The organism is Paenibacillus sp. FSL W8-0194, assembly GCF_037969745.1.
In the GTDB taxonomy this organism is placed as follows: Bacteria; Bacillota; Bacilli; order Paenibacillales; family Paenibacillaceae; genus Paenibacillus_AQ; species Paenibacillus_AQ cookii.
Genome location: NZ_CP150205.1, coordinates 5,352,501 through 5,467,843 on the forward strand (window position 1 = coordinate 5,352,501; position 115,343 = coordinate 5,467,843).

The following is a 115,343-nucleotide window of genomic DNA, read 5'->3' on the forward strand; positions in this document are numbered from 1 at the left end:
GACAAACCAGAGGTCGCGGTTCGCTTTTCGGCTGACGCCCGGGAGATCGAGCTGGGTGGTTCCCGTTTTGCCTGCGACGGGCCGGCCGATCCGGGCCTTTTTCCCCGTCCCTTCCGTCACAACGTTTCGCAGCATCCATGTCATTCGTTCAGCCGTCTGCGGCGAAATCACTTGCCGCTCCCGGGGAACATATTCGTACACCACGTTCCCTTTGGAGTCTTGGATCCGGCGCACCATGTGAGCTTCGCGAAACACGCCGCCGCTTGCAAACACGCTGTACGCCTGCGCCATTTTTAATGGAGAGATTCCGGCATGGAGTCCCCCAAGCGCTATGGACAGGTTGCGGTCCTCCTTCGGCAGGTCGATCCCCAGTTTCGCGGCAAACGCCGTCGCTTGCGAAATGCCTACCTGCGAAAGCAGCCACACGGCAGGGGCATTCATCGATTGCTGCAGAGCCGTCCTCATCGTCACTTGCCCGCGATAAACTCCGTTCAAATTTTCCGGCGCATAACTTCCATAAGAAGCTTTCCGGTCTGGAAGCAGGCTCTCCGGCGTAAACCTCCCGCTTTCGAGGGCAGGCCCGTAATCAATGATCGGCTTAAAGGCCGACCCCGGCTGCCGTGCGTCGACGGTCGCCCTGTTCAAGCCGCCGCGAACCGGATTTCTTCCCCCGGTCAATGCCGCAATCTCGCCGGTGCGGTGATCGATCATGGCCATCGCAGCCTCAACCTGCTGATCCTTGCCGTCCGGCGGAAACAAGCCGGGATTCGAAAACGTCTCCTCCAACGCTTGCTGCACAGAAGCATTCATGCTGGTCACGATCGTGTATCCGCCCGTCAGCAGCTCCGTTTGCGGCTTGCCCGTCAGCCTTGAGGCTTCCTCCACAGCCGCATCGATGTACGAAGCGCCGATTCGCCTTTCCATTGCCCGCTCCGGAGGGCGGTATTCCTTCTGCTGGGCGGCCGCCATTTCTTCCTGCGTAATCAGCCCCTGCTCCCGCATGATTCCGAGTACCAGATTCCGCCGCTGCACGGAAAGCCCGGCGTCATCGCCCGGATGATATATGGACGGCCCCTTCGGAATGGCGGCCAGGGAAGCGATCTGCGCGACATCAAGCTCTTTCAAATTCGTGACGCCAAAATAGTGCTCCGCCGCCGCCTTCACCCCGTATTGCCCTTCCCCCATATAAATCTGATTCAGATACATCTCCAGAATGTCATGTTTGGACAACCGCTTTTCCAACGCAAGCGCGATGGAGGCCTCGTTCAGCTTGCGCAGCAGGGTCTGCTTCCGGTTCAAATACAAATTGCGGGCCAGCTGCTGCGTGATGCTGCTTCCGCCTTCCGAGACGCGCATATGGAGCGTATTATTCAACAAAGCGCGGGCGATTCCCTGATAATCCAGGCCCTGATGGCGATAAAACCGCCGGTCCTCGACCGCCAAAAAGGTATCGACCAGCAGTTTGGGCATTTCCTCGAACGCCGCCACTTTCCGGTAACCCGACCCGGGCAGCGGAATTTTCCGCAAAACGGTTCCGTCCGATGCCGTTACGACGCTCGATTCCTGCAGCACGAGTTTTTCCGGGTGGCGGGATACGGTATTTTGACCATAAACATGGACGTAAAACAAACCGGCAAGCAGCATGACCGAGACAATAACGGCCAAATCAAACGCGATATAAGCCCCTTTTAGCAGCTTCCTTCTTGCTTTCACATGAATTCCGATCATGGCGCGGCGATCAGGCTTTCCAAAAGCCTTTCCATTCCGAGCGCTTCCCGCCTTAAGGCATCCACGTCCAAACGTTCGTCCCGTTCCTGCCCGCTATGGGCCTGATCGGCCTTTTCGATGATCCGCCGCAAAGATTTGATTCTCAAGACAAGCGCCATGAGCTCTTCATTCTCCAGCCGGCGATCCTGTTTTTCCTGTATGTTGCGATCCTCAGCAGCAGCATCCCGCTTAGGCCTGGAACCGGCCTGTTCGTTCAAGCGCCGCAAATATCCGGCCAACTCCCGCAGTTCGCCAGCCGAAGCGACTTCGAGCTTTTTGAACGATCCTTTTCGGGCCAGCTCTTCCGCCGCCGCTAACAGCGCCTTGACATCATCGGCCGTCTTCTGCGACCGCAACATAAAAAACAAAACAAACACCGCCAAAAAGAGCAGGACAGCAATCGGCGTTTTACCGATATGATTGATGAGCCAGTGGGCGGCCCGCACCACCAATGCTTCCGGATGCGACGCATAATGGGAATACAGCAGTCCAAACATTTTATATGCAATAAAAAGAAAAAGGCCGCTGAGAAGCATGCTTCCCATAAAAATGTACAAGTACGCGGCGCGTACCGTGATCAGCTTGTTTGCCATTTCCATTCCTCCTTGCAACCGCAGGCAAATGACGCCTTTCGCAAATAAAGGATAACGGCCAATTCTTAAAAAACAGCCCATAAATTCTTAACATTCTCTTAAAAACAACCTATAGGACAGATCGTTGCGGCCAACACGCCGTACTTTGGCGGGAGATAGTCGTGCACCTAGTCCGAAAGCGTTCGTTTAAGCCGATGCCTTTTGCTCCCTGCACAGCGGAAACCGCGTGATAAAATCCGTCCGGTAAGTATCGCTCTGCGCCGAAATGCTCCCATGATGCCGGTCGACGATTCCTTTTGCAATCGCCAGCCCCAAACCCGATCCCCCGGTATGCTGCGACCGCGAACGTTCCGCCCGGTAAAACCGCTCAAAAATATGCGGAAGGTCTTTTTCCGCAATCATGTCCCCGAAGTTGCTGATCCGCACCACCGCCTCGTCCTTTTCGCGGGCAAAAGAGATCTCCAGCTTTTTTCCCGATTTGCCGTACCGGATCGCGTTGGTGATCAAATTTTCATAAGCCCTTACCAGCTCGTATGGCGCAGCCTCAATCCAAAGTGTTTCGTTCGTCTGGTCATGGACCGTGTACGTCATTCCGGCCAGGCTCAGCTCCGGAACCGCCTCCTCGGCCAATTGCCGGACAAAAGCCTTCAGATCCAGCCGTTCCAACACCAGCGGAGGCCCGCCGCCGCTCACGCGCGTATATTCGAACAAATCGTCGATCAGCTTGCGCAGCACGAGCGTTTTCTGGTACGCAATATCGACGTAATAGCGCATCTCCAGTTCGTCGCGGCAGCGGTCCTGCTCGATCACTTCCAAAAAACCGAGAATCGACGTCAAAGGGGTCCGCAAATCATGGGATACGCCCGTGATCAGATCGTTTTTCGCCTGAACGGCGGCCCTTTCCTCCATCAAGGAATGCTGCAGCCGCTCGGACATCACGTTGATGTTTTCCGCCAGCACTCCCAGCTCGTCCGTCGTTCGGACTTCGATCCGGTGGGATTCGCCCAGTTTGGTGATCTGCTGAATGCCTGCGGTAATTTCCTCAAGATAAGAAATGACTTTTCGGGTAAAAATAAAAAAGAAAATCAAAAAGCTGACAATGCCGGCAACGGCCATCAAAGGCCCCGAGCCGATATGGTTAATGATCCATCTCAAGATGCGCGTATACGGAGCCGAAGGCGGGGCCGAGTTCGAATACACCATGAAGTTGACGAGCTGATATCCTGCCATCAACACGGCCGCGCCCGATACCATGCTTAACAAAAAAGCCCAAATAAACTTCCAACGGATCGTGCTTATGTATTTTGCATTCATGAATTGGTCTACCTCCCCATCAGGACGTCGGCGTGTCCAGTTTATAACCTACGCCCCAAACCGTTTGCACGTAACGCGGGCGTTTCGGATCGATCTCGATTTTTTCGCGGATTTTCCGCACATGCACCATGACCGTGTTGCCCCCATCGAGAAAAGGCTCGTTCCACACGCTGTTATAAATTTGTTCCATGCTGAGCACTTTTCCTTGATGCCGCGTCAGCAGCTCGAGAATCGCGAATTCCCGGGGAGTCAGCTTAACCAGTCGGCCATCGACGCGCACTTCATGTTTTACCGTATCCACCACCAAATCCTCGAACGCAAGCACGCCTTCGTCGGCCTGGGGCGGCACATCTTTATTAAAGCGGTGATAACGCCTCAGCTGGGATTTGACTCTTGCAATCAGTTCAAGCGGATTAAACGGTTTGCCGACGTAATCATCGGCGCCGATGCTGAGGCCGTATATTTTGTCCATGTCGGTGTTTTTGGCGGACAACATGATGATCGGCATGCGGCGCTCCTCGCGAATTTTCATGCAGGCGGCGATCCCGTCCATTTGCGGCATCATCACGTCCAGAATGATCAGGTCCACGTCCTCCTTCTGCAGCCACTTCAGCGCTTCTGCCCCGTTATAGGCTTTAAGGAGCCGGTATCCTTCGTTCGTAAAATAAATATCGAGCAGCTTCACGATTTCCTGTTCGTCGTCTACGAGCAATATGGTTTCCTTTTTCACTAACAAGCGTCCTCTCTATCCATGTGATTTTTCTCATTTCATCTTAACAAAGATTCCATGCTTATATTTCCTTTTCATGCAAAAAGTCCCGATTCATAAGCTGAATCAGGACTTTTCCTATGCGGGTATATTCAATTAACCTTCCATATTCAATAAACGGATAAACTCGTCTTCGTCTTCGATGACCTGGATACCGAGCTGCTGGGCTTTGGTCAATTTGCTGCCGGCTTTTTCGCCCGCGATGACCAGATCCGTCTTCGAGGATACGCTGCCGGTGACTTTGGCTCCCAACGCCTCCAGCCTTTTGGCCGCTTCGTCGCGGGTCAGTTGGTGCAGCGTTCCGGTCAGGACGACCGTTTTGCCGCTGAAGAAGGAATCGGTGCTCACCACCTGCGGCGCTTCCGGCGCTTTCGCTTTGACGCCCAAGGCCAGCATTCTTTCGATGCCCGATTTCATGAACGGATCCGCGAAAAAGCTTACGATGCTTTCGGCGACAATGCCGCCCACGTCCGGGAGGGCAATCAATTCTTCCACGGTTGCGTTCATGATCGCATGCAGGTCGCGGAAATGGTCGGCCAGCATTTTGGTCGTCGATTTGCCGGTATTCGGGATGCCCAAGGCAAACAGGAACGAAGCAAGATCCCGGTCTTTGCTTTTTTCCAGCGCGGCAAGCAGGTTGTTCGCCTTTTTCTCGCCAAAACGGTCCAGCTTGATCAGGTCTTCGAACGTCAGCGTGTACAAATCGGCAGGCTCGCGCACATTCAGCTCATTATACAGCTGCTCGGCGGTCATGACGCTGAACGTCTCGATGTCCATCGCATCCCGTGAGGCAAAATGGGTGATCCGGCCAATGATTTGCGGCTTGCAGTCCAAACGGTTGTTGCAGAACAGATGCGCTCCGCGCTGCTCCAGCGGGAATCCGCAGGCAGGGCAATGCTCCGGGTACACGATCTCCTCGCCGTCGCTCTCTTCGGTCACTTTCCCCAAAATTTCCGGGATGACGTCGTTCGAGCGGCGGATAAAGACGCGGGTGCCCAGCGCATGCTTCAGGTTTTTCCGTTCGATGTCGCCGATGTTGTTGAGCGTGCAGTTCTGCACCGTCACGCCCGCCAGCTCGACAGGTTCGACGCGCGCCACCGGCGTGATTTTGCCCGTGCGTCCCACTTCCCAGGAGACGGACTCGAGAACGGTCGTCGTTTCTTCCGCCTCGAACTTGTAGGCGACGGCCCAACGCGGGAACTTATCCGTGTATCCCAGCGCCTCCCGCGTACGCATATCGACGATTTTCACGACGGCGCCGTCGATCAGGTAATCGAGTCCCGCACGGCGCTCCTGGATGTCCTCCAGCTGCTTCGTCACGTCGTCGAAATTTTCGAAATAGAAAATATACGGGTTCACCTTGAAATGATTGTCGCGCAAAAAGTCCATCATTTCCTTGTGAGATTCGAAACGGATATTGTCGGAGTACCCGACGTTGTAAAAGAATGCGCTGAGCTTGCGCTCGGCGGTGACCTTCGGATTCAGGTTGCGGAGGGCGCCGGCTGCCGCATTGCGTGCGTTTTTGAGCGGTTCGGCCGCCGTCTGGTTATATTTCTCCAGCACCGACAGGTTCATGATGCCTTCGCCTTGTACTTCGATCGTGCCTTCTTTGTAAGGGATGGTGAGCGGGACGGATTTGATCGTTTTGACTTGGGCCAAAATGCCTTCGCCAACGACGCCGTTGCCGCGGGTCGCCGCCTGCACCAGCCTGCCGTCCTTGTACGTCAGATTGAGCGTCAGGCCGTCGAATTTCAGCTCGATCGCGTAGCTTGGCTGCGGCAAAGGATTGTCCGGATTTTTGCTGTTATAGTCCGCCACAAGCTTGGCGACGCGCGCGTTCCAGCTTTGCAGCTGGTCCGCGTTTTGCGCCTTGTCCAGGCTCCACAGCGGAGCCAGATGACGATGCTGAACGAATCCTTTCAGCAGCTCGCCGCCGACGCGTTGGGTCGGGGAATCCGGCAAAACGACGCCGCTCTCCTTCTCCAAAGCGACCAGCCGATCGTATAAGGCATCATACTCTTTATCGCTGATCAGCGGCTTGTCGAGCGTGTAATAATGATAATTCAATTTGTTCAGCTCGGCGACGAGCTGCTCCATCGTAGACATCGGATCCATGCGCGGACCATCCCTCCGTCATATATAATTATTTTTTTCAAAAAGATTTTAGCTTCGAAAGAATCGATTCCGTCCCTCCGCCAATCCAGCATCCAGCCCAGAACAAATGAAGTTGAATTCTACTTCTAGCCTTCCACTCTCGTAATCGGCGCAAACCCGGCCAGCAATCGTTTCACGCCGACAGGCGCCGGAAACGCGATCTGCAGCTCGGTATCGTTCCCGGTGCCTTTGACCGACACGACCGTACCCGTGCCCCATTTGCCGTGGGCGACTTTGTCGCCGGCCTTCAGCGTCGTCAGGTCGGATTTGTCTCCCGAAGCCGCCGGCTGCGGCGCGGAAGTCGTCACCGTCACTTTGCTGGACGATCCGGTGGCCCGTGCTGTTGAACCGCTGAGCGATGAGGTCTGGTTGCTGCGTCCAAAATTGCTGCCGCTGCTTCCGAATCCGCGGCTGCCGTACGAGCCGCCAATGTTGCCGCCGCGGCGGTACCGGTCGCGGGCGACGCCGGTCTCCTCTTTAAGCTCTTCCGGGATTTCATCCAGGAAACGCGATGGCTGGTTCGCCGTCGTCCGCCCGAAAAGCGTCCGCATCTGCGCGCAGGACAGGTACAGCTGCTGCTCCGCCCGGGTAATGCCGACATACGCCAACCGGCGCTCCTCTTCCAATTCTTCGTTGTCCAAAAACGCCCGGCTGTGCGGGAACACGCCTTCCTCCATGCCGACGATAAACACGATCGGGAACTCCAATCCTTTTGCGCTGTGCATCGTCATAAGAATGACGGCATCGGATTGATCCTCGTCTTCGTCGTTCATCGAATCGATGTCGGCAATGAGCGCCAGATCCGTGAGGAAGGAAACCAGCGACTTGTCTTCGTTGCTTTTTTCGAATTCCATCGTAACGGACAGGAACTCGTCGATGTTCTCGAGGCGCGACCGCGATTCGATCGTGTTTTCGCGCTGCATTTCGACGCGGTATTCGCTCATCTCCAGCATTTTTTCGGTGAGCTCCGTGACGGATAAATATTCTACCATTTGATTCAGCGCGGCGATCATATCGTAAAATTCCACCAGCGCGTTGCGCGTTTTGCCGGCAAATCCGAGATCGTCCACGACCGCAAGCACCTGGAAAATCGACACGCCGCGTTCGGCCGCGGCTGCCGTCAGTTTGGCCACCGAGGTGTCGCCGATACCTCTTTTCGGCACGTTGATGACGCGCGCCAAGCTGAGGTCGTCATTAGGATTGGAGATCAGGCGCAAATAAGCGAGGATATCCTTAATCTCTTTGCGGTCATAGAACTTGATGCCGCCCACGATTTGGTACGGAATATCCGATTTGATCAAAATTTCCTCGATCACCCGGGATTGCGCGTTGGTGCGGTACAAAATGGCGTGATCCTGGTACGACTTGCCCTGCTTCACGTTATTGCTGATTTCAGAGGTCACGAAATACCCTTCATCATGTTCCGAATCGGCTCTGTAGATTTTGATCTTGGCGCCTTCGCCTTTATCGGTCCACAGATTTTTCGACTTGCGTCCGCTGTTTTGCTTGATGACTGCGTTGGCCGCGTTCAAAATGGTGGCCGTCGACCGGTAATTCTGCTCGAGCAGGATGGTGCGGGCTTCCGGATAATCCTCCTCGAAATTGAGGATGTTGCTGATGTCCGCCCCGCGCCAGCGGTAGATCGACTGGTCGCTGTCGCCTACGACGCAAATGCGGTGATGGCCGTCGGCCAGCATCCGGCACAGCATGTACTGCGCCCGGTTCGTATCCTGGTATTCGTCGACGTGGATGTATTGGAACTTTTTCTGATAAAAATCCAGCACCTCAGGCACTTCTTTAAACAACTGGATCGTCGCCATGATCAGGTCGTCGAAATCCAGCGAGTTGTTGCTTTTCAGGCGGCGCTGGTACATGGTATATACCTTGGCGGCGATGCTTTCCATGAAGTCTCCGGCCTTCTGCTCGTATTGAGCGGGCGTGATCAGTTCGTTTTTGGCGGCGCTGATCAGGGAAAGCACGGCTTTCGGCTCGAATTTTTTCGTGTCCAGGTTCAGGTCCTTCATGCAGTTCCGCACCAAGGATAACTGGTCTGTCGAATCCAAAATCGTAAAATTGGAATTAAAGCCGATCCGTTCGATATCCTTGCGGAGAATGCGCACGCACATCGAGTGGAACGTCGATACCCAAATGTCGCGGCCTTCATGGCCGACAAGCCTGGTGACGCGTTCCTGCATCTCGCGTGCCGCCTTGTTCGTAAACGTAATCGCCAAAATGCTCCAAGGCGGCGCTTTGCGGGTGGCGATCAGGTAAGCAATCCGGTGCGTCAGCACCCGGGTCTTGCCGCTTCCCGCCCCGGCCAAAATGAGCAGCGGTCCTTCCGTCGCTTCGACGGCCTGCCGCTGCTGCGGGTTTAACTTTTGAATCGCTTGATGTATATCTATCGGTTGCATGCAGGCATGCTCCTTCCTTCATGTCGTTGTAATCCGGCAAAAGCTACTTCACGGCCTTGACGGTAAGCAGCGCCTGTTTCAAATCGTCATAGACCGCATTGCCGACGACGATCGTATCGCAAACTGCCGCCGCGGCCGCCGCGGTTTCCGGATCGTGAATGCCTCCCCCGTAAAACACCTTGGCGCCATGGACCGACTGGTGGATTTTTCTGACCGTGTCCAGGTCGCCGAAGCAGCCGCTGTATTCGACGTAAACGACCGGCAGGGACATCAGCTTGTCCGCCACTTGCGCATACGCAGCCGCTGCATCCGCGTCCAAATCGGTTTGGGCGCCGGTCAGCCGGGCTACGGTCGAATCCGGATTCAATATAATGTAGCCTTCGGGAACGAGCAGATCCCACGGAATCATATAGCCGTACTCCTCAATGGCCCGCTTGTGCTGGCCGGTAATCCACGCCGAATCCGCGGTATTCATCACCATCGGAATCATGTACAAATCAAAACCCGGCACAATCATCTCCAGATTGGAAACCTCAAGCACGCACGGAAGCTCAAATCGGCGCACCCGCGACAGCAAATCGACCGTATTATCGAACGTTACGCCGCTCGAGCCGCCAATCATGACGGCATCCGTTCCGGACATACATACCGCTTCCAGCGACGCGTCGTCGATCTCCCGGTCCGGGTCCAGCTTAAAAACATGTCTCCATGGTTTGATCATCTGCTTCAAACGTCATTCCTCCACGACTTTTTCTCTTAAATCTAGTCTATGTCAGCACGGGAGTAGTGTCAATTTCTTGTTCGCATTCGATGCGAACATTTTTATGGAATTTCCAGCAAGCGTTAAATAAGACGGCAAAAGGCGAATCAGCCGCGGTTTAAGGTCCGTTTCAGGCTCTATGAGGGGCTCCGGGAAATTCAGATATTTCAAGCGCAAAAAAGCCACCGACGATATGTTTGTCAGCGGCTTGCGACTCCATTTTGTTCTAATTTCCCAGCGCATACAGCCATCCTGCGGATTCCACCTCTTTTTCCGTCAAAAAGTCCGAGTACACGCCGTTCGCTCCCATTCGCTTAAACCTATTCGCATCAGCGGGTTCGTTGATCGTGTTGACGTAAGCAGCCGCCCCCGCTTTTTTCAGCTTTGACAAAAAGGAACGGGTCACGCGTTGTTCCGGGATCGTCACCGCATCGATGGCATTTTCCGCTACGAAATCAACGACCTCGTCATCCGTATCTTGAGTTGCATACAACGTATAGATGATCGATGGAAAGTCGTAAATGGCCTTGACCGTTTTCAGCATCGGCCGGTTATAAATTTGCGGCACCACCCGCTCCAGCAGCTGCGGATCGCGCGCTTGGGCCGACCTGACCAGCAACGCAAGCTGACGCTTCCTATTTTCCGCATCCTGCTCCTTCATGTCCGTCACGATATAAATGTCCGGATAACGCTCCATCAGGTCCATGATGTCCTGCCAATCGAGCGGAGCGTAAGCGCCGAGAATTTTGCTGTTTTTGAACTCTTTGTAGGTTAAACGTGCCGCCTGGCGATCCTCGGGGATCTGGCCTTCCTGCTGCAGAAGCTCGGTCATCGCCTGCGTCCATTCATGCCTTGCCACCAGATTGCCGTCTTCGGTCAGCAGCAAATCCACTTCAAATACCCGATTCCCTTTTTCATAATTGGCGATAAAAGCTTCATAAGAATTCGTATACGCATGATCGCGGATGCCTCCCATCGCGTGGGAAATCACCTTATAATCCGTAAAACCTCCGGTCGTTTCCTGCGAATTGCCCCGGGGCGTCCAGAACAGGATCGCGGCGGTCCCGGCCAGCAGCAGCAGGGCAATCCATTTTCGCATAGCGGTTCACATCCTTTGGCGTCGGGTTATGTATTTATGAACGATGCACTGTCATGTGGGAAATTACCCGGAAAAGGATGGGGAGAAACGAACGGCAAACATAAAAGAGCGACGTGTCGACCACGCCGCTCTTCGCATCTGAAAATGCTTAATATGCGTTTTTGTTCACGAATCCGTTGCGGATCGTTTTGAAGATGATTTTAATATCGAATAAAAGAGACCAGTTTTCAATGTAAAAAATGTCGTGGTTAATGCGCTCTTCGATCGAAGTGTCCCCGCGCAAGCCGTTGCTTTGCGCCCAGCCGGTAATGCCCGGACGGACATGGTGTTTTACCATGTACTTCGGGATTTCTTCCTGGAACTGGTCTACGAAATAAGGACGCTCCGGCCGCGGGCCGACCACGCTCATATGCCCGAACAACACATTAAAAAATTGCGGCAGCTCATCCAGGCTTGTTTTGCGCAGGAAGGAACCGAACTTCGTCCGACGGGGGTCGTTTTCGACCGTCCAGCCCGTGTCTTCGGTGCCCGGCGGCAGCTGCTTCATCGAGCGGAATTTGTACATCATGAAGTTGCGCCTGTTCAGCCCGACCCTCTCCTGCTTAAAAATAATCGGCCCGGGCGACGTCAACTTCACGCCGATGGCGATTGCAAGCATAATGGGCGACGTCAGCACGATGGCAAACAAGGAAAACGCGATGTCGAACAGCCGTTTAAACATCCGGTTGCCTGCCAAATCGAGCGGAATGTCGCGGACGTTGATCATCGGCATCCCGGCGAAATTGTCGAAATACGGCCGGGTCGGAAGATAATCGAAAAAGTCGGGAATGATGAGCGTACGTACGCCCGCTTTTTCGCACAGGTTGATGATCTTCGGATACTTCGAGTGCGCATCCAGCGGAAGCGCCATGATGACTTCGTCGATCAGCACTTCCTCAAGCACCTTTTCCAGATCGTCTACCGTTCCTAATATAGGTTTATACCGCTTCTCTTCAAGCGAATCCCACTGCTGAAAATCGTCAAGGAAACCGACCACCTCATACCCCATCTCCGGGTATTGCTTCAGATTCTGGTAAAATCTTTTGCCGAGCGAACCTGCGCCGACGATCAGCACGAACTGGCGGTTATAGCCCTTTTCCCGGATGACCTTGAGGGATACTTTCAGTATGTACCGGTAAAACAGGATAAACATGACGAGGGAAACCATGTAAATGGCCAAATACGACCGGGAAATGTTGATTTCCTTCACGAAAAACATCAAGCTGAGCAAAACGAAGATGCTGATGGCATGCACTTGCACGATTTTGATGAATTCATCCGCGAAGCGCTTTTTTCGCTTCGGGGAATACAAGGCGATCAACATGCCGGTCAAAACGGCAATCGCCCCGTAAATAAAGCTCCACATGGCATACGTCTCGATCGGCAAGGGAGCTTCGTATGGTATCCAGCCGCTTTTAAATCTCAGCCACCAGGCTAACAGAAAAGAAAACTGGATGAACACAAAATCCGTCAAAACATACATTTGCGTCAAAAACTCCTGATTTTTGCGGATCACATGCCCACCTCCATATTTGTTTCTTTGGTTTTGGGTGCCGGCCCTGCCGGGGCCAGTCTGCTTTTCAAAAGAGCCATGGCAAATTTAAGCCCTACCCCCAGGTATATGAGCGCATTCGTCAGAATATTGTACCGCTTCCGATAATGCTTGCGGTGAAACACGATCATTGCCCGGTGGAATTCATAGATGATGCGAACCGGGCGTCTGCGGGCGCTCCCGCCTTTATAGTGGACAATCCTCGTTTTCGGGTAGTAACGAATGTCCCAGCCCGCCTGCTTGATCCGGTAACACCAGTCGATGTCCTCGCCGTACATGAAAAAAGTTTCGTCCAACCCGCCAATCTGCTCGATCGTCTCCCGCCGCACCAGCATAAAAGCCCCGACCAAACAGTCCACGGGGTACTCCTGATCCGGATCAAGATGGCCCAGCTGGTACTGGTTGAACTTCGGTTTGTCCGGAAAGAGCTTCGAAAACCCGAAGGCGTAATAAAACGAAGCAGACGGCGTCGGGAAACCGCGCTTGCAAGCTTTGTCGAGCGAGCCGTCAGGCAAAATGACCTTGCAGCCGGAGGCCCCCGCCTTCGGATGCTCATCCATAAAAGCGATCATCGTCTGCAGCGTATCCTTCTGCACGACCGTATCCGAGTTAAGCAGCAAAATATACCGGCCCTTCGCCGCCGCCATCCCTTGGTTGTTGGCTTTGGCAAATCCGGTATTCTCCGTGTTCGCGATAAGCGTTACGTGCGGGAATTCCTCGCGAATCGACTCAAGCGAGCCGTCCGAGGAATGGTTGTCGATCACGATGACTTCATATTCGTACACCGTCTCCGAGGCAAACACCGAACGAAGACAGTCCGTGGTAAGCTGACATGTATTGTAATTCACGATGAGAATGCTTAAATCCAATTGAAGCACATCCTGACAAATTTTTATCGGGTAAGAATGACTATATGACAAAATACGTTCTCGTTCGTTCTATCTATCGACATCATTATAGCATTGCAGCGTTGTCAGGGGAAATATGGAAGAAACGAGAGAAAGGTAATATTGTAAAAAAAGCCTCCTCTCAACTCCTGAGAATTGATGAGGGAGACTCTTAAACTTGTATTATATGAATTCCAAAAAATCTTTCAACCCTTCACGCCACGGCCTTAGATCTGTAAACCCATTCGTACGAATCGACAAGTGATCCATGACGGAGTTGGCGGGTCTTGGAGCCGGACGCGGAAATTGTTCTGTGGTACATGGCTCAACCTGAGCCGTAATTTTAAAACCAAGCTTCTGAGCTTCCTCAAAAATTGCTTGGGTGAATTCAAACCATGTACAGTCTCCGCTGTTCGAAGCATGGTATATACCGTATTTTTCGGTGTGAACCAATTCCTCAAGAAAACGGGCCAGATCAACCGTGTAGGTAGGAGAACCTTTTTGGTCATGGACGACTTGCAGCTGGGGTTTCTCCTGACCCAGGCGCAGCATCGTTTTCACAAAATTGTTCCCGTGCAGCCCGTAGACCCAGGATGTGCGGACAATGAAATATCGTGAAGACAGGCTTTGCGTAAGAACCTCACCGGCTCTTTTCGATTTGCCATACACACTTTGCGGATCTGTATTGTCATACTCCTGGTAAGGGGCTGCGGAACGCCCGTTAAACACGTAATCCGTACTGATGTAGACCAGCTTAGCGCCAACCTTTTCAGCCGCAACAGCTACGTTTCTTGTGCCAACCGCGTTTACTTTGTAGGCTCCGTCAACATCCGTCTCGGCGGCATCCACCGCAGTATAAGCGGCACAATGGATGATAGAATCGGGCTGGAATCCGCCTATTACTTGCTGACACTGCTCCAAACTCGTAATGTCCAATTCGGAGCGGCTGCATCCCATGACTTCGTGCCCTTTTTGTTGAAAAAGAGCGACTACATCCTTGCCTAATTGCCCGGAGGCTCCTGTAACTAAGACTCTCATACGGAATCGCCTAACCGCTCGCCGTATTGCTTTGCGTAATAGTCCTGGTATTCACCGGACTGAATGCGAGTCCACCAGTCTTTATTATTCAGATACCATTGAATCGTTTCCTTAATGCCTGTTTCGAAATTATGTTTCGGCTTCCATCCAAGCTCCTGCGTAATCTTCGTCGGATCGATGCCGTAACGGCGGTCATGCCCGGGACGATCCTGTACATAGGTAATCAGCGACTCCGGTTTATTCAGCTCCGCCAAAATGGTTTTTACGATATGGAGGTTCGTCCGTTCGTTATTGCCTCCAATGTTGTATACCTCCCCGACACGGCCGTTATGAATAACCAGGTCAATGGCGCTGCAGTGGTCTTCCACATACAGCCAATCGCGAATGTTAAGCCCGTCTCCGTAAATCGGAAGCGCCTGGTCGTTCAAAGCACGGGAAATCATCAGCGGAATCAGTTTTTCCGGAAATTGATACGGTCCATAGTTATTAGAACAGCGGGTGATGTTCACCGGCAGACCAAAAGTCTCGTGATAGGCACGTACAAGAAGATCTCCGCCCGCTTTGCTCGCAGAATAAGGACTGTTTGGCGTTAGAGGCGTTTCCTCCGTAAATAAGCCGGTTTCCCCTAGAGTACCATACACCTCGTCCGTAGATACTTGAACGAACTTGGTCACACCGTATTTTTTGGCTGCGTCCAGAAGGACCTGCGTCCCTAAAACATTTGTCTTTACGAATACTTCCGGATCCAAAATGCTGCGGTCCACATGCGATTCGGCAGCAAAGTTGACCACAACGTCAATGCCTTGTTGGAACAAGACGTCAATTGCCTTGGCGTCGGTAATATCCGTTTTAGAGAACGTGTAGTTCGGATGATTTTCAATCGATTTCAGGTTTTCCAAATTGCCCGCATACGTTAGCGAGTCTACATTAATGATCTTGCAATCCGGATGCTGCTGAAGCATATATAAAACGAAGTTACTGCCAATAAATCCGGCTCCGCCGGTAACGAGAAGTTTCATGTAAAAAGCGGCCTCCTAATCAAAATTCAGTTCTGCATCCTTCAGAAGCGGATGACGCTGGTCTTTGTCCGATAGAATGGGCCTCGATGTCGGCCAATCGATTCCCAATGCCGGGTCATTCCATAATATGCCGCGGTCATTCTCCGGGGAATAATATTCGTCCACCTTATACAACACCTGGGTGTTCGGCACGAGTGTGCAAAATCCGTGCGCAAAACCTTTAGGCACAAGCAGCTGACGGTGATTATGTTCACTCAGAATAACCCCCACCCATTGACCGAAGGTAGGCGAGCTTTTGCGGACGTCAACGATGACGTCGTAGATTGCGCCGGTGAGGACGCGGATCAACTTGGTTTGGGCTTTAGGATTCAGCTGATAATGTAGTCCGCGAATCACGCCCGGCTCAGCTGAAAGAGATTGATTGTCTTGGATGAAGTTGAATTTGACGCCTTGCTTTTCCAAGATGGCTTCATTATAACTCTCCATAAAAAAACCCCGGTTATCTCCATGGACAACCGGTTCAATCAGGCATGCGCCTTGCAGGTGTAAAGGAGTGACTTTCATGATGGATTCCCTCCATACTCTCTATATTTTCAGTTTTCCGAACTCTTCGCTAAAAGTAAGATCCTTTGCTAATTCGTTTGCTCTCGCCAGGGATGGGTGTGTACCTGCATCGGTCCACCATCCTTTTAAGATGTCGAATGAGAGCTGGTTACGTTCAATATATGCATTATTTACATCCGTGATCTCCAATTCGCCTCGAGCAGAAGGTTTTAGGGTTTTAATAATTTCAAACACGTGATGATCGAACATATAAATTCCTGTGACAGCGTAGTTGGATTTGGGATTGGTAGGCTTTTCCTCAATTGATACAATACGATCCCCGTCAATTTCCGGCACTCCGAACCGTTTCGGATCCTGAACTTCTTGGATCAAAATTTTTGCGCCATGTTGTTGCTGACGGAAGTTTTGAACAAACGGAGATAGATCGTCCTCAAAAACGTTATCCCCTAGAATAACGACCATTTGATCCTCGCCGACAAAATGTTCTGCAAGACCAAGCGCCTGAGCTATTCCTCCAGCTTCGTCCTGCACCTTATATGTAAAGGAAACCCCCATCTCTCTGCCGCTTCCGAGGAGATTGACGACATCGCCCATGTGGTCTTTCCCAGTGACTATTAAAATGTCATCTATACCTGCGTGTTTAAGTCTATAAACAGAATGAAATATCATAGGATATTTGCCTACAGGAAGCAAGTGCTTGTTCGTAACTTTCGTCAATGGGAATAGTCTAGACCCTGTACCTCCTGCCAAAACAACGCCTTTCATAGACTCAACTTCTTTCATTTGAAATAAATTAAAACAAATATGCCTCACTGAATTTTTTTCCGAATAATAAGTCATATTGTATTAATTGGTATATTGGTTCTAACTTATTTTTCACACCCTTAGACAACTGACCGTTCGAGTCAACATCCACTGATTTAGAATTACCAGGATAATATCTTCTAAAGTAATCTAAAAACCCGTAAAATTCAGGCATTTCCAAATTTGCTCTTTTAAAAACCTCAGGTATGATGAATCCTGGACTGATAACTCCAATATTCTCTTGGCTTCTATTGCTAATGTTGTCCCAGATTAATAATGGGGTTTCTTTTAATTTTAAATCCTGCTCTAGAGGGCTATTACCTCTAATTTCAAGTTCATCATAAACTGTTGATCCTAAGTTAGGTAAATGATCTCCGAAAAACACTACTATGGTTGGTTCGTTAATGTTTTCAAGGAGATACTTTAGAGCGCTGTCAGCATCGTGAACACCTTGCGAATATATTTCCAGTGATTCTTTCGCTAATTCACTAATTCTACCTTTTACTTTTATACTTGATTCATACTTGGATTCCTTATTATACGCAGAATGATTCTGCATGGTAATCGCATAAATAAACGCAGGTTCAGAAGTTTGATTAATTTCATTAAGAATTCTTTTCGACATCTCTATGTCTGCGATATATACACCTCTTTTCTCTGGATTAACAAAATCTTCTTCTCCAATAAATTTGTCAAAGTCGAATAGCTTATAAACATTACTCCTATTCCAGAACCATTTAACATAAGTGTGAATAGCAATGGATTTATAACCATGTTCTTTGAGTACACTAGCTAGTGACGGAATTGGTCTTTTAATGTATTGCTGATAGGGAATCGAGCCCTCAGGCAAATATTTCATCGACAAGCCTGTCATGGCTTCAAACTCAACATTTGAAGTCCCACCCCCAAATTGAGGAGATAGCAACCACCCTTTCGTACTGTTTGGGATTTGAGACTTATAATATGGTATAGGCTCTTGAGAAAATGAGACATTACTTGCAACAGAAGGATCCCAAAATGCCTCATTCATAATATAGATAATATTAGGCGCCTTACTGCTAGATAACTTATGTCTATCGGTGTCACTGTTTTCATCAAGAATTTTGTTTATTTCGGAAACAGTTTTCATTATATTAGATTCACTATAGTCTGAAGGTGGTACCACTCGAGCACTTGGAATGTTTAATATGAAACTTAAAATAACACCGTTATGCTTATAATTTTCTTTTTGCTCCCAAACTATGTTCTCAATCTTCGATTTGTTTAGTAGTGATTGCAACAAATCAATCCTGTCCCAAAATACAAATGATATTAAAATTAATAACGACGCAAGACCTAAAATTAGCCGAGATAAAGCTGAAATCCTTATTTTTGGGAGATACTTACGAAAAATAAATAATAGCAGCAAGAGCACTAATACTCCTATCAAGTATATTAAATTAACTTCTTTATACATTCCTGGCAACAAATTTACTATTTGCTTTACAAATAATAAATCCCAAGGAAAAAACGGCTCGTTTAAAAATTTCATTTTATAAATTTCAATCATTACAAATACAAATACTACGCAACTATAAATAAACAATCCCATGAATAAATTGGAAACTAATGAAGTAATAAATAATTCCAATAAAAAAAGTAAGAAATAATTCAATAAAAATAACTTTACGTTTTTCTGAATCCAATAAAGAGTCTCTTGAATATCCCCTCTGCAACTCCACTCGACCATTACAATAACAAATAACGAAAAAAAAGCCCCCCCAATAAAACGATTTATAAAGTTTTTGGAAAAACAACTATTCTTCATTATTAAATTTCCTTCTTTTTGTTCATATTTATAAGGTATTAAATAAGCTAATGACCTGCTCATCAGTTAATTTAGAGATATCAATATTATTTGTCGAATAAATATAATCATCATCAATAATAAGATTATTATCAAAATAAAATTGTGCTAATGAACGCAGCATAAGACTAGGATTATACCTAAATGTCAGATAGTCGGTTTCCTTTTTATTTCGCTCTTCATCAAACATAATATGATGATGAACCAACAGGGAATTAGGCGAGTTTACGAGACGTTTTCCTGACTTTCTTAGCAAGTATGATATTGCTGAATCCTCGTAAACATTCGGATAACCCTCGACTTCAGGGAACCATCCTTTAAACGGCTCTTCGCTCTACTGGGTGGGTAGAGGCGCAAATATTAGTTTTATAACCCTTCCGCCTCTAAGAGAATTTCAGAGATTGAAACAGCCCTCAAGAAGAGCACTTGACCGCTGTTTCAATCTCTGAAGCGTGGTGTTAAGGCGGTAAGGGTTATTGTGCTCGGCGTGCTCCGAGCGTTGGAAGTCGGAGCTTATTCGCGGTCATGTAGACCATGGCGATCAGATTTTCTACGTTGCGGTAACCTCTGGCTCGCCGTTTGGCTGCTTGCACCAGACCATTAATACCTTCGAGCAAACCGTTCGTCATCTTGCTGTGGAACCAGCGTAATATGCCTTCCTCATGTTGCTTGATCGTCTTGGCTAAGCTAATCATGGGTGAGAGCTTTGATCGAGTGGCCCAGCCAATCCATTCCCGCAAATACACATCCGCCAAAATATGCGGGGTAGTCCAGAGATCCTGTAAGGCCAGCTTAAGACGGTAAGCCCGCCCAGTCTGCAGGTTGCTGTCCTTTAGGCGCAGTAAGGTTTCTTTCTGCTCCGCTTTGAGGTTTGCTTCGTTCTTCAACCAGATGTATTTCGTTCGCTTCAGTTCTGGCGTTTGCTTCTGCTCTTGAATTCGAACCTCATCTAGGGCTTCGCCCACCAGCTTCATCACATGAAATTTGTCAAAGGTGATCTCGGCATCAGGAAAATATTCCTCAATGCCTCGGATAAAGGCGGGTGACATATCGCAGCATACTTCTTCAATCTGCTGCGCGGCAGCACCTTTTGTTGTCAGATACGACTTAAAGCGCTCCAACGTATCCATTCCTTTGCCTTCAGTTGCAAACAGCACGGTTTTGCGATCAACATCAACAAACAGGGTAATGTAGCGGTGCCCTCGCCTAGATGACGTCTCGTCAATCGCAATCCGTTTCACCTTGGATATATCAAGCTCTGCCATCGCTTTATCGACGTAGTGATGGAAGATGCGCCACATCCGTGTGTCATGTTCTCTCAGCTCACGGGCTGCCGCATTGACGGGCATTTCCGCCATCAATCGCATCGCCCATGCTTCAAAGAGCAAAGTGAAATGAGAAAGCGGTCTGGCCCACTTCACCGATACTTGCGTTATCTTGTTACACGCCTTGCATTTTACTCGTGGCATTCTGGCGTGCATATATGTTTTCCAATTCCAGAAGTCCAAGTGTCGCCAGGTCTTCTTCTCGGAGTCATATGCTTTACAAGCGATCCCGCATAAGGGACAAGCGAAGGTTGCTCCTCGTGCAAAGTCGATAAACAGGTGCCAAGCTTGATCCATATCGTCAAACTCAACATGCGTCAATTTCCATGGTTCTTCCAACTGTAACGCCACTTTGAACATCTCTGAAATCATATTGTCACTACTGCTTAATGTAGTCCACACTAGTCATCCCGCCCTATTAATCATCTTACAGAGCAGTATTGACTAAATTTCTATTAAGCAGACATTAGCCATGAACTATAGCGAGGAAGCCTTTAAACAATGTAGCTCCAACGGGATTCCAATCCGTTTGATATCTTTCTAAAGTAGACAAGTCATATACTGACTTATTGATGTTGTACAATTTAAATTGAATCCTATTTCCCGTGATCTCCTCATATCCACCGGTAAATTGTAAAACTCCGCTAGGGAAGGCTACTCGGCATGTAACTGAACCTATATCGTCAGATTCTTCTGCTCGAACGAGCAACTCTTCAATCCAACCAGAAGTGACCTCAATGTCATTATCTAACGAAATATAGTAAGCATCCTTGCTAGCATATTTCAAAGCTTCCTTCCGACCGCCTGCCGGCCCCAAATTCGTTGGATGGTAAATAACTTTAACATTGTCAATACCTTCAATATTCTCGCGTATAAATGAGACGCATTCTTCAGACGATCCATTATCAAATAGAATAATTTCATGCGGAACTTTTACCGTTTTTTTGATAGATTGGATGCATTGCAAAGTCTGATCTTCTTTACCAAAAGAAATAATAATAAATGATAATAACTTGTGAAATACTCCATCTCTTATGGATCTTCGCATTTTTGCCTGATCAGATATGAATATTGACATGTTCTTCTGCTTATCATTAGACCGAATAGACTTTTGATTAGTATGAATTCGGTGTTTATACAAAAATTCAGGTACGTGCACAAAAGAAGCGTTAGGGTAATGAAAAGCAACTCTAAGAACCATGTCGTAGTCTTGGGCCCCATCATAATCGGGATTAAAAACTCCGACTTTCATAAATACATCCCGGCTGATCATTTTAAAATGGGATGCATACATCCTGACATCAAGATGATCTTCAAAAATATTTTCCTTTGGTAAATGATCGCACGAAAATCTTCCTATTTCCTCCGAGTTTTCATCAATATGAATTCGATTTGAAAAGGAATATTTTGTCTCAGCAGTCCAATAGGACAACGAACGTTCCACAGCATTTGGTTCTAAAATATCATCGCAGTCTAAGAAAGCAATTATGCTACCCGACGATTTTGCAAGACAAATATTCTGTGTTCTAGAGATACCCTGATTAATTTCATTCTTATAAATTTTTATTTTCTTATTGCTTTTGTATCTACTCAATATTTGCTCAACTTCTTGTTCAGGCGAACAATCATCCACAATAACAATCTCTATGTTCTCGTATGTCTGGTTTAGTGCTGAATCGATGCAACTCGAAATATAGGCCTTGTTGTTATACACAGGAATAATTATTGATACTAAAGGATTTACTAAATCAACATTCTCAAATGATTCCGGTATTTCGTTAATCACGTCTTGATATTTAATCTTGTTTTTACTCGATAGAAGCTTATAGTAAACTCTTTTAAAATGCGATCTAAATGGTTCAGGAGTCCGTCTCATCATATTAAAAGTTTTGGAATGCACTTTTCTAACAAGACTAGAATTCTCTGCTTTAACTATCACAGGTTTCATCCTGTTTTTTAGAATTGTCTTCGCATTTTTTCTTGAGTTTCTAATCATATTCATTCCTGACCGTGCCGGAGACAAATACCTCCAAGATCTAGAATTCAGAATTTCTTCAAGTCTTTGCTGGATACTGTCATTGTTTCGAATCAATTCTGCCTTCTCAGTAACGAGATTATTATATTTAATGCCGAGGGCCGTTACCTCTTCTTGCTTATAATTCATTTCATTCCGTAATTCCAAAATCTCATCTTGTAGAGTTTCAATCTGATTTTGAGTATTTCTAATCGCCTCTTCAATTTTCGTTTTATCAGATCTCAAACTGCTAACTTCCGTACGCTTTAAAAATAATTCGTCGAACAATGCTCTGATTTCTTCACCAATAGTAACAGGTATTTGCTCTGACAAACAAAGATTTATACGAAGCCGATAATTTCCCGAAAAGCTAGCCATATTATTGCTATTCAATATAAAGCAAGGCTCTTCACTAATTGTTAAGAATCTCAAAGTTTGAAAGCTCTCTAACTTTACCGTTCCAGATTCAGGTATCACTAATGAGCCCTCTTTCAAGAAGTCCGTCGCGATGACATTATCTTCCTTTATCAATTGCAACTTTGTAATCTCTATAAATGCAGGTGAACTGCCTTGTATTTGTATATTTACTTTATTGTTATTTAGACTTAAAATTGAAAATTCATAATCATGATATCCGCCATTGCTTGGTATTTTTTCAGAATAGATCTCCTCTTGACCTTCAATAGTAACGTGGAGCCGACTAAAATTAAAAGGATTATTTTCAGTACCTATTTTCCCAATGTCACTCGGTGAAATAGACCCCTTTTTTTCAGAAACACTAACAAATTGATAAACATGGCCATCATTTTTTTTCTTTAGATACTCTTGCAGTCTTTCGGGAAATTCGTTATATGATTGCCTTAGCTCGGTCTCTTCAGGTTTAAGAAAGGTCTCTAAAGATTCCACCGGTTTCAAACCCGCATAATTCAAAAGCTCCAGAACGCTTTTTCTAGTGAAAAAACGGATGTGAGTATTATCCAGCAAACCTAAGTCCCTATAATCAAACTCTCCTAAGAGTAACTTCATCAAGACAGCGTTATGCCCGATATTAGGGATGGATGTAAGGACTTTCCCCTCTTTTGACAGGAAGCGATTACTGAATCTCAGCACCTCCCAGGGGTTTCTCAAATGCTCCAAAACATCCGCAAATATTAAAAAATCAAATTGTTCATTCTTTAATTGCGGACCCCAGTTGGATAAATCGTCCAAGTCAGCAACAATCATTTTGTCGCAATACTTAGAAGCAACTTCCGCAGCTTCAGGATCGATTTCAATACAATAAACCGTGCAGCCTAACTCTTGTTTTAAATATTGGGTCATGTATCCAAGGGCTGGCCCAAATTCAAAGACTTTTGCACCTGGGGTGATTCTTCTTAATATTAAAGATAGTGAATTATCGCTGGACATGTCTATCTTATAATTATATTTCATTAGATTTCATAACCACCTTATTACTCCATTTATGATCTAGTAATAATAACCCCTCAGCAACATATTCCGAGGAATCAATCCAAAATGAATTAACTCTGCTTTTATAGTCGTATCTAATGAGAGCAGAACTCTCAAAGAAACCGACATCAACCATATAGGTTCCTGGAAGTAGACTTAAATTGCTATACTCAAGTACTAATTCGTATGTTCCACAATCACCTTCCAAAGGCTTTTTGTCAATTTTGGTATTCAATCCACAGATGTACGTATCTTGCTTATCAAAAATCGCAACCCCGCCGACAAGCCCTTCAATTGGTCTATGAATTGTATATTCTACAACTACATAGATTTTCTCGCCCATTTTAAAATTCTTTTTATTTATACCGTTTTCGTCGACAAAAGAGACTTTATCAATGGTTAAGTCTTCTTTAATTTCGAAGTTTACGGGCTCTTGCGATACCTCTTCTTTTTTAAAGCCATATTTAATAAAGTCTTCATATTGTTCAATTATAGTGTTAACGTCTCCTCTAGCATGGACTTCACCATCCATCATCCAAACAACTTCATCACAAAAATTTCTTATAGAGTATGAATCATGACTAACAAAAAGAATGGTTTTCCCTTGATCCTTAAAGGATTTCATTTTTTCAATACACTTCAACTGGAATTGCATGTCGCCAACAGCAAGAGCTTCGTCAACAATTAAAATATCGGGATCAACATGAACCGCACAGGCAAACGCAAGCCTTACCAGCATACCGGATGAGTATGTTTTGATAGGTTGTTCAATAAATTCACCTATATCCGCAAATTCCTCGATTAGAGGCATTTGATCTTGTATTTGCTTCTTGGTCAGTCCCATGATCGTACCTTGCATGATAACATTATCTCTTCCTGTAAATTCAGGATTAAAACCACTCCCTAATTCAAGAAGAGCTGCAATTCTTCCGTTAACTTTAACCTCACCTGAAGTAGGTGTTAATGTACCTGCAATAATTTGGAGGATTGTACTTTTTCCTGAACCATTTTTTCCAATCAGGCCAACTGTTGAACCTCTGCGAATATTAAAAGATACATCATTAAGAGCCCAAAATTCATTATACCTTTTAATATTTTTAAAAATGCCTTGAAGTATTCGATCTTGAGGTCTATTAAATATCCGATAACATTTGCTTATTTGAGAGATTTCAATTGCATTTTCAAAGAACATCTGCAAACGCTCCTTTGGTCTTTTTGAACCACGCATACCCTAATAAAAACACCGCTGAACCAATAATTGTTCCAAAAATACACCACGTCCAATTCGGAATGTTCCCCCAAATAAAAATATTCCGCATATCCTCAACTACGTAACCTATCGGATTTATATAATATATCGGGCGAAGTGCCTCGGGAATAATTGAAATGGGATAGAAAATCGGACTTAAAAACATTAATCCTTGTACCAAAACGACCAAAATATGTTGAATATCTCTAAAAAAGACTCCTAGAGAGGATAAAATTAAGGAAAGCCCAAGAGACAGCAATATTAATGGTAGCATTACCAACGGGAGAAAAATAACTGTCCAGGCAATGAATCCGTTAATGATTAAGTTTCCTACACATAAAATTACTAAACTAATTAGTTTCCCCTGAAAAAGTCAGGGTGTTTTGAGCATAATTAAAAGGAATTCAGCACCTCAAAATGGAAATTGTTATTGACGAGATAACAAAGTTCCACACCCCGAGGGAAGAATTCCTTTGCTATAGGAGTTCAACAGAAGCCCACGGGAATCCTTCCAAGAGGTGAAGAAAATGTTGAAACTTCGAGACGAGCAATTGACCATCTGGGATGCCATTCTCCCGGAATCTGTTAGAAAGTTGCCGGTCGAGCTTGCAATCATAGATCAATTACTGGACGACGACCGTTTTCTTCAACCGTTTACTGAGTTGCACCCGAAAGGCAAGAAAAGCGGCCGTCCTACGCTTGCAATTGAAAAGTACATCCGTCTTATGGTCCTGAAGCATAAATACAATTTGGGCTACGAGTCACTCGTGAAGGAAGTCGGTGACAGCATCACATGGCGAATGTTCTGCCGGTTTGCCATCGACGAACCGATGCCCGACCCGTCTACGCTCATCTATGCCCGCAAACGCTACGGCGACAAGATCGTCGAAGACATCAATGCCGCACTCGTAAAGCAGTGTGAGGAAAAAGCCGTTCTGAAAACCCGCAAATTGCGCACGGATACGACGGTTGTGGAATCCGACATCCATCACCCGACAGACGCTACGCTGTTGCAAGATGGCGTAAAAGTCATCACTCGAACGATTCAGAAAATCCGGAAAGTCGCCTCCCACACTGTTCAAGGCTTTGAAGATCGTACGGCAGAAATCAAGGAAAAGATTCTGTCCATCGCGAAAGTTCTACGTCGCCGCACCCGTGAATCTTGGGAAGAAGTTGACCGGATCACTGGGAGCGTAATCGAAGTAGCCGAGAACGTTGTGAACAAGGCGCAAGCCGTTATCGAGAAACTGCAAGACAAGGGCAAAGCTGCTCTTCGACAAAGTAAAACCAAACTGACCGAGGCGGTCACGCTAACCGGCAAGTTGTTGGAACAAGCCAAACAGGTCGTTTCCGGCAATCGAATCATCGCAGATCGGATCGTCAGTTTCTTTGACCCGGAAGCAAGACCGATTAAGAAAGGTAAGCTGGCCAAAGGAACTGAGTTCGGCTACAAGGTGCGAATCGACGAGACGGAAAGCGGCTTTGTGACCGGCTACGCTGTCTACGAAGGGAACCCCTCGGATGATGAACTGCTCGTTCCCGCTGTACAGGCGCATATCAAGCAATTCGGCAAAGCGCCGCAAGCTGTAGCGACCGACCGCGGTTTCTCAAGCAAGAAGAACGAAACGGCCATTACCGAACTTGGTGTGAAGCGAGCTAGCTTGCCGCGAAAGGGCAAAAAAGGCATTGCCCGATCCGAGTACGAAAACGAATTATGGTTCAAAGACTTGCAGCGTTACCGTGCAGCTGGAGAAGCGAAGATTAGTCTTCTCAAGCGGAAGTACGGTTTGAACCGCAGCAGGTATCGGGGCTTTGTCGGCTCAAAATGCTGGGTCGGCTTCGGGATTCTGACCCACAACCTGCAAAGAGCGGCAAAAATGCTCCAAAACTAACATGGAAACCGATCATTAGGGAAAGTTCCCCCTCACAACCCAGCCAGCAACCCGAAACTATTTTTGAAAATCGACTTTTTCAGGAGCAACTAATTAGAAATTGTACAAATGCTGAACAAAGTGAAACGATCGGTAAAACTTCCAAGGGAAATACAACCTTCTTTACATAGTTGACATTGCTTAGAATTAATGATGGTGCTTTGGTAATTATTTCAGAAAAGAAATTGAATGTAGAAATGCCACAGAATAAAACCAATGCAAAATCAAGCGTGCTTGTTTCCGTTTGCCCCCAGCGCGATTTTAAAACAAAACTAAAAAAATAGGTGTAGATCACAAGCATAAACAAGGGATGTAAAACAGACCAAACTATACCAAGATATGATCCTTTATACCGAAGCAATAAATCTCGTTTTGTTAATTCGAATATCAAGTCCTTCTTTTCTTTAAAGTAAGTTATGGGGTTTCTCATAATTCCTCCAAAATATCTCTTTGTCAATGTAATCAAACTGATCTTATGTTAAAATATCGTCGTATCTCACAAAAAGGAGAATGGAAACTTTGTCTAATTCAGTATACGGGAACCAGGCGAAGAGGTCGAGTAACGTCGAGAAAAAGCCTTCGTTTCTATTAGTTTTAATTGTTGCCATCATAGCGTTTTTAGTTTGGACTCCCTTTCAGGTAGCACTTTTTAATGGTCAGATGTTAGAGTTCGAAAAGCCTTTGTTTTGGGCAATTGCCTTGGGTTCAGTATTGCTGTTCCTATGGATCGCCAACTATTACAAGAGCTTTAAACTTAATGAGCAGCGAGACTGGCTCCCCTTAGCGGTACTATTGCTGCCTATTACATATTTATTGTCGTATTTTGGGGCCGCCTCGCATTATTTGGCGATGAATATGGTGCTTGTCCAATGCCTGTATGCCATCATGTTCATTATTAGCATCTATCTGCTCCAGGATCAGAGAGCCAATAAAATCATTCAGACGACGATCATGACGGTCGCGTATATTATTGTATGGTTCGGTTTCCTGAACTGGTTCGGGCATGGAAAATTTGCAGGAACGCTGATCGTCTGGTTTTCGAATGGTGTGCTTGACGGAAAATATACGGATGCGGTAATGACAGACTCCAATGGTCTGCGTTTGACCTCCGTCTTCCAGTATGCCAATACATATGCGGCATTCCTCATGGCTTTCCTGTTTGCTGCCGTATTCTGTCTGATTCGCTCGAAAAAATGGTATGGGCAAGCCATCCACGCATTCATGCTGGTACCGATTATCGTGTCGATATTGCTCACGCTTTCCCGCGGCGGTCTGGTTATGCTGCCTGTTGTATTCGTTCTTTTGCTGCTATTCCTGAAGCCGGCAAAACAAATTCTTTGGGTCGTATATTGTGCAATCGCAGGCATAGCTTCCCTCGCCATCTCCAAAGAGGTTACCGATCTGGGACTTCAACTGAACCAAAAATTCGAGGCAGGCGGAGCAGCCAAAGCATGGGCATTCCTCTTAATAACATCCGTTGTGGTTGCAGTGATCGGCTGGGTCATTCAAGCATTTCTTGCTCCTAAAATGGAACAGGGCTTGGCTAAGGCCTCAGCCAAAAAACTTGCCAATCTGTGGATTCCGGTCGGATCGGTGATCGTGGTTGGCGTTGTAGCCTTTTTGCTTATCGGAACGAGCGTACGCAATATTTTGCCGGAAAACGTCAGCACGCGACTTGAGAACATTAACTTCAATCAGCACAGCGTACTGGAGCGGATTACTTTCTATAAAGACGGCATGAAGGTCGTCAAAGATTACCCGGTTCTCGGAGCCGGCGGCGGCGCTTGGGCTGCATTGTACGAGAAGTATCAGAACAACCCTTACACAAGCCGTCAGGCGCACAACTTCTTTGTCCAGTACCTGTTGGAAGTAGGCATTGTCGGATTTGTTATTTTCATGGCATTTGTCCTGTTTATTTTCTATAAATATATTCGCGGGTATATCCAATCGGATGGGGAAAGAAAAGATTCATATTTCTTGTACCTCATTCTGACCCTGTCTATTCTTATTCACAGTATTCTAGACTTTAACATGAGTTACGTATTTATCGGGATGCTGGTGTTCATTGGTCTCGGGGGCATGGCCGCCGCCATGGACAGCAAGCCGCTGAAGAAGATTGCCTGGAAAACAGAGGGCGCAGGATGGATCTATAGTTTGGTGGTCGGCATCTGCGGAATCGTCGTGCTGATTACTTCGGTTCGCTTTGTGCAGGCAAGCAATGCCGGTCTGGAAGCCCGAAAAATAGCACAAACGAGCACTTCTTATGAGGAAATCAAAGCGGCGCTAGATAAAGATTTGAAGATTCGCCACACTCATCCGGATTCCGTACTGCTGATGTCTTCGCTGTATCAATCGGTGTATAAACAGACCCAAAACGACGATTTTTACAATGCGGCGAATTCACTCCTGACGGATGCGCTTAAGAAAGAACCTTATAACAAAAGCATGATCAACCGCCTCATTACCAACTACCAGCTGAAAAATGAAAATGATAAAGCCTTTGAAACGCTGGTTGCGAACGCACCGAAATTCAACTGGGATATCGAATGGTATGAAAAAATGATTACGCAAGGTTATGAGCTGGGTTATACGGCGCTTGGCCAAGGCGATACTGTGGCGAAAGAGAAGTACTTTAAAGCAGGGATTGCAGCCTTTGAAAAGGTTCAAGCCGGTCTCAAGCATCTGGCTACGCTGCCCAAAGGGCAAATGGCTGGACGTCCGTTCTCCAACTCTCCGGTTATGATCCTCGATGCCGGAAAGATGTACTACATGATGAACCAGCTGGATAAAGCTGCCGAGACGTTAAAAATGGGTGTCTCTCAGGACTTTAACGACGCGACGAACCGTGAAACCGCTCATTGGTATATAGCGGCATTGATGAAGCAGGGCTCGAACGATCAGGCTGTATACGACCAACTCATTAAGGCGGACCCAACTGAAAAAGATTCGATTGAAAAATTAGTGCAAATCAATTTTTAATTTAGATCAAAAAAGAGCAGTTCACTTCAATAGTGAGCTGCTCTTTTTATTAGCATAATCCAATCCAAGCGGACGTATATAACGCAATACAGTTCAGGCGTCATACTAGCAGGTTAAAGGGCATATTGGACAACATAGATTACCTACGTTTGCTTATTTAACTAAACCGAATACTTCCGCTCCCTCTCCATTACCTCCCTCATAAACTCCAGCAAATCCTTTTTCAGCTCCTCATGCTGCAGCGCATAGTGAATCGTCGTTTTGATGAATCCGAACTTCTCGCCGACGTCATGCCGCAAGCCATCAAAATGATAGGCAAAAATTGATTCGGTTTCGCTCAGCTTGGAGAGCGCGTCCGTTAATTGGATTTCGCCATTAACACCAACGGGCTGTTCTTCGAGGATCGTAAAAATTTGGGGTGTCAAAATATACCTTCCCATGATGGCCAAATTGGAGGGCGCCTCTGAAGGCTGTGGCTTCTCTACCAGGGCGTTTGCCCGGTATACCCGATCATTCACCCTCGTTGCATCCACAACGCCGTAGCGGGAAACCTCGGACCATTCCACGGGCTGCACGCCGACGATGGAGGATTGATGTTCATTGTATATACCCATCATCTGTTTTAAGCAAGGAATGTCGGACTCTACGATATCGTCCCCGAGCAGAACGGCAAAAGGCTCATCGCCAATGAATTTGCGTGCGCACCAGATCGCGTGGCCCAGGCCCTTGGGCTCCTTTTGCCGAATGTAGTGGATGTCTGCCATTTCGGAGGACTTTCGGACTTCATTCAGCAGATCCCATTTCCTTTTCGCCGTCAAATTATGTTCGAGCTCGAATGAATAGTCGAAATGATCCTCGATGGCCCGCTTGCCTTTGCCGGTAACAATGATGATATCCTCAATGCCGGAGGCAACGGCTTCTTCTATGATGTATTGGATGGTGGGTTTATCGACGATCGGCAGCATTTCTTTGGGCATCGCTTTGGTGGCCGGTAGAAAACGGGTCCCCAGCCCCGCCGCCGGAATGATGGCCTTACGAATTCTCATCTATATGCTCCTTATCCGGAAATTCTATGTAATACACGGTTAATACACGATTTATACATTAACTATTACCCTATTATATCGGACTTTACCCGAATTCGCTTGAATGTAAAAAAAGCCCCCGCTTGATCAGAGGAGAAATGATCAATGCAGGGGCGATATCGGTTAGATCCTTTATTTCACCAACTGCCCCCGGGTTACCCCGAGCTGATTGGTGGCTTTCAGCGTTTTCCACACCTGGGTGCCGCTGATTTCGCCGCGCAGGGCGCGGTTGTAGAGGTCGATGACCTCATGCACCTGCTCTTTCGTTTCCTCGAGGAACTCGACGCGGTAGCGCGCTACGCCCAGGTCCATGAAGTTCGTCAGGTACTCGGCGCCGGATTGCTCGATGGCGTTGTAGACCGTATTGCGGCAGCCTTCGTCCACCCGGACCGGGTGGGACATGCCGATGCGGTCCTGCAGCGATACCCGGTGCGCTTCGCACGGGCGGCCGCAGTTGGTGTAGTCGGTGCCTTCGCTCAGGAAGGTGCAGTATACGCAGTGCTCGGTATGGAACATCGGCAAATGCTGATGGATGACGATTTCCATCCGCGACGTGTTCGAACGTTCGAGCAGATCGACCATCTGCTGGATGTTCAGGTCGTACGACGGCGTAACGATGTCGCAGCCGGCTTCCAGGAACAGGTTCACCGCTTTATGGTTGGCGATGTTCAGCGAGAAATCGCCGATCAGCTGCGGATGTTTGGCATCCGGGTTCTGCATCCGTTCGCGCAGGTAGAAATACAGCGCGCCGGTGTTGCGCACCAGCACGGCGTCCGGCTGGAGGCGCAGGATGTTTTTGTGGATGCCGTTCTCGATCGGCATATGGATGCGCGGCGTCACGAGCGCAATCCGCTTGCCGGCCGCATGAACGAGCTCTACCGCTTCCTTGAATTGCTTGATGAATTCGAAGTCGGCGTAGATAAACTGGACGCCGGCTTCCAGCGCAGCCTCCACCTGCGGGAGGCTGCGGCACAGCGCGGTGAGCTCCGCCTCACCGCGGGCCACCGGCGATGCGCTGCGCGCCGCATCGCCGAACACGTCCACCGCCCGTTTCACGTATACGGGCGGCTTCGGGCGCTCGCCAGCGAGCAGCTCCACCGCACGGCGGCGGATGCTGTTCAGCTCGCGCATGGGCAAGATGACGTCGCCTTGCAGGTCGACGTCCAGCTTCTCCAGCTGGAACACGGTGCCGCCCAAACGGCCGAACTGCTCTTCGAGCAGCGCGTAATCCATCGGCCGTTTCTTGGCGACTTCCAGTTCCAGCTCCGAATCCACCTGGACCGTCGTGCCTTTCTGCACATCGGTCCAGATCGTCGTCAGCAGGCCGCCGGCATGGCCGAATGCTCTCACATGCACCGGAAAGACCCGGTACGGCTTATCCGTCTCGAACGTTTGGCGCAGGCGCTTGTCCAGCGCCGGGTCGTTCGTTTTCCAGATGCGGTCGCCGACATGCACCTTATGCAGGTCCACGTCGCTGCGGCCGGGAACGATATCGACGATCCAGCCCTCGCCCGCTTCGCCTTCGATCTTGACGCCTTTGCGGCGCAGATCATAGATACGTCCGCCTTCTTCCGGCTTGGTCGGATCCCCGGCGTCAAACACGATGCCGTCCCCGCGCTTCAGCGGCGCTTCGATTTTGCACACGACGCCGTCGCGCAAAATTTTCTCCACGCGTCCGACATATACGCCGCGGCTTTTCGGGAACGTGCCGTCTACCAGCTTTTTATTGTTCGTGCCTTCCAGGAAGCCATGCGTAAACCCGCGCGAAAAGCTCTGCTGCAGCTCGCGCATCTCCTCCTTGCTCGGCTTCGTGTCGTCTCCTTCGAAGTAGCGGTCGATCGCCTTGCGGTATTTGCTGACCACGTTTGCGACGTATTCCGGGCTTTTGAGGCGCCCTTCGATTTTGAACGAAGTCACCCCCGCTTCGATCAGCTCCGGCATCAAATCGATCGCCGCCAAATCCTTCGGCGAAAGCAAATACGCAACGTCGCCCATCGGCTTTTGCTCGCCGTCGACCATCAGGTCGTACGGAAGGCGGCATGCCTGCGCGCATTCGCCGCGGTTCGCCGAGCGGCCGCCCCACATTTCCGAGGTCAAGCACTGACCGGAATAGGAAACGCAAAGCGCCCCGTGCACGAAAACCTCCATCGGCAGCTTCGCCTGCTCCCCGATTTTCTGGATTTGCTTCAAATTGTTCTCGCGGCCCAAAACCACGCGTTCCATGCCCCAAGGTTTCGTAAATTCGACGGCCTCCGGGGACGTGATCGTCATCTGCGTGGATCCGTGAATCGGAAAGTCCGGAGAAATTTCACGGATCATTTTGACCAGCCCCAGGTCTTGGACGATGACGGCGTCGACGCCCGCGTCGATGCACGCATCGATCAGCTCTTTGGCGTCCTCCAGCTCGTTTTCGAACACCAAAATATTAAACGTCAAAAACCCTTTTACGCCGTAGCTATGCAAAAACGACATGATTTCCGGAAGTTCGGCCATCAAAAAGTTGTTGGCGCGCGCCCGGGCGTTAAACTTCTCGACGCCGAAAAAGATCGCGTCCGCCCCGTTCGCCACCGCTGCCCGCATGCAATCCCAATCGCCGGCCGGCGCAAGCAGCTCCACATCTTCCCTGCGCAATGCTTTTGTGCTCATGTATATCCTCCCAAACCGGCTTTTGCCGGTTGCTGTAGTTTTTGTTTCTATTAATCCAAGTTATCTTCTTCAAACTCTTATAACCTCTTCAACTTATCTAGTTTACCAGACATCCCGCAATCCATCTACTACGACCGAGCGATCCACGGGTGGTGGATTTTGCAAACATGCACGCTATCATTTTGGTCAAAATAGAAGCCAGGCATTCGGGCCATGAAGGCATCTGATATGGATCTCGGACTATACAGCTCTTCCTTCTTTTCAAAAAAACGCAAGCAGCCCCTTTGAGGAGCCGCTTGCGGTCAGTCGATGATGAATTTTATACGTGCTTATGCTCGTTCCTTATTTCGCTTTTTCCGTCAACGCAAACGAATTCAGCGTCTGTTCCAACGCCGCTTTTTGCAGCTCGGTCGCATTGGCGTCATTGAGGGACGCGCTGATCGTGTAGACGACGTCGTCCTTTTGCAGCAAAATCTGGCGCGCGCTGTATGGGATGCCGTCCTTCACCTGGTGCACCGTGATTGAAACTGCCGGCACGCCGGCAAAGGTGATGTTTTCGGTCTTTTCGACTTTCAGGTCCTTCTGGTATTTCGCGGCCTCCGCGTAATACGCTTTGAGCTGGCTCGCCGTCGCATCCAGGGAACCCGACTTCTCGGCTGCAATCCGGAATCTCCCTCCGACAAACTGATATTCGACGGGAGATCTTTCGAATTTATCCTGGATCGCGGTCCAGTACTGCGGAATGTTGATTTTGTAGCCGAACGTCTTGGACTGCTTCGTCGTCGCTTTTGTTTTGCTGATCAGGAAGGCGTCTTCCTCCATTTTGCCAAACGTGTCGGAGACGACGTCAAAATCGATCTCAATGGACTTCATCAAATCCTTGAATTTGTTCAAGTCCTCTTTGTTGGCCTCCGGCACGGCGTATTCGGCATAATAGCGGTAGCCGTTATGAAGCACCATCACTTCGTATTCCGTGAACCAGCCGTCGCCGTAGTTGTACCGGACCTCGTTGACGAGCCCCTTCTCGCCGGAAATCTCGATCGGAGTCGTGCCTACGAATTGATAAGCATCCTGCACAAAAGCCTCTTTGACCCACGTTTTCAAATCCTCGCTCCACTGCTCCAGGCTTTCGCCTTTCGGCGAGGAGGAGACGTCCAGCTTCAGATAACTTCCCTTTTTGCTTTCGTAATACATATTGGCATTGTCGACGCTCCAGCCTGCAGGCACGTCCAGAGAAACGCCGTAATCGTCGTTCCCTTCGCGGCGCATGCCGTTTTGGACGGTGGAAAGGTCTTTTACCGTTTTATCATAACCGTTGTAGCCGATGCTGAACGAATCCAGGAATCCGGCATACCGTTTCAAATCTTTGTAGTTCGTTGCCTTCAGGTCGGCAAAATACACCTCGTATACCCGGCCGTTTGCATAATAGCTGCGGTTTTCCCAGAACGTCCCGTCCCCGTCTTTGCTGATGATGCGGGCATACGGCACTTTGGCCTGCGGGAAGCTTTCCCGGTCCACCACCAATTCGCCGGCATCTTTCGCGTCGCTTACCAGCATCTCAAGCAGCTCGTCCGCTCCGAGCTTGACGTCCTGATCGTTTGTGTGAACCTCGACGTAATAGGTATTCTCCGCATCCCCGAACGACACGATGCTCTCATCCTGCTCCGAATCGCCCAGAAGCAGGCCGCTCGGGTAGTTCATCGACCATTGATAGTAGCTGTTGCCGATTTTCGTTTTGCCCTGATCGGTGTCAATGCCCGGGTCTTCCGGATCACCGGTATCCGACGGCGCCAGGCTGACGACAAGCGTTCCCGTGCTTCCCGGCGCCAATTCCGCCCCGATGCCTTCGGCCACCAATCTGAGCGGGGCCATCAACGTTCCCGATACCATCGCCGGCGCAGCTTCCAGCTTTATTTTACGTCCGTCGACCCAAGCAGTATGGCTCCCGATCGTCATGGAGACCGTATGGGGCCCATACATCACTTTCACGACGTTTTCGCCTTCAAGCCGTATCTGGCTGCCAAATGCGCGTTTGAACAACCCCAGCGGAACCATCAGCGTTCCGTGGTCCAAATACGGTTTTGCGATCTTTTCGTCTTTTCCGTTCAGCAAAGCCGAGGTGCTTCCGGCCTTTACTCTAAACGATAGTTTCTCCGCCGCATTGTCGGCCCACGCCGGCATCGCCGCCGAAAATACGATGCTTCCCGCCAATAACGCGGAACCCCATTTCAAAACCCCGTTTCTCTTCATCCGTGCATGTCCCTTCCCCATTAAAATTCATCTCCGGCATCGACCGCTGCCGCTTCCCCGATGGCGTCCTCCCCGAGCTCCACCGTCAGCACGAGCTTGCGGACCACGATATCGCCGTCGCTCTGCATCAGCAACTTGACCGTTTGTCCAGGCATATAGGCTTTGAACAGTTCGTTGATGTCCACGATCGATGTGACGCGTTTGCCGTCAATGCTGTACAGGACGTCATTTTCGCGGATGCCGGCCTTCTTCGCTTCCTCGGAGACGACCTTCGTGATGGTCAAAGGATCCTGCGTCGGCAGCCCCACGATCGCGGACCAGCTCTCCTCCATACTGAATCCCAGGCTTGGCCGCTTGACCTCGCCGTATTTAAACAGCTGGTTGATCACGTACTGCACCGTTTCCGACGGAATCGAAAATCCCATATTTTCCACGCCGACCGCCGAAAACTTCATGCTGTTGATGCCCAGCACTTCGCCTTTCATGTTGACGAGCGGTCCGCCGCTGTTGCCTGGATTGATCGCCGTATCGCTTTGAATCAACCGGTACGAGGCGTTAATGGCCCGGTTCAGGCCGCTGACCACGCCCACGGTTGCAGAATTGCGAAAAGAGAACGAAATCGGCGTGCCGATCGCCACGACCTTTTCCCCGACCTGGGCGTTTTGCGCCGACTTGGCGAACACGGCCGGTTTCAGGTTGGAGGCATTGATTTTGATCAAGGCCAAATCGCTGATTTCATCGACGTATGTATCCGTAATTTTATACGTTTTGCCATCCGCAGTGACAACGACGGTGCTTTGCAGTCCGTTCACGACATGGGCGTTGGTCACGATCCAGCCGTTCGGCCGAATGATAACCCCCGTGCCATGCATCAAGTTGTTGCGGTCTGCCGTGGTTTGTCCTGCCGGAGCCCGGCCGATAATGCCGACGACGGACGGCGAAATGTCTTTCACGATTTGCGGAACCGGATCCGCAGCAACTTTCAGCGGATTCGGCACCGCAGTTTTTTGATTTTTGGCAGCCGCGGCCGCCGTCGCCGTTTTGGCTTTTGCAGTCCCTTGCTTCGCTGCGGTTTGCGCGCCGGCTTGAGCGGCACCGCTAAGCAGCAGCAGGCTGCAGAACAGTATCATGACCCTCTTTTTCCCCATAGGCTTCATCGTCCTCACCTAGCCTCATTTTTCTAATTTTACACATTATTGGTGCTTCTCCCCTGAACCTTAATGCCAAATGTAACACAGAATATTAAAGTGTACAATTCATCCGTAGCCCTATCTTTTAAAGGCGAAAAAGAACATTTACCGACAGCGATACCGACCCCTGAACGTCGCGGACGAATGCTCTGCGGGTCAGGCGAAACGCCGGGCATTCCCATGTATCAGCGTATAAAAAAAGACCCCTTCTACGCCCCAGGGCGCAAGGTGTCTTCGTCATGCTTTGCGTAAATGTCGGCCTAGCTTAACCAGTTTTGAACCATTGCATAATCGGAAGCAAGGAAAACCAGCAAGCAAATGATGCTGAATCCGATTGCAAACTTGTTCTTGACCGGCTGTCTGATCAAACGAATGGTTCCGATCAAAATAAGCAGCGTAAACAGTATCATAAAAATATCAAAGGTGTTGAATTTGGATGCGGCTGATGCAGCAGCTTCTGCAAGCAACATGATTGGACCTCCTCTATGAACGTTCGCTCGTTTTTACATATCTCCTTACATGTTATCCTTCTGCCGGGGCAGATGCAAGACTTTCCCTTCAAAAAGCCTGCAAAAAGTTGAAATTGTCATGAATTTGCCTATTTTTGGATAACGATGCCGTGAAAAGGATACTTAAAAAGACCTGAACCTGCTTTGTCATAGTATGGGTTTATTCGTCCCAAAATATGTTCGGAACAACCAAAACAACCCCACAAAACGGGGCTGATGGCCTCGAATCCGAATCAAGGACTTTGCAGGGCCCCCAGAATTTATCCATATGTTATAGAAAAAGAAACCGCCGGAGTTTCCCTCCGGCGGCCATGTCTCCGCTGCCTGGGAAACGAGAATCAGCTGCTTACCTTCATCGCTTCGGTGCGCGCCGTATCCCGTTCCAAAATAGGCTTAAGATATTTCCCGGTATAGGAAGCCTCAACCTGGACGATCTGCTCCGGCGTGCCCGTCGCGATGATCGTTCCGCCGCCGCTGCCGCCTTCCGGCCCGAGATCGATCAAATAGTCGGCCGTTTTAATGACGTCCAGATTATGTTCGATGACAAGCACCGATTCGCCCGAATCGACCAAACGGTGCAGCACGGTCAGCAAGCGGTCGATATCGTCCACGTGAAGCCCCGTCGTCGGTTCGTCAAGAATGTACATCGTCTTGCCGGTACTGCGGCGGTACAGCTCGGAGGCCAGCTTCACGCGCTGCGCTTCGCCCCCGGACAACGTCGTGGCCGGCTGCCCCAACGTAATGTAACCGAGACCCACGTCAAGCAGCGTTTGCAGCTTCCGGTGGATTTTCGGGATGTTTTTGAAAAATTCCGTTGCGTCCTCCACCGTCATTTCCAGCACATCGGCGATGCTTTTGCCTTTGTATTTGACCTCCAGCGTTTCGCGGTTGTAGCGTTTGCCTTTGCACACTTCGCAAGGCACGTACACGTCCGGCAGGAAGTGCATTTCGATTTTGATGATGCCGTCCCCGCGGCAGGCTTCGCAGCGCCCGCCCTTGACGTTGAAGCTGAAGCGTCCCTTTTTGTAGCCGCGGATTTTCGCTTCGTTCGTTTGCGCGTAAATGTCGCGGATATCATCGAACACGCCGGTATAGGTCGCAGGGTTCGAACGCGGCGTACGCCCGATCGGAGACTGGTCGATATCGATGACCTTTTCCAAATGCTCGAGACCGCGGATCTCCTTATGCGCCCCCGGACGCACTTTCACGGCTTTGTTCAGCTCTTTCGCAAGCGTTTTATACAAAATCTCGTTGACCAGCGTCGATTTCCCGGAGCCGGACACGCCCGTCACGGCCGTGAATACGCCGACCGGTATTTTGACGTTCAGGTTTTTCAGATTGTTTTCGCGCGCGCCGCGGATTTCCAGCCAACGGCCGTCCGGTTTTCTCCGGTTCGGGTTGACGGGAATGAACTTCCGGCCGCTTAAATATTGTCCGGTCAAGGAGTTCGGATCTTCCATGATTTGCTTCGGTGTCCCTTTTGCGATGACGCGTCCGCCATGAATGCCCGCCCCCGGACCGATGTCGATGATATAATCGGCGGCGAGCATCGTATCCTCGTCATGCTCGACGACGATGAGCGTGTTGCCAAGATCCCGCATATGCTCCAGCGTCGCGATCAGCCGGTCGTTGTCGCGCTGGTGCAGGCCGATGCTCGGCTCGTCCAAAATGTACAGAACCCCCATCAAGCTGGAGCCGATTTGGGTCGCAAGCCGGATCCGCTGGGCTTCTCCGCCGGACAAGGTTCCCGCCGCGCGGCTGAGCGTGAGGTACTGCAAACCGACGTTGACAAGGAATCCCAGCCGGCTGTTGATTTCCTTCAGAATCAAATGGGCGATGGAGCGTTCCTTTTCGCTCAGCTCCAGCGAATCGAACAGCTGCATCGCGTCGCCGATCGACAAGCTGGTCACGTCGGCGATATTATGCCCGCATACCGTTACCGCGAGCACTTCCTTTTTCAAACGATGCCCTTTGCAGACTTCGCATGGTTTGGCGCTCATGAAGTTTTCGATGAACTCGCGGATGCCGTCCGAAGCGGTTTCGCGGTAACGGCGCTCGAGGTTCGGAATGATGCCCTCGAACACGACGTTCGCTTCCTTCCGCTGCCCGAAGTCATTTTCGTAACGGAATCGGACCTTTTCGTTGCCGGTTCCGTACAGCAGCTTGTCCATGTCCTCTTTTTTCAGCTGGCTGACCGGAACGTCCTGCGGAATGCCGTAATGCTCACATACGGAGCTCAGGAACTGCGGATAATAATTGGAGGTGCTTCCCGTCCAAGCCAAAAACGCCCCTTCTTCGATCGATTTTTCCATGTCCGGGATGAGCAGGTCCGGATCCACGATCATTTTGACGCCGAGGCCGTCGCAGGCCGTACAAGCCCCGAACGGGCTGTTGAACGAAAACATGCGCGGAGACAGCTCTTCCATGCTGAAGCCGCAAATCGGGCAGGCAAAGTTGGAGCTGAAACGCAGCTCCTCCTGGCCGATGATGTCCACGAGAATTTGACCGCCGGAAAGCTTGAGCGCCGTCTCGATCGAATCCGCAAGCCGGGCTTCGACGCCTTCCTTAATGACGATCCGGTCCACGACCACTTCGATCGTATGTTTTTTGTTTTTCTCAAGCTCGATATTTTCGGAAAGATCCCGCAGTTCCCCGTCGACGCGAACCCGCACGAAGCCTTGTTTGGCCACGTCGGCGAACAGGCTTTTATGCTCGCCCTTGCGTCCGGACACGAGCGGAGCCATCAGCTGGAGTCTCGTTTTTTCCGGGTAGGACATGATCCGGTCGACCATCTGTTCCACGGTTTGGGAGGTAATCTCGATGCCGTGCTCCGGGCAATGGGGATGCCCGATTCTCGCGAACAGCAGGCGGAGATAGTCGTAGATTTCCGTTACCGTCCCTACGGTTGAGCGGGGATTGCGGCTGGTCGTTTTTTGGTCAATGGAAATGGCCGGGGAAAGGCCGTCGATCGAATCCACGTCCGGTTTCTCCATTTGGCCCAAAAATTGGCGCGCGTACGCGGACAAAGACTCCACGTAACGGCGCTGGCCTTCGGCATAAATCGTATCAAAGGCCAGGGAGGATTTACCCGATCCGCTTAATCCCGTCAGTACGACAAACTTGTCCCGCGGAATGGTAATATCGATGTTTTTCAGATTATGAGCCCGTGCGCCTTTGATGACGATATTTTCGCTTGCCAATGCTCGTTCATCTCCTTTGGATCATAAAGCCGGCGTTCTTTGCGAGCTTTATGGCATCAGTTTGTTTATGATAACGCCATAATGACGTTTCTAATATTCACAAAGAGAACGACCTGCGATTCGTGGCCGTTCTCTTCTCTTGTTTCAACTTGCAGTTATTCCGCCTTCAGCTCCAGCAAAGCATCGCGAAGTTCGGCGGCGCGTTCGAACTGGAGGTTTTTGGCCGCTTCCTTCATCTCTGCCTCCAGGCGCTGAATGACCGATTGGCGTTCCTTCTTCGACATTTTGCCTGCAGCGTCCGACAAGTATTCCGCCTTCGATTCGGCGACCTTCGTCGCTTCGATGACGTCGCGGACCTTTTTGCGGATCGTCTGCGGCGTAATGCCGTGTTTCTCGTTGTATTCGATCTGCATTGCGCGGCGGCGGGCGGTTTCCTTGATCGCCTTATCCATCGACTCGGTCATCTGATCGCCGTACATGATGACGAACCCTTCCGAGTTCCGCGCCGCGCGGCCGATCGTCTGGATCAGCGAGCGTTCGGAACGCAGGAAACCTTCCTTGTCCGCATCTAATATCGCGACAAGCGATACCTCCGGCAGGTCCAAGCCTTCACGCAGCAGGTTGATGCCGATCAATACATGGAACACGCCCAGCCGGAGATCCCGCAATATCGCCATCCGCTCCAGCGTCTTGATATCGGAATGCAGGTACCGGACCTTGATGCCGATCTCCTTCAAATAATCCGTCAAATCCTCCGCCATCTTCTTCGTAAGCGTCGTCACCAGCACGCGTTCGTCGCGATCGATCCGTTCCCGGATCTCCCCGATCAGGTCGTCGATCTGCCCTTCGGTCGGGCGAACCTCGATGATCGGATCCAGCAGTCCCGTCGGACGGATGATCTGCTCGACCATCGTATCGCAATGCTCCATCTCGTACGGTCCCGGCGTCGCCGACACGTAAATGATCTGGTTCACCTTTTCCTCGAATTCCTCGAATTGCAGCGGACGGTTATCGAGGGCCGAAGGAAGGCGGAATCCATGATCCACCAGCACCGTCTTCCGGGCCCGGTCCCCGTTGTACATCGCCCGGATTTGCGGCAGCGTGACATGGGATTCGTCGACCACGATCAAAAAGTCGTCCGGAAAATAATCGAGCAGCGTATACGGCGTTGCGCCGCGCTCGCGGAAGGTCAAAGGACCGGAGTAATTCTCGATCCCGGAACAGAAGCCGATCTCCTTCATCATCTCGATGTCGTAACGCGTACGCTGCTCGAGCCGCTGAGCCTCCAGCAGTTTGCCTTCGGAACGGAAATATTCCAGCCGCTCCTCCAGCTCGCGTTCGATGTTTTGCAGGGCGACCCGCATCGTCTCTTCCTTCGTAACGAAGTGGGAGGCCGGGAAGATGGCCACATGCTCGCGTTCGCCGACCAGTTCTCCGGTAAGGACGTCGATCTCGGTGATCCGTTCGATCTCGTCCCCGAAGAACTCGACCCGGATGGCCCTCTCGCCGTTCGAAGCCGGGAAAATTTCGAGGACGTCGCCGCGGACGCGGAACGTGCCGCGAACGAAGTTGATGTCATTGCGTTGGTACTGGATGTCGACAAGGCGGGACAAGATCTGGTTGCGCGGCTTTTCCATGCCGACGCGCAGCGACAGCAGGAGGCTGGAATATTCGGAAGGCGAACCGAGGCCGTATATGCACGACACGCTGGCCACGATGATCACGTCCCGGCGCTCGAACAGCGAGCTCGTCGCGGAGTGCCGCAGCTTGTCGATTTCCTCGTTGATGCTCGAATCTTTTTCGATATAGGTATCGGATGATGGGATATAAGCTTCCGGTTGGTAGTAATCATAGTAGCTGACAAAATAATCCACCGAATTGTTCGGGAAAAATTCCTTGAATTCGCTCGCCAGTTGGGCCGCCAGCGTCTTGTTGTGGGCGATCACCAGCGTCGGGCGATTGACCTTGGCGATCGTCTGCGCGATGGTAAACGTCTTTCCCGTTCCCGTTGCCCCAAGCAAAGTCTGGTGCTTTTTCCCTTGCTTAAGTCCTTCCACCAGTTCCCCGATCGCCTTGGGCTGGTCGCCCTGCGGCTTGTAGTCCGAGATCAGCTCGAACGGTTTGGTACTGACGACAATATCACTCATTGCCCAACATCACCCTTATCATCTAAAATAGATATTCTAAACTATATGTCGAGATTTCCCGATAATATGAATAGGAAAATCTTTGTTGAAATAGGAATGCTTGTTCCCGTCTATTATACTCTGATCACCTGCTCTATGCAAACCCTAACTCAAGGATAGGAGTGGTAACGACAACATGGAAATTACGACGATCATCGGCATTCTGGCCGGCCTTGCCGCGCTGGTGGGAGGCTTTTTATGGGAAGGGGGCCAAATAAACGGACTTATGCAGGGAGCGGCGGCGCTCATCGTGTTCGGAGGCACCATCGCCGCCGTCGTCATCAGCTTCCCGCTCGCACGGCTTAAAACGATCCCCCAAGCGCTCCGTTTCGCCTTTACCCGGCAGACGGACAATCCCGAACAGCTCATCGACGATTTGGTCAACATGGCCGCGTCGGCCCGGCGCAACGGCGTATTGTCCCTCGAGCAGCTCGTGCAGGATCATCCCAACTCGTTTTTGCGCGAAGGCATTCAGATGGTCGTGGACGGAACGGAAGAAACGCTGCTGAGGCAAATCATGGAATTTGAGATCGATGCGGCCGAACACAAACATGAAGGATATGCCAAAATGTTCGAATCCGCCGGCGGGTACGCCCCGACGATGGGGATCATCGGCACCGTCATGGGACTCATCCACGTGCTCGGCAGCCTGACGGAGCCGACCGAACTCGGCCCTTCCATCGCGGTCGCCTTTACGGCCACGTTATACGGCGTTGCCGTCGCCAATATTATCTTTTTACCCATTGCATCGAAGATTAAGTCGCGCAGCGCCGATGAAATTCAAACGATGGAGCTGCTGGTCGAAGGCATTCTGGCCGTCCAGAACGGCGAACACCCGAACCTCGTGCGCAAAAAACTTTTATCCTTCACGCCGGAGGAACGCCATTTAGCGTCCGCGCCTGCGATGAAGGAGGGATTCCATGAGACAGCGGAGTAACCGGCGCAAACGCGACAAAGGCGGGGAAAGCGGCCAGGACCGGTGGCTGATCACTTATGCGGACCTGATCACGCTGCTGCTCATCTTTTTCGTTCTGATGTTTGCCATGAGCCGGCTGGATACCGAAAAGTATAAAGAAATCACGCAATCGCTCCAGAACACGTTCCGCAGCGGCGATTCGCTTCTGAGCCAAGGCTCGGGCATCACGGGCACCGCGGATAAGTATACGCATAGAAATCCGGACGTTACGTCGAAATCCGATCAGCAAAAAAAAGGAGCGGACCAGCTCTCGGACCGCGAGCTTGCCTTCCGCAAACAGGAGCAGGAGCTGCAAAACCTGATGAAGGTCATCTCCAAATACGTGAAGGACAACAAGCTCGAAGACCAAATTTTCGTCGCCGACCAGCCGCAGGGAATCTCCATCACGCTGAGCGACAAGTTGTTGTTCGACGTCGGCAAGGCCGACCTCAAACCGGGGGCGATGCCCGTCATGGACAAGCTGGCCAGCTTGTTTAAGGAGCTGAACACCGTCATCAGCATCGAAGGCCATACGGATAACCTGCCGATCGTGTACGCTTCGAGATATAAAGACAACTGGGAGCTTTCCGGTGCCCGGGCGCTCTCCGTCCTGCGTTATTTTCTGGACGAAAAGCATCTGGATGCCCGGGAGTTCCAATATGCGGGCTACGGCGATACCCGGCCGGCGGCGGACAACCGAACCGAGGCGGGGCGGCAGAAAAACCGGCGCGTGGAAATCATCGTGCTGCGGCAGTTAAAAGAGTAGCCGAAACATGAAAGGCGGGGAACCGATCGTTCCCCGCCTTTTGCGTTGTTTTGCGCCTCACTGCATCCGGGCCGATTCGCCTTCGCTTGGCTTGCCGAGCTGCAGTTCGTTTGTTTTGGTTTTGGCCTGGACCTTCATGGCGACCAGCTGAAAGATGCTGACCGGCTTCATCACGAGGACGACGCCCGCATCCGGATCCGGCGCCAAAATGACGCCGAGCTGATGGTGTTCGCCGGCATAGATGGCACGCTGCAAAAACTTGCTTTCCCCCTGCAAATTCCGGACCTCAAGCTTGCAGAAGGCCGGATTTTTCCGCAAGGCGGCATGCATTTGTTCCTTGGTTCGAATGCTGATCCCGTTGATTTTGACGATGGATTCCCCCGCCTTGATCCCAATCTCCTGGGCCGGGCTGCCCGGAATGACGGCAAGCACCTTCAATCCCTCCTGCGGGTGTACGAACATCGGACTGTTCTGCTGCTCTTCCAATCGGCTGTACCACAGCAGCCCCTCATGAACGAGGAAGCTGACGAGGGCGGCGGCGATCATCAGCGGCTTCCACCACGCCGCCAGCAAGCTGAGTCCCAGCAGCACGATGCCGTAGACCAGCAGCCGTCTAAAGGTTTTGTCCGCTTTGGCCTGCGGCAGCATGCTTTGGGTCATTTCGCTGAAACCGATGATGACCGGCAGCGCCGCCATGCTGAACCCTGCGCTCCAGCCGTCTCCCCCAAGCAGCGGCGTCCACGGCAGCAGCTCCCCTCCCGTCTGCGCCGGGATCAGGAGGAACAGCGGGATCGGCCAAAACGCCTGGATTTGATACGCTCCGACCAGCTTGCCGCGTTTGCTTTCCATAAATACCGGGTTTGCGAAGCCTGCTCCCTGCAGCTTGACGAGCAAGGCCTCGGCCAGGTGCAAAACAGCGACGAGCGCGAGCAGCGCCGGGATGTCCAGCTCCCTGACGGTATCGACGGCCGTTCCCGCCATCCCCGCGGGATGAAACCCGGGGAAAAAGCCAAGCACGAACTGAATGACGCCGAGCACGCCGATCGAATAGGCAAAACATAAAAATCTGACGCGGAAAAGCAGCAGGATGATCGCGACGATCCAAATGCAAACGACGGCCCCGGCCGTCAGCGAGATCCCGAGAAACAGAATAACGACGGACACGGAAAGGCCTGCCAGCAATCCGCCGATAAAAGTACGCCACGTCTGAAGCCCCCAGCTATGCAGCCTCACATGAAAAAGCTTGCGCTCCAGCAGCACCTGCCTGCGGTACATCAGCATGATAAACAGGATCGAAATATAATAAAACGGCTGCATCAGCAGCTGTACGATCGCATCCGTAAAGTTCCACAGCAATTCCAAGGCGACTTCCAAACGACGCCACTCCCCTTTCTGGATGTTTTTCGAATCCGCGATTTTCGGCGGACGCTACAAGCAAGAAAAAAAGAAGGCTCAAGAGCCTTCTTTAATGTTTCGACGCGGTTGCCGTGATTTCCTTCTGAACCTCGGCAATCGCCGCTTTGAGCTGCTGATCGAATTTCGGATCGCGAATGCGTTTGATCAGCTCGTTTTCAAGAGCTTCGGCCGTTTTGGCGTCAATGACGCCGGTTACGCCCAGCTTCTGCGCTTTCTGGAACGATTTGACCGCGGAGGCGGTTTTCTCGTCGAAAAATCCGTCCTTGCGGCCCGGCTTGTAGCCGAGTCCGTCCAGCATGACCTGCGCGCTTTTGACGTCGGCATTGTTCATGTTGGATTTCAGCGCGGTTTCTTTGTTGATCGGCGCCACCGAGAAATAATCCGGCTGCGCGACCGCGATGTCAGGCTTGAGGCCTTTTTGGTGAATCCAGCTTCCGTTCGGCGTCAGCCATTTGGCAATCGTAATTTTCAGCAGGCTGCCGTCGTCGAATTGTTTGCTGAAGCTGGTTTGCACGGTGCCTTTGCCGAAGGAGTTTTCGCCCATCAGTTTCGCTCCGGCCGACTGCTGCAGCGCCCCTGCCAAAATTTCGGATGCGCTGGCGCTTCCTTTGTTCATCAGCAGCGTGACCGGATAAGGCTTGCCGCTTCCCTTGGAAAGGTTCTGCTCCCGTTTCTTGTTTTTGTCTTCGACTTGAACGATGACTTTGCCTTTCGGCACGAACTGCTGGGCAATGTCAATGACGACGGAGAGAACGCCGCCCGGATTGTTGCGGACATCGATGACCAGCCCCTTCATGCCTTCCTTCTCCAGCGTGGAAAGCTCCTGTTTGAAACGTTCGCCGGTATTCAGCGAGAATTGGGTGATCTCGATGACCCCGATTTTGCCGGGTTCCATATGGGCTTTGACCGTCTCGACGTCAACGTCGTCGCGGATGATGGTATATTCGATCGGCGCGGCCGAGCCGCTGCGTCTGATCGTCAATTTCGCCTCGCTGCCTTTCGGGCCGCGGATTTTGGCGACGGCATCGTTCAGTTCCAGGCCATGAAGCGATTCGCCGTTGACGCTTAAAATGATGTCTTTCGCACGGATGCCCGCCTTCTCGGCAGGCGAACCTTTAATCGGCGACACCACGACGACGTTCCCGTTCTCGGACGAAACCTCGGCACCGATGCCGCTGAACGATCCTTCGATCGACTCCTCGAACTCCTCGGCCGTCTTTTTGCCCATGTAAGAGGAATACGGGTCGTCAAGGGATTGGGTCATCCCGTTAATGGCGCCGTCGAGCAGTTTGGTGCGGTCCACGTCCTGATAATAATTCGACTGGATGAGGTCCAGGGCCGTGCCCAATTTTTTCGCTTCATCCGGCTTCAAGCCGCCGGCTGCGCTAGCGAACACGCTTTTCCCCAGAGCCCATTGATTGGCTATGCTGGAACCTGTCAATGCAAGCGTCAGCGCGCTTCCGCAAAGCATCGCCAGAAGGACCAGAAATACGACCGTACGTTTTTTCATGTGTGATCACCGCCTTTTATTTTCCGGCCAAGCCTTGTAGGGACCAGTTCTAACCATTGTAGTATATGTCCGGCTTGTACGGAATATTTATGATCTTACAAATAAGGCATCGGATTCACAGGGTTGCCGTTCTCGCGGACCTCGAAATGCAAATGCGGGCCCGTTACCCGTCCCGTCGATCCGGATTCGGCAATCACCTGGCCGCGGCTGACGTGCTCGCCAACCCTCACCTTGATTCCGCCGCTGCGGATGTGGCCGTACAGCGTCCACATCCCGCCTCCATGATCGATAATAACACAGTAGCCGTATCCGCTCCACCATTCGGCAAGCGTGACGGTTCCTTCATCCGCCGCGTGGATCGGCGTTCCTTCCGGAACGGCCAAATCGACGCCCGTATGCATTTTGCCGACTTCCCCCGTCACCGGATGGACTCTTCGTCCATACCCGGAAGACACGCGCGCGCCGCTGACCGGCATGTACAACGGTCCGCCGTTGCCGGAGAATCCTCCGGAGCTTGCGACCGACGAGCTGGCCTTTTTCTTGGCCGCCGCGGCGGCCCTTTTCGCTGCCGCGGCCTTCGCTGCAGCCGCGCGTCTGGCGGCCTCTTCGGCTTTCAGTTTGTTTTTCTCCTGCTGCAGCGCCGATCGTTTGCTGACCAGGGTTACGAGCAATGCGTTTTGCTCTTCGCTGAGATCGTCCGAATCCTCGATTTGCTGATCGTATTTGGCGATGAGGATTTGCTTCTGTCTTTCGTTTTCGTCCAGGATGGCTTTTTGGTTTTCCATCTCGGCGTACAGATCCTTCGCCTTGGCATACTGCCCTTCAAGCTCTTTTTTCTTTTCGAGCACGAGCGCTTTATCCTTCTTATGCTGCTCGAGCAAATCCTTGTCCTGGTCCACGAAGTTTTTGAGCGTGTCCGCCCGTTCCAGGAAATCGGAAAAGCTCGTCGAAGACAGGAGCACTTCCAGGTAAGACACGCTGCCGTCCGTGTACATCAGCCTGACGCGGGATTCCAGCATTTTCTCCCGGGACGCGATCCGGTCTTCCGCCGCGTCGAGCGCGGTGGCCGTCTCGCGGAGCTTGTCCTGGGTTTCGTCGATCTGGACCGAAATCTGGGTCATCTTATTGCTGACCTGCTCGATTTGGTTCAACACGTACTGCAAATTTTGCGTCGTTTTATTTTTATAATGCTGCGCTTCCTGCTTCTGCGATTCGGCCTTTTCCTTTTGCTTTTTGGCCGCCTGCGCCTGCTGCTGCAGCACTCTCATCTCATGTTCGATTTGATCGACGGTTCTCTTTTTGGCGTAGCCCTCGGAGGGCTGGACAACGGCCGCCGCCAGCAAGACAACGGCAAGTACAGAGGCTATCTTTTTCAACTTGCGCTCCCCATCCTTTTCAAATAATCTTCCGTATGGAGTCGCCCTAGCTTCGGGCGCGTTCCTCGCGCGATTAACCTATACCTTCAAAAATTTGCGAATAGAGAGGGTCGTTCCCCACATGCCGATCAGGACGCCGAGCACGATCAGGAGGCCGCCCCACTGCCACAAATCGCTTACGGGCAGCAGCGACATTTGCAGCGTGAAATCGGAGCCCACGGTTGCCGCCAAACGGCTGTACCCGGTAAACAGGATCGCGACCGTAATGATCGAACCGATCAGGCCGATCAGCGTTCCTTCCACGAAAAACGGCCAGCGGATAAACGTGTTCGTCGCGCCCACCAGCTTCATGATTCCGATTTCCCGGCGCCGCGCAAGAATCGTGACCCGGATCGTGTTGGAAATGAGGAACATCGACATCACCGCAAGCCCGGCCACGAAAATGAATCCGATGTTGCGCACCATGCGCGTGACTTTGAACAGCGTTTCAATCGTGCCTTTGCCGTATTTCACCTTCATGATCGGCTGCTGGTCGGCATGGCTCGTGTTTAACGCTTCGATTTTTTTGGAAACAAAAGGAACGGTCGTCGGTTCGTATACTTCGATCTTGAACGCGTCCGGAAGCGGATTGTTGTCCTTGTCGAACCCTTCGAGCAGATCCTTGCCTTCATCGCCCATGCTCTTGCGGAAATCCTCGAGCCCTTGCTCCTTGGAGATGAAGTCGATTTTGCTGACTTCCGGCATGGCGGCAATTTCCTTCTGCACGGTTTCGCGCAGCTTCTGGTCCACGTTCAAATTCAGGTATGCCCGAATCTGCACCTGCTTGTCCGCTTTGTCCGCGATGGCGTTTACATTGAGTACAAGCAGAATAAATACGCCCAAAATGAATAGAGATACGATAATGGATACAATCGATGCGACGGACATCCAGCCGTTGCGGAATATGTTTTTCGCCCCTTCCCGCAAATGCCGCAAGAAGGTGTTAAAAGTCATATCCGTACTCTCCTCTCAGCTGGTCGCGCACGATGTTGCCGTGTTCGATCGCGATGACGCGCTTGCGCATCGTGTTCACGATATCCTTGTTGTGGGTGGCCATGACGATGGTCGTTCCGCGGAAGTTGATTTCGTCCAGAAGCTGCATGATGCCCCAGGACGTTTCGGGGTCGAGGTTACCGGTAGGCTCGTCCGCGATGATTACCGAGGGATTGTTGACGATCGCGCGGGCGATGGCGATGCGCTGCTGCTCTCCGCCGGAAAGCTGGGCGGGCTGGCGGTTCGCTTTGGCCTTCAGGCCGACCAGATCCAGCACTTCCATGACCCGTTTTTTCATCTGGCGTTTCGGGGTTTCGATGACTTCCATGGCAAACGCAACGTTTTCATACGCGGTAAGCTTCGGCAAAAGGCGGAAATCCTGAAAAATAACGCCGATGTTGCGTCTGACGTAAGGAATTTTCCGCTGCTTCAGCTTCCCTATATTAAACCCGTTTACGGAGATTTGCCCTTTCGTAGGCACCTCTTCGCGGTATATAAGTTTCATAAAGGTCGATTTTCCTGCGCCGGACGGGCCGACGACATATACGAATTCATTGCGGTCAATCTTGACGGACACCCCTTGAAGCGCATGGGTTCCGTTCGGGTACGTCTTCCACACATCCTGCATTTCGATCACTTCATTATCACTTCCTACATTACATAATTAGCCATTATAATTTCGACATGTTCCAGCTAATTCCTTTAAAAATCTTTCGGAATCACCATGATGTTTTTTATTGTAACAAATTTGTTACCTTTTGAGTACCCGAAATTTTTCCAATTTATTTACATATATATGAAAGACTGCATCAACCGCGTTTAATATGAAGCGAAAAAAGGTGGGAGCCATGAAAAAAGTTCATTTGACATTGATCATCGTCGCCGCCATGGTGCTGATCGGTTCCGTCGCTGCCGGGGGCATACATCTTTATATCGGCCAAAACACGCTTCCGGATTACATTACGGTCGGCGGCTGGGACGTCGGCGGAAAGAAAAAGGACGAGGCCCTCCGGGATTTGGACGCCAGACTGAAACAGCTGGAGGAAAAGCCGCTGACGGTGACGCTTGCCTCGAGCAACGGCCAGGAATTCAACATGACGCTAAAAACGGCGGGCGTCACGTTCGACGCGGCCGAATTCAAAAAAGCGATTGCCGCCCTCGACGAAGGCAGCTGGCTGGACCGGCTCAAAGCTCGCCAACGGTTCAAACGGGAATGGACGCTGTCCCCGCGCTGGAATCGGGCGCTGATCAAGGAGCGGTTCGGGCCCGCATGGGAGGAAAAACAATTCGGCAGCCCCGTCAACGCCTCGCGCCGCATCGCCAAAAACGACAAGGTGGTCTATACCCCGGAAGTATCGGTGTCCCGGATCGATTGGGACAACTTCACCCGAACGATGACCGCGCTCATTCCCAAAAGCTTCCCCGAGCCCGAAGACGCGGACGTGCCGCTGAAGATAAAGCTTCCTTTATATAACCTGAAACCGAAGGTAACGGTGAACAGTCTGAAGGAAGAAGGCATCGAACGAAAAATCGTCGAGTCCAGCACCGGCCTCGGCTCCAGCGCCTCCGGCAGGGTATACAACGTCAGCTCCGCCGCTAAGGCTATCGACGGCATGGTGTTGAAGCCGGGGGAAATATTCGATTACGGGCAGGTCATTGCAAAGGCCGAGAAAACGTACGGCTTCCGCGAAGCCCCGGTCATTCTGAACGGGAAGCTCGTCCCGGGAATCGGCGGCGGCATCTGCCAGGTGTCCAGTACCGTGTACAATGCGGCGCTGCGGACCGGGCTGGAAATCGTGGAAAGACGCAACCACTCCTTGCCGGTCAGTTATTTGCCCAAGGGGCTCGACGCCACGTTTGCCGAGGGCTCCATCAACTTCCGGTTCAAAAACACGACAGGCAAATCGCTGCTGATCCGCGCTTACGTGGAAGGCAACAATTTGACCGTCAAATTTTTCGGCACGTTTCCGAAAAACACCGAATACGAGCTGGAGACCCGAACCGTCGAGACGCTTCCCGTGAAGGAAAAATTCGTGCAGAACAAAGACATTCCGGCAGGCGCGCAAGAGGTGCTGCAGGAGGGCAAGCCCGGATACGTCGTGGAAACCTATCAGATCAAGAAGGTGAACGGCGAGACCGTCGAGAAAAAACGCGTTTCCCGGGATACGTACCGACCGCAAAGCAGGCTGATCGCCGTAAATAACGGGAGCGCCGAGGCCGGCAGCGATTCCCAGGGCTCCAAAGAGCAGATCGTCGAAGACGGAATCAGCGGCCCGAATTTCTAGGAAACGGGGAGCATGCAATACAAAAGGCGGCCCTTCGCCAAAAGCGAAGAGGCCGCCTTCTCATCTTATATGGACGAACAGGCGGATGCTGCTAAAGCTCTCCGTCCATCCGATTGCTCTCTAACTCACGGGTTTTGAAGATATTTCGTGATCGCCGATCTGTTCGCGGTATTTCCGAATGGCCAGGTCCAGCCCTTTCGAATATTGGTTCAGCGTTTCGGTTGCAGCTGAAATTTGCTCCATGATGGAGTGGTGCTCTTCGACGGCTTGCGTTACGTTGTTCATTTCCGACATCGTTTTCACGGCGATTTGCTCCGTTTTTTCCATGGTCACGACCAGCTGCTCCGCGCCTGCCGCGATTTCTTCGACGGCCGAGGACACTTCCTGAATTTGACCGGCGACCTCGCCGATCGAAAGCTTGATGAACTCGAACGAGTCTCCGGCTTGGTTCACGACTTTTAGCCCGTTTCCTACTTGTTCTGCCACCAGCTTGGTAGAATCGACCGCCTGCGCCGTTTCCTTCAGGATCGCCGATACGACCTTCGTCACTTGCTTGGCGGAATTGGAGGACTGCTCTGCCAGGTTTCGGATCTCACTGGCAATGACGGAGAACCCTCTGCCCTCATCCCCGAAACGCGCTGCCTCAATGGCCGCATTCAGCGAAAGCAGGTGCGTCTGTTCGGCGATTTCCCGGATCATGGCGACAAACGATACGACTTCGCGCGAGCTCTCGTCCAGCCGGTTCATCATCTCGACCAGGGAACGAACCGTCGTGTCGGCTTCGTCCATCTGCTTCATGGCTGCCAAAATCGCTTCCTGTCCTTCCGCGGATTTTTCGGACGATTCGCCTGCCGCCGCAGCCACCTCGTCGGCGCTGCCGGCGATGTGCCGGATCGCGTTGACCACGTCTCCCACCGTATTGGAACTGATCCGGATCATGTCGGTCTGCTGGCTTGCATCTTGGGATACGCCCAGCGTCGCTTCCTTGATCATGTCCGATACGTAAAAGCCCATTTCGGCGCTGGCTTTGACTTCTTCGATGGTACCCGCCATCTGCGAGATTTGGGTATTAAACTCTTCAGATAATTCCTTGTACTGAAGCCCGATCTTATGTATATGATCTTCCGATGCGCCTACGGGCTCGCCGGAGATTCCGCCGCCGGTTACGGCCTGGCCCCGAACGTTCCCGGCCCCTGCCGTACGCAGCAGCCATACCGCGATCCAATAACCGACCGGTACCGTCAAAACAAGGCTCGCGATCAATCCCGCCCAACCGGGCAAACCGCATAAGAGACAAATCAGATTGATGATGACAACAGCTCCCGCAAAATATCCTGCGCCCGCCAGCCCTATTTTTCTATATTGCTTTTGCATGTCGGGATTTTCGACTTTCATGGTGCATTTCACCCACCTATCCGGTTGCACCCGATGTCCGCGGACATCGGGTGCATGTTGTATGGATTAGTTTTTCAAAAACGCTTCCGCGTCTTCCAGCTTTTCAAAGGAATCGACCACTTCGCCAAACATCCGTTTCATTTGAAGTTTGGATACGGCCGAACCGGTGTAGTAAGCCCATTTGGACAGTCCCTTTTGGACCGAAAGATCGCCCAGCGGGCTCAGTTTTTCGGCGACGTCCATCGTAAACAGCTTGCCTTCGCTCAAATCCGTCAGGCCCGTAAATCCTGGCTTGACTCCTTCAAGCGCCTTTTTGAAATCTTCGATGTACTGGTTGACGTTGTCCTTGTTGATTTCGCTCACTTTGACGGTAAGACGGTTCAATCCAGCATCATAATTAATTGTGTACATGCTTTTTCCCCCATTTTTTATCAGGATAACGAATATCCCGAATAGAATATATTGGTTTTAGCATAAGCAAAAATCATAGATTTGTAAAGAAGAATTTACCGAATTATGTAGAATTATGTCGAATTAGATAAATCCTTCTTTTCTGCAATGATTAAACATCTTATGGATCATTTCGCGGTCCAGTGAACTCCACAAAAAGCCAAATTTCGACAATATCTGCGTCGTCTTGCCGGAGAAGATCGTAAAAAATGTCGTAGACACCGTTTCTTCCATCCAGCCGTAATGCAGCATGATTTGTTCGATGACGCGCTTCGATTTTTCATCGTCGTATTGCTTCCCAAGATAATCGACAAATTTGTCGAATGATAGCAGGCCGATCGTTTGGCCGAACGGATTCTCTTGCAAAACGGCGCCGATATTCGCTTCGTGCGGATTGGCGATATGGAACGATTCGTTCCGAAGCGCCCGGGAATCGGCCAGCAGCAAAATCGCCTTGCTTGCCTGATCGACATAGGTAAAGTCGAAGTCGCTGTGCTCTCCCGGCGCGATGCCTAGCTCGAAAAACGATTTCATCGTCGTATAAAACGCGTTGTCCGCGATGTTTTGCTGGAACCTTCCCGTTTCGGAGTGGAACACGATGTTGCCGAGACGGTAGATGTTCGTGACGATCCCGCGCTCCCGTGCGGCCAATACGAGGCGTTCCGCCTCATATTTCGTCTTGGCGTAATAATTTTCGAACCGCTGCCCTTTTTCCAGGTCGTATTCCGTAAAGCACACATGCCGTGCCCCCTCGACGACGCCTGTCGCAACGCCGAGCGTGGAGATGTGGTGCATATGTTTCGGCCGGCCTTCGGCAGCAAAGGCAAGCAGGTTGGCCGTCGCCTTCACGTTCTGCAGTTCGAAATCGGCATAACTTCCGTAATGTTTGACGTTGGCCGCCGAATGGATAATCGCGTCCGTTTGCTGCAGGAGTTTCTCATACGCCTGAACATCGAGTCCAAACCGGTCCCGGGTAATATCGCCGGCATAAGCATGGATGCGTTCCCGATATGTCCCGAACCAATCCGGTCCGAAGTAATAGGCGCATTTTTGCTTCAGCCGCTCCTCGGCTTCGGCGTCGGACCCTGCCCGAACGATGGCGATGACGTTCCAATCTTTTTCGGTCATCGCCTCCCAGAGCAAATGGGCTCCAAGATACCCCGTGGCCCCCGTCAGAAGCACGTTCCCGTATCCGTTCATGGCTGCCGTATCCAACTGCTCGTAATTTCGGTTACGCTCGTTATACATTGTTTTATCGGCTGAAAGGTCGATATTTTTTAAGCCGGCGTACAGTTCTTTCACCTGCTCGAGCCTGGAGTGGAGATGGTTTGTTTTCGGTTTGATCTTGCTTGCCAGCTCCGCAATCGTCTGATGCTCGAAAATATCGTTCATGCCGATCTCGAACTGCTTCTGCAGCCGGGCGACGACGACCGTCGCTTTCAACGAGTGGCCGCCAAGCTCGAAGAAATTGTCATGGATCCCGACGTTGTCCACTTGAAGCACCGCCTGCCACACCTCGGCCACGGCCTGCTCCGTTTCCGTTCTCGGACCTGCGTAATCCCTGCTTCTACCCTGGGACGCATCGGACTCCGGCAGAGCCTTGCGGTCGATTTTCCCGTTCGGCGTCAGCGGCATTTCCGGCAGCTGCGTGAAATAAGAAGGAATCATGTAATCCGGCAAGGCCTTGCCGATATGCTCCCGCAGCTCGCTGACGGACATGTCGGCCGTCGCCGTGAAATAAGCGCATAAATAGTGGCCGCCTTTGCCGTCCTCTTTGGCCACGACGATCGTTTCCGACACCGCCGGATGGTTCAGCAGGCAATTTTCGATTTCGCCGAGCTCGATCCGGAAACCGCGAATTTTGACCTGGTGGTCAAGCCGGCCCAAAAACTCGATGGTGCCTTCCCGGGTCCATCTAGCCAAGTCGCCCGTTTTGTACATGCGTTCGCCTTTGATGAACGGGTTTGGCACGTAGCGCTCCCGGGTCATGTCCTCGTTGTTGTAATAACCGCGTCCGACGTTGTGCCCGGCAATGTACAGCTCCCCGGCCACGCCGACCGGCTGCGGCTGCAGGTTTTCGTTCACGATGTAAATCTGCGTATTGGCAATCGGCTTGCCGATCGGAGGCAGCTCCGGAATCGCCCCGTTCGGGTCGATCGTATGCGTCGTGACGACATGCGTTTCCGACGGTCCATAATGGTTATGCAAATAGACGCCGTGCTTTTTCAGGTGGGCGCGGAATTTTTCCGGCACGATGAGCTGTTCGCCCGCCGTGATGACATGTTTTACGGAAGACGGGAAACGGTCCGCGTATTCTTTTTCGTTCAAAATGAACTTCAGGAACGATACCGGCATAAACAGGATTTCGATGCCTTTGTTTTCGATATGTTCCAGCAGGTCGCCGACGCTCATCCGCAGATCGTTCGTGATCAAATGCAGCGTGCCGCCCGCCAGCAGCGTCGACCAGATTTCCTGCGAGCAGACGTCGAAGCTGATCGTGGTGAATTGCAGCACATTGCCGCCGTAATCGACGTTTGTAGCCTCGTATTCAAAATGAAGCAGATTGACGATGTTCCGGTGCTCGATCATGACGCCCTTCGGTTTTCCGGTGGTCCCCGACGTATAGATGACGTACAGCAGGTCGGACGGTCCGTTCACGTGCGGCAGATCTTCCGTGCGGTCGCCGTAAGCGTCCTCGCGATCGATCAGCAGCGTTTCGCCCCCAAAGGAGACTTGTCCGTCCAGATGCGACTGCGTCAGCAGCAGCCGGGTATGGCTGTTCTCCAGCATGTAGACGACGCGGTCCTGCGGATATTCTGGATCGATCGGCACGTAAGCCCCGCCCGCCTTCAGGATGGCAAGCAATCCGACGATCATCTCGAACGAGCGGTCGACCATCAGCCCGACGACCTGATCCGGCACGACGCCTTTGGCGCGCAGCGTCCAGGCAAGCCGGTTGGCGCGTTCGTTCAATTCGCGGTAGGACATGCTGCGCGGGCCGAAGACAAGCGCAGTTTTCTCCGGCGTACGCCGCGCCTGTTCCTCGAACAAGCCGTGAATCGTCATTTGATCCCGGTAAGCCGAATCGGTCGCATTTAATCCTTTTACGAGGAACTCATGCTCCTCTTCGTCCAAAATCTCGAGTTCGCACAGCATTTTGCCCGGATGGACCAGCGCATCGGCCAACAGCTGCAGGAAACGGGCGCCGAATGCTTCGATGCTTTGCCGTTCGAACAAATCCGTGCAGTACTGGAGGTCGATCCGAATGCCGGTTTCTTCTTCCGTCAAATCGACCATCAGGTCGTATTTCGAGATCGGATGGACATAAGGATAAAGGGACGTTTCCGCACCTTCCAGCCGAAGCTCGAGTTTGCCCGTATTCTGCATGACGAACAGCGTGTCGAACAGCAGGTTGCGGCTTGGATCGCGCGGAATGTTCAATGAACGAACCAGTTCCTCCAGCTCGTAATCCTGATATTCGAAAGCGCCGAGCAGCGCCGTCTTCACTTCCTGCAGCAGCTGCATGAAGGATTTGCGCTTTTCGGGATAGCAGCGGACAGGCAGCGTGTTGACGAACATGCCGATCACGGCGTGAAGCTCTTCGCGCAACCGTCCGGCAACCGGAACGCCTGTAATGATGTCCTCCTGGTTCGTGTAGCGGGACAGCAGCGCGTGATAACCCGCAAACAGCACCATAAACGGCGTGACGCCGGAATCGAGCGCGAACTTTTTAAGCCGGCCGGCCGTCTCTTCGGGAAGCCTGATCGTTACCGTATCCCCCGCAAAGCTCTGTTTGGCCGGCCGTTCCCGGTCGGTCGGAAGCTGCAGGATCGGAAGCTCGCCGGACAATGTTTTTTCCCAATAAGCTTTATGGCCCCCGTTAGCCCTTCTTTCAGCCGAGTCCGCTTCCCAGACGGCAAAATCGGCAAAACCGATCGGCAGCTCCCCGAGCGTTTCCCCGCGATACAATCGGGACAGCTCATCGAAAAAGACGTTGGCCGAGATGCCGTCGACCGCAATATGATGGAAATCGACCAACAGCACCTGGAGGTCCGCATCCCCGCAGCGGATGAGCCAAGCCCGCAGCAGCAGCGCCTTGGCGAGATCGAACGGCGTGATCAGGGAATGGATCAGGGCGTTCAGGTTTGGTTCGCTGGTTTCCTTCTGCCCAAGCTCGAACGGAACCTGGTCATGCAGCCGCTGCACGATTTCTTCGTTCTCCCATTGATAGGACGTGCGGAAAGCATCATGTCTGGCGATCATCGTACGGAATGCCTGTTCCAGCCGCGGCTGATCGACGTCCCCTTCGATCCGGAAAGCAAACGGCGCATTATAGGCCGTTCCGACCTGCTCCATCTGTTCGATGAAATAAAGCCTTTTTTGCGCCGAAGCAAGCGGATAACTTGTTCTTGCCGGGCCTTTCGCAATGACGTCCGGGCCTGTTCCGGCGGTTTCGGTTGCAGCCGCTTGCTCGTTGCCGTAAGACGATTCCGAAGCCGCTTGTTCGATCCATTCCGCTTGCTCCCGAACCGTCGGCCGTTCGAACAGCAGCGTGACCGGTACGGATGCGCCGAAACGCCGCTCAAGCTTGGCTTGCAGCAGGACGGCCTTCAGCGAATCCCCGCCTGCCGTAAAAAACGACTCGCAGGCGTCCACGCGGCCCAAGCCCAGCACCTCGCTCCATATGGCCGCCACTTCTTCTTCCCATTCGCCAGCCGGGGCTTCGTAACGTCCCTCGTCCAGCGAAGCCGCGGGGGCGGGAAGCGCACGTCTGTCGACCTTGCCGTTGGCCGTTAGCGGAAGCTCTTGAAGCCCTACCAACTTGGAAGGAACCATGTAATCCGGCAATTGCTCCGCCAAAAACGCCTTCATTTCGCCGTAGGCCAATACCCCGTCCGCCACAACGTATGCGCACAAATATTTGGCGCCGGATGCGTCCTCGAGATCGATGACGACGGCTTCGGATACCTGCGGGTGCTGCAGCAGCCGGTGTTCGATTTCGCCGGTTTCGATCCGGAAGCCGCGGATTTTGACCTGGTGGTCGATCCGCCCGAGGAATTCGATGGCGCCGTCTTCCGTCCATCTTGCCAAGTCTCCCGTCCGGTACAGTCGTTTTTCTCCGGTTATGCCCCCGGGAACAAACTTCTGCCCGGTCAGCTCCGGCTGGTTCAAATAACCGCGCGCCAGCCCGCTTCCGGCAATGCACAATTCGCCGGCAATGCCGACAGGCTGCGGATGCCCGTATGCGTCCAGAATGTAGACCCTGGAGTTATCGACCGGATAACCGATCGGAATGTTCGGCGTCAACTCCGTGACCTTATAGGCCGTCGTGACCACGGTGTTTTCCGTCGGGCCATAGCAATTGTACAGATCATAGGTCTGCCTGCTGAACGATTTCAGCTTGTCCCCGCCCGTCAAAAGAACGCGCAGCGTCGGATGGTCCATCGTCATGAAATGCTCGCAGAACTGGGTCGGCAAAAAGCTGATCGTAATGCCGTGCCGCTTAAAGTACGCATGCAGCTGCGTCGAATCCAGGCGGATCTCTTCGGGAATGACGTGAATCGCCGCCCCCGACACCAGATACGGAAACATCTCCCACACGGAAGCGTCAAAGCCGAACCCGGCGTATTTGGTGGCCCGGTCCTTTTCGGTCACTCCGAATTCCCGGATGTGCCAGGCGCACAGATTGACAAGCGATCGGTGCTCGACCATCACGCCTTTCGGCCTTCCCGTCGAACCGGAAGTGTAGATGACGTAAGCCATGTCGCCCGGTACCGCAGATTCGCGCACATTCCGCATCTCCGCATCGGCAGCCTCCGATTCGCCGCGAGTATCGGCAGAAAACTCCGCCGCGCAAACCATCTCGCCTTTGAAGCGGACTTTTCCGTCCAGTCTGACCTTCGGCTCGGTGACAAGCAGCTCCGTTCCGCTGTCTTCGAGCATATACGTGATGCGGTCGGCGGGATACGCCGGATCGATCGGCAAGTAGGCCGCGCCCGTTTTCAGGATCGCCAGCGTCCCGACAATCATCTCAAGGGACGGCGTCGCGATGATGCCGACGATCCGCTCCCGGCCGGCTCCCCTCCGTACCAATTCGCGGGCCAATCTGCCCGCTTTTTCGTTCAGCTGGCCGTACGTCAACGATTCGCCTTGGTAGACCACCGCGACGTTATCCGGAGCCTTTTGCGCCTGCTCCTCAAACAAGCCGTGGATGGTCCGGTCCAATTCGGCATGCGCAGCCGTTTGGTTCCAGCCCGCAAGCTGGGCCTCCTCTTCTTCCGTCAGCAGCTTCAAGCCGCCGATCGTCAGGTTTGTACCTGCCGCCCATGCGGCCATGATATGCTGCAAATGCCGGCACATGCGGAGAATAAAATCGCCGGGGAACATGCCGTCCGCATGCCAAACCTCGAAGCCGCCCGCTTCGTGCCGATCCAGCGAGACCGCCAGCTCGAATTTGCCCTGCAGCTCGTCCGGGCCTATGCCGCTCCCCGTCCAAATGGCGGTGTTGCATACCGGGGATCCTTCGTCCAGGCCGGCGCAAATACCGGCAATTTCATCGAAAGCCGCCGACTTAGCCGCATGCTCCTTCATGGCGGCGGCAACCTGACGCACATGACTTTGCAGCGTCGTTGCCCCGTCCGCTTTCGTTATGAGCGGATAGGCTTGCTCGGCGGACGCGACGACGGCGAACGCAACCTCCTCCCGGCGCAAATACCGGATCAGCAGCATGCCCCATGCGGCACTCAGCAGCACGCTTGGTTCGATACGTGCGGTCTCGCATGCCTGCCGAATTTGACGCCCCGTTTCCTCCGGCCAGCGATACATAACCCTTTGCATTGGAATGGACGCCTTTCCGGAATGAATGCGCAGTATCGTCCGTTCTTCCAATTGCTTCACATACCGATTCCATTCATCCAAGTTGGACTTTCCTGTTGTTAACACCGACATGTTCATCTTTCCTTTGCTTGATCATAGGATTCTGTATAGAAAAAAATTAAAAACAAAAAAACTCTACTTGCCGAGAGTAGAGTTCCTTCGATCGCGAAAACGTCTTTCGGCAGCTGGCTGGCATAGCGATAAGATCAAGGATCTTGCCGCCTGAAGCCCCTTTAGCTTTGTGCCCCTGCCTTTCGGCAGGTTTACCTTTGGCTTGAGTTTTCAAAGTGCGGTATTTCAGATATTGCTGAAAATAAATGAAATATCTGAAAAATACACTTTTAATATATCATGTTTATAGTTAAAGTACAGGTTAGATCCTTCCAATAAGAGGTAATAAAAGTGTCTATATCCCGAAATTATGGGAAATGCCATAGGTTATCATTGGAAAAGCCCCCCGCCCCTTAGTCCCCGGCTTCAGAACATGACTTTAACGCGTCCAGCAGCCCATCGGGAGAAAAGCGCCGGACAGCGGCCGCTTGCTCCTCCAGCTGCATGCAAACGGATAACTTGTAGTCGGGGTCAAACGGGACGACTTGAAGATGCAGCTCCGGATCGATCCTGCCTTGATGCATGATGCGAATCCCGGAAGGATGCCTGATCGTCTCCAGCCTGGACAAGCCGATCGAAAGGCCTTTGCCGACGGCTTTGGAATAACTTTCTTTAAGCGTCCACAACTCGAAAAAGAAGGCATCCCGACGTTCGGCGGGCTGCCTTCTCCATTCAGTAAGCTCCCGTGGCGTAAAACACAACTCGGCTGCTTCCGCTTCCGCCCGGCCGATATGCTCGACATCGATGCCGATCGGTCCCCTGGCGCCCACGGCGCATACGACCCAATCCTTGGCGTGGGACACGTTAAAATAATAGTCGGGAACGCCTGCCAGGAATGGTTTGCCGTAACCATCCCTGGCAAACTCCACGTTCCGGAGCCGTAGCCCCTTTTCGAGACAAGCCGTCACCCGTTTCAAGGTATCGGAAACGATCACGCGCTCCGCGTCCCGCTCCGATCTGTGCCTCGCGGCCCGGGACCTTGCTTCATCAGGCAAAAAGGCGAGCAGCCGCTGCATATCCGCGCCGGCGCCTTCCCGCCAATCGTTAAGATTTACGGCATATATCGTCGCGATGCGTTTCACCTTCTCCCCTTCTTCGCTCCTTGCCGTGAAAGCCGTTTATGGCACAAGTCAAGGAATCAGTTTGAGCTTGCGCGCCTGCTCTTCGGTCAAAATAAATTCCTCGGCCGGCCATACCTCGTCTTCGTCGTCCACGCCGAACATGTTCATGACTTCAGGCCAAATCCCTTTTTCCACTGCTTCTTCCTGGGTAATAATCACTTTCATGAGCGACCAGCCTCCTAATGTTGACCGTATTTAATTCAAGTATTACCCAACCATGGACCCTTGTCGACAGCAAAATGGCAGCCGAAGTGCAACGGCTCTGTTCGATAATCCCATTAAGCCTTCGTTCGGGATTGCGCGGGGGAAGGCTCTTGGGCGAACTGCATCCGCCCTGCGCCCATCATCGACACCGAAAGCAAGGCGAAAAACACCGGAAGGAGCGCCCACAGAAACGCGTGATCGACGGAAAGCGAAAGCGCCGCGCTGATTTTTTCCATGACGGGCCTCGGAATCAGCGCTCTCATCTCAGGCGATAAGAGCTGCTGCGGGTCGGCGTTTGCCGGCATGTTTTCCCCCGAACCCCCAAGCCTTTCCGCCAGTTGAATATTGAAATCGTTGCGCTGAATGATGCCGAAGACGGTAATTCCGATCGTCATCCCGAGCGAACGCAGAAAAGAAATCGTCGAGTTGGCCGACCCCCGCTGCCGCGCATCCATCCCTTGGATAGCCGACATGCTGAGCACGGAAAACGAAAAGCCGATGCCAAAGCCGGTAATCATCATATAAAGCGAGAGCACCGTCCGGGACGTTTCCGGCGTAATCGTGGCAAGCAAATACATGCCGAGCAAAAACACGACAGCCGAGAAGACCATGACTCTGCGGAACGTCATTTTGGCGGAAAGCATGCCACCGACTTGCGAAGCGACAACCGAGCTCAGCGTGAGGGGAAGTAGTATCAATCCGGAGTTAGTTGCACTCCCGCCCATGACGCCTTGGACGAAAATCGGAATATACACCGCCGCCGTAATAAAAGCCGCCCCGTAAAACAATGCGGCCGCGCTGCTTGCCGCAAACAGCCTTTTCCGAAACATGTCGTACGAGATGATCGGTTCAGCCGCCTTGCGCTCAATCAGCAGGAACGCGATGAACAGCACGGCAAACGCCGCAAACAAACCTAAAATGACGAAGGAATCCCATGCATATTTGTTGCCGCCGAGCTCGAGCGCGAACATAAGGCTGACGACGGCGCCTACAAGCGTTGCCGCTCCCCAGACGTCGATTTTTTGCCGCGAGTGCTCATGCGATTCCTTGTAAAAGAACACGACGAGCAGAAACGCGATCAGCCCCAGTGGGATATTGATATAGAAAATCCAACGCCAATGCCAATAATCCGTAATATACGCTCCCATCAACGGACCGAACAAATTCGCGATGCCGAAGACCGCGCCGAACATCCCTGACATTTTGCCCCGCTTCTCCGGCGGAAAAATGTCAAAAATGATCGTAAACGTAATCGGGATGAGCGCGCCGCCGCCAATTCCCTGAATGGCCCGATAGATGCTGAGCTCCGTAATCGTATGCGCCGTGCCGCACAGCATGGAGCCAATCAGGAAAACGACGATGCCGAAGACAAAAAATTTCTTCCTGCCGTACATATCCGACAGCTTCCCGAAAATCGGCATGCCCGCCATTTCGGCCACCATGTACGCCGATGTCACCCAAACGAATTGGTCGAGCCCGCCCAGCTCCCCGATCATCGTTCCCATGGCCGTCGCCACGATCGTATTATCGATGGCCGCGATCAGGATGCCAAGCAACAGCCCAGCAACGATCCAACCCAGCCTGTTCTTTTTAACCGCCATAAAAGCCTATTGCTCCTTTCCTCACCATTCGGTTTTGGACGACTGCGAAACGACGGCTTCGGGATCCTGCTTCAATTCATCCTTGTATTCCACAAGGCCGATGCTGCATCCGGCGCCAATGATGACGCTGCGTCCCCGGACCACGGCAGCTTTGGTATTTTCCAGCTCGACCGTATCTCCTTCGATCGTTTCCGCCGTAAGCATGCCGTCCTGCCCCATGAACAATTTCCCGAAAAGAGACATGCCGCTTCCTTTTTTGACGGTAATTCGGCTCCCGACCAGCTCCCGCAGACGGCTGTGCCCGTGCAGCTTGAAATCCGCCTGCTCGGCATTCAGCATGCCGTTCACGTCGACCATTCCCCGGACAACCAGTTCTTCCATCTGGCAATCCGCGTTCGCCCGAAGCTCTCCCGTGATTTTCGCTTTTTCCGCCGACACCCGTCCGTCGACCGACATGACGCCGGAAATGGAGACGCTTTGAGCCGACAGGTCCCCGCCGATCCGCAGCTCCCCTTGGGTCCGGAAGCTCCCGCCGCTTGCGCTGCCGGCTACTTTCAGCGTGCCGGTGCAGGATACGCTCCCCGCCCGAAGCGCCCCCTTCATCTCGGAATTGCCCAGGCATTTGAACATTTCGCATTCCGTGTCGGCATGGATGATCGCGTCGCCCATGATTTTAACGTTGCGGAAAGCCCCTCCGCCGGATTGGCCGTTCCCCGTCATTTTCAAATCGCCGCGGGTGCCGTTCGGATTTCCGTTTATATTCATGTCTCCGTTCCTCCTTTTAAATGTCCTTGCATTAAATCTGCTGTGCCTTTTCAATCGTGGCATCGTCTTCCCGAATCAGCCGGTCCTTATACTCCACGCGGCCGATTTTGCAGCCTTTGCCGATGCGCACGACATTCCCCCGCACGATATTCGCCTCCGTATATTCCAGGTCGATCTCGTCGCCTTCGATGACTTGTACCTGAAGCCGGGCGGAAAATGCCGGAACGACCTGCTCGAGGACGCTGACCTTTTTGAACCGTTTGACCGATATCGTATCCCCGCCGATCTCATTGACCTTGCTGGGCATGCTCAGTTTGACGTCGATCATTCCGGCATTCAGCAAACCGCCGACGTTGAATCCGCCGTGAACGTGAAACCATTCGCACTGCACGCCGCCTCTTGTTTTCAAGCTGCCGAAAATTTCAACCTTCTCGCCGATCAGCCCGCCAGCGATGGACAAGCGTCCATTGGCCGTAAGCGATTCATGGCAGACCGCCTGATCCTTAAAGGTGACGAGCCCATCCAACATCATGCGGTTTGCGTTCACCCGGCCTTCGACCGTCGCCGTGCCGTTCACCGTGACGGCCTCGCTTTGCAGGGCCCCCTCCAACGTCAACGTGCCATTGCTGTCGAAGGAAAGGCAGTCGGTGTCCCCGTTGATTTTCACCATGCCGTCCAGCCTGACATGAGAATACAAGCCGCCTTGAGACCTGCCGATGCCGGAAATGCTCATTTCTGTTCTTTCCATATCTTACGCCTCCGTTTCATTTAGCTTCAGCTTCAATTCCTCGATGGATGCCGCCAAAGGCAGCCGGAAAATCCATTTCGCGTCCTTGTCAAAATAAATTTGCTCCGCCGACTCCGCCAAAAACAGCAGCGGAACTCCCATTTTCCGGACCAAGGCCAATTCGCACGGTTTGGACGCAAACGCCCCGTAGTGCTCGCGCATGACCGCAATCAGCATTCTGCCTTCATCCCGCGTCATGTCTCCGCCTTGCAGCAGCTTCTGCAGCACATATACCGTCAGGATATCGTCAAAAGATAACGTTTCCTGCCTTCCGGCCACTTCTTCAAATAATGCCAGCGAAATACTGGTAACAATGTTACGTTCCATGAGTTGGGCTGAGGACATCGACTGGATGTTCGAGCTCGGGGAAAATACATCCGCCAGCTCATCCAGCGACAATCCGTCTTTCATATTTTTTATGCGTTCGATCCGCTGCAGTATTTTATCCTTGGGAAAAAAGGTTTCCTGCCCCGTAAAGGCCGACTTGCGGACAAACCACTCCTCGGGAATCAGGTTTTTGCGCTTCCAGCGGTACAGTTGCCCGTAGGAGATCCCCGTCAGCTCCAGCAGTTCCTTTTTCGAAATCAGATCCTCTTCGTTCATGACACCGCCTCCTTGCATCATAATGTAACATAACATTGTTACGTTGTAAATGGGTTTAAAACATTTTTATGATTTGCGGGATTGCGGCAATATACACTTGAAAAACAGCAGAGACGGTTACGAACAGACGATTTCGGATACGAACGGGATCCCCGGAAATAAAAAAGAGCAGAATGCCGGATTCTGCTCTTACAATATACTTTATACTTTGTTGCAACGATTTTATGAGTCCGCCCGCACGCGCCACACGGCAGCACCGGAGCTCATCGCCCGGCAGCGGCCGATCGCCTCTTCCGCTGTACCAACGGCCTTGCTCCAATCGATGAAATAGCGGAATTCGTAAAATCCGCCCAGGGTTGCTTTGAAGTTGGTTTCCCAATAGTTGCTCATGGCCCATACGTACAGGTGCCGTTCCGTCTCTTCGGTTTGCTGGGTGTGGAGCAGCCGTTTTCCGTAGTCCAGCGAACCTAGCTGCACAAGCGGCGTATCCGGCGTGGCGATCATGAGGGCTTGGGTTTCTCCCGCAAAAGCCAGCCCCTCCTGAATGCAGTAGTAGTCCAGCAGCGTTCCCGGCAGCTGGTCGATCCCGGGACGGACGGGCGCGCCCGCTTTATCCAGCCACAGCGTTTCGGCATCCGGCAAGCCGGAAGTGAACGGCAGCGAAATATATACGTTTTCCGGTTCCCATACGCTTTCTTTATGAAAACGGACGGAGACGTCGACCCGGCTTGATCCAGCATAAAGCTTCAGAAATACGGAATAACAACTCATGCCGCGCGTTTCGAACTGCAGCTCCACGACTCCGTACAACGGGCCGTTCGAGACGGCCTTGGCCTTCGCAAGCCGCCCGACAAAGCGCTGCACGTTCAGCCCCTTTCGGTTACGGCCCATCGCGCTGCGCACGGCATACATGCTTCCCGAATTCGCAGGCCCTTCCGCAGGGGTCACTTCGTAAACAGGCGTAAACGCCCCATGTTTCCGGTCCGCGCGGATCAAATCCTCTCCTGTTTCCTTGATGACCCAGGACACGATCCCATCTTCGTTCCAGCCGATGTTTACGTAAGGGGATTCGGCCCCATGCTGCGAAAATACGCATGCATCCCTCACTTCGCCTGACGGGTACATATCCTCGATGTCGTATACCGTGTCGGCGCCGACCAGCTTCACGTTGCTCGTCGTGACCGCCTTCGATGTTTTGGCGGGACGAACCGTGAATTGTTTCTGTTCCCCCGGCCCCAGGTCTACCTCGACCGCGGCGCACTGAACGCCGGTTTGGTGCAATACCGCCTGCCCCGTGCTTTCGTCCACCACTTCCAGCCCGTCCTTAAAACGTTCGTTTTCGAAGCCGTCCCATTCCAAATCCGCCAGCTGCCTTAATGCATGCCGCTCGGTATTGGCCACCCGGTAACGGAAAGGGCGTCCGGGATACAGCAGGGTTCCGCCCTGAGCCTGCTGGACTTTATCCAAGGCCAGATGGGCCAACCGGCTGGCGTTGGCGGCATAAGCCAGCTTGCGCGCCTCCAGCATCTGCACGTTCCAGTGCCACGGCGCATGCACCGAAGCATGGAATCCCCACGTATGCTCGGCATACATGACAAGCTGCTGCTCGATGCCGGATAGCTCCTCGCGGCTCACAGTCTGCTGCCGGGGGTCCAACTTTTTCACTTTGCGCAGCGTTCGCTGGGCATCCCTGAACATTTGCGTGTGCATCGGCGTGGAGCTTACGCCGTCCGACCACCAGTCCGGCCAATCGCCGCGATAGACCGGAATTTCGGCATCCTGCTGCTTCAGATGGGCGAAAAAATGGCTTAACGTGGACATCTCTATGGAAACCTTGTCTCCGTTCAGCCCATTCCAGGAGCGAATGGCCCGCGCGATGTCCCCGTTCGGCGAGCCGTTGTCGGTGGCCAGTCCCGACACCATGACCGGCACAAAATCATACGGGTACCCTTCATCCTCCAGCTTGCGTAAATACCGTTCGATGCGCGTTTTCATGATCTCTTCCCGGTTGTCCACGATGGCCGGCGTCCGGAATTCGTCGCGGATCATGTAGCTGCCGACCCCGTCCGGACAAAGGCCCAGCTCGTTCCCGAACATGTAATGCTCCCCGTTCCAGACGAGCAGCTTTCTTCCGTCCGGCGCTTCCCACCAGAACGGGGTCTGTTTGCGGCCCAGCGCAAACATGCCGTGATGCGTGTGGATGCAGGAAAACAGATGCGAAATGCCCGCATCCAGCAGGCTTTGCGCGTACCCCCAGCTGTAGCCGTTAATGTCGGCGGTCATCGCGGAGTCCACGGGACAGCCGATGGAGCGCCCGTATTCCGCCGCTTTGGCGTGGATGGCCCGCAGCAGATCCTCATCGGCAAGCTCCGTCATGTTCAGGTAGGTACCGGAAAGCTCAATATCGCCCTGCCGTACCGCCTCCGCAAAATCGTGCAGCTCCTCGCTGCCCGCCTCCTTCAGAAACTGTTCCACCGCCCAAAACGTCTCGCAGGTCCATTTGAAGCCTTTCCATTCCTCGCGTTTTCCCGATCGCATATCTTTGCATATCCGGATAGCCTGTCGGATAAAATCCACATGGTACTGCTCGATCCGTTCCTGCCTTTCCGTGTAACCGATGTCCGTATGCGAATGATGGATCACAAACATGCGCCACTTCCGGCTTGGTTTATTCATGAGTACCTCTCCCATCATGAAGATTTCATAAAAACGGTATTGACCTATGTTCCATGGAAAAATCATTCGCGCTGCACGTCCGCAAAAAGCCGGCTTGCCCCTCTAAGCGCGCTTATCGACGTGTCCGCCGCTATTCGAACCGGAACGCCTCCCGACAGGCCGGAGACGAACAGGTCCGCGGATTTGGCGATTTGCCCGCCGATCATGATCTCATCCGGCTGAAAAGAGCCGATCCAGGGAAGCAGCGCCTCCGACAGCCTTTCGCCGAATCGGCGGAACAATTGCACAACCTGCATTTCGCCGTCACGCGCCCTGGCGGCCAACAATTTCACGTCTTCGTCCCCGTGCGACACTCGAGGCACTCCCATTTCTTCGGCGAGCCGAACGATCCCTCTGCGCGAGAAGTAATCGTCCAGCACCCCGTCCCGATAAGGCAGCCGGTACAGCCAGCCTTCCTCCGGGACCCCTTCGCCTTGTTTGACCAGCCGTCCGCGGTTAACAAAAGCGGAGCCGAGTCCCGTACCCAGCGTCAAATACATCGTTTTCTCCCCGGACCGCCCCGCGCCAAAAGCGTATTCGCCCAGCGCGAACAAAGCCGCGTCGTTTTCGATGGCAACCGCCGGGATGCCGCTCCACCTGCCTTTCAGCAGCGGAACCGAAGCGATCCTTTCCGTTAATTCCTCCCGGAGATTCACGCCGTACAAAGCCTCGAACTTGTTCAAACCGCGGGTAAGGCAAATCCCCCGTTCATAATCGAAAGGGCCCGGAAAGGCCAGCCCGACGCCGCGGATGCCGCATTCGGGCGGAACCTGCTTCCCTTGAATGTCGACGAGATCCGTAAGATGCCGCAGCAGCGCCTCCTTCTTCTCTCCCGATCTTGCGGGATAAACCTGCGGAGACCCTAGCAGGCTTCCATCGACGCCAACTAGGCCCGCCTTGATATACGTTCCTCCTACGTCAAAAGCCAACACGACGTCACGCATGCGGATCAACCAGGCTGACGTTCCACTTTTTCGAAACGCCTGCTTTAATCAGCCTGCACGGACAACCGCCCCGATTGACGATCGCGTACGCGCCAAACGCGGCCGGAATGATGTAAGACTCCGCATAACGGAGCTCGGCGTACACCGCTCCATCTTCAAGCGAAACGACGGCTGCGTGTTCCCCTTCGACCAAATTCAGCATGACGAACTCGCCTTCGGCCGCTTCCTCCCAACGGTCATCCAAATGGATGCGATGGACGTAAAACAGCAGATCCTCCCTTTCGCCCAGCACGTATTCCTCGTTGCTTCCCTGGGCCCTCAGCAGCCTTGGGCTTGGGATCAGGTTCTCCTGAACCCATTTCCCTTTGCGGGAGAAATCAATGTTCTCGAAAGCGTAATCGATGTTCATCGGCCGCGGCTTGCCGTCCAGATCCTTGCGCACGTAATCGTAAATCTTGAACGTGAACCACCAGGTCGTCGCGGAAATTTCCAGGACGAAGTTATCCTTTCCGGAGCAGTGGACCGTGCCGGTCGGAATGAGGTACAGGCGGCCTTTTTCGCTCTCCCATTCCTGCACGTAATCCGTGAAGGCGATCGGCTCGCCGGTAATCTGGGACCGTTCCGCCGCTTCGCGGAAAGCCTCGGGCGTGCCCCCCTCCGTCAAACCGAGATAAACTTTGGCATCGCCCTGTTTTTCCATGACGTAATACGATTCCTGCTGCTCCATGAACTCGTTGAACCGTTCCCTGATAAAGCGCTGCTTCGGGTGAACCTGGCAGGAGAGGTTGTCGCCGTCCATCGTGTCCAAGTAGTCGAATCGCACCGGAAAATAATCGCCGAACAACCGCACGTTTCGCTCCCCCATGATCTCCATCGGGGCATGCGCCATGACCAGCAGGAACGGAATCTCCGCAACCCGCCCCCCGTGCGTGACAAGCAGCGAGTTTTCCGGCGCAATCGGCTCGAAGTTCCAGGCGCAGTTCACCATATCCTCCGGCAAATCCGCGATCCGTTTCATGTATTGTCCGCCCCATACGCCCGGCATCATAAACGGTTTGACCCGCAGCGGATACCGCGCGACATCGCGGATGGCGGCGATCAGATCGCCAGTGGCGAGCAGGGCGGGCCGGCTCGGGTCGTTCATGTCGACATACAGGTCGAAGGCTTGGAGTCTCTCCTTGCGGTAAGCCTCCAGCAGCGGCCATTCCACGAAATAAGCGATTTTATAGGCTTCCACGGCATCCACATTCCACGTGAACCCGAAGTTTAACAACCCCTGCTTGTGAGCAAGCTCTTGGTATTCCCGGGAAACGTCGAGAAACATCGATGCGTCGCAGCGTCCGCCGCACAGCCACAAGGCGCCCGGGCCAAAAACGACGAATACCGTCCGTTCGGCTGCCGTTTCCGCCAATCGCGCTGCATGCTCTTCAAAACGACGCTGCGAGCCGTCTCGGAAATATTCGTCGATATTCCCTTCGGCGACGTATCCGAAAGCGCGGTTATCGGTTATGTTCCGCCGAAAATGTTCTCGAAGTTCCGCGCCCGATTTCAAATAACCGTACGTATCCGAAGCGGCGAATCGAAACCCTTGCTTTTCGGCATAAGGGATCAAACGTTTCAGCAGCGACTGGAAGTCTGCGCCGTGCGTCCCGTCAATCACGATCGTTGTGACGTTGCCGTTTTGGCCTTGAGCCAGGGAAAAAGCCCGCTCCAGCACGGCTTCGTATCCTTCTAGAATGCCAAGTTCGAGTACGGCTTGCCGAACCTTATTCAGCGGTCTTTTTTCAAACATAAGCTCCATCCTTTCCTGCCGGGCCTCTATACGAAATCAAAAATCAGCCCGCATCACACGGGAACCCACCGCGATTCCGAGCCACTTGTTTATGAGCCCGGATGATCGCTGGAACAACCGTATTTCAAACGAAAACGAACTCGTGTACCATTGTACAAAAGGACCTTGCGGGCGTCTTTGCATGAACGGGCCATCCTTTTGCAAAAAACGGACACGCGCATGCGCATCCTTTCCCGACAACACCGTATAGGGGAGTTTCCTCATGTCCATCGAATCCAGCTTTCGCAAAGCCAACCAAATATGCAACCGCCAGCTGACCCGCATCGAAGCCGATCGTTTAAGCCTTTCGATTCTTTATTGGGGGTTTATGCCTGCGCATTTCGACAATGCCCTGCATCGCCATTCGTTTTTCGAAGCTTGTTACGTCATCGAAGGCAGCGGCTCCTACATCGAACACGACACGGAATACCCGCTCGGCAAAGGCACCTCCTTTTTGTCCGTGCCGGGAACCTGGCATCAAATCCGGAGCCTTAAGGGGTTAACCTTGGTTTACGTCGCTTTTGAAGTGGATGAGGAGCGAACCGGGCCAAGTTGCGCCGAAGACTACCATCGCCTTGCGGAACAGGCCCGGCCCGTGATTTACGGCGCGGATGCCGAACCTTTGGGCCATTTATGGGAGACGCTCATATCGATCTTCGACGATCAAAAACCTGTTTTTCCGGCCTTGCTGCAGCACACCTCCACATCCCTGCTCCTGTCGGTCCCGGCCCTTCATGGATCTTACCGGGAAGAAGCTTGGCATCATCAGGCGGACGCCGCATGGGATGAAAACAGCCTTTTTCGCCAGGCGAAGCTGTTCATTGCCGACAACCTGAGCGAGGAACTGACGTTGCCCAGGGTAGCGGGCCATCTCCATATTTCGCCCCGACATCTGACGAGATTGTTTCAACAGCATACGAATCAAACCTTCGTCCATTACATTCAGGAACGCAGGGTTCAGTTGGCCGCGCAGATGCTCTTGAACGGGGATTTGTCCATCAAGGACATCGCTTCCCAGTGCGGCTTCCAATCGGTCCACTATTTCACCCGGATTTTCACCCAGAAGCTGGGCGTATCCCCCGCCAAATTCAGGCGCGCTCAGTTCACGGAAGGGCGTTCCGGCAAACATCGCTTTACGGAATAGACGCAAAATAACCCCGCACAAAACGGGGCTAAACCAAATAAAAGCTGACGCCGGGTGATACCCGGTGCCAGCCTTCAGCTTTATCTGCGTATGCAAATGTCTTCGTCAATGCGGGTATAAAACGTCGAACTCGTTTCCGCACGGCCCGCCGTCCGGATTTGCCTCCAGCATCACCTCGGAACCGTCCGCCGCGTACAGCGGGCGGTAAAAGGCTCCGATTCGAACCGCGGATGCATTGGCATAATGGCATATGAACGCGCGCCGGAAACGGTCCTTGGATTTGTTGCGGTACGACCCGTGGATCAGATTCCCGTTGAAAAACAGCACGTCGCCTTCGTCCATGACGGCCGGAACGGCTTTTTTGTCTTTGGGCGGTTTGACGTAATGGGTGGTAAACGACTCCTTCTCATCAGCCAGTTCGGGGCACACCACTTCATAACCGCTGGTTTTTGGAACGACCAACAAACAGCCGTTTTCCTCGTCGGCGGCATCAATCGCCGTCCATGCGGCAATGCAGTTGCCCGGTTCGACCTTCAAATAGAAATTGTCCTGGTGAAGCGCCTGCCCCCTTGATCCCGGCGGTTTGTAGTAATACATGCTTTGCGCCGCCAGCGCGGGTTCCCCATACAGATTCTCTAGCACATCCATCACCGGTTTGTGCAGCATGTATTTCATGGCCGTTTGATTGAATCGATGCGGATGCATGACGCGCGGATATCTTTTGAGAGGATCCGGGTTGTCCGGATCAAACACGGGTTCAAAATGCCCCGCTACCGTCGTTTCGCCGATTCTCTCGAACGTGCTGCGAATGTCGTCCAGCTCTCCGGGCTCGAACAGCCCTTTTACGATCAGATACCCTTCCGCTTGAAAAAACGCCATCTGCTCCGGCGACAATCCTTTTCCGCTTGGGCCCATAAGTTCGCTCCTTTACAATGATATCGAAATGAACTATGGTCATTGTAACTTGCGAAGACAAACGAAAACAGTAAGCTTTCTGCTCAAAACTCATCCGATTCTGCTGTCATGCCAATGGCCGTCGGAATCGGTCCGATCCTGTTTTGCGATCAACGGAGGAGGGTCAGTGAAAAATATGAAATTCAACCATCATACCGCCGACTCCGGATATATTTTCGGTGGATATTACGACGAATCCGACGCTTATATGGTGAGACGCCCCGATGGCATGTCCGACTGGCTGCTTCTCTATACCGTCAGCGGCGGCGGTTATTTTCAGACGCCCGAAGGCCGAAAAGAATGCACGGAAGGAGACGTGACGCTTCTGCGGAGCGGCGTCCCTCATCAATACGGAACGCTGCCGGGACAACGATGGCGGTTTTTCTGGTCCCATTTTCAAGGGTTGCCCGAGATCGGTTATCTTCCCCAGGTTGAGGTATGGAATCAAAGCATCTCCAGCGAATATTACCGTGTGCGGATCGGCCATGCATTTCGGAACCTGCTTCATGATTCCAGGGAGCGGGCAGGCATGTGGGAATTTTTATGCCAAAACGCCATTCGGGAAGTGTTGCTGTTATCCTGCGAAAGCCTGCATTCCCCGCTCGATCCGCGCGTGCAGACGGCTCTGCATTGGCTTACCCGCAACATGGCCGAAGACATCACCGTCGAGGAGCTCGCCCGGTCGGTTGCGCTATCCCCTTCGCGATTATCCCATCTGTTCAAGCAGGAGACCGGACTGTCCATCCTCGAATACCGCAACCGGATGCGAATCCAACAGGCGGCCCTGCTGATCCGGCATATGAAAAAGACGGCCGGCGAAGCGGCCCTCGAAGTCGGGTTTTCCAACTATAATCACTTTTCCAGACTTTTTAAAAAGCAGTTCTCCGTGTGTCCGAAAGATTACCGTCCATGAAATCGACATCCCCATGCTTACATTCGCCTACGGGCTGATCCTACCCGCGCTCAAGCCGTAGCGAAGCTCAACCGGTTTCTGCACGCCGTTCATTTGATCGAGCCACACTCGCCACAAATCGGACTGCCTTTGTCAAAAGAGGCCCTTCAAAAAGGGTCTTTTTGTTTTGCCATGAAATAAAAAGGTTGAATCCGAACTCGTTTTGCATATAATTAGTACCAAGTACTAATACTTGATATTAAATTTCACCCGTTTTCCCGGTTTATCGTCTTGTCCATTATCCGTAAGGAGGAAAAACCATGATCAATAACGCAATATCCAAAGCGGCTATTACGGCCATCGGCACCTATGTGCCGGACAAAAGATTAACGAATGCGGATTTGGAAAAACTCGTGGAGACAAACGACGAATGGATCGTGCAGCGGACCGGCATGAGGGAGCGCCGGATCAGCGCCGAGCAAGAGTTTACCTCGGACCTGTGCATCCGGGCGGTCGATGACTTAATGCGGACCTACGGCAAAACCGTGGAGGATGTCGATTTGATCATCGTCGCCACCACGACGCCGGACTACCCGTTCCCCAGCGTGGCGTGTTTGATTCAGGAGCATTTTAACATCCGAAGCACCGGGGCCTTCGACTTGAACGCGACTTGCGCAGGGTTTGCTTACGGCCTGCATCTGGCAAACGGGCTTATCAGCGCCGGGCTGCACCGGAAGGTGCTGGTCGTCGGCGGCGAAACGCTGTCCAAGGTGACGGATTATACGGATCGGACGACATGCATTCTGTTCGGGGACGGCGCGGGCGCGGTGCTGGTCGAAGCGGACGAAGCCCGTCCCGGCTTCATCGCGTCCCTCCAAGGCACGGACGGCAGCGGCGGCGTCCACCTCTACCGTGCCGGGATGTCCGATACATTAAAAGGCCAACCGCTTGCAGGCGAAGGAAACATCGTGCAAAACGGACGAGAGGTGTATAAATGGGCCGTGCGAACGGTCTCCTCGGGAATCGCGGAGCTTTTGCCGCATGCCGGCATGACGACCGCGGATATCGACTGGTTCGTGCCTCACAGCGTCAACCTTCGAATGATCGAGTCCATTTGCGAGAAGACCGGCATTCCCATCGAAAAAACGCTCTACAGCGTGGAATATATGGGGAATACATCCGCGGCATCCATCCCGCTGTCGCTCGGCCTCGGCGTGCGGGAGCAGAAGCTGAAATACGGCGACACGCTCCTTCTATACGGATTCGGCGGCGGGTTGACCCACGCGGGACTGGTCGTGCGCTGGGGCGTTCCCGATCTGGATGTCCGAGCATAACCCTGCACCGATCCGTGAAGCTATTCGCCGCTGTTCTCCCTTCATCGTAGCGGCATCGTCCTTTTTCCGTCCGGAATGAAATCCGCAGGGTTTGCTTAAATTTCGCTTTCGGGATATATATTAAGTAACACATACGACGGAGGCCGAGGCGCGGGCAGCGCTAACGTAAGCAATAAGGGGAGCATGGTGAACATGATACAGATCAAACGGATTTATGACCCTGCCGAAGCTTCGGACGGACAGCGGATTTTGGTGGACCGGATCTGGCCTAGAGGGGTAACGAAGGAAAAAGCGCAAATTGCGGCCTGGATGAGGGAAATTACGCCAAGCCCAAGCCTGCGCACCTGGTTCGGGCATCGGCCGGAAAGATTCGAAGCATTCAAAGCGCGTTACGAAGCCGAATTATCCGATGAGACAGCCCAGGCTTCTTTGGAAAAGATTCGCGGCTGGGCGGCATCGGGAACGGTCACGCTGCTGTATGCCGCAAAAGACCGGCAGTTTAACCATGCCGTGGTGCTGAAGGAATACTTGGAGCAGATGTAGCAGCAGGAAAACATCCGCCTTTATTGACACCTAATGCTTGTATAATTGAAGATGCCTCTTCAGAGGAAAAGGCCGACCCCTCAAATCAGGGATCGGCCTTTCGCCTTTTATTGATGTTCTTCCAGCCACTGCTCCGTCATCCGCAGCAGCACCTCGCTGCGCTTGATCGCATCCGCCACCTGCTCCGTAGCCGTGCCGCCGTATACGTTGCGGGCGTTCACGACCGTCTCCGGCTGCAGCACCTCGTAAATCGCATCGTCGAACAGCGGAGAAAACTGCTTGAATTCTTCCAGCGTCAGGTCGAGCAGATATTTGCCGTTCTGGATGCAGTACAGCACCGTTTTCCCGATCACTTCATGCGCCTGGCGGAACGGGAGGCCTTTGCCTACGAGGAAATCGGCGATGTCCGTCGCGTTGGAGAAATCCTTGTTGACCGCTTCGCGCATCCGCGATTTGTTGACCTTCATCGTGGCGATCATCGGAGCGAACAGCTGCAGGGCACCTTCGAGCGTCGCCACCGTGTCGAACATGCCTTCTTTGTCTTCCTGCATATCCTTGTTGTAGGCAAGCGGCAGCGACTTCAGCACCGTCAGTAGCCCCATCAGGTTGCCGTAGACGCGGCCGGTTTTGCCGCGGACGAGCTCCGGCACGTCGGGATTTTTCTTCTGCGGCATGATGCTGCTGCCGGTACAAAACGCGTCGTCAAGCTCAATGAAGTTAAACTCGGTGCTGCTCCACAGCACAAGCTCCTCCGACAGGCGGGACAGATGCATCATGATGATTGAGGCGTGGGACAGAAACTCCAGAATAAAGTCGCGGTCGCTGACCGCGTCCAGGCTGTTTTCGTACACGCGGTCGAACTGCAGCTGCTCCGCCACGAAATGGCGGTCGATCGGGAACGTCGTTCCGGCCAGCGCCCCGGCGCCGAGCGGCAGCACGTTGATGCGCTTGTAGCTGTCCATCAGGCGCTCAATGTCGCGCTGGAACATCGATACGTATGCCATCAAGTGATGGGCGAACAGGATCGGCTGCGCCCGCTGCAGATGCGTATATCCCGGCACGATCGTATCCAGGTTGTCGCGGGCTTGCCCGATCAGCGATTTTTGCAGCTCATAGAGCATGCCGGACAGCTCCACCACGCGTTTGCGCAGGTACAGATGCATGTCGGTGGCCACTTGGTCGTTGCGGCTGCGGCCCGTATGCAGCTTGCCCCCAACCGGGCCGATTTCGGCGATCAGGTTTTTTTCCACGTTCATATGGATATCTTCGTCCGACACCGAAAACTCGATTTCGCCCTTGCGGATTTTTTCCAGCACCTTGTTCAGGCCGCCTTTGATCGTTTCCACGTCTTCCTGCGGCAAAATCCCGCATTTGCCCAGCATCGTCACATGCGCCAGGCTCCCTTGAATGTCTTCCTCGGCCAGCTTTTGGTCAAACCCGATCGAAGCGGTATACTCGTCCACCAAATGGTTGGTTTGCTTCGTAAAGCGCCCTCCCCACAATTTACTCACGAATGTTCTCTCCTCTCTGATACGGCAGAGGGCCGCTCCTTCTCATGAATGAAAAGCAGCGGCCGTCATCGCCGTTTACGCTTGCGCGGTTCATGGTCCTATTTGTTGTTCTGCTCCACGCCCGTGCCCACTTTGAGGCGAAGCGCGTTCAAGCGGATAAAGCCCGTTGCATCCCCTTGATCGTACGCTTGCGTCGGATCGGCTTCCATCGTTGCGATATCCGGGTTGTACAAGCTGACCGGACTTTTGACGCCCGCGGCGATGATATTGCCTTTATACAGCTTCACACGCACCGTTCCGGTGACGTTTTTTTGGCTTTCGGTTACCAGCGCCTGCAAAGCAAGGCGTTCCGGCGCAAACCAGAAACCGTTGTATACGAGCGTGCTGTAACGCGTAATGAGGCTGTCGCGCAGGTTCATCACTTCGCGGTCCATCGTGATGGATTCCATTTTGCGGTGAGCGGTGAACAAAATCGTTCCGCCCGGCGTTTCGTACACCCCGCGGCTTTTCATGCCGACGAAGCGGTTTTCCACCATGTCGACGCGGCCGATGCCGTGTTTGCCGCCAAGCTCGTTCAGCTTTTCCATGACCTGCAGCGGGTTCAGCTGCTCGCCGTTCAACGCCACGCAGTTGCCTTGGACGAACTCGAGCTCGAGGTATTCCGCTTCATCCGGCGCATCCTCAGGGGAGTTGCTGAGAAGGTACATGTCTTTGTTTTCCGGTGCGCTGGCATCGAACCAAGGATCCTCCAGCACGCCGCTTTCGTAGCTGATATGCAGCAGGTTGCGGTCCATGGAGTAAGGTTTAGCGGCAGAGGCGGTAACCGGAATGCCGTGTTTTTCGGCAAAAGCGATCATTTCGGCGCGGCCCGGGAAGTCGTTGCGGAACTCCTCGAGGCGCCATGGCGCGATCACTTCGATGTCCGGAGCCAGTGCGGCAACGCCGAGCTCAAAACGGACCTGGTCGTTCCCTTTGCCCGTTGCCCCGTGCGCAATCGCGGTGGCGCCTTCGGCGCGAGCAATCTCCACCATGCGTTTAGCGATCAATGGACGCGCGATGCTTGTGCCGAGCAAATACTGGCCTTCATACAGCGCGCCTGCTTGGAACATCGGATAAATAAAGTCCTTCGCGAACTCCTCGCGCAAATCGTCGATGTATACTTTGGAAGCACCGGTCGCAAGCGCCTTGGCTTCGAGGCCGTCGAGTTCTTCCTTCTGGCCGATATCCGCCGTAAAAGCGATAATTTCCGCGTCGTAAGTTTCTTTGAGCCATTTGAGGATAATGGATGTGTCCAGCCCGCCGGAATAGGCGAGCACGATTTTTTCTTTTGCCATCATGAACTTCCTTTCGTTTATGCTTCGTGGATTAACCCAGAATTTAAATTATACACTGTGCTATGAGACCGCTCCGGGTACGGATCGTTCTTCCGATCGCTGGTGTCTACCCCATCAACGCAGCCATCAATGCTTTCTGCGCGTGCAGGCGGTTTTCGGCCTGATCGAAAATCACCGAGTTTTTGCCGTCGATGACGCCTTCGCTGACTTCCTCTCCGCGGTGCGCAGGCAGGCAGTGCATGAACAGATAGTCGCTTTTTGCGCCTTTCGCCAGCTCTTCGTCTACTTGATAGTCCTTAAAAGCGGCTTCGCGGATCTTTTGCTCTTCCTCGAAGCCCATGCTTGCCCATACGTCCGTATAGATGACGTCGGCGTCTTTGACCGCTTCCTGCGGGCTGCGCGTCACGACGATTTGCGCGCCGGTTTCCTTCGCGATTTCGCGGCTTGCCTTCACGACCTCCGCATCCGGCTCATATCCTTCCGGACTGGCCACGGACACATGCACGCCCAGCTTCGCTCCGCCGATCATGAGGGAATGCGCCATGTTGTTGCCGTCGCCGATGTATGCGAGCTTAAGGCCTTTCAGCTTGCCTTTATGTTCGAGGATCGTTTGGTAATCTGCCAGCACCTGGCACGGATGCGCCAGATCGCTCAGCCCGTTGATGACCGGCACGGAAGCGTATTTGGCCAGTTCCACCACATTGTTGTGCCCGAAGGTACGAATCATGATGCCGTCGAGGTAACGGGAAAGCACCTGCGCGGTATCGCTGATGATTTCGCCCCGTCCGAGCTGGATGTCGTTTTTGCTTAAAAAGAGCGCGTGCGCTCCGAGCTGGAACGCCCCGACTTCAAAGGAAGCCCGCGTGCGGGTGGAAGATTTTTCGAAAATGAGTCCGATCGTTTTGCCTCTCAGCGGCTGATAAACCTCGCCGTTTTTTTGCTTGCGCTTCAGTTCGATCGCCAGATCGAGCAGGTACTGGATCTCTTCCGTGGAGTAGTCGTCCAGCTCAAGCAAATCCCGGCCCTTCAGGTTGACATGCTGCAGCTGCTCTGTTTGGGTCATGGGTGTTCCTCCTTTTTGCTTTTGGTTATCATCTCGCCTAATGACGCTGCGGTCGGGCCGTTTTGCCGATCCCGGCGTTTTCAGGCCGCTTCGCTCCGCAACAGGTCATTCATGATAAAAAATATTTATAATATTAATCCTTTTTTACGGCCGTTTGGTCATGGATCACGCCAGCGATGATGCTTACCGCCTGATCGATTTCTTCCTTCGTCACGTACAGGTTCGGCAGCAGCCGGATGACGTTAGGTCCTGCGGTAATGAACAGCAGCCCGCGTTTTTGGCCTTCAAGCACCAGGTCGCCCACAGGTTCGGCGCATTCGATACCAACCAGCAAACCGAGGCCGCGGACGGCTTTGACGTGAGGGTTGCCTGCCAGCTTCTCCGTCAGCTGCTCTTTCAAATAAGCTCCCATTTCTTCCGCGCGCTGCGGCAGCCGGTCCTCCAGCATCGTTTCGATCGTGGCGATGACGGCCGCCGTCGCAATCGGCGTTCCGCCGAAGGTCGAGCCGTGGCTGCCCGCCGAAAACGCATCCCGCAGGAAAGCTTTGCCGAGCATCGCGCCGGTCGGAAAGCCGCTGGCAATGCCTTTGGCAAGCGTAAAAATATCCGGTTCAATGCCGTAATGCTCATGCGCAAACAGTTTGCCCGTACGTCCCATGCCGGTCTGCACTTCGTCGATGATCAGCAGCAGGCCATGCTCCTTGCACAGCTCCTGAATGGCGCGGACAAATCCTTCTTCCACCGGAAGCACGCCGCCTTCGGCAAGCACCAGCTCCAGCATGATGGCCGCCGTATGGTCGGTAATGGCCGCTTTGAGCGCATCCAGGTCATGCAGCGGCACGCTTTTAAAGCCGGCAGGAAGCGGCAGGAAGCCGTCCTTTACTTTGTCCTGCCCCGTCGCCGTCAGCGTCGCCAGCGTCCGTCCATGGAAGGATTGGAAAAAAGTGATGATCTCATAACGATCCGTGCCTTTTACCTTTTGGTGATAACGTCGTGCCAGCTTGATCGCCGCTTCATTCGCTTCGGCGCCGCTGTTGCAGAAAAACACCGCATCGGCACAGCTGTTCGCCGTAAGAAGCGCCGCCGCCTTTTCCTGATTCGGAATGTGGAACAGGTTCGACACATGCCATAGCTGATCCAGCTGCTCTTTCAGCTTCGCCGTCACTTTCTCCGGAGCATGGCCCAGGTTGGTAACGGCGATGCCGCTCATAAAATCGAGATACTTGTTGCCTTGGTCGTCCCACAACCAGCTTCCTTGGCCTTTTACCAAACTGATCGGATATCTGGCGTAATTGGGAAACAACGAACTGGATTGCCCTTCAGGGATACTCATATCAAATCACTCCTATCCGAATCGATATATGGTCGTTTCTTTGCCGTACTTTTCATCCGCCGCGTTGGTTGCGGTTCCGGTATAGCCAAACATCTGTATTTGAAGGGTTTTATTTTACGATTCTCGTCCCGATGGCTTCCCCTTGCAGCACCCGGCTCAGCACCATCGGCTCGCTGCCGTTCACGATGACGACTTCCTGGACGTCGCCCTGAATGCAGCTGACCGCTGCTTTGACTTTCGGGATCATTCCGCCGTAAATGTCGCCGCTGGCGATCATGTCCTCGATCTGTTGAACCGTCACGACAGGGAGCACCTGCTTGATGCCTTCAATCTCTTTCATGATGCCCGGAACGTCGGTCACGACGATCATCCGGTCCGTTCCCAGATGCGAAGCGACCGCTCCCGCGGCCGTGTCGGCGTTGATGTTGTACCGCTGCCCGCTCGGATCCACGCCGACAGGCGCGATGACCGGCATGTAGCCCATAGCCGCAATCCCTTGAATGATGTCGGACCTTACATGCGTGACGTCCCCGACCCAGCCTACCGCATCGCTATTCGCTACCGGCTGCGCTTGGATCAAACCGCCGTCGACGCCCGAGATGCCAAGCGCCCTGCCGCCGCTTTGCTGGATGCGCCGGACGATCTGCTTGTTGATGCTGCCCGCGAGCACCATCTCCACGACGTCGAGCACCGCCTCCGTCGTCCGTCGCAAGCCGTTCACGAATTCCGTCTCAATCCCAAGCTTCTCCAGATTTTCCGAAATGGCCGGTCCGCCGCCATGAACGATCACGGTTTGGATGCCGGACGCCTGCAGCTGCTTCAAATCCTCGAAAAACGAATCCGGCAGCGCCGCCAGCGTACTGCCGCCGCATTTCATCACGAAGCTTTGCCGGCCTGCATGATCGGCCGCCCGAGCGTCCCGCTGCTCCAATGTTTCCACCGCTCTCTCCTCCCTCCGTATCCGTTTGATTAGGTTCGGTAAGCCGCATTGATGCGGACATAATCGTAAGTCAAATCACAGCCCCAGGCCGTGGCCCGGCCTTCTCCTTGATGCAGATCCACCACAATCCGGACGGTATCGCCCTTCAAATATTGCAAGGCTTCCTCTTCGTCAAACGCGACCGGCCGGGAGCCTTCCAAAACCGAAATGCGGCCGATTTGAATGTCCACCGTTTCCGGATTCACGGGTTCTCCTGCACGGCCGACGGCCGCGATCACCCGTCCCCAGTTCGCATCGGCGCCGAATACCGCCGATTTGACGAGGCTCGATCCAATCACCGTTTTGGCAATAGCGCGCGCTGATGCGTCGCTGACCGCTCCGTTCACCTGCACCTCGACCAGCTTCGTTGCCCCTTCGCCGTCCCGGGCGATCGCTTGGGCCAATACTTGGCATACGTAAGTGAAACCTGCCGCAAAAGCCTCCCAATCCGGGTGCGCCGGATGCAGCGCATCATTGCCGGCCAACCCGCTCGCCATCGCAATGAGCATGTCATTGGTGCTGGTATCCCCATCCACCGTTATCATGTTAAAGGTAACGTCTGTGGCCTGACGCAGAAGCTGCTGCAGCGCCCCTGCCTCGATCGCAGCATCCGTCGTCATAAACGCCAGCATCGTCGCCATGTTCGGATGAATCATTCCCGACCCTTTGGCCGCCCCGGCAATCGTCACGTCCTTGCCGTTAACGACGACCGAAACGCATGCTTCCTTCTTCACGAGGTCGGTCGTTAAAATCGCCTGCGAGAAATCCTCCGCTCCGGATGCTTCGCCGCTCAGCCGATTCGGCAAGCCGGCAATTCCCTCCGTGACGCGGTCCATTTTGAGCAGTTCGCCGATTACGCCCGTTGAGGCGACCGCCACGTCCTGCTCCGCTACCCCAAGATGGCGGGCAGCTTCCGCCCGCATCGTATAGGCATCTTCTTCGCCCTGTTTGCCGGTGCAGGCATTGGCATTGCCGCTGTTAACGACAACAGCCTGCAGTCTGCCGTCCTGCAGGCTTTCGCGCGTCACCTTCAGCGGTGCTGCCTGGATCAAGTTGGTCGTATAGACGGCCGCCGCGACGGCCGGTACTTCGCACACAATGGCGCCGAGGTCATGACGCCCGGATTTTTTGAGCCCGCAGTGCAAGCCGCCTGCGGAAAAGCCCTTTGGTGTTATGATGGAACCGCCTTGTACCGCGGTAAATTTTGATTGTCCCATATGCTTTCATCCCTTTCCTTACGGATACACCGGCGTGTATCCCAGTCCGAGATTCTCCTCCCATCCCATCATCAGATTCAGGTTCTGTATCGCTTGGCCCGCGGCACCCTTCACGACGTTGTCGATCACGGAAATGATCGTCACGCGTCCCGTCCGTTCGTCCGCCGCAAAACCGATATCGCAGTAATTGGAGCCGTACACCTCTTTGGTTGCCGGCCAAATGCCTTTATCCCGCACGCGCACGAACGGGCGGCCCTCATAATGCTCCCGGTACAGCTTCACGAAATCCTCATCGCGATACGTACCGTTCATCCGTGCATACATCGTGCTCATGATTCCGCGCGTCATCGGAACGAGATGCGTCGTAAAGGTCACGGTTACCGGCTCGCCGGCAACTTGGCCCAGCACCTGTTCGATTTCAGGAATGTGCTGGTGTTTGTTGACCTTATAGGCTTTGAAATTTTCGTTGATTTCCGCGTAATGCGAAGTCAGGCTGGTGCCCCGGCCCGAGCCGGAAACGCCGGATTTGGCATCGATAATGATGCTTTTCGGGTCGATCCATCCGGAACGGATGGCCGGGATGAGGCCGAGCAGCGTTGCCGTTGGGTAACAGCCGGGGTTCGAGACGAAATCGACGTTGGCGACTTCCTCCCCATAAATCTCGCATAAGCCGTACACCGCTTTTTCCAAATACCGCTCCTCCGGCGCCGGATGTTTATACCACTGTTCGTACGTGCCGCCGTCCTTCATCCGAAAGTCGCCCGAAAGATCAATGACCTTCAGCCCCGCTTCCAGCAGCTCCGGCACCAATTTCGAGCTTACGCCGGATGGCGTTGCCGTAAACACGACATCGGCTTTTCCGGCGATTTCCGCGGCATTCACGCCGTCCAGCTTATGCACGATAATATCCGTTAAATGCGGAAAACCTTCCGATATCGGCGCTCCCGCGCTTGATGATGAAATCACAGACGTAATTTCCGCCAGCGGATGGGCTTGAAGCAGCCGGATCAATTCCACCCCGCCATAACCCGTCGAGCCGACGATCGCTATTCTGATTTTCCCCGTTTCCCCTTGTTCTCCTGGCATCCCTTTGTTCTCCTCTCTATCCCTCTGACTTGCATCCCTCTCACAAATATGTATTATTATACGACTGTATTTATATAAATACAACACTTCAAACCGAATTTACGCATGTCCCCACCGTTTTATTTCCTTTTCGCCAAAACAAGCATTCATATCAAAAAAAGAGACACCCAAGCTATCGATGATAGCCGGATGCCTCTTTCGGGCCCTATTACCTCGCTATGCCTCCAATTTAAACCCTTCCCCGAGCACTTCATGCGCACTGCTGATAATAACAAACGCTTTGGGATCGACGGAACGCACCAACGTTTTAAGCCTTGTCGCCTCGCTTTGGCCGATGACGACCATCAGCACGGTTCGGTCATCCCCGGTGTAACCGCCCTGGGCATTCAACTTCGTCAACCCCCGGTCAAGTTCATGCAAAATCGCTTCGCTGATGCGGTCCGTATGGTCCGATATAATGTACGCCACCTTGGAGTAGCTGAAGCCAAGTTCTACCGCATCGATGACCTTTCCTGAGACGTAAAGGCCTACAAGCGCATACAGCGCTTTTTCGAGGGACAACGTGCATGCCGCCAAAAGAATGACGCTGCCGTCCAGCATCACCACGCAGAGGGAAAAGTTGAGCCCGCTGTACTTCTGGATGATCTGGGCGACGGTCGCCAGCCCTCCGGTCGATCCTCTGCCCCGGTATACGATGCCGATGCCCAAGCCTACGGCGATCCCCCCGTAGATCGAGGCGAGTATCGGGTTATCCGTCGGCAGCGGCCAATCCTTCGTCACATAGACGAACAGCGGCAAAATGATGCTGCCGAGCAACGAACGAACCGCGTAGTTTTTCCCCAGCAGCAAAAATCCCAATATAAACACCGGAATGTTCAGCGCCCATTGCGTATAAGCCGGCTCCAGGCCGAACCATGCCTCAAACAGCACGGAAATCCCCGAGACGCCGCCGGACGCGATCCCGTGAGGCAGGAAAAATAGATTAAACCCTAAAGCAATCACAAACGAACCCACGACGATCAGGGCGATATCCGCCGTATGGCGGAGCGGTCCGGATGGGGGGAGGATGGGGGCCTTTCTGCGGCCCGAAACTTCAGCATGCGACATCTTCTTTTTCTCTCCTTGGTCAAAAAAATGATTAAACTCGCGGGTGTGATGAGTCCACCCAATCATGGCGATGAACGCAAAAAATTCCTACAACGATACAGTGAACTTCAGGGAAACGAATCCCTCGTTCAATCTATATAGCGTGTAGGAATTTTTTAGGTTTTATTCGGTATCCACTTTAATTTGGCTGCGCAAATAGCCGTCGATGAACAGATCCAGATCCCCGTCCATCACGGCGCCGACGTTGCCGGTCTCTACTGATGTGCGGTGGTCCTTTACCATGCTATAGGGATGAAATACGTAGGAGCGGATCTGGCTGCCCCAGGCAATATCCGACTGTTCCCCTCGGATTTCATCCAGCTCTTTTTGTTGTTCTTCGATTTTGCGTTCATACAGCTTCGAACGGAGCATCGTCATCGCGCGCTCCCGGTTTTTGATCTGCGACCGTTCGTTTTGGCAGGTGACCACGATCCCCGTCGGGATGTGGGTTATCCGCACGGCCGAGTCGGTAGTGTTGATGTGCTGGCCGCCCGCGCCGCTGGCCCGGTACGTATCGATCTTCAGATCTTCGGTCCGGATATCGATCTCGACGTCATCCGTAATTTCCGGCACGACGTCGCAAGATACGAACGAGGTATGGCGCCGGCCCGACGAGTCGAATGGCGAAATCCGCACCAGACGGTGAACGCCTTTTTCCGCCTTCAAATATCCGTAGGCGTTAAAGCCTTTGATGAGAAGCGTGACGCTTTTGATGCCCGCTTCGTCACCCGGCAGGTAATCGAGCACTTCGACCTTGTAGCCTCTTTTTTCCGCCCATCTCGTATACATCCGCAGCAGCATTTGGCCCCAGTCCTGGGATTCCGTGCCGCCCGCTCCCGGGTGCAGTTCGAGAATGGCATTCATTTTGTCGTAAGGCTGGTTCAGCAGCAGATTCAGTTCAAACTCTTCAAGTTTTTTCTTAAGGTTCGTTACCGCTTCGCTGATTTCCTCGACAAGCGATTCGTCGCCTTCCTCTTCGGCCAGCTCGGCCATCATGGCTGCGTCGTCGTATTCCTGCTGCAGCTTTTCGTATTGGTCCACGGAAGACTTGACCGCGTTCATTTCGGCGATGATGCCCTGCGCCTTTTCGTTATCGTCCCAAAAATCGGGCGCGGACATTTTCTCCTCGTAGTTGGCTATCATTTCCTGTTTGAGATCTAAGTCAAAGAGACCCCCTAAGGTTGGTTAATTTGGTTGCGATTTCCCGCAAATCATGTTTGACAGATGCATCGATCATGATTGTTCTTCACCTCTTCTATCGACATAAACTCCCTTAAACAAAGGGGCTCGGAATACCTGCAGGGTCGCCCGCACCTTAACCTTTGATTCAAGGGAGTCTGGTTCCGGATCCGTTCAAAGGGCCCGGCTTGTTATCCTTGCAGCCTGCAAGCCGTTAGACCGCATGCAGGCTTTATGATCTGTTTATCGTCTCTTGCCGCCAGTTCAATTTATTCCGATACGGCTATTCTTGCCCGTGGCAGTGCTTGTATTTTTTGCCGCTGCCGCATGGGCAAGGATCGTTGCGTCCGATTTGTTCCCCGACATGCACCGGTTTTTTCTCGGCAGGTTCGCTGTTGGTGGTAATTTTGCTTTCTTCCACCACCGCCTGGCGCTCCTGGTTCGCTTCGATATGGGCCTTCATGACGTACGTGGCCACTTCTTCCTGAATGGCTGCCGTCATGGCATTAAACATTTCGAAGCCCTCGAACTGGTATTCGCGAAGCGGATCCGTACCGCCGTAAGCGCGAAGGTGGATACCTTGGCGCAGCTGGTCCATGGCGTCGATATGGTCCATCCACTTGCTGTCTACGGAACGGAGCACGATAACTTTCTCAAACTCGCGAACGAGTTCGGAGCCGATGCGTTCTTCGCGTTGATCGTATCTGGCTTTGACTTTCTCGAAGATGAAATCCGCCATCTCCGGAATTTCTTTGCCCCACAAATCGTCGCGGGTAACGGAACCTTCGTCCAGAAGCTTGCTGTTGACGTAATCGGCAACCTCCTGCAGCTCCCAGTTCTCCGGAATATCGTCTTGGCAGTGGGCTTCGACCACGCGGTCGATGACCGGCTTGATCATGTCCATGACGATTTCCTTGATGTTGTCGGATTCCAAAATTTCGCGGCGCTGCTTGTAGATGATTTCGCGCTGCTGGTTCATGACGTCGTCGTATTGGAGAACGACTTTGCGCAGGTCGAAGTTGTTGCCTTCGACGCGTTTTTGCGCCGATTCGATCGCACGCGTGATCATTTTGCTCTCGATCGGCTGGTCTTCTTCGAAGCCGAGACGCTCCATCATGTTCAGCACGTTGTCCGCGCCGAAACGTTTCATCAGCTCGTCGCCCAGCGACAGGTAGAACTGCGTGGAGCCCGGGTCGCCCTGGCGTCCTGCGCGTCCGCGAAGCTGGTTATCAATCCGGCGGGATTCATGCCGCTCCGTACCGATGATGTGCAGACCGCCCAGCTCGGCCACGCCCTCGCCCAGCAAAATGTCCGTACCGCGGCCCGCCATGTTCGTGGCGATCGTAACGGCGCCCGGTTGACCGGCGCCCGCGATGATTTCGGCTTCTTCGGCATGGTATTTGGCGTTCAGCACCTGGTGTTTGACGCCTTTGCGCTTCAGCATATCCGAAATGAGCTCGGAGTTCTCGATGGACACCGTGCCGACCAGAACCGGCTGGTTCTTTTTGTGGCGTTCCACGATTTCCTCCACGACGGCCTTGAACTTGCCGTTTACGCTCTTGTAGACCACGTCAGGCATATCGATCCGCTGGTTCGGTTTATTCGTAGGCACCTGGAGCACTTCCAGGCCGTAAATTTTCTTGAATTCTTCTTCCTCGGTTTTCGCCGTACCGGTCATTCCCGCCAACTTGCGGTACATCCGGAAGTAGTTCTGGAACGTAATCGTGGCCAGCGTCATGCTTTCGTTCTGAACCTCGATGCCTTCCTTCGCTTCGATCGCCTGGTGCAGCCCGTCGCTATAGCGGCGGCCGGCCATCAGACGGCCCGTGAATTCGTCGACGATGACGACTTCGTCTTCGGTGACGACGTAATCCACGTCGCGGCGCATGATGACGTTCGCTTTCAGCGCCTGCACGATGTGGTGGTTCAGCGTTACGTGGGCGTGGTCGTACAGGTTGTCGATGCCAAAGGCCCGTTCCGCTTTCGCCACGCCTTTTTCGGTGAGCGCAACGGATTTGACCTTAATATCGACCGTGTAATCCTCTTCCGCCTGGAGAGTCTTCACGAAGCGGTCAGCCACGTAGTACAGCTGCGTCGATTTCTGAGCTTGTCCGGAAATGATCAGCGGCGTACGCGCTTCGTCGATCAAAATGGAGTCCACTTCGTCGATCGTACAGAAATACAGCGGACGCTGCACCATCTGCTCTTTGTACAGCACCATGTTGTCGCGCAAGTAGTCGAAGCCGAACTCGTTGTTCGTGCCGTACGTAATATCGCAAGCATAAGCGACTTGCTTATCGGCATGGTCCATGCCGTTCAGGTTCACCCCGACGGTCATGCCCAAAAATTCGTAAATTTGGCCCATTTCCTGGCTGTCGCGCTGTGCAAGATAGTCGTTGACCGTAACGACGTGCACGCCTAGGCCGAGGAGGGCGTTCAGATATACCGGCAGCGTGCCGACGAGGGTTTTACCTTCACCGGTTTTCATCTCGGCGATACGGCCTTCGTGAAGCGCCATGCCCCCGATCAGCTGGACATCGTAATGTCTTTTGCCGAGAACGCGCTTCGAGGCTTCACGCACGGTCGCGAACGCTTCCGGAAGGAGCTCGTCGAGCGTTTCGCCCTTTTCGATGCGCGCGCGGAATTCCGCCGTTTTGGCTTTCAGCTGTTCATCGGTCAGCTTTACGAAATCCGGTTCTAGTTTGTTAATGATATCGACCGTTTTCATCAAACGTTTGACGTCGCGGTCATTCGTGTCACCAAAGATTTTTTTAACAAGTCCTAGCATGGTTAACCCCTTTCACGCAAAACAAATGTTAAATTAACTTCAAGAATTCAGGGTTATCAACAAATGAAATCGATCCGGAGAATCCGTCTCACAGGCATGCGCTGAATGACAGGATCCGCTGACGAACCGATTCATACAGAAATGCAGGTGATTGTCTGAATGAAATGATCCGCGAAACAGAATCGACTTCACCCAGACCGTTGTTACGGTTTGAAGTTAATTCGTTGAACAAACAGGATTTTGCCAAATCCTTAGGATGCATATTCAAGCCTCTACATATAAAATCCCGAAAATGGCGTTTGCATAAATTGTAACAGTTTGTAAGTAAAGCCGCAACCGTGCGGATGGCGATGCATGCGCGGTTTTTAGGCCTACGATCTATATACGTAAGAAGAGCCCAATCCGTTGCAGGAGTTGAGCTCTTTTTTTCATAAATTCGGATTTAATTTTTGCATCATTTTGAAAAATGTACCTCTGGAAGCCCAAAGCTGCTTAATACGGATCGGATTCCGTTTGTTCGATCAAACCGTATTTGCCGTCGTTGCGCTTGTAGACAACACTCACTTCCTGGGTATCTACATTGGAAAACACAAAGAAATTATGCCCGACCATGTTCATCTGCAAAATGGCCTCTTCCACATTCATCGGTTTGAACGTGAAACGCTTGATGCGAACCACTTCGAAATCGTCATGGTCTTCTTCCGTCTGAAGCTCGGATGGCGCTGCGCCCGCAACGGCCGCTTCATCAGCGAACAACGTCTTCAAGCTGCCCTCCTGACGGAGTTTGCGGTTCAATTTGGTTTTGTGTTTGCGGATTTGACGTTCCAACTTGTCCACAACGGCATCAATGGATGCGTACATATCGTCGCTGCGGTCCTCGGCACGAAGCATCATGCCCGGGAGCGGAATCGTCACTTCCACGGTGTGCAAACCTCGAACGACACTTAGCGTTACATATCCTTCTGAGGCAAGGGGTGCATCAAAATACTTTTCAAGTCTGCGGAGCTTCTTGTCAACGTAGTCCTTCAAAGCTTCAGTCACGTCGATCTGTTGACCTCGAACACTTAAATTCATATGGCACTCCTCCTTTGCAATTCCATTATATCACATTTGTTAACGCTAAGTAAAAAGACATTTCTGTGTACGGCGGCGCGGATGTAAGCGCTTATCCACGGACTTCGCGTTTGTTGGCGCTGGCGCGCTTTTTACCCAATGAGCGATGACGGAAAACGATCGAAGGACACAAAAAAACCCTGGATTGCTCCAGGGTTTGATGCTATCGTTTTTCAATTACTTAACCATCTAACCGTATATGTAGGTCGGCCTTGCCGGATGATTATAATTTGATTACGTTAGCAGCTTGAGGTCCGCGAGCGCCTTCGACGATGTCGAATTCAACGTCTTGACCTTCTTCCAAAGTTTTGAAACCTTCAGCTTGAATTGCGGAGAAGTGTACGAATACGTCGCCGCCTTCAGCCGTTTCGATGAAGCCATACCCTTTTTCTGCGTTAAACCATTTAACTTTTCCTTGCATGCACAAACATTCCCTTCGTCATCAAATAAAGTGTGACTTTCGTCCACATTCCTGAATATACCACTCAGGCTTGTTTGTTGTCAATTGGAAAGGAAAATGGTTTACTTGAATTTTATACCATAAACTCCGTTTATTTTTTCTGATCCATTAAAATGCTGTCCGAGTAATTATAAACCGATTCATACGCATTTCTTTGGACTTTTATTTTTTCTTTCTGCCGGAGCCAATTGGCTGCTTCATTTTTTAGTGCTTCCATTTGATTTTTAATCAAAAAATCGGATTGAACGATAGCTCTCAATCTTGTTTTTACTGATTCACTTGGAGGGCTTGTTTTGAAATCCATTTCTAATTGATCAATCAGCCCCTGACGATCGTCTGCAAAAACGGCCAACTCCTCAAAAGAAACGATATTCAGACGGGCTACCATGCCATTGGTCATGTCTTCCAGCTTGGAAACCAGTTGCTCAATTGTGTAGTCCATGGCTTTACACCTCTTTCGGTGTCTTGCCTTCTGTTAAGGCCAACTTGGATGCCTGGACCCAGGTCTCCCGCAAATCAAGCAAATATCCGAGCGCTTCCTCCGCATATTTTGCTTCCTTTCTCACGTTAGCCTCAATCAACAAATATTTCATATACTCGTAAATCGATGCCAGTCCTTTAGACACGTCAAACGAATGGTCCAGGGTAACCGTGAGTTCATCAATGATCGCCTGCGCTTTTTTGAGAAAATCGTTCGTCTTTTGGTGGTTGCCCTCGTTAATCCCCTCAATACCCGCCCGGACAAACCTGACGGCACCGTCATAAAGCATGATGAGCAGCTGAGCGGGGTTAGAGGTTTGAACAGAGGATTGTCTGTATTTTTCGTAGGGAGATGTGATCATGGTGATTCCCTCCTAAATTTCTTAATTCATCCCGAAGCTGGCTAAGCTTGCGGATTGCGAATTCATCTTGTTCAGGGCATTTTCCATGGCACTGAATTGCTTATAATAGCGCGTTTCCATATCCGTCAATCTTCTGGTCAAATCGGATATCCGGCTCTTCAAATCGGTGAGTTCCTTCCCCATGACGCTTTGTTCGTTGTACTTGGCATTGATGTCGGATGAATATTTCGACGTCCCGGCCCGTTCGGAAATCGCCCTGAGAGGGTTCTCCAAATTGTCGTATAGCTCGTTAAAATAACCCTTAGGCTTGTTCGGATCTCCTGACCCGATAAACAGCTCGATGACCTCATCCGGATGCTCCTCGATCGCTTTTTGAAGCTTGTCAGGGTCAGCAATGCTCAGTTTGCCTCCTTCATACCATTCCCCGGTCGAGATGCCGATGGTGCTCAGCTTCATCGAGGAGCCGTCAACGGAAGCCGTCACGATCGACTGACGCATGCTGTTTACGGCCGATCTTAAAATCTCATCGTTTTTAAGCAGACCGCTTTGCGCTTTCTCCGTCCACAGCTTGACGTCATTTTCCTTCATTTCCTTTTTCTGCTCCTCCGAAAGCGGCGGGTAGTCGCGATAACGTTCCTCGTCGAGTTTTTTGTTCATCGCTTCGAGTACGCTGTTGTAATCTTTGATAAACGATTGGATGGTGTCCATGATTTTGGCGGAGTCCGTTTTGGTGGTGACTTTGGTTATTTCTTCTGGTGTGGTGTTTGCCAAAAAAGTGATTTCTACGCCATTGATGATATTTTTGTTGGTATCAAACACCATTTTTTTATCGTTAATGTAAGCAGTTGCCTTTTTGCCGCCAGTCCCTGTTGAAGGGAGCTTCATTGCGCTCATGAAATCGCCGCCCTCAATTTTCAGCGCATCGCTTCCGTACTCATTGGAGGTAATCGAAAACTTCCCTGTAACTTCGTCAAACGTTGCCGTCACATTTGCCTTCACGTCCCCGTTAATTTTGCGGATAATTGAATCGATGGTATCATTTTTCGAGAATTCGAATGTAACCTTCGGATCATTTGCACCGCGGCTAACGGTCAGGGTGTACTTATCCGGGCTGGAAGGCTTAAGGCTCCCCAAAGTCGTCTTTGTAGTGGCACCAGAAGCGACCGCTTCAGTTCCCTGATAGGTAAATTGGGTTGCCATTTCTACATTTTTGATCTCCATCGTGACCCTGTTGGCGTTTGTCGTTGCTTTTGCGCTAATGGCATCCGTATCGCCGGTAACCTCGGATTTGAAGGCATTCATCGATTCGCTTTTTTTATAATTAAAAAGCTTGTTGTTGCGGAAATCCACCAACTGGCTGTTGATCGCGCGATAATTGTCCCGTTTCCACTCCAACACCTGCTTTTGCTGGTTGAGCTTGTCCAAAGGGACCCGCTTGGCCTTCATCATTTGCTGCACGAGAGTGTCGATATCCATCCCCGATGCCAATCCCGATATTCTCATTATAAAACCTCCCTTGTATTAAACGCTAAACGCGTTCGTCGATGAGTATGCCGGCAAATTCCATCATTTTGGCTACCAAATCCAACGTTTTTTCCGGCGGGATTTCCCGGATGAGCTCGCCGGTATCTTTATTTAAAACCTTGACCATAATGGAATGGGTCTGCTTATGTACGCTCACTTCAAACGTGGTGGAAGGACCCTCCAGGGCCCTCATAGCCCGATCAATCGCCTTGATAAGCTGCGCTTCCCCGATCGATACGTCGGCCCCTTGTCTTTCCAGGGTATTCATTTGCTTCTCGCTGGTAACGAAAACGGCTTGTTGCTGCAGCTCCGCTTTTTTGGCAGGGGAATACGTCTGAGATGCGTTATTCATGGATGGCGTTCTACCCGAAAGTGAGACATCACTCATTAAATAACCCTCCGATTTAATATTGTTCTTAGTAGTATATATCGGTCATTTCCTTCCCGGTCTTTACACCGGATCAAAAAAGACCTGCTTGTTTTATTGAATATAATAAAGAAAAACTGCCTGGAAGGACCACGGCAGCCTCGTTCAAAACTCAATTATTTTTAATTAATATAGACATATAAGCCATGGTCGTGAATCCATTTTTTCTGAGCAGCTCTCTAACATCTTTCACATATTGGGAGTTATGTTCTATTGTTTTGGAAAAAGACTGAATGAGTTGAATGACATGTTCCAATGCAAAATTTCCCTTATGAAACCCAGCCATTCCAATCAGATGCATTTTAATCATGGAGTAATGGATGACGAGCATAATATATTCTTCAAATACCTCTTTACCTCTAGCGAGCGGGAAGAGGCGATTAAATACGTAGTTGACCAAGTAGTTCTCCAGTATATATTCATGCTGCGCCATAAACGGCTGATAGAATGTTTGATATGCGTATTGGTAGCGCTCCGAAATTTCCTCAATCTTGGATTCTTTATCGTATTGAATTCCGGCTAAAAATTGTTTGAAACAATCTAAATATCTCTGGCTGGCTATTCCCCTGATTGCACGGACATCAGCTAACTGCTTTAGAAGTTCCATTTGTATGGTAGATAACGCAGGAATCCCTGATAATATGTTTTCAAGGTCTCCTTTTGTAATCATGTTGGTATAGGATGCGATCAATTGAGGAATATCGTTGATATCTTCTGCTTCGATATATTGCTCCACTTTTTGATAAAACAAGCCTAATAAGATCAAACGATCCGCCAAGGAATAGGTTCTCGTTTGCAAAACCTGAATCGTAAAAATACGAAGCTCCCAAAAATACGCCGACAATTCCGAAACTTTTTGTCCTGATGCTGCTTTTATTTCCGCAGTAATGATGTTTCGGGCATTGGTTTCTTCCAAAGTTTCATCAAACTCCATCCCGTTCGGATTAAGCAAGGCCAAGCGGGCCGCTTCCGGGCACGACAATGTCGCAGACTTCTCAAGAACGCCGTTGACCCTGTTGGCGATACGAGGATAGGTGCTGCAAGTGTTTGACAGATGTTCCTCCCCCAATTTTAATTGAATCGAACAAAGCCTTTCCTCATTTAACATCGGACAAGAACGGTCTTCATTTAAAATAATTTTGGCATAGTTCTCGGCAGATTTGCCTGCGCGATTGCGCTTTACATGTTTATCCAACATCGGTCTGAGATCGGATCGGACTTTATTGTATTTTTTATACGTTTCTTGATCTATGGAAACCTGCCATCCCGAACAGCATGTATCCTCACAAGCCGAACCGATGCACGAAAATTGATTCATATAGCTCGGTACCAGCATCACTTTCTGCTTTGTCATTATGTTCCTCCAAACCGTAAAAATTCCCTTTAGGATAAGATAAACGAACGGAAGTGTCCCTCAAGCTCTCCTTTCCAAACCTTAAACCTAGGTAGAAGGCGACCTGCGTGGAGGATTGCCTGATTAATTTGATGAAGTTTGTAAGCCGTAATGATGGCATCAAGCTCGTTTTCAACTTCATATTCTTTGTAATGATCATAACGCCTGGAAAAATAGTTATTCAGCAAATCCATAGAATCTTTCATCTTGTAAAAGCCGCAAACAATATCCTCCAAAAGATAAAGGCATGCCTCCATCTTTCCCTCATGCAATCTCCAAGTGATATATTCAACGCCATCAATACATGTATCCATTAACTCCAAGGTCTTTCTCATAACTTCCATGCTATGCTCCACAAAAATCAAGCTCCTTCAACTTCAAAAAAAGAGACCCTAGTAAGACTAAGGTCTCCTTTTAAATGAAAAATCTTAACGAAGCAATTGCAGAACGCCTTGAGGCTGTTGGTTCGCTTGAGCCAACATCGCTTGAGCTGCTTGCGTTAGAATGTTGTTCTTCGTGAACTGAACCATTTCCTTAGCCATGTCTACGTCGCGAATACGGGATTCGGCTGCAGACAGGTTTTCGGAAGAAGCACCCAGGTTGTTAACCGTGTGCTCAAGACGGTTTTGGTAAGCACCGAGCTTGGAACGTTCGGAAGATACGGTTTCCAAAGCGTTGTTGATGGTAGTGATGGCTTTGTTGGCTGTAGCTGCGGAAGAAATATCAGTTCCGCCTACGCTAATTTTAAGACCAGCTGAGGTTGCTGCAGTGTCCAAAGTCAGCACAGCCTCACCGGCAGCGTTTTTGAACTCTTTTCCATCAGTAGATGTAGCATAAACATTACCGTTTGCATCTTTAATTTCTTTATCGGTAACGGTATACTCGCCGGCTTGAAGGGAACCATTTGTGAATTTCGAAGTACCGGTAGCCTTACCATTAGCGATCGTGATTTTGCCAGAAGTTACTGCCTCATCGAAAGTAAACTCATCATCGCCAGTTTTGGATTTCCATGTTTTTCCGCTATCTGCTGTAGTTGCAACAACGTTACCTTCTGCATCTTTCAGATCAGTACCGTCAACGGTATAAGTACCGTCTTTGATGTCTACTTTATTATCGGCGTTAGTAATAGCTTTAGTCTGCTCAAACTTGATATCTCCAACGACGCCAAGGCTCAAACCGCGCAGGTCGCCTACGGACAGAGAGATGTTTTGTCCTTCGTTAGCACCGATATGGAACGTGCCGCTGAAAGTACCGTCGAGCAATTTCTTCGTGTTGAACTCGGTATCTTTGCCAATACGAGTCAATTCTTGAGCAAGCTGGTCAACTTCTTTTTGAAGTTCAACGCGGTCTTTGTCCGTGTTCGTGTCGGAAGCGGATTGAACTGCGAGCTCGCGCATACGTTGCAGGATGCTGTGAGTTTCGGTCAAAGCGCCTTCAGCTGTTTGGATCAAGGAAATTCCGTCTTGCGCGTTCTTTTGAGCCATGTCCAGACCGCGGATTTGGCCGCGCATTTTTTCGGAGATCGCCAAGCCTGCAGCGTCATCGCCAGCACGGTTGATGCGAAGACCGGAAGACAGTTTTTCCAGGTTTTTCGAAGAAGCAGATGTGTTTGCGCCCAATTGACGATGCGTGTTCAGAGCGGCAATATTGTGGTTGATAATCATGTTCATTTCCTCCTTGAAATTCGTTCATTCCACATCCATGTGGATATACTTCGGCTGTTCCGCAAGTCGGCCGCACCCGCAGAACAGCTTGTACTATTTATATCGACGGAATCTTCGCGTCTGTTTATAGTTGATGCAAAATATTTTTTATTTTATCCCTTTTATTTGCTTCAAAAGTGCGTTTACGTCCGCCGATGCAGAAACGGCCGATTCCCGGTTCGCTTCTTTGATTGAAGCATAAATTTCCTTCCGGAAAATATCGATATCCGAAGGGGCGGAAATCCCGATTTTTATGGTATCGCCTTCCACCTGTAACACGGTAATTTCAATCTGATCCTGAATGACGATCGCCTCACCCTTTTTGCGTGAAAGTACCAGCATCCTCTTTTTCCTCCCCTTTCGTATTCCCGGACGAATCCCACAGTTTCTGCTTCGTGCTGTATGCCGATGCATGGAGAACGATTTGTTTGCCGAGCTGCAGTTTCGGGTTCAGGACCAGCGGAGCGAGCAAATTCATCGTCGATGTCTCTACCGGATCCCTCAGCGTAATCATGCAACGAATCAGCATTTCATCTTCGATCTTCAATTCTTTGGAATCGGGGTCGGGCAATTCGAACTCATAATCAGGGTAAAACAGGAACGGGTCTGCGATCAGAAAGGAGAGGTATTTTTCCTGAAGGGATTGGAGGTATTGGAAAGGTTCCTCCTGATTTGAAATGAGCACGAATCGTTTTTCCTCCTCGAACCCCGGTATTCCTTTCGGAAAATGATATATTTGCTCTTCATCCACTTCCAGTGGTCCCCAACTTGTCTCTATCATCAAATGATTTCACTCCTTCAATGCATATTTGGCTCTTAACAAGAAAAGAAACGGGTTAGGCCTTTGTAAAAAGACTTCATCCGTTTCTTGTAACTAAATCATGGCATCAAGCGCAGGCGGGATGATCTCGATCGAGGGGTATTGCCTCATATAAATGTTAAGCTTGCCCCTCTGATAACTGACCTCAGGAGGATTTACCCGGGCCTGTATGTCGAGCTTTCCCTCTCTATAGGAAACTTGCAGCGGCGATACCTGCACATCAATATCAACGTTATCAAAGGAGGCAGGCCCCCGAAACTCCGGTAAAACACCGGCCTCCGTGTCCGTCCCGTAAACATCCGCTATCATGGACCCTGGCTGGTGAATGGAGGCAACCCGGTTGCCCTGCTCGACCCGATTCGCGATTCCCCGCAAAAAAATCTCACGCACGCCGGAGTATATTCGATTGTTCATTTCAATAACGGAACCGCCCGTATAAGCAGCCCATGCCTTGGATTGATCGATCGTCACCCGGGGGTTCTCATGTTGGATATCGAGCTCGCTTCGTTCCGTCGCAATCGTCAAATCCGCTCTCGGCTGACGGATCGAATATTCGCCCAACCCCGACTCCATCCCGATCAGCGCAGGGCTTTGCCTGATTTGGATCATAGGCTGCATGTCTGCACCTCGTTTATCTCAAAAAGTCGACAAGAGAAGGCTGGATAATTTTTGCTCCGGAAGACAAGGAAGCGTTATAAATGTTTTCCTGGATTTTGGAGTTCATGATCACTTCGGCATAATCGGCGTCTTCCATCTTGGATTGAAGATCGGTCAAGTTAACTTCCATATCGCTGAGGCGGCCCTGTATGAGCTCCACCCGATTGGTTTTTGCACCAACGTCAGCCCTTGCCGTAAGGATTTTATCCATCCGGGTATCGATATTCGTCAGCTGTTGCGACAGTTCCGAATAATTGGCATTTTCCAGGGCTTTCGTAATATTATTAATGATCGTAAACAGGTTGTCCGGATCCTGATCCGTTCCAAACACGTCATTCCCTGTCACATTGATCGAAAGCTTAATGGACTCGCCAACGATATATTCGACGCTTCCCGCATCCGTCTTCACTTGATCGGCATTCGTGATATCCGTCGTTCCATCCGGATTTTTGGGAAGATCGTAAGGCTTCTTATCGTAGGTCTGGCCATTGAAAATATATTTGCCGTTCAATTTGCTGTTCCCGAGATCCACCAACTGTTCTTTCAGTTGGCCGATTTCCTCCTTGATGCTGTTCAACGCCGATTGCGGGTTGGTCCCGTTCGCGGCCTGCACCGTTAATTCCCTGATCTTGTGAAGGACATCCCCCGCTTGATTCAGCACCGTATCGTTATAATCCAGCCAGGACAAAGCACTGTCCACGTTTTTTTGATATTGTTCGTTCGAAGAAAGCTCGGCGCGGTAACGCAGGGAATAGGTAATCCCTACCGGGTCATCCGAAGGTTTGTTAATTTTCCGTCCTGTCGCAAGCTGATTTTGAGTCTGGCTCATTTTATAAGCATTGCGGTTCAGATTCAGCATCAGCTGCGAATTCATCATGTTAGAAGTTACTCGCATCATATGTCACACCTCCCTAATCTATCTGCCTACAACTCCGGTGGAGTTAATGAGCTTGTCCAAAAGCTGGTCAAAAGTGGTCATGAATCTGGCGGAAGCTCCATATGCGTGCTGGAACATAATCATATTCGACATCTCCTCGTCCAAAGACACGCCGCTGACGGATTGACGGAAATTATCCACCTGCTCCACCAATGTCGTCGAATTATCCACTTGGCGCATGACGTCCTGCGCCTCTACGCCAAGCTGCCCGACCATCGAATTAAACAACGACCCGATGGTTCCTTGCTGTCCGCTTTGCGTCGATTTTACAATGCTGTCTTTCATTCCGGCCAGAAGAATGGTCAAGGAGTTGTTTCCTGAAATCACATGTTTACCGGTACCGGTACCATCGACTCTCAAAGAGGTTGCGATCAGGGAAGGATTGGCGGCAATTTCAGGGTTGAGCCGGATCGTCCCTGCAGACGAATCCGAAACAAAAAACGGTTTGCCCGGATTGGCGGTTCCGTCCATCGTGTAGCCCAATTGATGCAGCCCGTTAAAGCCGTTTACGATCATTTTCGCGTCTTGATTCAGTGCCGCTCCGTCCGGGAACGGCTGGCCCGCAGGCAGCGTGCTGACCGTTCCGTTCAGCATAATTTCGACATCTTCCGAAAAAGTTACGCCTTGCGGAAGGTTCGACCCTTTAGGGATGGTCACTTCCGTTTCGCCGTTCGCAATCGTATTTGCGAGTTGATTCAACTGATTTCGATAGTCGGTAATATAATTTCTGCCGGAATAAATCATTCCGTAGACTTCCCCGGAGTTCAAGCTGCCGCTGTCAAAAGCCGCATTCAAAAACTCGCTATCGACATTGACGGCGACCGGTTCGGCCCCGACCAGCAACGTTTGATTCGCGCCCATTGAAATATTATATCCCTGGTCGGTTTCAACCACATTGATATTAATGATCTTCGAGAGTTTGTCTACAAGCAGATCCCGCTGATCCCGCAGGTCGTTTGCATTATCGCCGAGCCCCTCGATGCGCGTGATCGATTTGTTCAGGTCGGAGATCGACGACAAATATCCGTTGATTTCCTGGGCTTTCAAGCCGACGCTGGTCGCAAGATCGTTCTCAAGGCTGTCAATTTGCCGGCTCATATGGTTCAGGCCGTCGGTCAAAGCTTGCGCGGTCTGCACCACGATTTTACGCCCGGTAGGATCTTCGGGGTTTTTGCTTAGATCGGACCAGGACTTCCAAAAGTTATCCAAAACGGTCCGTATGCCCGTCTCCGAAGGTTCGTTAATGATCGCCTGCAACTTTTCGAGCGTGTTGGAGCGAATGCTCCAGCCTCCGTTCGCGCTGTTCTCGTTACGATACTGGCTGTCTAAAAATTGCTCGCGAATACGATTTATGGAGGTGACTTCCACCCCTGTACCAAGCTGTCCCGGAGCATTGGATCGATTCATTCCGTATGCTTCAATCGGACGGGAGGCTTGCATCTTGACCGTCTGTCGGCTGTAGCCTTCCGTATTCGCATTCGCAATATTATGGCCGGTCGTATTTAAAGCCGTCGTTTGGGCTGCGAGGCTTCTTCGGGCCGTTTCTATTGAATGAAATGTGGACGTCATGTGGTTCCCCCTTTGTAATGACTATGATTAAAACCTACACACCCATGAAGTTCAGGCTCTCGAATCAAAATAACCCGATTGAAGCTTCCCGCCGTTCCGTTCCGTTAGCGGATGCTGGTAAGTAACTTCCTGATACGGTTTCTCGACGAGAACATCCAATGAATAGTCTATAAATTCAAGGGCCTGGGCAATTAATTTCTGGTTCAGCTCATTCGTCTGCTTCAGCAGGGACAACGTATCCGAGAGCCTGCTTTGTATGCTTTGCAGCCTGTTTTTTTCCTCGACGTCGAAAACGAGGCGGGATAGTTCCGATACATTAAGGTTTAACTTGGATTTTATCCCTTTCTCTTGCAAAAATTGATGAACGGCTTCAACTCTTTGCGACTCCAAGAGTTCGATCTGCTTTAACACTTTCGTCTCCTGATTCATCATCTGAATCAAGCTTTCCAAATCGTTTTTAATGATAGCTTTCTTTTTGCACCCGGCGATTTCAAGCATTGTTTGATGTACAGTTTCAAGATTTTCAAGGATGCCAATGATGTCTTCGATTGTCAATAAAATCACCTAGCTCTCAGGAAACTTTTTGAAATAAGGCATGAGCTTCTCTGCTATTTTACCTGCCTCCACATGATAAGTGCCCGAAGAAACCTGTTGCTTGAGGTCCTGAATGCGCTTGGCCCGCTCCGGATCCGAATTGCGCTCTTGGGCCTCAAGCATTTCAATCGCTTCCGACGAAATGGACACTTCATCCTTGCGACGCTCCATTTTTTTGGCTTCCTGTCTCTGGGCCTCCATATTCCGCTGGTAAGGGTTAACTCCACCAATTCGTCCGGTATCGTTAATTTTCATATCGTCCACCTTCTTTCAAAGTATATATGGGACGCCTTCAGGGCGGCTTGCGTATCAGTCTTTAAAAGAGTCATCCGGCGCGTATCCGGCGCACCAACGTAAATAACCGATAAATCTTTACTAAGTTTATCGGTCGTCATTGTAACTTTATTAATAGATTTTATGTTTTTAGTCCGGTGGTCTGCTAATTGTGAAATTTGTCGATAACCCGATAGGCTCCTTCGCCCTGTAGTCTAGTTCCATGTTCCTTGTTTGCACCCTCTTTGGCAGCCTGAGTCAGTTCCTTCGTCAAGCGCGTGCGGCAGGAGTCGCACATATGACCCTCGCGAATCAGCGTTCCGCATACCTCGCAAGGGTACATCAAATTCGGCGCATTCATCACGGAGATCCGGCCTTCCCGGATAAAGCGGGTAATTTGTTTGACAGAAACCTCGGTCGCATCAGAAAGCTCCTGAATCGTCGCCCCCTTTTCTTCGCGCAGGTATTGGACGCATTTTTCATACTCATGCTCGATTTCCTTGATGCAGTTCGGGCACATGTCTTTAAAATTAGCTGCAAACAATCTTCCGCAGCGAGGACAGTTTGCCAGGTTCACGATGACGCCCCCTTTCAAATCCAAACATTATAGACGAACTTATGACGTCAATGTTAGAATGTTTTCCAGAATCACTCAAGCAGTTAACAGCTTCTTGAAACTCCTAGTCCCTAGTGGACGAAAACGCGATCTAATCCTGACTCTTTGATCTGAAGGTCTGTTCGGTTCTCATCCGCAGTTCCAGTTCACCTTTTAGAGTAAGCATGTATTTATTTTCTTTACATCCTATCCTCTCAGACAAAACCTTACACTCACAGAATTTCCCATTGTCGCATTCCCACACACCAGCATTAACAGTAGATCTATTATTACATTATGACAGTTATCTATGCCATGTTTAGGGCAATTATAAACAATTGGATTATTGCTTTCAACTATTATGACTTGAGTACCCCATTCACTCTTACCAATGGCATATCTTTCAAACCCACCATTCATAGCTGCAATTACAAGCGCTTCAACTAAATTGAATCGATCAAAAGCCACAATGCAGTTCCTGCAGATCCAAATTGAAGTCACTAATCAGGACCTTGCCCATGTAAGACTATAAATGTGTGCATATATACCCGTTTCATGTTTGAAGGTTCGTTGCATTACCTCGGAACAAGCATTAATTGTGCTCCCAGTCGTATAAATATCATCAATCAATAGAATACGGAACGCTGCGGGCGAGGATATACAGCCTCTTATCTTGCTGGACATTTCTTGGTTCCATTCAAAAGCGTTCTCCATGGATTTAATCCGCTCCTGTCGGGTTTTAAAACTTTGCTTCCCCGTACTCACCGTCCGAACAAGCAGCGGTGCGACCGGAATGCGATGTATTTTCCCGATCCCCCTTGCCAAAATTTCAGCTTGGTTGAATCCGCGCTCGAGCAGTCTTTCATCGCTCACTGGAACGTACGTCACGAGATCCGGCCGCCAAAGCTGGCCTTTTCGGGACAGGCTGGGTTGCTGCTGCAAGGAAGAGATCTCGTGCTGCATCCTCACAAAAGCATGGCTGAGCATTTTTACGATTAACGCTGCGTATCTCTCATGTCCCCGGTATTTATACTGCGCGAGCCATTCCCGCATCATCTCGTTGTATCTGACCGCGCTTCGGTTCATGACAAAAGACCGCAGCCGGGCATCGGGCCGCAGGCAATCCGGACAGCCGATGGCTCTCCCGCAATACGCGCAACGGGGCCGAAAAATCCACGGGATCGCCCCGGCGCATCGCTGGCATATCCCCGGCCATTCCCGAACGAGTTTCGTCCTGCTGCCGCATGTCAGGCAAACGTCTCCCGGCGGAGCCAGAAGCTCGCGAATAAATCGGGAAATGGATGAACTTAACGAATTCATCTCGCTTTACCCCTCCTAATGGTTGATGTTGCAGTCCTTCACAGATACCCGTTTTTCCGCGCAATGCGATTCATGCTTTTGATTTGGTTGACGGCTCTTTTCTGCGAAATCGTCCACTGCGGCGAGGCAAACACGACCCGGCCTGCCGGGTCCTCGGCGGAGCGGCCTGCCCGGCCGGCCATTTGCACAAGCGAAGCTTCGTCAAAAAGGCTGCTGTCGGCGTCCGCGATAAAAACGTCGCTGCGCGGAACCGTCACCCCGCGTTCCAAGATCGTCGTCGTCACCAGCAGCCGGATTTCCCTCCGGCGAAACCGCGTCACCTTCTCCGCGCGGAAGGGATCCTCCGATGAAGTGCCTTCGATGCAAACCTCGCCAAACATCTTGCGCAGGATGGCGACGAGAGGATCGATATGCCGAATGCGGGAAACGAACAAAAAAATCTGCGCCCCCCGCTCCAACGACAGACTCAGATGGCTCGACAACCGCTTTAAAAGCATCGGCCGGCGCAAACATTGCTCTATGCTTTTGAGCGCGATCCGCTTGGGAACCGGCAGGGGATGCCCATGAAACCGGACGGGCACTTTCGCATGCGGCAGACGGCCGCGGGCCGCTTCCTTTTGCAAAGGGCGCGGAGGCGTCGCGGACAGATAAATGAACTTTCCGTCCGGTTTGCAAGCATGCTCGGCTGCATAAGCCAGCATCGGGTCGTTGTGGTAAGGAAAAGCGTCAAGTTCGTCGATGACGACCAGGTCAAAAGCTTGATAAAAACGCATCAGCTGATGGGTTGTCGCCAGTGTCAGATCGCCTTCCCGCCAACGTTCGTCGCTGCCTCCATACAAGGTGACGATCCGCGTGTCTGGAAAGGCTTTGGCCAGCCGGGGCGCAAGCTCCAGCACGACGTCCCGGCGGGGCGTGGCCACCAGCACGCGGCCGCCCCTCTCCAAGATCGCGCCGAGCAGCGGAAAGATCATCTCCGTTTTGCCCGCGCCGGTGACGGCCCATAGGAGGAAGCGGGCATGGCGGCTGGGCGGCCGCTCCGCTCGGCCGCCTGGGGCCGCGGAGCCCCTGCGGGGCGGCTCCGCCAGGAACCCCAGCGCGGCGCAGGCGGCATCGCCCTGCGCCGCGCTCAATCCCCACCGCCCGCGCACCGCGGCGGTGGACGGCCCGGCCGCTGCGCGCACGGCCGGGTCCCTCGCTGCTGAGCGGAGCAGCAGCGAACAGGCGCGACTGCGCCCCAGAGCGAGGCACGCCTCGCAGTAGGCGCAGTCCGCGCGGCCGCACGCGGCGCATGCCGTGCGGCCCGTGGCCTCGCTGCCGCAGCGCCGGCAGCGGGGAGCCTCGGGCGGCCCATGCGCAGCAGGCCGCCTCCCCGACGCGGGCCGGCATCCGCAAGGCCCGCGTCCAGCGCCAGCCGGCCCTGCAGGCTGGCCAGCTGGGCGGCGCTGTGCCAGGCGCCTGCAAGGCCCGGCGCCATCTCCTGCAGCAGCGCGTCGACCTCCGCTGCGAGCAGCGATCTGCCGCTGACCTGCGCGACCAGTGCATCGGACATTCCGCCAAGCTCGGCCAAAGCGCCGGCAGCCTGTCCCGGTCCGGCGGGACGCTCCAGCAGGCGCCAAACCTGCTCGGGCATCGCCTGGCGAAAATCCCACATCCATCCCCCGGTGCCGCTATGCAAACTTTCCCCGGGATCGCCGAAAAGCGTTTGCCCATCAACGGGTGCATCCCCATTCATTCTCCCGCCCGCTTCCTCTTCCATCTGCTCGCGAAACCAAAGCCCCCACTTCCGCAGATCCCATCCGTTCATATCCGTCCGCGGCTCAAAACGCTGCTCCAACCGGACGGCCGAACTGAACGCGGTTGCCGCGGACAACAATACCATCCTGGCGGAACCTGGCTTCGCGCAAAACCGCTGCCACCACCACAGGACATCCACCCGCAAATCCAGCGAACGTCTTATCCTCCATTTCCCTTCATGCTCAATGGCATAAACCGCCACCCGCACGCGAATCCCTCCTTAGAAACATTCTCGGCCTAAATGTATCGCCGCGTTCCAATCGGGCTTGTCCAAATCCATCCGATCCGCAACATTTCGCCGATGATGACCGTCAATATCGTTGAACCAAGCAAAAAAGCACACCTCCCCGGTTTCCCGTTAAGAAGTGTGCTTCACATCGGAATACTCCCTATGCCGCTGTTTGCGGGCTTCGTCCTAAACATACGGAATCTGCCTCGCTTCATGCGGATTTCGCAAATCGATCATCGTTACATCCGAATCTTCGGAACCGCCAGCACGGCTTAAGACTGATTCATCGGTCGTCACGGACAGCTCCATGCCGGCCAACCCCTGAAGCCGCCTCAAAATGCCAAGCGTGGCATCATCCGAATGGAGATCCAGCACCGTAAGCCGGATTCTTTTGCCGGTTACCCAGGCATATAAGCCTAAAGCGCGGACATACCATTCGATCTGCCGTTCATGATTCGACGTGACGAGAATATAATGGACTTCACGCCCTTCCCGGCGTTTGTGCCAGGCATGAAAGACATGAACCGCTGCAATCGCTGCAGCATACACCAGAAGGATGGACAATAACGGGGTCAACATGCTGACTCACCTCCCTGTTACCAACAATATATGCTGGCCACAACAGGTCGGTGAATGAAAGCGCATCAGAAGCCCACACCCTTTTGGGCGGTCACGTCCATCGCCTATACCCCGTGGGAAATTTCACAAACAATGGCAGCCGGAACCAGAAGTTCCAAAGCTGCACGGCGTCATAGCGTTACCCAACCGTATTTGATCGAGTTGATGACGGCTTGCGTACGGTCGTCGACTTCCATCTTCTGCAAAATGCTGCTGACATGGTTTTTCACCGTTTTTTCGCTAATGAAGAGGTATTCCCCGATCATTTTATTGCTCTTGCCCTCAGCCATCAGGCGCAGCACTTCGGCTTCGCGGCGGGTCAACGGATTATTTTCCCCGGCAACGAATTTAACTCCGGCTTCCCTGACGCCGCTTTCCGCCATGGCTCCCGTTTCGTTCAGGAACGTCATGCGGCGCAGCTGCTGGATCAATTTACCGGTAACTTTCGGATGAATAAAAGCGTATCCTTCCTGCACCGAACGAATTGCATTGATCAGCGACTCCGCCTCCATGTCCTTCAGCAGGTAACCGTTAGCGCCTTTGCGGAGCGTTTCAAATACATAACTTTCGTCGTCGTGAATAGACAGAATGATGACCTTCACGTCCGGAAACAGCTCGCGCAGCTTCTCGGTCGCCTCCACGCCGTTTTCGACCGGCATATTGATGTCCATGAGCACGATGTCCGGTTTTTCTTCGTTGCAAAATTCCAATACTTGAATGCCGTCCCCGCATTCGCCGATGACTTCAATGTCATCCTCCATGTTCAAAATGCGCTTCAGACCCTCGCGAAACAATTGATGATCGTCAGCCAAAAGGACTTTAATGGTTGTTTTGTCAGAATCCCTGTTTTCCATCCTGTTACTCCTTTCCCTTCTCCACGTTCGTTGGGATATGGATTACGATCTTTGTACCCTGGTTCTCTGCGGATTCAAGTTCCATTCTTCCTTCGAGCAGCTCCACTCTCTCGCGCATCCCGATCAACCCAAAATGATCCTTCGATTTCTGTTCCAGGAGTTCCACCTTAAAACCGAGTCCATTATCCTGAACAACAATTTTCACCATCTGGGCCTGGTATGTAATCTCGACTAAAACATAAGTAGGATAGGCATGTTTGGCTGCGTTGCTAAGCGCTTCCTGCACCAAGCGGTAAATGGCTGCCTCCATGGCGGAAGAGAGACGGTGCTCTTTGCCCCGCGTTTCGAAAATCGTACGGATTTTCGTTTTCTCCTCGTAATCATGCACGTATTTCCGGAGCGTCGGGATCAGCCCCAAATCATCAAGAGCCATCGGCCTGAGGTTAAAGATGACCTTCCGCATTTCTTCCAGGCTGGAGCGCACTTGTCCCTTCAAATCTAATATTTCGTCCTGCACCATCTTAAATTCCTGCTTCATCAGCATTCTTTCCACAATTTCCGTGCGGAGAACGAGATTGGCCAGCAGCTGTGCGGGACCATCATGGATTTCGCGGGCAATGCGTTTGCGTTCCTCTTCCTGAGCCAGTATGATTTTCAGACCGATCAACTGACGGTTTTTCGCCGTTTCGATAATCCGAGTCACCTGTCCCAGTTCGCCTGACAAGTACTCCAGTACCACACCCATTTGTGATCCGATGGATTCAGCACGTTCAACAGAGTTTTCAACATTTCGGACCCTTTTTTGCAATTCATCGCGTCTTGCCTTCAGGTACATTTCCTTCTCGCGATAAATCATAACATCGAGCTGCAGCTGCGTCGCTTTCTCATACGCCTGCCTGATGTCATCCTCTTTGTAGCGGACGAAGTCCCGGCTGACTTCCGTCAGCCGGATGCGCGAACGCTTGTAGTTCAGCTCCAGCTGATCCACCTTTTGCAGCGTTTCGATCGTTTCCTTCATCACGTATTGCAGCTCCTGATTCAATGAGGCCAGCTCGTCCCGGGCCGCCTCAAGAATCTCGAACATCTGATACTTGCTGTTTTCCATCACCTGAATGGCGTTCTTAATGACGCGGTCTATCGCATCGGCTTGAAAATCCACGTACGTTCTACTCCATTTCTTACCATTACAGTTCTATATAGAATGAGCTACGAGTCGGTCCGACGAACACAGTAACTTGTATATCGCACGCAAAATAGAACTCTACCGGACTGACTCCCGTGATCCATGGTCATTAGTTCATTTCTATACATATCATACCATATCATGATTCGATAGTGACGGTCTTCGTTTTTTGTTCCCATTTTACATTTAATCCTAATTGCTCGGATACGAGACGAAGTGGGACTAAAGTCCGACCATTACTAATATATGGAGCAACATTTGCGCCTTTACGCTTTCCGTTTAGGATAAAGTCCGTATCTCCTACCGTCAAATCCATGACTTTTCCACCACGCGTCACGGTGATTCGTTGATTGGCGGCATCCCATACCGCGCGGCCTCCGAACGTATCCAGCACGTATTTGATAGGAATATAGGTACTTGCTCCCTTCATGACGGGGGCAACTTCCATCGTTTTGCTCTGTCCGTTCGCGGTAAAGGACTTCTGGCCGATCGCCATCACGACTTTTCCGGTCGGCAAGCCGGCATCGCTGGAAAGGGACGGCATCGTGAATTTGATATTGTCGAATGCGACCGTGCCGGATTTTGCCCGCTCGTCCTGCCCCTCTTCCACGTTTACGACATAGACGCGCTTAAGTTGGGCCGGGAAGGCGATTCCTTTATCGCTGAGGTCGACGTCGATCGTTTTCCAGCCGTCCCAGTCGATTGCCTTGGCCAGATCCACGTAGACGGTTTGACCGTTGTTGTCCTTCAGCTCCGCACGGGCCCAGTTCAGGCTGTTGTCGCCCATCACGTCGATCGACATCCGGGTGGCCGAAGCCGAAATCGTTTTGCCTGCCGATCCGTTCAGTTCCGCGTAGGCGTACATTTTGCCTGTGCCCGCGGTCATGTCATACGTCAATTGAAGCACTTTCGAACCCGCATGGTCCCCGGTTCCTTGCGTTACGGCGGCGGTGCCGGTCACTTGCGGATGATTGCTCGTAAACTGGACCGGATAAGAGACCTTTTCGAAGTTCTCCCACAGGTCTTCGCCGGCTGCCGACAGGATGACCGCCGTGCTGAAGCCGTTGTAACGGGCGATCGCATACCCCACTTTAACGTCCGGATCAACGGAAGCCACGGTCAGCTTGCCGTTTTTCACGCTGCCTTTAAAGCCGACGAACTCCCACTTCAGCGCGCTTTCCGGCACTTCGACCTTGTCCCCGTCCTTCGTCACGGCGGTCACCGGCACGGATACCGTGCTGCCTGCCTGCAGCGGCGCCGTTTGGGAACCGACGTTAAGCGCGGTCAAATCGCTTGCCCCCAGCACCTTCACTTGCATGCTTGTGCTCGCTTGGCCGCTGACCGCGGTAATGGTCGAGGTTCCCGGCTTCACGCCGGTAACGGTCTGGCCGCTCACTTTAATGTTGCCGTTGCTGGATTTCCATGTCGGCGTAAGGCTGGACGTATCCACCGGATTGTAGTAATTGTCGTAGCCTTTTAACTTAAAGGATGCTTGCTGGCCGATCAGGATGGCCGAGGAACCGCTGATCTTCAGGCCTTTCAGTTCGCCCTTCGGCGCTTCGGAGAACACGCCCACGGCGTTCACGACGCTGCGCTGCTGCGTCCCGTATTCGGTATGAAAGGTAAGCGTGGCTTCATTTTCGCCCAGAGGTCTGCTGACCAGCGTCGTCGAACCGCCTCCGTCGAGATTCAAGCCCTTCCATACGCCGATGTCGACCATAAACGACTGCAGCTCGCCCAGCGACATGCCGGAGCTGCTGTCGTTTTTCTCCACCGTCACGATGTAGACGTAACGCTCGTCCTTCGAGTAGCCGAGAGCCGTCCGCGCCCGGTATCCGCCGATGCCGGACACGTCGCGGGAGAAGGCGGCGGCTTTGCCGTTATTCACCAAAATGGTGTGCCCGCCGATCATCGTCTGCAGTTTGGAGGGATCCACGGACTGACCCATCGTTTTCGAGTTCAGCATGTAGCTGGTCTTCAGCTTTTGGCCGACGGCCAGATGATTTTTCACGAATTCGGCGGCTTTGCCGTGCGTCCGCAAAATATATCCGTCCTGCGGCACCTGCATCCCCACGAATCCGCCCACGTCGGAAATCTGCGTAATGACGTCGTTTTGAACAAGCACCTCGATTGGCGTCGTTGCGCTGTTTTTCGGACGTTCCGTCGATTTCCAGGCGCTGGTGTAGATGTACATGGCGTCCCAGTGGCTGTATTTCGCACTGCTGCTTTCCGGATTATACGAAGATTTATTGATGCCCGCGAGCGGGAAGGACGATCCGTCCTCTGCCGTTACGGAGCCGCTGAAAGCAAACTCGTCGATGATCGGCTTGCCGTCCGTCGTCACCGCAAAGGAATACATCCCTTTAATGTCCGACGGCGTCGACAGAAGCTGTCCATCCGTCACTTGGCCGCCGATCGGCGCGCCCTCCGCTGTGGTATTAAAATAGTCCCCGTTCACCGCAGCAACGGCGCCGTTTTCTTTGGCCATGCCGCCGGTGCTTTGTTTCGTCGTAAACTGGCCGCCTTTGCCGTTCATCACGTCGATCTTGACGTACGGATTTTGCAGATCGATCCGGATCACGTCCGCCAAAGCGGTTGCCTTTTTCCCGGAACGGGTCGTCGTGAACTTGTATTTGGTCAACATCGCGCCCGACGTCACCGGATTTTCATCCAGCTTGACGACCGATGCGGACGCGGCGCTTGCTACCGAGGAAATGGAATGCCCGTTCAGCGGAATCCCGCTGCCGACGACGGGGGCGATAAAAAGCAATCCCGCGAGCGAAACGACCATCCACTTTTTGCTTGCCGCCATCCCCTGCTTGCTGTCACTTGTCTTTCCGTTTCTTTTCATGAAGCGTTACTCTCCCATCTTTTTTTAAAACACATTTCAACCCTATGAACCGGAATAAATCTAATAATCTACTGACGTCTCTGCCTAGAAAAAAGTTCCACCGCTGGCCAATGTTGCCCATTCGGTTCGCTTTTACGAGCTTAAGAGATTACTTTTCTGTAACCTCTGTCCTATTTAATAGACTGTTTTAAACGGGAAAAGTTACGGATAAATATGCTTTTTTTAACGAAATCGCCAGATTCGGTCGAAAAACCAGACGCTTTTTGCCTTTTCTTCTAACTCTTTGGTTGCCATCTCGAAAAAAACGTCTCTTATGTATTTTGCCTATCATAATTTGTGAATCTATCTTCATTCTCCTGATCAAAAAAAGACCCTTCCTCCGACATTCGGAAAAAGGGCCTTTAACCAGCTTTTATAAATAACCGATCTTTTTCAAAAACCGTTCCAGCATGACCGCCGCTTGCGCGCGCGTTGCATTGCCTTTTGGCTGGAACGTGTTCGGCGTAACGCCTTGAATGATTCCTTCCTTGATCAACCGTGCCGCCGATTCCGGAGATTGGATCGAATTACTGTCTTTAAACACCTGCAGATACGATGCCGGAGAGAAATTCAATGTTGGAGGGTGCCCCGCATAGTTCATTGCACGAACCATCATGATGGCCATTTGCTCTCGCGTAATCGGGCTATTCGGCCGGAACGAACCGTCCGTGTTCCCCGTAACGATGCCGGCTTTAGCAGCCGCACCAATAAAAGCCCTCATAGGCGAGCTCGTGACGTCATAGAATCGTTCCGCCGTTTTCAAATCTCCTTGAAGGCCTAACGCTCTCGCGACAAATTCGGCAAACTCCGCCCGCGTAATATTTTTGTTCGGTTCAAAGGCATTGCCCGTTTTGGCTTCGATGATAAATTTGGCTCCCAGCGTGTCAATGGAGCTTTTGGCCCAATGGTTGCCGACATCCGTAAAATACTTATAGTTGGTCAATCCCAGAACCGTATAATTCCCTTTCGCTTTTGCATGAAGGACCTTGCTTGTGTTCAGTGTGTCGATTACTGTCGGAACGAACGTCAGCTTGCCCGCGGCATCATCCATACGCACGAGCCCCGTTCGCATGTTCTGTAGCGTTGTTTTTGTACGGATCAGATACTCCCCGCTCAGGATGATTTCGACTTCCTGTCCTCCCGTCGTGTTGGCCGTTACGTAGAAATCAACAGGGTCGGTTATTTTTTGCGTCGATCCGCCGTTTAACGATTTGGTTAACTCCATGGCGATCGGCTCTGCCAGCTTCTCGACGGTGATATTCAGCATCGCGGTCGAAGAGCTTGCATTCAAGCTTTTTGCAATTCCTGTGAACGCGACCTGTTTCAGCGGCAGCACATACACCGCATCGCCCGCCCTTACGGCGATCTCCGCGCCCCGGTCCCGGTTATAGGCGCTTTCGAGCACGTCCAGCGGCAGGCTGACGGAAGCCGAGTTCAGGCCTAAAGCGGCATCGATGACAACCGTGTGACTCGACTCGTTTTGGCTGACGATATACTCGAACGCCCTCTTCAATTTTTCGCGGTCAACCGTATAACGCTTGATAAACTGCCCGTTCCGGGTTTTGCTATCCGCCACGGCCACGGACTGAATGCCCAGAGCCAGCATATCTTTGCCGAACTCTCCGGCATCCAGCCGGGTCAGATCGGAAGGAAGGTTCGGGTCGGTGAAGGTTGATCCGCTGCCCGTGCCTGTATTGGTGACCGGAATATTGTTGAAATACAGCAGGCGGTTGCCCGAAGTATCTTTCAGCGGGGTGGCTCCCGGGATATACGACAGGACGACCTTTTGCCCGCTCGAAACCGGGTTCGACAATTTTATCGTCATGGTGCTTCCGGTGATGGAAGCCTGCACAATCCCCCGGATCACGCCATCCACTTTCACCTGGAATTGATTCGTGACGAGCGATGATTGCGAAACCATCGTCCGGTTGAACACGACCTGGATCGTGTCTCCTTGCACAACGGCCGATTTGATGTCGTTCCCGAGCGAACTTCCGACCACGGTAACCGGCTGAAGATTGATATAATCCGCCGAGTTGCCGTTCAAATCGGTTATGCGCAGCGTACCCGGCACGTAAGAGACCGTGATTTTGGCATCCTTAGGCAGCGGGGAAGTTACCGTCAGCATGACCTGGTTGTCTTTGATTTCCACTTTCGTTACATAATTCGCTTTTTCGTTGACCAGCACCGAAAATTGGCTTTTCATCGGTACGTTGCTCGTGCTTAACAGTTCGTTATAATTCAGCGTAACCTTGCTGTCCGCGCCCTCTGCATTTTGAAAAACGGGAGGTTTGCTATCCAGATAGTTCCGGATCAAAAAATCCGAAAAAGCAGCAATGTTCATTCCGCGGTTGTCTTGAATCGGATTAGCGCCCGGACTGTAGTCGACTTTGACGACTTGCCCGTCTCCAACCGCCTCGGCCAGCGTCAGCATCAGCGTATTTCCGCTTTGGCTGATCCCGCTTACCTTCATGGCGTTCCCGTCCGCTTTGACTTTAAACTGCTCGTAGGCGTACGTCGAAGGGCTTTTTAACGACTGCCCAAAATTCAGCCTCACCGTGTTGCCGGACACATATCCGTCTGTAGGTTTCGGCTGGGCGGAATCCACCCCGTTGACGACTTCCCGTCCCGAGAAGGCGGCCGCCTGGTTCCGATACCCGTCCTGAATCGGATGGGCGCCTCCCGTATAACTTACTTTGACGACCTGTCCGACGGCTACGCCTGTTTCGAGCACGATATACACGCTGTTGCCCGATGTGTAAACATAACTGATGCGGCGCGTTTCGTCATTGACGGTGACGTTAAAGCTGCTGGTACTAAGCCAATTATCCGAATATAATTGCTTATTGTATGTCAACCGGATGATCGTGTTGCTGTACATTTCGCTGCTCTGCAGCACCGGCGGCTGTTTGTCCGAAACCGGCGTCTGGAACGTCCAGCCCGATGTCAGACCGGCGAACGGAATATTGTAATTTTGCGCATCGTAAAAGGCATTTCTGCCGATCGTCACGTAATACGTCGAATCATAATCATACGTATATCCAGGATACAAGCGGATTCGCGCCTCGCGTCCGTTTACGCTGACATCGGTGGGAACGTTCGAACTGCTTCCCGATTTGCGTACCGTCACTTCGCCGGATCCCCGCACCACTTCCCGGTTAAAGGTGATGTACAGGTCTGCATCGATCGGCACGTTCGTGCTTTGATGAACTGGACTTAGGTTAACCACCGATAACGTCGACGAGCTGCTGTCGGCAGCCGTATAGAATCTCCAGCCATTGGTGGACGTAATCCCTTGAACCGCGTTGCCTTGCTGATCTTTAAAAGCATCGTTTGCAACCGTGACGTAATATCCGGTATTGCTGGACAAATTAGAACTGAAATCGATCGTAATCCGGGAAGTACCGTTCCCCGACACGACGGCAGCGTTACTGGCCGAAACAGACCGTACCAGTGTGCCATCCGTACGCCGCAATTCTATGAGACCATTCCCGGCGATGACCGGTTGGTTGTAATAGATCGTCAGTTTTGTACCGCGAGATACGTTCGTCGCGTTGTTCTGCGGGGTGGTGTCCGTAATCGACGTATTCCTCAGGGTCGTAAAATACCATTCGGTTACGCCCGATATTCCTTCATAGGGTACGCCCGTTTTCGATTTAAAAGCATTAGCATC

General features: G+C 52.1%; 89 protein-coding genes and 1 riboswitch (2 of these 90 cut by a window edge). Of the genes, 10 read left to right on the plus strand and 79 right to left on the minus strand.

From position 1 onward, the window contains the following. The 19 genes from MKY58_RS24850 to MKY58_RS24940 all read right to left on the minus strand — a co-directional run. A protein-coding gene (locus tag MKY58_RS24850; RefSeq protein WP_339322496.1) for a PBP1A family penicillin-binding protein crosses the window boundary here: on the minus strand, positions 1-1,728 show its 5' portion. Its footprint begins 135 nt before the window's first position; only the first 1,728 of its 1,863 coding nucleotides appear in the window; its start codon is at positions 1,726-1,728; its stop codon lies off the left edge, out of view. Further along, positions 1,725-2,360 carry a hypothetical protein gene (locus MKY58_RS24855; RefSeq protein ID WP_339322497.1) on the minus strand — a complete coding sequence of 212 codons (636 nt, stop codon included), beginning with the start codon at positions 2,358-2,360 and terminating at the stop codon, positions 1,725-1,727. The genes MKY58_RS24850 and MKY58_RS24855 overlap by 4 nt, the downstream gene beginning before the upstream one ends. Before the next feature lie 186 nt (positions 2,361-2,546). Then, positions 2,547-3,674 (minus strand): ATP-binding protein, encoded by a 1,128-nt coding sequence (locus tag MKY58_RS24860; protein WP_339322498.1) that lies wholly within the window; start codon positions 3,672-3,674, stop codon positions 2,547-2,549. Positions 3,675-3,693: 19 nt separating this feature from the next. Then, positions 3,694-4,404, minus strand: a complete 711-nt coding sequence (locus MKY58_RS24865; RefSeq protein WP_339322499.1) for a response regulator transcription factor — start codon at positions 4,402-4,404, stop codon at positions 3,694-3,696. 135 nt (positions 4,405-4,539) lie between these two features. After that, a complete protein-coding gene (gene ligA, locus MKY58_RS24870) occupies positions 4,540-6,558 on the minus strand; it encodes an NAD-dependent DNA ligase LigA (protein WP_339322500.1) in 2,019 nt (672 codons plus the stop codon). 125 nt (positions 6,559-6,683) lie between these two features. Next, positions 6,684-9,008 (minus strand): DNA helicase PcrA, encoded by a 2,325-nt coding sequence (pcrA, locus tag MKY58_RS24875; RefSeq protein WP_339322501.1) that lies wholly within the window; start codon positions 9,006-9,008, stop codon positions 6,684-6,686. 43 nt (positions 9,009-9,051) lie between these two features. After that, positions 9,052-9,738, minus strand: a complete 687-nt coding sequence (locus MKY58_RS24880) for a heptaprenylglyceryl phosphate synthase (RefSeq protein ID WP_339322502.1) — start codon at positions 9,736-9,738, stop codon at positions 9,052-9,054. Between the two features lie 256 nt (positions 9,739-9,994). Further along, a complete protein-coding gene (locus tag MKY58_RS24885; RefSeq protein WP_339322503.1) occupies positions 9,995-10,867 on the minus strand; it encodes a phosphatidylinositol-specific phospholipase C/glycerophosphodiester phosphodiesterase family protein in 873 nt (290 codons plus the stop codon). A gap of 148 nt (positions 10,868-11,015) precedes the next feature. Further along, complete coding sequence (locus MKY58_RS24890; RefSeq protein WP_339322504.1) at positions 11,016-12,422, minus strand: undecaprenyl-phosphate glucose phosphotransferase; 1,407 nt, start codon at positions 12,420-12,422, stop codon at positions 11,016-11,018. Beyond that, the gene (locus tag MKY58_RS24895) at positions 12,419-13,327 is read right to left on the minus strand and encodes a glycosyltransferase family 2 protein (RefSeq protein ID WP_339322505.1); all 909 of its coding nucleotides are present in this window, start codon (positions 13,325-13,327) and stop codon (positions 12,419-12,421) included. The genes MKY58_RS24890 and MKY58_RS24895 overlap by 4 nt, the downstream gene beginning before the upstream one ends. Positions 13,328-13,528: 201 nt before the next feature. Continuing rightward, positions 13,529-14,383 carry a dTDP-4-dehydrorhamnose reductase gene (gene rfbD, locus MKY58_RS24900; RefSeq protein ID WP_339322506.1) on the minus strand — a complete coding sequence of 285 codons (855 nt, stop codon included), beginning with the start codon at positions 14,381-14,383 and terminating at the stop codon, positions 13,529-13,531. After that, positions 14,380-15,402, minus strand: coding sequence for a dTDP-glucose 4,6-dehydratase (gene rfbB / locus MKY58_RS24905; protein WP_339322507.1), 1,023 nt, complete (start codon positions 15,400-15,402; stop codon positions 14,380-14,382). The genes rfbD and rfbB overlap by 4 nt, the downstream gene beginning before the upstream one ends. Before the next feature lie 15 nt (positions 15,403-15,417). Then, positions 15,418-15,966, minus strand: a complete 549-nt coding sequence (rfbC, locus tag MKY58_RS24910; protein WP_339322508.1) for a dTDP-4-dehydrorhamnose 3,5-epimerase — start codon at positions 15,964-15,966, stop codon at positions 15,418-15,420. Between the two features lie 21 nt (positions 15,967-15,987). Then, positions 15,988-16,731 (minus strand): sugar phosphate nucleotidyltransferase, encoded by a 744-nt coding sequence (locus MKY58_RS24915; protein WP_339322509.1) that lies wholly within the window; start codon positions 16,729-16,731, stop codon positions 15,988-15,990. Positions 16,732-16,759: 28 nt separating this feature from the next. Continuing rightward, a complete protein-coding gene (locus MKY58_RS24920) occupies positions 16,760-18,577 on the minus strand; it encodes an LTA synthase family protein (RefSeq protein WP_339322510.1) in 1,818 nt (605 codons plus the stop codon). A 512-nt stretch (positions 18,578-19,089) separates the two neighbouring features. After that, complete coding sequence (locus MKY58_RS24925) at positions 19,090-20,313, minus strand: ISL3 family transposase (RefSeq protein ID WP_036715897.1); 1,224 nt, start codon at positions 20,311-20,313, stop codon at positions 19,090-19,092. 94 nt (positions 20,314-20,407) lie between these two features. After that, positions 20,408-23,386 carry a glycosyltransferase gene (locus tag MKY58_RS24930; protein WP_339322511.1) on the minus strand — a complete coding sequence of 993 codons (2,979 nt, stop codon included), beginning with the start codon at positions 23,384-23,386 and terminating at the stop codon, positions 20,408-20,410. After that, entirely contained in the window at positions 23,376-24,596 is a 1,221-nt protein-coding gene (locus tag MKY58_RS24935) for an ABC transporter ATP-binding protein (protein WP_339322512.1), read from the minus strand. Before MKY58_RS24935 ends, MKY58_RS24930 begins: the two co-directional genes overlap by 11 nt. Beyond that, positions 24,586-25,008, minus strand: coding sequence for an ABC transporter permease (locus MKY58_RS24940; RefSeq protein WP_339325242.1), 423 nt, complete (start codon positions 25,006-25,008; stop codon positions 24,586-24,588). Before MKY58_RS24940 ends, MKY58_RS24935 begins: the two co-directional genes overlap by 11 nt. 172 nt (positions 25,009-25,180) lie before the next feature. On the opposite strand from MKY58_RS24940, the gene MKY58_RS24945 reads away from it, so the two are divergent. After that, positions 25,181-26,545: an ISNCY family transposase gene (locus MKY58_RS24945; protein ID WP_019007868.1), complete on the plus strand. Its 1,365-nt coding sequence runs from the start codon at positions 25,181-25,183 to the stop codon at positions 26,543-26,545. A 79-nt stretch (positions 26,546-26,624) separates the two neighbouring features. Here the strand turns inward: MKY58_RS24945 and MKY58_RS24950 are convergent, their stop codons facing one another. Continuing rightward, positions 26,625-27,014 carry an ABC transporter permease gene (locus tag MKY58_RS24950; RefSeq protein WP_339322513.1) on the minus strand — a complete coding sequence of 130 codons (390 nt, stop codon included), beginning with the start codon at positions 27,012-27,014 and terminating at the stop codon, positions 26,625-26,627. 89 nt (positions 27,015-27,103) lie between these two features. Here MKY58_RS24950 and MKY58_RS24955 point away from each other — a divergent pair, with 89 nt between their 5' ends. Further along, positions 27,104-29,563 (plus strand): O-antigen ligase family protein, encoded by a 2,460-nt coding sequence (locus MKY58_RS24955; RefSeq protein ID WP_339322514.1) that lies wholly within the window; start codon positions 27,104-27,106, stop codon positions 29,561-29,563. 161 nt (positions 29,564-29,724) lie between these two features. Here MKY58_RS24955 and galU read toward each other — a convergent pair whose 3' ends face one another. The 7 genes from galU to uvrB form a co-directional block, all read right to left on the minus strand. Further along, on the minus strand, positions 29,725-30,609 hold the full coding sequence (galU, locus tag MKY58_RS24960) for a UTP--glucose-1-phosphate uridylyltransferase GalU (protein WP_339322515.1): 885 nt from the start codon (positions 30,607-30,609) through the stop codon (positions 29,725-29,727). 171 nt (positions 30,610-30,780) lie between these two features. Further along, on the minus strand, positions 30,781-33,294 hold the full coding sequence (locus tag MKY58_RS24965; RefSeq protein ID WP_339322516.1) for a DUF3656 domain-containing protein: 2,514 nt from the start codon (positions 33,292-33,294) through the stop codon (positions 30,781-30,783). A gap of 342 nt (positions 33,295-33,636) precedes the next feature. Continuing rightward, entirely contained in the window at positions 33,637-35,565 is a 1,929-nt protein-coding gene (locus MKY58_RS24970; protein WP_339322517.1) for a stalk domain-containing protein, read from the minus strand. Then, entirely contained in the window at positions 35,565-36,701 is a 1,137-nt protein-coding gene (locus tag MKY58_RS24975; RefSeq protein ID WP_339322518.1) for a trypsin-like peptidase domain-containing protein, read from the minus strand. The genes MKY58_RS24970 and MKY58_RS24975 overlap by 1 nt, the downstream gene beginning before the upstream one ends. A 293-nt stretch (positions 36,702-36,994) precedes the next feature. Beyond that, positions 36,995-37,204, minus strand: coding sequence for a hypothetical protein (locus MKY58_RS24980; RefSeq protein ID WP_036710521.1), 210 nt, complete (start codon positions 37,202-37,204; stop codon positions 36,995-36,997). Between the two features lie 377 nt (positions 37,205-37,581). Further along, complete coding sequence (uvrA, locus tag MKY58_RS24985; RefSeq protein ID WP_212949912.1) at positions 37,582-40,443, minus strand: excinuclease ABC subunit UvrA; 2,862 nt, start codon at positions 40,441-40,443, stop codon at positions 37,582-37,584. A gap of 155 nt (positions 40,444-40,598) precedes the next feature. Beyond that, the gene (uvrB, locus tag MKY58_RS24990; RefSeq protein WP_339322519.1) at positions 40,599-42,590 is read right to left on the minus strand and encodes an excinuclease ABC subunit UvrB; all 1,992 of its coding nucleotides are present in this window, start codon (positions 42,588-42,590) and stop codon (positions 40,599-40,601) included. 175 nt (positions 42,591-42,765) lie between these two features. On the opposite strand from uvrB, the gene MKY58_RS24995 reads away from it, so the two are divergent. Beyond that, the gene (locus MKY58_RS24995; protein ID WP_339322520.1) at positions 42,766-43,566 is read left to right on the plus strand and encodes a flagellar motor protein; all 801 of its coding nucleotides are present in this window, start codon (positions 42,766-42,768) and stop codon (positions 43,564-43,566) included. Then, on the plus strand, positions 43,550-44,350 hold the full coding sequence (locus MKY58_RS25000; RefSeq protein ID WP_036710514.1) for a flagellar motor protein MotB: 801 nt from the start codon (positions 43,550-43,552) through the stop codon (positions 44,348-44,350). Before MKY58_RS24995 ends, MKY58_RS25000 begins: the two co-directional genes overlap by 17 nt. Positions 44,351-44,407: 57 nt before the next feature. On the opposite strand, the gene MKY58_RS25005 is transcribed toward MKY58_RS25000, so the two are convergent. The 5 genes from MKY58_RS25005 to ftsE all read right to left on the minus strand — a co-directional run bounded on the left by MKY58_RS25005 (position 44,408) and on the right by ftsE (position 50,321). Continuing rightward, entirely contained in the window at positions 44,408-45,667 is a 1,260-nt protein-coding gene (locus MKY58_RS25005) for a PDZ domain-containing protein (protein ID WP_156124589.1), read from the minus strand. 148 nt (positions 45,668-45,815) lie between these two features. Further along, a complete protein-coding gene (locus MKY58_RS25010) occupies positions 45,816-47,276 on the minus strand; it encodes a S41 family peptidase (protein WP_339322521.1) in 1,461 nt (486 codons plus the stop codon). A gap of 95 nt (positions 47,277-47,371) precedes the next feature. Further along, the gene (locus MKY58_RS25015; RefSeq protein WP_036710507.1) at positions 47,372-48,652 is read right to left on the minus strand and encodes a M23 family metallopeptidase; all 1,281 of its coding nucleotides are present in this window, start codon (positions 48,650-48,652) and stop codon (positions 47,372-47,374) included. A 78-nt stretch (positions 48,653-48,730) separates the two neighbouring features. Then, positions 48,731-49,645, minus strand: a complete 915-nt coding sequence (gene ftsX, locus MKY58_RS25020; protein WP_036710504.1) for a permease-like cell division protein FtsX — start codon at positions 49,643-49,645, stop codon at positions 48,731-48,733. After that, positions 49,635-50,321 (minus strand): cell division ATP-binding protein FtsE, encoded by a 687-nt coding sequence (gene ftsE, locus MKY58_RS25025; RefSeq protein WP_036710501.1) that lies wholly within the window; start codon positions 50,319-50,321, stop codon positions 49,635-49,637. The genes ftsX and ftsE overlap by 11 nt, the downstream gene beginning before the upstream one ends. A 211-nt stretch (positions 50,322-50,532) precedes the next feature. Between ftsE and MKY58_RS25030 the strand changes: the two genes are divergently transcribed. After that, positions 50,533-51,969, plus strand: coding sequence for a VanW family protein (locus MKY58_RS25030; RefSeq protein WP_339322522.1), 1,437 nt, complete (start codon positions 50,533-50,535; stop codon positions 51,967-51,969). Positions 51,970-52,089: 120 nt separating this feature from the next. Here MKY58_RS25030 and MKY58_RS25035 read toward each other — a convergent pair whose 3' ends face one another. From MKY58_RS25035 to MKY58_RS25090, 12 genes are all read right to left on the minus strand, one after another. Next, the gene (locus tag MKY58_RS25035; RefSeq protein ID WP_339322523.1) at positions 52,090-53,364 is read right to left on the minus strand and encodes a methyl-accepting chemotaxis protein; all 1,275 of its coding nucleotides are present in this window, start codon (positions 53,362-53,364) and stop codon (positions 52,090-52,092) included. Between the two features lie 66 nt (positions 53,365-53,430). Continuing rightward, on the minus strand, positions 53,431-53,775 hold the full coding sequence (locus tag MKY58_RS25040; protein ID WP_339322524.1) for a hypothetical protein: 345 nt from the start codon (positions 53,773-53,775) through the stop codon (positions 53,431-53,433). A 123-nt stretch (positions 53,776-53,898) separates the two neighbouring features. Further along, a complete protein-coding gene (locus MKY58_RS25045) occupies positions 53,899-60,732 on the minus strand; it encodes an amino acid adenylation domain-containing protein (RefSeq protein WP_339322525.1) in 6,834 nt (2,277 codons plus the stop codon). Positions 60,733-60,867: 135 nt separating this feature from the next. After that, a riboswitch (cyclic di-GMP riboswitch) is annotated at positions 60,868-60,968 on the minus strand. A 186-nt stretch (positions 60,969-61,154) separates the two neighbouring features. After that, on the minus strand, positions 61,155-61,883 hold the full coding sequence (locus MKY58_RS25050) for a 4'-phosphopantetheinyl transferase superfamily protein (RefSeq protein WP_339322526.1): 729 nt from the start codon (positions 61,881-61,883) through the stop codon (positions 61,155-61,157). 48 nt (positions 61,884-61,931) lie between these two features. Next, positions 61,932-62,087 (minus strand): hypothetical protein, encoded by a 156-nt coding sequence (locus MKY58_RS25055; RefSeq protein WP_197069973.1) that lies wholly within the window; start codon positions 62,085-62,087, stop codon positions 61,932-61,934. A gap of 113 nt (positions 62,088-62,200) precedes the next feature. Beyond that, entirely contained in the window at positions 62,201-63,727 is a 1,527-nt protein-coding gene (locus MKY58_RS25060; protein ID WP_339322527.1) for an MDR family MFS transporter, read from the minus strand. A gap of 21 nt (positions 63,728-63,748) precedes the next feature. Next, complete coding sequence (locus tag MKY58_RS25065) at positions 63,749-64,492, minus strand: hypothetical protein (RefSeq protein WP_339322528.1); 744 nt, start codon at positions 64,490-64,492, stop codon at positions 63,749-63,751. A 31-nt stretch (positions 64,493-64,523) separates the two neighbouring features. Continuing rightward, entirely contained in the window at positions 64,524-65,240 is a 717-nt protein-coding gene (locus tag MKY58_RS25070) for a bactofilin (RefSeq protein ID WP_339322529.1), read from the minus strand. Positions 65,241-65,243: 3 nt separating this feature from the next. Continuing rightward, entirely contained in the window at positions 65,244-65,882 is a 639-nt protein-coding gene (locus MKY58_RS25075; RefSeq protein ID WP_339322530.1) for a YhbD family protein, read from the minus strand. 222 nt (positions 65,883-66,104) lie between these two features. Then, complete coding sequence (locus tag MKY58_RS25080) at positions 66,105-68,558, minus strand: glycoside hydrolase (RefSeq protein WP_339322531.1); 2,454 nt, start codon at positions 68,556-68,558, stop codon at positions 66,105-66,107. 62 nt (positions 68,559-68,620) lie between these two features. Next, a complete protein-coding gene (locus MKY58_RS25085) occupies positions 68,621-69,541 on the minus strand; it encodes an ROK family protein (protein ID WP_339322532.1) in 921 nt (306 codons plus the stop codon). Beyond that, entirely contained in the window at positions 69,534-71,333 is a 1,800-nt protein-coding gene (locus tag MKY58_RS25090; protein WP_339322533.1) for a class I mannose-6-phosphate isomerase, read from the minus strand. The genes MKY58_RS25085 and MKY58_RS25090 overlap by 8 nt, the downstream gene beginning before the upstream one ends. 262 nt (positions 71,334-71,595) lie before the next feature. Here MKY58_RS25090 and MKY58_RS25095 point away from each other — a divergent pair, with 262 nt between their 5' ends. After that, positions 71,596-72,516, plus strand: coding sequence for an AraC family transcriptional regulator (locus MKY58_RS25095; protein ID WP_339322534.1), 921 nt, complete (start codon positions 71,596-71,598; stop codon positions 72,514-72,516). Between the two features lie 105 nt (positions 72,517-72,621). Here the strand turns inward: MKY58_RS25095 and MKY58_RS25100 are convergent, their stop codons facing one another. After that, on the minus strand, positions 72,622-73,431 hold the full coding sequence (locus MKY58_RS25100; protein ID WP_339322535.1) for a phytanoyl-CoA dioxygenase family protein: 810 nt from the start codon (positions 73,429-73,431) through the stop codon (positions 72,622-72,624). Positions 73,432-73,606: 175 nt separating this feature from the next. On the opposite strand from MKY58_RS25100, the gene MKY58_RS25105 reads away from it, so the two are divergent. The 3 genes from MKY58_RS25105 to MKY58_RS25115 all read left to right on the plus strand — a co-directional run bounded on the left by MKY58_RS25105 (position 73,607) and on the right by MKY58_RS25115 (position 76,239). After that, positions 73,607-74,383: a helix-turn-helix domain-containing protein gene (locus MKY58_RS25105; protein WP_339325243.1), complete on the plus strand. Its 777-nt coding sequence runs from the start codon at positions 73,607-73,609 to the stop codon at positions 74,381-74,383. A 314-nt stretch (positions 74,384-74,697) separates the two neighbouring features. Beyond that, positions 74,698-75,696: a ketoacyl-ACP synthase III gene (locus MKY58_RS25110; protein ID WP_081992399.1), complete on the plus strand. Its 999-nt coding sequence runs from the start codon at positions 74,698-74,700 to the stop codon at positions 75,694-75,696. A gap of 192 nt (positions 75,697-75,888) precedes the next feature. After that, positions 75,889-76,239, plus strand: a complete 351-nt coding sequence (locus MKY58_RS25115) for a DUF488 domain-containing protein (RefSeq protein WP_339322536.1) — start codon at positions 75,889-75,891, stop codon at positions 76,237-76,239. A gap of 107 nt (positions 76,240-76,346) precedes the next feature. Here MKY58_RS25115 and argH read toward each other — a convergent pair whose 3' ends face one another. The 29 genes from argH to MKY58_RS25260 all read right to left on the minus strand — a co-directional run bounded on the left by argH (position 76,347) and on the right by MKY58_RS25260 (position 105,283). Then, positions 76,347-77,750, minus strand: a complete 1,404-nt coding sequence (argH, locus tag MKY58_RS25120; protein WP_212949873.1) for an argininosuccinate lyase — start codon at positions 77,748-77,750, stop codon at positions 76,347-76,349. 98 nt (positions 77,751-77,848) lie between these two features. Beyond that, entirely contained in the window at positions 77,849-79,084 is a 1,236-nt protein-coding gene (locus MKY58_RS25125) for an argininosuccinate synthase (protein WP_036710464.1), read from the minus strand. A gap of 106 nt (positions 79,085-79,190) precedes the next feature. Further along, the gene (gene argF, locus MKY58_RS25130; protein ID WP_339322537.1) at positions 79,191-80,147 is read right to left on the minus strand and encodes an ornithine carbamoyltransferase; all 957 of its coding nucleotides are present in this window, start codon (positions 80,145-80,147) and stop codon (positions 79,191-79,193) included. A 133-nt stretch (positions 80,148-80,280) separates the two neighbouring features. Next, entirely contained in the window at positions 80,281-81,480 is a 1,200-nt protein-coding gene (locus MKY58_RS25135) for an acetylornithine transaminase (protein ID WP_339322538.1), read from the minus strand. 109 nt (positions 81,481-81,589) lie between these two features. After that, positions 81,590-82,357, minus strand: a complete 768-nt coding sequence (gene argB, locus MKY58_RS25140; RefSeq protein ID WP_339325244.1) for an acetylglutamate kinase — start codon at positions 82,355-82,357, stop codon at positions 81,590-81,592. A 92-nt stretch (positions 82,358-82,449) separates the two neighbouring features. Next, complete coding sequence (gene argJ / locus MKY58_RS25145; protein ID WP_339322539.1) at positions 82,450-83,676, minus strand: bifunctional glutamate N-acetyltransferase/amino-acid acetyltransferase ArgJ; 1,227 nt, start codon at positions 83,674-83,676, stop codon at positions 82,450-82,452. A gap of 18 nt (positions 83,677-83,694) precedes the next feature. Beyond that, on the minus strand, positions 83,695-84,762 hold the full coding sequence (gene argC, locus MKY58_RS25150) for an N-acetyl-gamma-glutamyl-phosphate reductase (protein ID WP_036710449.1): 1,068 nt from the start codon (positions 84,760-84,762) through the stop codon (positions 83,695-83,697). 216 nt (positions 84,763-84,978) lie between these two features. Continuing rightward, on the minus strand, positions 84,979-85,869 hold the full coding sequence (locus MKY58_RS25155; protein ID WP_339322540.1) for a YitT family protein: 891 nt from the start codon (positions 85,867-85,869) through the stop codon (positions 84,979-84,981). 162 nt (positions 85,870-86,031) lie between these two features. Beyond that, positions 86,032-87,145 (minus strand): peptide chain release factor 2 gene (gene prfB / locus MKY58_RS25160; RefSeq protein WP_339322541.1). Its coding sequence is split into 2 segments (ribosomal slippage): positions 86,032-87,072 and positions 87,074-87,145, totalling 1,113 coding nucleotides; the frame shifts between segments, so codons are not numbered across the junction. Between the two features lie 225 nt (positions 87,146-87,370). After that, entirely contained in the window at positions 87,371-89,875 is a 2,505-nt protein-coding gene (gene secA / locus MKY58_RS25165; RefSeq protein WP_339322542.1) for a preprotein translocase subunit SecA, read from the minus strand. Between the two features lie 492 nt (positions 89,876-90,367). Continuing rightward, on the minus strand, positions 90,368-90,949 hold the full coding sequence (gene raiA / locus MKY58_RS25170) for a ribosome-associated translation inhibitor RaiA (RefSeq protein WP_212949859.1): 582 nt from the start codon (positions 90,947-90,949) through the stop codon (positions 90,368-90,370). Between the two features lie 262 nt (positions 90,950-91,211). Beyond that, positions 91,212-91,409, minus strand: a complete 198-nt coding sequence (locus MKY58_RS25175; protein WP_036710441.1) for a cold shock domain-containing protein — start codon at positions 91,407-91,409, stop codon at positions 91,212-91,214. A gap of 130 nt (positions 91,410-91,539) precedes the next feature. Next, on the minus strand, positions 91,540-91,890 hold the full coding sequence (locus MKY58_RS25180) for a hypothetical protein (RefSeq protein WP_339322543.1): 351 nt from the start codon (positions 91,888-91,890) through the stop codon (positions 91,540-91,542). A gap of 4 nt (positions 91,891-91,894) precedes the next feature. Beyond that, complete coding sequence (gene fliS, locus MKY58_RS25185) at positions 91,895-92,290, minus strand: flagellar export chaperone FliS (protein WP_339322544.1); 396 nt, start codon at positions 92,288-92,290, stop codon at positions 91,895-91,897. Between the two features lie 21 nt (positions 92,291-92,311). Continuing rightward, positions 92,312-93,793, minus strand: a complete 1,482-nt coding sequence (gene fliD / locus MKY58_RS25190) for a flagellar filament capping protein FliD (RefSeq protein WP_339322545.1) — start codon at positions 93,791-93,793, stop codon at positions 92,312-92,314. A 25-nt stretch (positions 93,794-93,818) separates the two neighbouring features. Next, positions 93,819-94,166 (minus strand): flagellar protein FlaG, encoded by a 348-nt coding sequence (locus MKY58_RS25195; RefSeq protein WP_339322546.1) that lies wholly within the window; start codon positions 94,164-94,166, stop codon positions 93,819-93,821. Positions 94,167-94,353: 187 nt separating this feature from the next. Continuing rightward, complete coding sequence (fliB, locus tag MKY58_RS25200; RefSeq protein ID WP_339322547.1) at positions 94,354-95,595, minus strand: flagellin lysine-N-methylase; 1,242 nt, start codon at positions 95,593-95,595, stop codon at positions 94,354-94,356. A gap of 29 nt (positions 95,596-95,624) precedes the next feature. Beyond that, complete coding sequence (locus MKY58_RS25205) at positions 95,625-95,990, minus strand: hypothetical protein (RefSeq protein ID WP_339322548.1); 366 nt, start codon at positions 95,988-95,990, stop codon at positions 95,625-95,627. 72 nt (positions 95,991-96,062) lie between these two features. After that, on the minus strand, positions 96,063-97,298 hold the full coding sequence (locus tag MKY58_RS25210) for a flagellin (RefSeq protein ID WP_339322549.1): 1,236 nt from the start codon (positions 97,296-97,298) through the stop codon (positions 96,063-96,065). Positions 97,299-97,445: 147 nt separating this feature from the next. Further along, positions 97,446-97,679, minus strand: coding sequence for a carbon storage regulator CsrA (gene csrA, locus MKY58_RS25215; protein ID WP_036710422.1), 234 nt, complete (start codon positions 97,677-97,679; stop codon positions 97,446-97,448). Further along, positions 97,651-98,118 carry a flagellar assembly protein FliW gene (fliW, locus tag MKY58_RS25220; protein WP_339325245.1) on the minus strand — a complete coding sequence of 156 codons (468 nt, stop codon included), beginning with the start codon at positions 98,116-98,118 and terminating at the stop codon, positions 97,651-97,653. Before fliW ends, csrA begins: the two co-directional genes overlap by 29 nt. Positions 98,119-98,211: 93 nt before the next feature. Next, complete coding sequence (locus MKY58_RS25225) at positions 98,212-98,775, minus strand: DUF6470 family protein (protein ID WP_339322550.1); 564 nt, start codon at positions 98,773-98,775, stop codon at positions 98,212-98,214. Between the two features lie 13 nt (positions 98,776-98,788). After that, positions 98,789-99,709 carry a flagellar hook-associated protein FlgL gene (gene flgL / locus MKY58_RS25230; protein ID WP_339325246.1) on the minus strand — a complete coding sequence of 307 codons (921 nt, stop codon included), beginning with the start codon at positions 99,707-99,709 and terminating at the stop codon, positions 98,789-98,791. Between the two features lie 21 nt (positions 99,710-99,730). Continuing rightward, positions 99,731-101,320: a flagellar hook-associated protein FlgK gene (flgK, locus tag MKY58_RS25235; RefSeq protein ID WP_339322551.1), complete on the minus strand. Its 1,590-nt coding sequence runs from the start codon at positions 101,318-101,320 to the stop codon at positions 99,731-99,733. A gap of 51 nt (positions 101,321-101,371) precedes the next feature. Continuing rightward, positions 101,372-101,884 carry a flagellar protein FlgN gene (locus MKY58_RS25240; protein ID WP_339322552.1) on the minus strand — a complete coding sequence of 171 codons (513 nt, stop codon included), beginning with the start codon at positions 101,882-101,884 and terminating at the stop codon, positions 101,372-101,374. Beyond that, positions 101,885-102,169: a flagellar biosynthesis anti-sigma factor FlgM gene (gene flgM / locus MKY58_RS25245; protein ID WP_036710417.1), complete on the minus strand. Its 285-nt coding sequence runs from the start codon at positions 102,167-102,169 to the stop codon at positions 101,885-101,887. A gap of 184 nt (positions 102,170-102,353) precedes the next feature. Further along, complete coding sequence (locus MKY58_RS25250) at positions 102,354-102,764, minus strand: TIGR03826 family flagellar region protein (protein ID WP_036710415.1); 411 nt, start codon at positions 102,762-102,764, stop codon at positions 102,354-102,356. 522 nt (positions 102,765-103,286) lie between these two features. After that, positions 103,287-103,868, minus strand: coding sequence for a ComF family protein (locus MKY58_RS25255; protein WP_339322553.1), 582 nt, complete (start codon positions 103,866-103,868; stop codon positions 103,287-103,289). Positions 103,869-104,140: 272 nt separating this feature from the next. Continuing rightward, a complete protein-coding gene (locus MKY58_RS25260; RefSeq protein ID WP_339322554.1) occupies positions 104,141-105,283 on the minus strand; it encodes a helicase-related protein in 1,143 nt (380 codons plus the stop codon). A 168-nt stretch (positions 105,284-105,451) separates the two neighbouring features. On the opposite strand from MKY58_RS25260, the gene MKY58_RS25265 reads away from it, so the two are divergent. Next, the gene (locus MKY58_RS25265) at positions 105,452-106,090 is read left to right on the plus strand and encodes a hypothetical protein (RefSeq protein WP_339322555.1); all 639 of its coding nucleotides are present in this window, start codon (positions 105,452-105,454) and stop codon (positions 106,088-106,090) included. Between the two features lie 221 nt (positions 106,091-106,311). Here MKY58_RS25265 and MKY58_RS25270 read toward each other — a convergent pair whose 3' ends face one another. The 5 genes from MKY58_RS25270 to MKY58_RS25290 form a co-directional block, all read right to left on the minus strand. Next, entirely contained in the window at positions 106,312-106,704 is a 393-nt protein-coding gene (locus tag MKY58_RS25270) for a hypothetical protein (protein WP_339322556.1), read from the minus strand. A gap of 170 nt (positions 106,705-106,874) precedes the next feature. After that, positions 106,875-107,597, minus strand: a complete 723-nt coding sequence (locus tag MKY58_RS25275) for a response regulator transcription factor (RefSeq protein WP_036715364.1) — start codon at positions 107,595-107,597, stop codon at positions 106,875-106,877. Positions 107,598-107,601: 4 nt separating this feature from the next. After that, entirely contained in the window at positions 107,602-108,756 is a 1,155-nt protein-coding gene (locus MKY58_RS25280) for a sensor histidine kinase (RefSeq protein WP_160044079.1), read from the minus strand. 163 nt (positions 108,757-108,919) lie between these two features. Further along, positions 108,920-111,631, minus strand: a complete 2,712-nt coding sequence (locus MKY58_RS25285; protein WP_339322557.1) for a stalk domain-containing protein — start codon at positions 111,629-111,631, stop codon at positions 108,920-108,922. Between the two features lie 412 nt (positions 111,632-112,043). Continuing rightward, positions 112,044-115,343: the 3' portion of an Ig-like domain-containing protein gene (locus tag MKY58_RS25290; protein WP_339322558.1), read on the minus strand. The gene runs 693 nt beyond the window's last position; 3,300 of the gene's 3,993 nt are visible here — the last part of the coding sequence; the start codon falls outside the window, past its right edge; it ends in the stop codon at positions 112,044-112,046.

What these genes read in the sequence shown, in the direction of transcription:
- MKY58_RS24860 (WP_339322498.1), bottom strand. Translation starts at nt 3,674, where the DNA reads ATGAATGCAAAATACATAAGCACGATCCGTTGGAAGTTTATTTGGGCT.
- rfbD (WP_339322506.1), bottom strand. Translation starts at nt 14,383, where the DNA reads ATGAGAGTCTTAGTTACAGGAGCCTCCGGGCAATTAGGCAAGGATGTA.
- argC (WP_036710449.1), bottom strand. Translation starts at nt 84,762, where the DNA reads ATGCCAGGAGAACAAGGGGAAACGGGGAAAATCAGAATAGCGATCGTC.
- MKY58_RS25270 (WP_339322556.1), bottom strand. Translation starts at nt 106,704, where the DNA reads ATGTTGACCCCGTTATTGTCCATCCTTCTGGTGTATGCTGCAGCGATT.
- MKY58_RS25040 (WP_339322524.1), bottom strand. Translation starts at nt 53,775, where the DNA reads ATGTACACAATTAATTATGATGCTGGATTGAACCGTCTTACCGTCAAA.
- MKY58_RS25005 (WP_156124589.1), bottom strand. Translation starts at nt 45,667, where the DNA reads ATGCAGCCGTTTTATTATATTTCGATCCTGTTTATCATGCTGATGTAC.
- rfbC (WP_339322508.1), bottom strand. Translation starts at nt 15,966, where the DNA reads ATGAAAGTCACTCCTTTACACCTGCAAGGCGCATGCCTGATTGAACCG.
- MKY58_RS25255 (WP_339322553.1), bottom strand. Translation starts at nt 103,868, where the DNA reads ATGAACCGAAGCGCGGTCAGATACAACGAGATGATGCGGGAATGGCTC.
- MKY58_RS25090 (WP_339322533.1), bottom strand. Translation starts at nt 71,333, where the DNA reads ATGTTTGAAAAAAGACCGCTGAATAAGGTTCGGCAAGCCGTACTCGAA.
- MKY58_RS24930 (WP_339322511.1), bottom strand. Translation starts at nt 23,386, where the DNA reads ATGAAATATAATTATAAGATAGACATGTCCAGCGATAATTCACTATCT.
- argB (WP_339325244.1), bottom strand. Translation starts at nt 82,357, where the DNA reads ATGAAATGCGGCGGCAGTACGCTGGCGGCGCTGCCGGATTCGTTTTTC.
- MKY58_RS25125 (WP_036710464.1), bottom strand. Translation starts at nt 79,084, where the DNA reads ATGGCAAAAGAAAAAATCGTGCTCGCCTATTCCGGCGGGCTGGACACA.
- MKY58_RS24945 (WP_019007868.1), top strand. Translation starts at nt 25,181, where the DNA reads ATGTTGAAACTTCGAGACGAGCAATTGACCATCTGGGATGCCATTCTC.
- MKY58_RS24915 (WP_339322509.1), bottom strand. Translation starts at nt 16,731, where the DNA reads ATGAAAGGCGTTGTTTTGGCAGGAGGTACAGGGTCTAGACTATTCCCA.
- MKY58_RS24920 (WP_339322510.1), bottom strand. Translation starts at nt 18,577, where the DNA reads ATGAAGAATAGTTGTTTTTCCAAAAACTTTATAAATCGTTTTATTGGG.
- MKY58_RS24980 (WP_036710521.1), bottom strand. Translation starts at nt 37,204, where the DNA reads ATGTTGCTTGCAGAAGCTGCTGCATCAGCCGCATCCAAATTCAACACC.
- MKY58_RS25275 (WP_036715364.1), bottom strand. Translation starts at nt 107,597, where the DNA reads ATGGAAAACAGGGATTCTGACAAAACAACCATTAAAGTCCTTTTGGCT.
- galU (WP_339322515.1), bottom strand. Translation starts at nt 30,609, where the DNA reads ATGAGAATTCGTAAGGCCATCATTCCGGCGGCGGGGCTGGGGACCCGT.
- csrA (WP_036710422.1), bottom strand. Translation starts at nt 97,679, where the DNA reads ATGCTGGTACTTTCACGCAAAAAGGGTGAGGCGATCGTCATTCAGGAT.
- secA (WP_339322542.1), bottom strand. Translation starts at nt 89,875, where the DNA reads ATGCTAGGACTTGTTAAAAAAATCTTTGGTGACACGAATGACCGCGAC.
- MKY58_RS24935 (WP_339322512.1), bottom strand. Translation starts at nt 24,596, where the DNA reads ATGTTCTTTGAAAATGCAATTGAAATCTCTCAAATAAGCAAATGTTAT.
- raiA (WP_212949859.1), bottom strand. Translation starts at nt 90,949, where the DNA reads ATGAATTTAAGTGTTCGAGGTCAACAGATCGACGTGACTGAAGCTTTG.
- pcrA (WP_339322501.1), bottom strand. Translation starts at nt 9,008, where the DNA reads ATGCAACCGATAGATATACATCAAGCGATTCAAAAGTTAAACCCGCAG.
- MKY58_RS24855 (WP_339322497.1), bottom strand. Translation starts at nt 2,360, where the DNA reads ATGGCAAACAAGCTGATCACGGTACGCGCCGCGTACTTGTACATTTTT.
- MKY58_RS24965 (WP_339322516.1), bottom strand. Translation starts at nt 33,294, where the DNA reads ATGAGCACAAAAGCATTGCGCAGGGAAGATGTGGAGCTGCTTGCGCCG.
- fliW (WP_339325245.1), bottom strand. Translation starts at nt 98,118, where the DNA reads ATGATAGAGACAAGTTGGGGACCACTGGAAGTGGATGAAGAGCAAATA.
- MKY58_RS25100 (WP_339322535.1), bottom strand. Translation starts at nt 73,431, where the DNA reads ATGGGCCCAAGCGGAAAAGGATTGTCGCCGGAGCAGATGGCGTTTTTT.
- MKY58_RS24925 (WP_036715897.1), bottom strand. Translation starts at nt 20,313, where the DNA reads ATGATTTCAGAGATGTTCAAAGTGGCGTTACAGTTGGAAGAACCATGG.
- MKY58_RS24970 (WP_339322517.1), bottom strand. Translation starts at nt 35,565, where the DNA reads ATGGGGAAGGGACATGCACGGATGAAGAGAAACGGGGTTTTGAAATGG.
- MKY58_RS25210 (WP_339322549.1), bottom strand. Translation starts at nt 97,298, where the DNA reads ATGATTATCAACCACAATATTGCCGCTCTGAACACGCATCGTCAATTG.
- ftsX (WP_036710504.1), bottom strand. Translation starts at nt 49,645, where the DNA reads ATGACTTTTAACACCTTCTTGCGGCATTTGCGGGAAGGGGCGAAAAAC.
- fliD (WP_339322545.1), bottom strand. Translation starts at nt 93,793, where the DNA reads ATGAGAATATCGGGATTGGCATCGGGGATGGATATCGACACTCTCGTG.
- MKY58_RS25180 (WP_339322543.1), bottom strand. Translation starts at nt 91,890, where the DNA reads ATGGACTACACAATTGAGCAACTGGTTTCCAAGCTGGAAGACATGACC.
- flgM (WP_036710417.1), bottom strand. Translation starts at nt 102,169, where the DNA reads ATGAAAATTAACGATACCGGACGAATTGGTGGAGTTAACCCTTACCAG.
- fliS (WP_339322544.1), bottom strand. Translation starts at nt 92,290, where the DNA reads ATGATCACATCTCCCTACGAAAAATACAGACAATCCTCTGTTCAAACC.
- MKY58_RS25030 (WP_339322522.1), top strand. Translation starts at nt 50,533, where the DNA reads ATGAAAAAAGTTCATTTGACATTGATCATCGTCGCCGCCATGGTGCTG.
- MKY58_RS24950 (WP_339322513.1), bottom strand. Translation starts at nt 27,014, where the DNA reads ATGAGAAACCCCATAACTTACTTTAAAGAAAAGAAGGACTTGATATTC.
- MKY58_RS25175 (WP_036710441.1), bottom strand. Translation starts at nt 91,409, where the DNA reads ATGCAAGGAAAAGTTAAATGGTTTAACGCAGAAAAAGGGTATGGCTTC.
- MKY58_RS25115 (WP_339322536.1), top strand. Translation starts at nt 75,889, where the DNA reads ATGATACAGATCAAACGGATTTATGACCCTGCCGAAGCTTCGGACGGA.
- MKY58_RS25155 (WP_339322540.1), bottom strand. Translation starts at nt 85,869, where the DNA reads ATGTCGCATGCTGAAGTTTCGGGCCGCAGAAAGGCCCCCATCCTCCCC.
- argJ (WP_339322539.1), bottom strand. Translation starts at nt 83,676, where the DNA reads ATGGGACAATCAAAATTTACCGCGGTACAAGGCGGTTCCATCATAACA.
- MKY58_RS25060 (WP_339322527.1), bottom strand. Translation starts at nt 63,727, where the DNA reads ATGGCGGTTAAAAAGAACAGGCTGGGTTGGATCGTTGCTGGGCTGTTG.
- MKY58_RS24995 (WP_339322520.1), top strand. Translation starts at nt 42,766, where the DNA reads ATGGAAATTACGACGATCATCGGCATTCTGGCCGGCCTTGCCGCGCTG.
- MKY58_RS25225 (WP_339322550.1), bottom strand. Translation starts at nt 98,775, where the DNA reads ATGCAGCCTATGATCCAAATCAGGCAAAGCCCTGCGCTGATCGGGATG.
- ligA (WP_339322500.1), bottom strand. Translation starts at nt 6,558, where the DNA reads ATGGATCCGATGTCTACGATGGAGCAGCTCGTCGCCGAGCTGAACAAA.
- MKY58_RS25265 (WP_339322555.1), top strand. Translation starts at nt 105,452, where the DNA reads ATGCGCAGCAGGCCGCCTCCCCGACGCGGGCCGGCATCCGCAAGGCCC.
- MKY58_RS25095 (WP_339322534.1), top strand. Translation starts at nt 71,596, where the DNA reads ATGTCCATCGAATCCAGCTTTCGCAAAGCCAACCAAATATGCAACCGC.
- MKY58_RS25035 (WP_339322523.1), bottom strand. Translation starts at nt 53,364, where the DNA reads ATGAAAGTCGAAAATCCCGACATGCAAAAGCAATATAGAAAAATAGGG.
- argF (WP_339322537.1), bottom strand. Translation starts at nt 80,147, where the DNA reads ATGACCCAAACAGAGCAGCTGCAGCATGTCAACCTGAAGGGCCGGGAT.
- MKY58_RS25070 (WP_339322529.1), bottom strand. Translation starts at nt 65,240, where the DNA reads ATGGAAAGAACAGAAATGAGCATTTCCGGCATCGGCAGGTCTCAAGGC.
- MKY58_RS25135 (WP_339322538.1), bottom strand. Translation starts at nt 81,480, where the DNA reads ATGAGTATCCCTGAAGGGCAATCCAGTTCGTTGTTTCCCAATTACGCC.
- MKY58_RS25065 (WP_339322528.1), bottom strand. Translation starts at nt 64,492, where the DNA reads ATGAATATAAACGGAAATCCGAACGGCACCCGCGGCGATTTGAAAATG.
- MKY58_RS25085 (WP_339322532.1), bottom strand. Translation starts at nt 69,541, where the DNA reads ATGCGTGACGTCGTGTTGGCTTTTGACGTAGGAGGAACGTATATCAAG.
- MKY58_RS25080 (WP_339322531.1), bottom strand. Translation starts at nt 68,558, where the DNA reads ATGAATAAACCAAGCCGGAAGTGGCGCATGTTTGTGATCCATCATTCG.
- rfbB (WP_339322507.1), bottom strand. Translation starts at nt 15,402, where the DNA reads ATGAAACTTCTCGTTACCGGCGGAGCCGGATTTATTGGCAGTAACTTC.
- MKY58_RS24885 (WP_339322503.1), bottom strand. Translation starts at nt 10,867, where the DNA reads ATGCGAAAATGGATTGCCCTGCTGCTGCTGGCCGGGACCGCCGCGATC.
- MKY58_RS25105 (WP_339325243.1), top strand. Translation starts at nt 73,607, where the DNA reads ATGAAATTCAACCATCATACCGCCGACTCCGGATATATTTTCGGTGGA.
- MKY58_RS25000 (WP_036710514.1), top strand. Translation starts at nt 43,550, where the DNA reads ATGAGACAGCGGAGTAACCGGCGCAAACGCGACAAAGGCGGGGAAAGC.
- MKY58_RS25055 (WP_197069973.1), bottom strand. Translation starts at nt 62,087, where the DNA reads ATGAAAGTGATTATTACCCAGGAAGAAGCAGTGGAAAAAGGGATTTGG.
- MKY58_RS24975 (WP_339322518.1), bottom strand. Translation starts at nt 36,701, where the DNA reads ATGAAGCCTATGGGGAAAAAGAGGGTCATGATACTGTTCTGCAGCCTG.
- fliB (WP_339322547.1), bottom strand. Translation starts at nt 95,595, where the DNA reads ATGACAAAGCAGAAAGTGATGCTGGTACCGAGCTATATGAATCAATTT.
- uvrB (WP_339322519.1), bottom strand. Translation starts at nt 42,590, where the DNA reads ATGAGTGATATTGTCGTCAGTACCAAACCGTTCGAGCTGATCTCGGAC.
- MKY58_RS25010 (WP_339322521.1), bottom strand. Translation starts at nt 47,276, where the DNA reads ATGAAAAAACGTACGGTCGTATTTCTGGTCCTTCTGGCGATGCTTTGC.
- MKY58_RS25195 (WP_339322546.1), bottom strand. Translation starts at nt 94,166, where the DNA reads ATGAATAACGCATCTCAGACGTATTCCCCTGCCAAAAAAGCGGAGCTG.
- MKY58_RS25285 (WP_339322557.1), bottom strand. Translation starts at nt 111,631, where the DNA reads ATGAAAAGAAACGGAAAGACAAGTGACAGCAAGCAGGGGATGGCGGCA.
- flgK (WP_339322551.1), bottom strand. Translation starts at nt 101,320, where the DNA reads ATGACGTCCACATTTCATTCAATAGAAACGGCCCGAAGAAGCCTCGCA.
- MKY58_RS25075 (WP_339322530.1), bottom strand. Translation starts at nt 65,882, where the DNA reads ATGAACGAAGAGGATCTGATTTCGAAAAAGGAACTGCTGGAGCTGACG.
- flgL (WP_339325246.1), bottom strand. Translation starts at nt 99,709, where the DNA reads ATGCGAGTAACTTCTAACATGATGAATTCGCAGCTGATGCTGAATCTG.